The 112,747-nt window shown below is 67.7% G+C and carries 104 protein-coding genes, 4 tRNA genes, 1 other RNA gene and 2 pseudogenes (1 of these 111 cut by a window edge); 53 read left to right on the top strand and 58 right to left on the bottom strand.

Translation table 11 applies throughout. The annotated features are described in order from the left end of the window. Positions 1 to 225, top strand: the 3' portion of a protein-coding gene (locus BN3385_RS00900; RefSeq protein ID WP_059014210.1) for a hypothetical protein. 63 nt of this gene lie to the left of the window's left edge; the window shows 225 of its 288 coding nt (coding positions 64–288); its start codon lies beyond the left edge, outside the window; its stop codon occupies positions 223 to 225. A gap of 5 nt (positions 226 to 230) precedes the next feature. Here BN3385_RS00900 and BN3385_RS00895 read toward each other — a convergent pair whose 3' ends face one another. From BN3385_RS00895 to BN3385_RS00880, 4 genes are all read right to left on the bottom strand, one after another. After that, positions 231 to 1,052, bottom strand: a complete 822-nt coding sequence (locus tag BN3385_RS00895; RefSeq protein WP_059014208.1) for a crotonase/enoyl-CoA hydratase family protein — start codon at positions 1,050 to 1,052, stop codon at positions 231 to 233. A 22-nt stretch (positions 1,053 to 1,074) separates the two neighbouring features. Beyond that, the gene (locus BN3385_RS00890; protein WP_059014207.1) at positions 1,075 to 2,520 is read right to left on the bottom strand and encodes an APC family permease; all 1,446 of its coding nucleotides are present in this window, start codon (positions 2,518 to 2,520) and stop codon (positions 1,075 to 1,077) included. A gap of 174 nt (positions 2,521 to 2,694) precedes the next feature. Then, positions 2,695 to 4,536, bottom strand: a complete 1,842-nt coding sequence (locus BN3385_RS00885) for a family 2A encapsulin nanocompartment cargo protein cysteine desulfurase (protein ID WP_059014205.1) — start codon at positions 4,534 to 4,536, stop codon at positions 2,695 to 2,697. Beyond that, a complete protein-coding gene (locus BN3385_RS00880) occupies positions 4,523 to 5,449 on the bottom strand; it encodes a family 2A encapsulin nanocompartment shell protein (protein ID WP_059014203.1) in 927 nt (308 codons plus the stop codon). The genes BN3385_RS00885 and BN3385_RS00880 overlap by 14 nt, the downstream gene beginning before the upstream one ends. Before the next feature lie 285 nt (positions 5,450 to 5,734). On the opposite strand from BN3385_RS00880, the gene BN3385_RS00875 reads away from it, so the two are divergent. Together BN3385_RS00875 and BN3385_RS00870 are read left to right on the top strand one after the other, a co-directional pair. Beyond that, a complete protein-coding gene (locus BN3385_RS00875; protein ID WP_059014200.1) occupies positions 5,735 to 7,015 on the top strand; it encodes a thioester domain-containing protein in 1,281 nt (426 codons plus the stop codon). Then, positions 7,015 to 7,599, top strand: coding sequence for a TIGR03086 family metal-binding protein (locus BN3385_RS00870; protein ID WP_059014198.1), 585 nt, complete (start codon positions 7,015 to 7,017; stop codon positions 7,597 to 7,599). Before BN3385_RS00875 ends, BN3385_RS00870 begins: the two co-directional genes overlap by 1 nt. Here BN3385_RS00870 and hisC read toward each other — a convergent pair. Further along, entirely contained in the window at positions 7,592 to 8,650 is a 1,059-nt protein-coding gene (gene hisC, locus BN3385_RS00865; RefSeq protein ID WP_059014196.1) for a histidinol-phosphate transaminase, read from the bottom strand. The genes BN3385_RS00870 and hisC overlap by 8 nt on opposite strands. 119 nt (positions 8,651 to 8,769) lie before the next feature. Between hisC and BN3385_RS00860 the strand changes: the two genes are divergently transcribed. Continuing rightward, positions 8,770 to 8,858, top strand: a tRNA-Ser gene (locus BN3385_RS00860). A 40-nt stretch (positions 8,859 to 8,898) separates the two neighbouring features. Further along, positions 8,899 to 8,971, top strand: a tRNA-Arg gene (locus tag BN3385_RS00855). Between the two features lies 1 nt (position 8,972). On the opposite strand, the gene BN3385_RS00850 is transcribed toward BN3385_RS00855, so the two are convergent. The 11 genes from BN3385_RS00850 to BN3385_RS00800 all read right to left on the bottom strand — a co-directional run bounded on the left by BN3385_RS00850 (position 8,973) and on the right by BN3385_RS00800 (position 17,591). Continuing rightward, complete coding sequence (locus tag BN3385_RS00850; RefSeq protein ID WP_059014194.1) at positions 8,973 to 9,599, bottom strand: TetR/AcrR family transcriptional regulator; 627 nt, start codon at positions 9,597 to 9,599, stop codon at positions 8,973 to 8,975. Positions 9,600 to 9,649: 50 nt separating this feature from the next. Further along, the gene (locus BN3385_RS00845) at positions 9,650 to 10,795 is read right to left on the bottom strand and encodes a serine hydrolase domain-containing protein (RefSeq protein ID WP_059014192.1); all 1,146 of its coding nucleotides are present in this window, start codon (positions 10,793 to 10,795) and stop codon (positions 9,650 to 9,652) included. Further along, positions 10,792 to 11,562 (bottom strand): hypothetical protein, encoded by a 771-nt coding sequence (locus tag BN3385_RS00840; protein ID WP_059014191.1) that lies wholly within the window; start codon positions 11,560 to 11,562, stop codon positions 10,792 to 10,794. Before BN3385_RS00840 ends, BN3385_RS00845 begins: the two co-directional genes overlap by 4 nt. A gap of 95 nt (positions 11,563 to 11,657) precedes the next feature. Continuing rightward, positions 11,658 to 11,948 (bottom strand): hypothetical protein, encoded by a 291-nt coding sequence (locus BN3385_RS00835; RefSeq protein WP_059014189.1) that lies wholly within the window; start codon positions 11,946 to 11,948, stop codon positions 11,658 to 11,660. A 65-nt stretch (positions 11,949 to 12,013) separates the two neighbouring features. Further along, the gene (locus BN3385_RS00830) at positions 12,014 to 12,274 is read right to left on the bottom strand and encodes a hypothetical protein (protein ID WP_059014187.1); all 261 of its coding nucleotides are present in this window, start codon (positions 12,272 to 12,274) and stop codon (positions 12,014 to 12,016) included. A 136-nt stretch (positions 12,275 to 12,410) separates the two neighbouring features. Beyond that, positions 12,411 to 13,172 (bottom strand): SDR family NAD(P)-dependent oxidoreductase, encoded by a 762-nt coding sequence (locus BN3385_RS00825; RefSeq protein ID WP_059014186.1) that lies wholly within the window; start codon positions 13,170 to 13,172, stop codon positions 12,411 to 12,413. Continuing rightward, complete coding sequence (locus tag BN3385_RS00820) at positions 13,169 to 14,347, bottom strand: acyl-CoA dehydrogenase family protein (RefSeq protein WP_059014183.1); 1,179 nt, start codon at positions 14,345 to 14,347, stop codon at positions 13,169 to 13,171. The genes BN3385_RS00825 and BN3385_RS00820 overlap by 4 nt, the downstream gene beginning before the upstream one ends. Beyond that, the gene (locus BN3385_RS00815; protein WP_082690351.1) at positions 14,344 to 15,342 is read right to left on the bottom strand and encodes a phosphotransferase family protein; all 999 of its coding nucleotides are present in this window, start codon (positions 15,340 to 15,342) and stop codon (positions 14,344 to 14,346) included. Before BN3385_RS00815 ends, BN3385_RS00820 begins: the two co-directional genes overlap by 4 nt. A 40-nt stretch (positions 15,343 to 15,382) precedes the next feature. Then, positions 15,383 to 16,588 (bottom strand): threonine/serine exporter family protein, encoded by a 1,206-nt coding sequence (locus BN3385_RS00810; RefSeq protein WP_231748603.1) that lies wholly within the window; start codon positions 16,586 to 16,588, stop codon positions 15,383 to 15,385. Positions 16,589 to 16,698: 110 nt separating this feature from the next. Then, positions 16,699 to 17,073 carry a DUF1622 domain-containing protein gene (locus tag BN3385_RS00805; protein WP_059014177.1) on the bottom strand — a complete coding sequence of 125 codons (375 nt, stop codon included), beginning with the start codon at positions 17,071 to 17,073 and terminating at the stop codon, positions 16,699 to 16,701. A gap of 26 nt (positions 17,074 to 17,099) precedes the next feature. Continuing rightward, positions 17,100 to 17,591 carry a DUF4249 domain-containing protein gene (locus tag BN3385_RS00800; protein ID WP_156432477.1) on the bottom strand — a complete coding sequence of 164 codons (492 nt, stop codon included), beginning with the start codon at positions 17,589 to 17,591 and terminating at the stop codon, positions 17,100 to 17,102. A gap of 161 nt (positions 17,592 to 17,752) precedes the next feature. Between BN3385_RS00800 and BN3385_RS00795 the strand changes: the two genes are divergently transcribed. From BN3385_RS00795 to BN3385_RS00775, 5 genes are read left to right on the top strand one after another with little or no spacing between them, the layout of a single operon-like run. Next, positions 17,753 to 18,457: a response regulator transcription factor gene (locus BN3385_RS00795; protein WP_197415153.1), complete on the top strand. Its 705-nt coding sequence runs from the start codon at positions 17,753 to 17,755 to the stop codon at positions 18,455 to 18,457. Continuing rightward, positions 18,435 to 19,943 (top strand): sensor histidine kinase, encoded by a 1,509-nt coding sequence (locus BN3385_RS00790; protein ID WP_059014172.1) that lies wholly within the window; start codon positions 18,435 to 18,437, stop codon positions 19,941 to 19,943. The genes BN3385_RS00795 and BN3385_RS00790 overlap by 23 nt, the downstream gene beginning before the upstream one ends. Before the next feature lie 44 nt (positions 19,944 to 19,987). Further along, complete coding sequence (locus BN3385_RS00785) at positions 19,988 to 21,793, top strand: glycosyltransferase family 39 protein (protein ID WP_059014169.1); 1,806 nt, start codon at positions 19,988 to 19,990, stop codon at positions 21,791 to 21,793. A 44-nt stretch (positions 21,794 to 21,837) separates the two neighbouring features. Continuing rightward, positions 21,838 to 23,082, top strand: a complete 1,245-nt coding sequence (locus BN3385_RS00780; protein WP_059014168.1) for a bifunctional glycosyltransferase family 2/GtrA family protein — start codon at positions 21,838 to 21,840, stop codon at positions 23,080 to 23,082. After that, positions 23,079 to 25,295 carry an ArnT family glycosyltransferase gene (locus BN3385_RS00775; protein WP_082690213.1) on the top strand — a complete coding sequence of 739 codons (2,217 nt, stop codon included), beginning with the start codon at positions 23,079 to 23,081 and terminating at the stop codon, positions 25,293 to 25,295. Before BN3385_RS00780 ends, BN3385_RS00775 begins: the two co-directional genes overlap by 4 nt. Here the strand turns inward: BN3385_RS00775 and BN3385_RS29275 are convergent. Both BN3385_RS29275 and BN3385_RS00765 read right to left on the bottom strand, forming a co-directional pair. After that, positions 25,181 to 25,603: pseudogene (locus tag BN3385_RS29275) on the bottom strand (hypothetical protein); the annotation flags it as partial. The gene BN3385_RS00775 and the pseudogene BN3385_RS29275 overlap by 115 nt on opposite strands. A gap of 549 nt (positions 25,604 to 26,152) precedes the next feature. Then, entirely contained in the window at positions 26,153 to 27,829 is a 1,677-nt protein-coding gene (locus tag BN3385_RS00765; RefSeq protein WP_082690212.1) for a SulP family inorganic anion transporter, read from the bottom strand. A 37-nt stretch (positions 27,830 to 27,866) separates the two neighbouring features. Here BN3385_RS00765 and BN3385_RS00760 point away from each other — a divergent pair, with 37 nt between their 5' ends. After that, positions 27,867 to 29,744 carry an alkyl/aryl-sulfatase gene (locus BN3385_RS00760; RefSeq protein ID WP_059014164.1) on the top strand — a complete coding sequence of 626 codons (1,878 nt, stop codon included), beginning with the start codon at positions 27,867 to 27,869 and terminating at the stop codon, positions 29,742 to 29,744. Positions 29,745 to 29,756: 12 nt separating this feature from the next. Here BN3385_RS00760 and BN3385_RS00755 read toward each other — a convergent pair whose 3' ends face one another. The 5 genes from BN3385_RS00755 to BN3385_RS00735 are packed head-to-tail and all read right to left on the bottom strand — an operon-like array spanning position 29,757 to position 34,474. Further along, positions 29,757 to 30,731: an NADPH:quinone oxidoreductase family protein gene (locus BN3385_RS00755; protein ID WP_059014162.1), complete on the bottom strand. Its 975-nt coding sequence runs from the start codon at positions 30,729 to 30,731 to the stop codon at positions 29,757 to 29,759. Beyond that, positions 30,731 to 31,354 (bottom strand): TetR/AcrR family transcriptional regulator, encoded by a 624-nt coding sequence (locus BN3385_RS00750; RefSeq protein WP_059014160.1) that lies wholly within the window; start codon positions 31,352 to 31,354, stop codon positions 30,731 to 30,733. Before BN3385_RS00750 ends, BN3385_RS00755 begins: the two co-directional genes overlap by 1 nt. Continuing rightward, the gene (locus BN3385_RS00745; protein ID WP_059014158.1) at positions 31,351 to 32,658 is read right to left on the bottom strand and encodes an acyl-CoA dehydrogenase family protein; all 1,308 of its coding nucleotides are present in this window, start codon (positions 32,656 to 32,658) and stop codon (positions 31,351 to 31,353) included. Before BN3385_RS00745 ends, BN3385_RS00750 begins: the two co-directional genes overlap by 4 nt. Positions 32,659 to 32,670: 12 nt before the next feature. Next, positions 32,671 to 33,429, bottom strand: coding sequence for an SDR family NAD(P)-dependent oxidoreductase (locus BN3385_RS00740; RefSeq protein WP_059014155.1), 759 nt, complete (start codon positions 33,427 to 33,429; stop codon positions 32,671 to 32,673). A 1-nt stretch (position 33,430) separates the two neighbouring features. Next, positions 33,431 to 34,474: a phosphotransferase family protein gene (locus tag BN3385_RS00735; RefSeq protein ID WP_059014153.1), complete on the bottom strand. Its 1,044-nt coding sequence runs from the start codon at positions 34,472 to 34,474 to the stop codon at positions 33,431 to 33,433. Positions 34,475 to 34,539: 65 nt separating this feature from the next. Here BN3385_RS00735 and BN3385_RS00730 point away from each other — a divergent pair, with 65 nt between their 5' ends. Continuing rightward, positions 34,540 to 35,700, top strand: coding sequence for a CaiB/BaiF CoA transferase family protein (locus BN3385_RS00730; RefSeq protein WP_059014151.1), 1,161 nt, complete (start codon positions 34,540 to 34,542; stop codon positions 35,698 to 35,700). On the opposite strand, the gene BN3385_RS00725 is transcribed toward BN3385_RS00730, so the two are convergent. Next, positions 35,686 to 36,747 (bottom strand): zinc-binding metallopeptidase family protein, encoded by a 1,062-nt coding sequence (locus BN3385_RS00725; RefSeq protein ID WP_059014149.1) that lies wholly within the window; start codon positions 36,745 to 36,747, stop codon positions 35,686 to 35,688. The two genes, BN3385_RS00730 and BN3385_RS00725, sit on opposite strands and share 15 nt — an antisense overlap. A 48-nt stretch (positions 36,748 to 36,795) precedes the next feature. Between BN3385_RS00725 and BN3385_RS00720 the strand changes: the two genes are divergently transcribed. From BN3385_RS00720 to BN3385_RS00710, 3 genes are all read left to right on the top strand, one after another. After that, positions 36,796 to 37,401, top strand: a complete 606-nt coding sequence (locus tag BN3385_RS00720) for a histidine phosphatase family protein (protein ID WP_059014147.1) — start codon at positions 36,796 to 36,798, stop codon at positions 37,399 to 37,401. Positions 37,402 to 37,424: 23 nt separating this feature from the next. Beyond that, complete coding sequence (locus BN3385_RS00715) at positions 37,425 to 38,471, top strand: phosphotransferase family protein (RefSeq protein WP_059014145.1); 1,047 nt, start codon at positions 37,425 to 37,427, stop codon at positions 38,469 to 38,471. Between the two features lie 80 nt (positions 38,472 to 38,551). Next, positions 38,552 to 41,116, top strand: a complete 2,565-nt coding sequence (locus BN3385_RS00710) for a coiled-coil domain-containing protein (protein ID WP_156432472.1) — start codon at positions 38,552 to 38,554, stop codon at positions 41,114 to 41,116. 10 nt (positions 41,117 to 41,126) lie between these two features. Here BN3385_RS00710 and BN3385_RS00705 read toward each other — a convergent pair whose 3' ends face one another. Continuing rightward, positions 41,127 to 41,489 carry a LapA family protein gene (locus BN3385_RS00705; RefSeq protein ID WP_059014141.1) on the bottom strand — a complete coding sequence of 121 codons (363 nt, stop codon included), beginning with the start codon at positions 41,487 to 41,489 and terminating at the stop codon, positions 41,127 to 41,129. Between the two features lie 163 nt (positions 41,490 to 41,652). Here BN3385_RS00705 and BN3385_RS00700 point away from each other — a divergent pair, with 163 nt between their 5' ends. From BN3385_RS00700 to BN3385_RS00680, 5 genes are read left to right on the top strand one after another with little or no spacing between them, the layout of a single operon-like run. After that, on the top strand, positions 41,653 to 42,579 hold the full coding sequence (locus tag BN3385_RS00700) for an ABC transporter substrate-binding protein (RefSeq protein WP_231748674.1): 927 nt from the start codon (positions 41,653 to 41,655) through the stop codon (positions 42,577 to 42,579). Next, complete coding sequence (locus BN3385_RS00695; protein WP_059014138.1) at positions 42,579 to 43,679, top strand: ABC transporter ATP-binding protein; 1,101 nt, start codon at positions 42,579 to 42,581, stop codon at positions 43,677 to 43,679. Before BN3385_RS00700 ends, BN3385_RS00695 begins: the two co-directional genes overlap by 1 nt. After that, the gene (locus BN3385_RS00690; RefSeq protein ID WP_059014136.1) at positions 43,676 to 44,320 is read left to right on the top strand and encodes an ABC transporter permease; all 645 of its coding nucleotides are present in this window, start codon (positions 43,676 to 43,678) and stop codon (positions 44,318 to 44,320) included. The genes BN3385_RS00695 and BN3385_RS00690 overlap by 4 nt, the downstream gene beginning before the upstream one ends. Further along, on the top strand, positions 44,317 to 45,105 hold the full coding sequence (locus BN3385_RS00685; protein WP_059016253.1) for an ABC transporter permease: 789 nt from the start codon (positions 44,317 to 44,319) through the stop codon (positions 45,103 to 45,105). Before BN3385_RS00690 ends, BN3385_RS00685 begins: the two co-directional genes overlap by 4 nt. Next, positions 45,102 to 45,701, top strand: a complete 600-nt coding sequence (locus BN3385_RS00680) for a putative glycolipid-binding domain-containing protein (protein ID WP_059014134.1) — start codon at positions 45,102 to 45,104, stop codon at positions 45,699 to 45,701. Before BN3385_RS00685 ends, BN3385_RS00680 begins: the two co-directional genes overlap by 4 nt. On the opposite strand, the gene BN3385_RS00675 is transcribed toward BN3385_RS00680, so the two are convergent. After that, positions 45,664 to 46,608 (bottom strand): prephenate dehydrogenase, encoded by a 945-nt coding sequence (locus BN3385_RS00675; RefSeq protein WP_059014132.1) that lies wholly within the window; start codon positions 46,606 to 46,608, stop codon positions 45,664 to 45,666. The two genes, BN3385_RS00680 and BN3385_RS00675, sit on opposite strands and share 38 nt — an antisense overlap. A 96-nt stretch (positions 46,609 to 46,704) precedes the next feature. Here BN3385_RS00675 and BN3385_RS00670 point away from each other — a divergent pair, with 96 nt between their 5' ends. The 3 genes from BN3385_RS00670 (at position 46,705) to BN3385_RS00660 (ending at position 47,800) form a co-directional block, all read left to right on the top strand. Further along, positions 46,705 to 47,223: a tRNA adenosine deaminase-associated protein gene (locus tag BN3385_RS00670; RefSeq protein WP_059014130.1), complete on the top strand. Its 519-nt coding sequence runs from the start codon at positions 46,705 to 46,707 to the stop codon at positions 47,221 to 47,223. Beyond that, positions 47,220 to 47,681, top strand: a complete 462-nt coding sequence (locus BN3385_RS00665) for a nucleoside deaminase (protein ID WP_059014129.1) — start codon at positions 47,220 to 47,222, stop codon at positions 47,679 to 47,681. Before BN3385_RS00670 ends, BN3385_RS00665 begins: the two co-directional genes overlap by 4 nt. 28 nt (positions 47,682 to 47,709) lie before the next feature. After that, positions 47,710 to 47,800 (top strand) — tRNA-Ser (locus BN3385_RS00660). A 109-nt stretch (positions 47,801 to 47,909) separates the two neighbouring features. On the opposite strand, the gene BN3385_RS00655 is transcribed toward BN3385_RS00660, so the two are convergent. Beyond that, a complete protein-coding gene (locus BN3385_RS00655) occupies positions 47,910 to 48,830 on the bottom strand; it encodes a hypothetical protein (RefSeq protein WP_231748602.1) in 921 nt (306 codons plus the stop codon). A 246-nt stretch (positions 48,831 to 49,076) separates the two neighbouring features. Between BN3385_RS00655 and BN3385_RS00650 the strand changes: the two genes are divergently transcribed. After that, on the top strand, positions 49,077 to 49,367 hold the full coding sequence (locus tag BN3385_RS00650; protein ID WP_059014125.1) for a hypothetical protein: 291 nt from the start codon (positions 49,077 to 49,079) through the stop codon (positions 49,365 to 49,367). Here the strand turns inward: BN3385_RS00650 and BN3385_RS00645 are convergent. Next, positions 49,361 to 49,897, bottom strand: a complete 537-nt coding sequence (locus BN3385_RS00645) for a hypothetical protein (protein ID WP_059014123.1) — start codon at positions 49,895 to 49,897, stop codon at positions 49,361 to 49,363. The two genes, BN3385_RS00650 and BN3385_RS00645, sit on opposite strands and share 7 nt — an antisense overlap. Before the next feature lie 133 nt (positions 49,898 to 50,030). Here BN3385_RS00645 and BN3385_RS00640 point away from each other — a divergent pair, with 133 nt between their 5' ends. Then, the gene (locus BN3385_RS00640) at positions 50,031 to 51,392 is read left to right on the top strand and encodes a WS/DGAT/MGAT family O-acyltransferase (RefSeq protein WP_059014122.1); all 1,362 of its coding nucleotides are present in this window, start codon (positions 50,031 to 50,033) and stop codon (positions 51,390 to 51,392) included. A gap of 61 nt (positions 51,393 to 51,453) precedes the next feature. On the opposite strand, the gene BN3385_RS00635 is transcribed toward BN3385_RS00640, so the two are convergent. Next, the gene (locus BN3385_RS00635) at positions 51,454 to 51,960 is read right to left on the bottom strand and encodes a lipoprotein LpqH (RefSeq protein ID WP_059014119.1); all 507 of its coding nucleotides are present in this window, start codon (positions 51,958 to 51,960) and stop codon (positions 51,454 to 51,456) included. Positions 51,961 to 52,121: 161 nt separating this feature from the next. Between BN3385_RS00635 and BN3385_RS00630 the strand changes: the two genes are divergently transcribed. The 3 genes from BN3385_RS00630 to BN3385_RS00620 are packed head-to-tail and all read left to right on the top strand — an operon-like array spanning position 52,122 to position 55,537. Next, entirely contained in the window at positions 52,122 to 53,024 is a 903-nt protein-coding gene (locus BN3385_RS00630; RefSeq protein ID WP_059014117.1) for a haloalkane dehalogenase, read from the top strand. A 20-nt stretch (positions 53,025 to 53,044) separates the two neighbouring features. Further along, entirely contained in the window at positions 53,045 to 54,268 is a 1,224-nt protein-coding gene (gene tgt, locus BN3385_RS00625; protein ID WP_059014115.1) for a tRNA guanosine(34) transglycosylase Tgt, read from the top strand. Positions 54,269 to 54,313: 45 nt separating this feature from the next. Next, positions 54,314 to 55,537 (top strand): cytochrome P450, encoded by a 1,224-nt coding sequence (locus tag BN3385_RS00620; protein WP_059014113.1) that lies wholly within the window; start codon positions 54,314 to 54,316, stop codon positions 55,535 to 55,537. Here BN3385_RS00620 and BN3385_RS00615 read toward each other — a convergent pair. From BN3385_RS00615 to BN3385_RS00585, 6 genes are read right to left on the bottom strand one after another with little or no spacing between them, the layout of a single operon-like run. Next, positions 55,534 to 56,907 (bottom strand): flavin monoamine oxidase family protein, encoded by a 1,374-nt coding sequence (locus BN3385_RS00615; RefSeq protein ID WP_059014111.1) that lies wholly within the window; start codon positions 56,905 to 56,907, stop codon positions 55,534 to 55,536. The genes BN3385_RS00620 and BN3385_RS00615 overlap by 4 nt on opposite strands. A gap of 10 nt (positions 56,908 to 56,917) precedes the next feature. Further along, positions 56,918 to 57,697 (bottom strand): amino acid ABC transporter ATP-binding protein, encoded by a 780-nt coding sequence (locus BN3385_RS00610; RefSeq protein WP_059014105.1) that lies wholly within the window; start codon positions 57,695 to 57,697, stop codon positions 56,918 to 56,920. Further along, complete coding sequence (locus BN3385_RS27405; RefSeq protein ID WP_082690211.1) at positions 57,694 to 59,157, bottom strand: ABC transporter permease subunit; 1,464 nt, start codon at positions 59,155 to 59,157, stop codon at positions 57,694 to 57,696. The genes BN3385_RS00610 and BN3385_RS27405 overlap by 4 nt, the downstream gene beginning before the upstream one ends. A gap of 45 nt (positions 59,158 to 59,202) precedes the next feature. Then, entirely contained in the window at positions 59,203 to 60,072 is an 870-nt protein-coding gene (gene gluQRS / locus BN3385_RS00595) for a tRNA glutamyl-Q(34) synthetase GluQRS (protein ID WP_059014104.1), read from the bottom strand. Then, positions 60,069 to 61,142, bottom strand: coding sequence for an ATP-dependent DNA ligase (locus BN3385_RS00590; protein WP_059014102.1), 1,074 nt, complete (start codon positions 61,140 to 61,142; stop codon positions 60,069 to 60,071). Before BN3385_RS00590 ends, gluQRS begins: the two co-directional genes overlap by 4 nt. A 14-nt stretch (positions 61,143 to 61,156) precedes the next feature. After that, positions 61,157 to 61,738, bottom strand: coding sequence for a TetR/AcrR family transcriptional regulator (locus BN3385_RS00585; protein ID WP_059014100.1), 582 nt, complete (start codon positions 61,736 to 61,738; stop codon positions 61,157 to 61,159). A gap of 88 nt (positions 61,739 to 61,826) precedes the next feature. Here BN3385_RS00585 and BN3385_RS00580 point away from each other — a divergent pair, with 88 nt between their 5' ends. The 3 genes from BN3385_RS00580 (at position 61,827) to BN3385_RS00570 (ending at position 66,028) form a co-directional block, all read left to right on the top strand. After that, the gene (locus BN3385_RS00580) at positions 61,827 to 62,534 is read left to right on the top strand and encodes an SDR family oxidoreductase (RefSeq protein ID WP_059014098.1); all 708 of its coding nucleotides are present in this window, start codon (positions 61,827 to 61,829) and stop codon (positions 62,532 to 62,534) included. 17 nt (positions 62,535 to 62,551) lie between these two features. After that, positions 62,552 to 63,589 (top strand): DNA polymerase domain-containing protein, encoded by a 1,038-nt coding sequence (locus tag BN3385_RS00575; RefSeq protein WP_059014096.1) that lies wholly within the window; start codon positions 62,552 to 62,554, stop codon positions 63,587 to 63,589. Between the two features lie 129 nt (positions 63,590 to 63,718). Then, on the top strand, positions 63,719 to 66,028 hold the full coding sequence (locus tag BN3385_RS00570; RefSeq protein WP_059014094.1) for a cadherin-like domain-containing protein: 2,310 nt from the start codon (positions 63,719 to 63,721) through the stop codon (positions 66,026 to 66,028). 272 nt (positions 66,029 to 66,300) lie between these two features. Here BN3385_RS00570 and BN3385_RS00565 read toward each other — a convergent pair whose 3' ends face one another. Next, a complete protein-coding gene (locus BN3385_RS00565; protein ID WP_059014092.1) occupies positions 66,301 to 66,654 on the bottom strand; it encodes a hypothetical protein in 354 nt (117 codons plus the stop codon). On the opposite strand from BN3385_RS00565, the gene BN3385_RS00560 reads away from it, so the two are divergent. The 3 genes from BN3385_RS00560 (at position 66,644) to BN3385_RS00550 (ending at position 71,136) form a co-directional block, all read left to right on the top strand. Continuing rightward, positions 66,644 to 67,996 carry a PecA family PE domain-processing aspartic protease gene (locus tag BN3385_RS00560; RefSeq protein WP_059014090.1) on the top strand — a complete coding sequence of 451 codons (1,353 nt, stop codon included), beginning with the start codon at positions 66,644 to 66,646 and terminating at the stop codon, positions 67,994 to 67,996. The two genes, BN3385_RS00565 and BN3385_RS00560, sit on opposite strands and share 11 nt — an antisense overlap. A gap of 148 nt (positions 67,997 to 68,144) precedes the next feature. Further along, entirely contained in the window at positions 68,145 to 70,736 is a 2,592-nt protein-coding gene (locus tag BN3385_RS00555; protein ID WP_059014089.1) for a CocE/NonD family hydrolase, read from the top strand. A 145-nt stretch (positions 70,737 to 70,881) separates the two neighbouring features. Then, positions 70,882 to 71,136 (top strand): hypothetical protein, encoded by a 255-nt coding sequence (locus tag BN3385_RS00550; protein WP_156432468.1) that lies wholly within the window; start codon positions 70,882 to 70,884, stop codon positions 71,134 to 71,136. Here the strand turns inward: BN3385_RS00550 and BN3385_RS00545 are convergent. The 3 genes from BN3385_RS00545 to BN3385_RS00535 all read right to left on the bottom strand — a co-directional run bounded on the left by BN3385_RS00545 (position 71,133) and on the right by BN3385_RS00535 (position 73,273). Beyond that, positions 71,133 to 72,212, bottom strand: a complete 1,080-nt coding sequence (locus BN3385_RS00545) for an NAD(P)H-dependent amine dehydrogenase family protein (RefSeq protein ID WP_059014081.1) — start codon at positions 72,210 to 72,212, stop codon at positions 71,133 to 71,135. The two genes, BN3385_RS00550 and BN3385_RS00545, sit on opposite strands and share 4 nt — an antisense overlap. 97 nt (positions 72,213 to 72,309) lie before the next feature. Further along, positions 72,310 to 73,113 (bottom strand): lipid uptake coordinator LucA, encoded by an 804-nt coding sequence (lucA, locus tag BN3385_RS00540; protein WP_059014080.1) that lies wholly within the window; start codon positions 73,111 to 73,113, stop codon positions 72,310 to 72,312. Between the two features lie 74 nt (positions 73,114 to 73,187). Continuing rightward, a tRNA-Ser gene (locus BN3385_RS00535) sits at positions 73,188 to 73,273 on the bottom strand. Between the two features lie 79 nt (positions 73,274 to 73,352). Between BN3385_RS00535 and ffs the strand changes: the two genes are divergently transcribed. The 5 genes and pseudogenes from ffs to BN3385_RS00515 all read left to right on the top strand — a co-directional run bounded on the left by ffs (position 73,353) and on the right by BN3385_RS00515 (position 78,640). Next, an RNA gene (gene ffs / locus BN3385_RS27400) (signal recognition particle sRNA small type) lies at positions 73,353 to 73,447 on the top strand. A 55-nt stretch (positions 73,448 to 73,502) separates the two neighbouring features. Then, the gene (locus BN3385_RS00530) at positions 73,503 to 74,777 is read left to right on the top strand and encodes an aspartate aminotransferase type Ic (protein ID WP_059016251.1); all 1,275 of its coding nucleotides are present in this window, start codon (positions 73,503 to 73,505) and stop codon (positions 74,775 to 74,777) included. A gap of 6 nt (positions 74,778 to 74,783) precedes the next feature. Continuing rightward, the gene (locus BN3385_RS00525; protein WP_059014078.1) at positions 74,784 to 76,214 is read left to right on the top strand and encodes an aminotransferase class I/II-fold pyridoxal phosphate-dependent enzyme; all 1,431 of its coding nucleotides are present in this window, start codon (positions 74,784 to 74,786) and stop codon (positions 76,212 to 76,214) included. A gap of 59 nt (positions 76,215 to 76,273) precedes the next feature. Next, positions 76,274 to 78,186, top strand: a pseudogene (locus tag BN3385_RS00520) (DNA polymerase III subunits gamma/tau). Positions 78,187 to 78,268: 82 nt separating this feature from the next. Continuing rightward, a complete protein-coding gene (locus BN3385_RS00515; protein ID WP_059014076.1) occupies positions 78,269 to 78,640 on the top strand; it encodes a heme-binding protein in 372 nt (123 codons plus the stop codon). Between the two features lie 8 nt (positions 78,641 to 78,648). Here BN3385_RS00515 and BN3385_RS00510 read toward each other — a convergent pair whose 3' ends face one another. Next, positions 78,649 to 79,107 (bottom strand): Lrp/AsnC family transcriptional regulator, encoded by a 459-nt coding sequence (locus tag BN3385_RS00510; protein ID WP_059014074.1) that lies wholly within the window; start codon positions 79,105 to 79,107, stop codon positions 78,649 to 78,651. A gap of 94 nt (positions 79,108 to 79,201) precedes the next feature. Between BN3385_RS00510 and BN3385_RS00505 the strand changes: the two genes are divergently transcribed. After that, positions 79,202 to 79,618 (top strand): rhodanese-like domain-containing protein, encoded by a 417-nt coding sequence (locus tag BN3385_RS00505; RefSeq protein WP_059016250.1) that lies wholly within the window; start codon positions 79,202 to 79,204, stop codon positions 79,616 to 79,618. On the opposite strand, the gene BN3385_RS00500 is transcribed toward BN3385_RS00505, so the two are convergent. Further along, positions 79,596 to 80,255, bottom strand: a complete 660-nt coding sequence (locus BN3385_RS00500) for a TetR/AcrR family transcriptional regulator (protein ID WP_059014072.1) — start codon at positions 80,253 to 80,255, stop codon at positions 79,596 to 79,598. The genes BN3385_RS00505 and BN3385_RS00500 overlap by 23 nt on opposite strands. 96 nt (positions 80,256 to 80,351) lie before the next feature. Here BN3385_RS00500 and BN3385_RS00495 point away from each other — a divergent pair, with 96 nt between their 5' ends. Beyond that, positions 80,352 to 80,939, top strand: a complete 588-nt coding sequence (locus BN3385_RS00495; RefSeq protein ID WP_059014070.1) for a hypothetical protein — start codon at positions 80,352 to 80,354, stop codon at positions 80,937 to 80,939. A 1-nt stretch (position 80,940) separates the two neighbouring features. Then, positions 80,941 to 81,582, top strand: a complete 642-nt coding sequence (locus BN3385_RS27395) for a VOC family protein (RefSeq protein ID WP_197415100.1) — start codon at positions 80,941 to 80,943, stop codon at positions 81,580 to 81,582. Here the strand turns inward: BN3385_RS27395 and BN3385_RS00490 are convergent. Together BN3385_RS00490 and BN3385_RS00485 are read right to left on the bottom strand one after the other, a co-directional pair. Continuing rightward, on the bottom strand, positions 81,469 to 82,782 hold the full coding sequence (locus BN3385_RS00490) for a class I SAM-dependent methyltransferase (protein ID WP_059014069.1): 1,314 nt from the start codon (positions 82,780 to 82,782) through the stop codon (positions 81,469 to 81,471). The two genes, BN3385_RS27395 and BN3385_RS00490, sit on opposite strands and share 114 nt — an antisense overlap. After that, entirely contained in the window at positions 82,779 to 84,152 is a 1,374-nt protein-coding gene (locus tag BN3385_RS00485; protein ID WP_059014068.1) for an FAD-binding oxidoreductase, read from the bottom strand. Before BN3385_RS00485 ends, BN3385_RS00490 begins: the two co-directional genes overlap by 4 nt. 91 nt (positions 84,153 to 84,243) lie before the next feature. Between BN3385_RS00485 and BN3385_RS00480 the strand changes: the two genes are divergently transcribed. Beyond that, entirely contained in the window at positions 84,244 to 84,684 is a 441-nt protein-coding gene (locus BN3385_RS00480) for an SRPBCC family protein (protein WP_059014067.1), read from the top strand. Here BN3385_RS00480 and BN3385_RS00475 read toward each other — a convergent pair. Further along, on the bottom strand, positions 84,681 to 85,439 hold the full coding sequence (locus BN3385_RS00475; protein WP_059014063.1) for an Rv3717 family N-acetylmuramoyl-L-alanine amidase: 759 nt from the start codon (positions 85,437 to 85,439) through the stop codon (positions 84,681 to 84,683). The genes BN3385_RS00480 and BN3385_RS00475 overlap by 4 nt on opposite strands. A 173-nt stretch (positions 85,440 to 85,612) precedes the next feature. Between BN3385_RS00475 and BN3385_RS00470 the strand changes: the two genes are divergently transcribed. The 3 genes from BN3385_RS00470 (at position 85,613) to BN3385_RS00460 (ending at position 87,568) form a co-directional block, all read left to right on the top strand. Continuing rightward, positions 85,613 to 85,960 carry a YbaB/EbfC family nucleoid-associated protein gene (locus BN3385_RS00470; RefSeq protein ID WP_059016249.1) on the top strand — a complete coding sequence of 116 codons (348 nt, stop codon included), beginning with the start codon at positions 85,613 to 85,615 and terminating at the stop codon, positions 85,958 to 85,960. Positions 85,961 to 85,963: 3 nt separating this feature from the next. After that, positions 85,964 to 86,575, top strand: coding sequence for a recombination mediator RecR (gene recR, locus BN3385_RS00465; RefSeq protein ID WP_059014061.1), 612 nt, complete (start codon positions 85,964 to 85,966; stop codon positions 86,573 to 86,575). A gap of 111 nt (positions 86,576 to 86,686) precedes the next feature. Continuing rightward, positions 86,687 to 87,568: a type IV toxin-antitoxin system AbiEi family antitoxin gene (locus tag BN3385_RS00460; protein WP_059016248.1), complete on the top strand. Its 882-nt coding sequence runs from the start codon at positions 86,687 to 86,689 to the stop codon at positions 87,566 to 87,568. A gap of 21 nt (positions 87,569 to 87,589) precedes the next feature. Here the strand turns inward: BN3385_RS00460 and BN3385_RS00455 are convergent, their stop codons facing one another. Both BN3385_RS00455 and BN3385_RS00450 read right to left on the bottom strand, forming a co-directional pair. Beyond that, entirely contained in the window at positions 87,590 to 88,300 is a 711-nt protein-coding gene (locus BN3385_RS00455; RefSeq protein ID WP_059014059.1) for a type 1 glutamine amidotransferase, read from the bottom strand. Next, positions 88,300 to 89,529 carry a Mur ligase family protein gene (locus BN3385_RS00450; RefSeq protein ID WP_059014057.1) on the bottom strand — a complete coding sequence of 410 codons (1,230 nt, stop codon included), beginning with the start codon at positions 89,527 to 89,529 and terminating at the stop codon, positions 88,300 to 88,302. Before BN3385_RS00450 ends, BN3385_RS00455 begins: the two co-directional genes overlap by 1 nt. Before the next feature lie 104 nt (positions 89,530 to 89,633). On the opposite strand from BN3385_RS00450, the gene BN3385_RS00445 reads away from it, so the two are divergent. Next, on the top strand, positions 89,634 to 90,620 hold the full coding sequence (locus BN3385_RS00445; RefSeq protein WP_059014055.1) for a DEDDh family exonuclease: 987 nt from the start codon (positions 89,634 to 89,636) through the stop codon (positions 90,618 to 90,620). A 3-nt stretch (positions 90,621 to 90,623) separates the two neighbouring features. Here the strand turns inward: BN3385_RS00445 and BN3385_RS00440 are convergent, their stop codons facing one another. The 4 genes from BN3385_RS00440 to leuA form a co-directional block, all read right to left on the bottom strand. After that, on the bottom strand, positions 90,624 to 93,986 hold the full coding sequence (locus tag BN3385_RS00440) for an ATP-binding protein (RefSeq protein WP_059014053.1): 3,363 nt from the start codon (positions 93,984 to 93,986) through the stop codon (positions 90,624 to 90,626). After that, positions 93,979 to 94,668 (bottom strand): DUF4194 domain-containing protein, encoded by a 690-nt coding sequence (locus BN3385_RS00435; RefSeq protein ID WP_059014051.1) that lies wholly within the window; start codon positions 94,666 to 94,668, stop codon positions 93,979 to 93,981. Before BN3385_RS00435 ends, BN3385_RS00440 begins: the two co-directional genes overlap by 8 nt. Then, on the bottom strand, positions 94,665 to 96,122 hold the full coding sequence (locus BN3385_RS00430) for a DUF3375 domain-containing protein (RefSeq protein WP_059014049.1): 1,458 nt from the start codon (positions 96,120 to 96,122) through the stop codon (positions 94,665 to 94,667). Before BN3385_RS00430 ends, BN3385_RS00435 begins: the two co-directional genes overlap by 4 nt. A 113-nt stretch (positions 96,123 to 96,235) precedes the next feature. Next, entirely contained in the window at positions 96,236 to 98,056 is a 1,821-nt protein-coding gene (gene leuA, locus BN3385_RS00425; RefSeq protein WP_059014048.1) for a 2-isopropylmalate synthase, read from the bottom strand. Positions 98,057 to 98,194: 138 nt separating this feature from the next. Here leuA and BN3385_RS00420 point away from each other — a divergent pair, with 138 nt between their 5' ends. Next, positions 98,195 to 99,217: a hypothetical protein gene (locus BN3385_RS00420; protein ID WP_059014046.1), complete on the top strand. Its 1,023-nt coding sequence runs from the start codon at positions 98,195 to 98,197 to the stop codon at positions 99,215 to 99,217. 9 nt (positions 99,218 to 99,226) lie between these two features. Next, positions 99,227 to 100,426, top strand: coding sequence for a glycosyl hydrolase family 28-related protein (locus tag BN3385_RS00415; protein WP_059014044.1), 1,200 nt, complete (start codon positions 99,227 to 99,229; stop codon positions 100,424 to 100,426). A gap of 4 nt (positions 100,427 to 100,430) precedes the next feature. On the opposite strand, the gene BN3385_RS00410 is transcribed toward BN3385_RS00415, so the two are convergent. The 7 genes from BN3385_RS00410 to BN3385_RS00380 form a co-directional block, all read right to left on the bottom strand. Further along, positions 100,431 to 101,105 (bottom strand): helix-turn-helix domain-containing protein, encoded by a 675-nt coding sequence (locus BN3385_RS00410; RefSeq protein WP_059014041.1) that lies wholly within the window; start codon positions 101,103 to 101,105, stop codon positions 100,431 to 100,433. Next, positions 101,080 to 102,267, bottom strand: a complete 1,188-nt coding sequence (locus BN3385_RS00405) for an NAD(P)/FAD-dependent oxidoreductase (RefSeq protein ID WP_059014039.1) — start codon at positions 102,265 to 102,267, stop codon at positions 101,080 to 101,082. The genes BN3385_RS00410 and BN3385_RS00405 overlap by 26 nt, the downstream gene beginning before the upstream one ends. Continuing rightward, complete coding sequence (locus tag BN3385_RS00400; RefSeq protein ID WP_059014037.1) at positions 102,264 to 103,598, bottom strand: FMN-binding glutamate synthase family protein; 1,335 nt, start codon at positions 103,596 to 103,598, stop codon at positions 102,264 to 102,266. The genes BN3385_RS00405 and BN3385_RS00400 overlap by 4 nt, the downstream gene beginning before the upstream one ends. Further along, positions 103,598 to 104,284, bottom strand: coding sequence for a GltB/FmdC/FwdC-like GXGXG domain-containing protein (locus BN3385_RS00395; protein WP_059014035.1), 687 nt, complete (start codon positions 104,282 to 104,284; stop codon positions 103,598 to 103,600). The genes BN3385_RS00400 and BN3385_RS00395 overlap by 1 nt, the downstream gene beginning before the upstream one ends. Next, entirely contained in the window at positions 104,272 to 105,168 is an 897-nt protein-coding gene (locus BN3385_RS00390) for a class II glutamine amidotransferase domain-containing protein (RefSeq protein WP_059014033.1), read from the bottom strand. The genes BN3385_RS00395 and BN3385_RS00390 overlap by 13 nt, the downstream gene beginning before the upstream one ends. A 28-nt stretch (positions 105,169 to 105,196) precedes the next feature. Beyond that, positions 105,197 to 106,513: a type III glutamate--ammonia ligase gene (glnT, locus tag BN3385_RS00385; protein WP_059014031.1), complete on the bottom strand. Its 1,317-nt coding sequence runs from the start codon at positions 106,511 to 106,513 to the stop codon at positions 105,197 to 105,199. A gap of 95 nt (positions 106,514 to 106,608) precedes the next feature. Continuing rightward, positions 106,609 to 107,868, bottom strand: a complete 1,260-nt coding sequence (locus BN3385_RS00380; protein WP_059014028.1) for an ammonium transporter — start codon at positions 107,866 to 107,868, stop codon at positions 106,609 to 106,611. A gap of 140 nt (positions 107,869 to 108,008) precedes the next feature. Here BN3385_RS00380 and BN3385_RS00375 point away from each other — a divergent pair, with 140 nt between their 5' ends. After that, positions 108,009 to 108,449: a 6TM ABC transporter family protein gene (locus tag BN3385_RS00375; protein ID WP_059014026.1), complete on the top strand. Its 441-nt coding sequence runs from the start codon at positions 108,009 to 108,011 to the stop codon at positions 108,447 to 108,449. Here the strand turns inward: BN3385_RS00375 and BN3385_RS00370 are convergent. Then, entirely contained in the window at positions 108,432 to 109,025 is a 594-nt protein-coding gene (locus tag BN3385_RS00370; RefSeq protein WP_059014024.1) for a nitroreductase family protein, read from the bottom strand. The genes BN3385_RS00375 and BN3385_RS00370 overlap by 18 nt on opposite strands. Positions 109,026 to 109,118: 93 nt before the next feature. Between BN3385_RS00370 and BN3385_RS00365 the strand changes: the two genes are divergently transcribed. The 3 genes from BN3385_RS00365 to BN3385_RS00355 are packed head-to-tail and all read left to right on the top strand — an operon-like array spanning position 109,119 to position 112,575. Beyond that, positions 109,119 to 110,384 carry an aspartate kinase gene (locus BN3385_RS00365; protein ID WP_059014022.1) on the top strand — a complete coding sequence of 422 codons (1,266 nt, stop codon included), beginning with the start codon at positions 109,119 to 109,121 and terminating at the stop codon, positions 110,382 to 110,384. 2 nt (positions 110,385 to 110,386) lie between these two features. Then, positions 110,387 to 111,421, top strand: a complete 1,035-nt coding sequence (locus BN3385_RS00360; RefSeq protein ID WP_059014020.1) for an aspartate-semialdehyde dehydrogenase — start codon at positions 110,387 to 110,389, stop codon at positions 111,419 to 111,421. A 29-nt stretch (positions 111,422 to 111,450) separates the two neighbouring features. After that, positions 111,451 to 112,575, top strand: a complete 1,125-nt coding sequence (locus BN3385_RS00355; protein ID WP_502688028.1) for a DUF4185 domain-containing protein — start codon at positions 111,451 to 111,453, stop codon at positions 112,573 to 112,575. The last annotated feature ends 172 nt before the right edge of the window (positions 112,576 to 112,747 follow it).

Below are 112,747 nucleotides of genomic sequence, written 5' to 3'. Positions count from 1 at the left end.
GTCGGCAGCGGCGCACTGGCGGTGATGGCGCTGTTCGGCATTGCCCACTCGCTTCCGAGTGGGGGTGGCCTCAGCGCCGACTCCGGCGCGGAGACCAAGTTTCCGCCCTATTCCTCGCCCGCGGTACGCCCGATGGACATGGGCGCCACGACCACGACGCAGCCGACCGACGAGCCGACCGCCTTGGCGACGGCCAAGGCGGTGCCCGCCATCAAGGCCGGCTAGCGGCCCTATTCGCCGGTGAACTCCGGCTTGCGCTTCTCGAACATCGCCTTGATGCCCTCGCCGAGATCCTTCGACGGCAGGAAGGCGGAGTTCCAGGCCGCGACATAGCGCAGGCTGGCCGCGACGTCGTCGGTCCGCTGCTCGTCGAGGACGTCCTTGATGCCGTGCACCGTCAGGGGTGAGTTGGCGGCGATCTCGGCGGCGGTGGCATGGGCCGCGGCCAGGGTGGCATCGGCGTCCGGGTAGACGTCGTTGACCAGACCGATCTTCTCGGCACGGGCGGCGTCGATGTCCTTGCCGGTCAGCGCGAGTTCGCGCAGGTGCCCGTCGTTGAGGATGTAAGGCAGCCGGGCCAGGCTGCCGACGTCGGCGACGATCGACAGCTTGACCTCACGCACCGAGAACTTGGCATCGGCGCTGGCGTAGCGGATGTCGACCGCGGAGATCAGGTCGACGCCACCGCCGATGCACCAGCCGTGCACCGAGGCGATGGTGGGGGTGCGACAGTCGGCCACCGCGGTGATGGACTGCTGCATCCGCTTGAGCTTCTTGTGGAAGTCGGCGCGCGGCCGAGCCGACGGATCGCCGCCCGCGGACGGGAGCGTGCCACCCATGCCCATGAGATCCAGTCCGTAACTGAAGTTACGGCCCGAGCCGGTCAGCACGATGGCGCGGACCTCGGGATCGGCGTCCAGATCGGCGAACACCACCGGCATTTCTTCCCAGAACGCCGGACCCATGGCGTTGCCTTTACCCGGGCCGAGCAGCGTGACCTGGGCGACGTTGTCCTTGACCTCGACGGCGAGGGATTCGTACGGCTCACTCATGCCATGAGGCTACGACGCGGCCTTACTCCAGCGTCACCTGGGGCCGACGGGCCGCGATGCCGGCGCCGATGGCGAAGAACGCCACCAGCAGCGTGCCGACACCGATGGCGATCGGCGTCGAATTGCCGACCAGGGCGGGCAGGTTCTGCAGAATCAAGCCGAACGCGACCAACAGACCCGCCAGGCCGAGGCCGGGTGCGACGAAGGCCCGCCACGTCGAGACGTCCTGCTCACCGGCGCGCTTGCGCTTGGTGAAGAAGACCAGCACGGCAACCGATGTGGCGATCAGCAGGGTGGTGACGCCGACTGTCGAAATCCCGGCCAGCCAGGTGTAGAACTGCGTCACCGGGTCGAGCTTGAACAGGATGCCGATCAGCAGAGCCACCGCGACGATCACCGCGTCGGCCCCGGAGGCCAGGTGCGGCGAGCCGTGATGGGTGTGTGCCTCGCCGAGCTGGCCGGGGAACACCCGCCGGTTGGACAGCGTGAACACATAGCGGGCGACGATGTTGTGGAACGACAGGATGCAGGCGAACAGGCTGGTGACAAACAGCACCTGGACGATGTGCAGGCCGGCTGTGCCCAGATACTCCTGGGTGGCGGTCGGCAGCAGGTCCGACGGCGCGTTGGTGGCCGCCTCGACTACCCGGCTGTCACCCCAGGCGCTGATCAGCGCCCAGGTCGACACGGTGTAGAAGACACCGATCAGGATCACAGCCAGGTAGGTGGCACGGGGGATGGTGCGCAGCGGATCGCGGGCCTCGTCCCGGAAGACGGCGGTGGCCTCGAAGCCGATAAAGCTCAGGATCGCGAAGAGCAGCGCCAGACCTGGTGCGCCAGAGACGATTTCCGACGGCGTGATGATGCCCGTGGACAGGCCCTCGTGGCCGCCGGTGAAGATCACGGCGGCGTCCAGCGCCAGGACGATGGCGACCTCGCCGATCAGCAGGACGCCGAGCACGTTGCGGGACAGGTCGATGTTGAAGTGACCGAGCAGCGTGACGATCGCAAAGGCGATGAAAGCGTATATGCCCCAATGGATCTGCGGTAGACCGTATGAGGAGAACAACGCCTGCGCGCCCTGGCCGATCAGGCCGTAGACGGCGATCTCAAGGGTCAGGTAGGAGATCAGTGCTACGAAGGCGAAGCCGAAGCCGGGTACCCGGCCCAGGCCCTTGCCGATGTACGAGTAGAAGGCGCCCGCATCGGGGACGTGGGGCGTCAGGGCGGTGAACCCGACCGCGAACAGCAGGATGATCACCGTGCTGACCACGAAGATGGCGGGGAAGCCGGTGCCGTTGCCGATGCCGATGCCCAGCGGCACCGGGCCGCCGATCACACCGAGTGGCGAGGCAGCGGCCACCACCACGAACACGATGCCCCAGACACCGAGCGTGCCGCGCAGCTTGCGGTGCGGGCGTTCGTCCCCCGCCGAAGCTGTTGTCGTTGTGTCAATCTGGTTGGCCATGGTGTCCCCTCGGGATCGATATACGGGCTGGCGAAACGGTAAACGCGTAGCGTGACGTGCCCGATAGTTGCGATCAGCGCGATTGCATGCCGCTGATCGCAGGTCAGTTCACCGAGGTCACCAGAACTGCGGCGTGGCGGTCAGTCCCGTGGAATCGGTTGGTGCACCGGGCAGTTAGCCGACGTTGGCTCCGCCTTCGGCGATGCGGCGGACGGCGTCGATGAAGACATCGATTTCGTCGTAGGTGTTGTAGAAGGCGAATGAGGGCCGCACCGTGGTTTCGACGCCCATCCGGCGCAGGATGGGTTGGGCGCAGTGGTGTCCGGCGCGTACGGCGATGCCTTCGGCGTTGAGTGCTTTACCGATTTCGAGGGGCTCGTGGCCGGCCAGCACGAAGGACAGCACGCTGGCTTTCTCCTCGGCGGTGCCGATGATGCGCACGCCGGGGATGGCGGCCAGTCGTGGGGTGGCGTATTCCAGCAGGGCGTGTTCGTAGGCGGCGATGCGGTCGATGCCGACCTTTTCGACGTAGCGCAGGGCTTCGCCGAGGCCGACGGCGTCGGCGATGTTGCCGGTGCCGGCTTCGAACTTGTTGGGCAGGCCCTGATAGAGGGAGCGTTCGATGGTGACGTCGGCGATCATATTGCCGCCGCCCTGCCACGGCGGAGTTTCGGCCAGCGCCTCTTCCGTCCCGTAGAGCACACCGATACCGGTCGGCCCGAAGATCTTGTGCCCGGAGAACACGAAGAAGTCGGCACTGGTTTCGGACACGTCGATCGGGATGTGCGGAATGGACTGCGCCCCGTCGATCAGTACCCGCGCTCCGTAGCGGTGACCGAGTTCGATGATCTTCTCGACCGGGGTGACGGTGCCCAGGGCGTTGGAGACCTGGGTGGCCGAGACGAGTTTGGTGCGCGGCCCCAGCAGATCTTCGAATTCGCCGAGCAGCAGATTGCCGGCGTCGTCGACGGGGGCGACCTTGAGGACCGCACCGGTCTGCTGGGAGATCATCTGCCAGGGAACGATATTGGCGTGGTGTTCAAGGTGGGTGATGACGATCTCGTCGCCGGGTTTGAGGTGTTTGGCACCCCACGACTTCGCCACCAGGTTGATGGCTTCGGTGGTACCGCGCACGAAGATGATCTGTTCGGATTTCGGCGCCCCGATGAAGCGGCGCACGGTTTCGCGGGCGTCTTCGTAGGCGTCGGTGGCGCGGGCGGCTAGTTCGTGGGCGGCGCGGTGGATGTTGGAGTTCTCGTGGGCGTAGAAGTAGGCCAGCCGGTCGATGACGGCTTGGGGCTTCTGGGTGGTGGCGGCGTTGTCGAACCAGATCAGCGGTTTGCCGTTGACGGTTTCGCGCAGGATCGGGAAATCCGCGCGGATCGCGTGGACGTCGAAGATCTCGTGGCGATCCGGCAGTTGTGGCACCGGTTCGGCCAGCACCGGGGCGGTTGAGGTGAAGTAGTAGTTCGCCTCGTCTCCGGTTGGCGCCGAAGTCAATTCGGGCGCGGACAGGAAACTCAGATCCGGGATTCCCGGAACCTCGCCATGCCACCCCGGCGCTGAACCACGCGGCGCCACCGGCACCGTCGGCGCTGCACCGGCCAGCACGCCGGGAACTGTCGGGACGATCCCTTCGGGAACGGCGAACTCGTCGAAGTGAGCCGGTGCGGTCGTCAGATCCGGTGCGCTACCGCGCGGGGCCACCGGAACCGTTCCGGGCGGAATCGGTTCGGGCCCAGGCGAACTCGGTGGCGGCAGCGTCACGCTGGGCGCTTCGAGGAACACCGCGGGCGGGCTCAACGGTTGCGCCCCTGCGGCCGCGGCCGCATACGACGCTGCCGACGTGGTGTCGGGGACCGAGCCGCGGGGTGCCGGTGGCACCGTTTGCGGAGGTGAGTCGTTACCAGGCCGGATACTGGCCGCCAGCACTTGTGTTGCCAGGGCGGCCAGTTCGGCCTCGCTGATCGGGAGGTCGCCTTCGGCGTCTACCGATCGGTACTCACTTGTACTCATGGTATTGATCCACTGCAGCGCCTTCGAGCACCGCTAGTGCGTCGTCGGTCAGCACGGCCAGCGAGGAGTACAGCGTCACCAGATACGAGGCGATACCGGAGCGGTCGATCCCGGTGAAGCGCACCGACAGGCCCGGAGCCTGCTCGCCGACCAGGCCCGGCTGGAATAGGCCCACCACACCCTGGCGCTCCTCACCGGTCCGCACCAGGATGAACTTGGTCTTGCCCTTTTCCACGGGCACCTTGTCGCTCGGGATGATCGGAATCCCGCGCCAGGTGATGAACTGCGCACCGAAGAGGTTGACCACCACCGGCGGCACTCCACGCCAGGTGGCCTCCCGGCCGAATGCCGCCACCCCGAGCGGATGGGTCAGGAAGAACGCCGGGGTCTTCCACACCTTGGTGATCAGCGCGTCGAGGTCATCGGGGGTGGGGGCACCCTTGAGGGTCTTGATGGTCTGCTCGGGGGTGACCTGGGACAGCAACCCGTACTCGGGGTTGTTGATCAGCTCCGATTCCTGACGTTCCTTGATCGTCTCGATGGTCAGCCGCAACTGCTGGGTGACCTGGTCATGTGGGCTGGAGTACAGATCCGAGACCCGGGTGTGGACGTCGAGCAGGGTGGAGATGGCGCGCAGCGTGATCTCGCGCGGGCTGGTCTCGTAATCGACGTAGGTCTGCGGCAGGGGGTCTTCGATGTTCTCCCCGCCGGCCTCGGCGTGGATGGCCACCCGGTCGGGGTTGACCACCCGGTTGACCCGGTAGATGCCGGCTTCCACCGGCACCCAGCTCAGCAGGTGCAACAGGAACCGTGGCGTGATGGTCTCGAGCTGCGGGACCGTCTTAGTGGCATTCGCGAGCTGCCGGGCGGCAAGCGCACCAAGTGCCTGGGATTCGTTCTGTGCCGACGTCATCCTGATTCCTCCGACTCGTGGGTGGACCCATCATGGTCCGGGAACCTGGGACCTGCACAGGTTTGGATATCAGCGTGATGCGAACCCTGGCGCGGTGTGCCGCTGGGATCGCGTATGGTATTGGTCATGCAACAGCACGCCCCGCTGCGCTCTGTCTTCACGCGCTGCCTCGCTGTGCGCTGCTGTTGTTGTTGATTTTTCTGACGCCGTAATTCCCTGCGCTCAGCCCGCCCCTTCTTTGGCGTGTTGATCTGCGCTGTCGACGTATCCAGAGAGATCAACCCGATGACTACCTTTGCTCTCCCAACCCCTGCTGCCGCGTCCGTCGCCGTCCGGCGCCGGGTCAGCCCGACGCCGTCGGTGGACCTGTCGCGGATGACCCGCTACCGCCCGGGCACGTACTCGCACACCGTCGACACGATCGTGTTCGTCGACGGCACCACGGCGCGCACCGACCTGATCAGGCTGAACCCGAACATCGAGGCCTACTCGCTGGACTTCGCCGGTGTCTCGCCGAGCAAGCCGTCGCGCTACCGGGCGGATACCTGGTCGGCAGTACCGCACCTGCAGGCTCGCGCCCATGAGGCCGAGGTCGACTGGATTCTGCGCAACTCCTATCCGACGCTGTCCACCACCGAGATCAGCCGGCGGCTGCGTGCGGCCGGATACCGGCTGGGCACCCGCAACATCGCCGAGCACGAGGCGATCGCCGGCACCCAGGCCGCCATCTGGCGGCTGACCAACGGGCTGGAGCTCGACGACCGCCCCCTCAACGTCCCGATCCGGGTGGCGCATACCAGCGCCTCGGTCGATGTCGAGTTCGATGGTGAGCGCCAGCTGGCCGGCTTCACCGCGACGGTATCCGCGAGCGGCGGCGCGACCCTGCGGCTGCAGAAGTCGACCGATGCCGTGGTCTGGGAGGACGTCGCCTCCTCAGTGGTGCGCGTGGACGCCGGCGTCGGTCAGGTCAGTAAGGCACTGGGCGTGGGCAGCACGATGGCCGACAACCAGACCAGCCGCGGCGGCCGGGGCTTCCGCCACTACCGGCTGCTGATCGATGGCGACGCCGTGGTCGACGAGGTGAGCTTCGACCTGCACGGCTCGCGGATCTACCGCAACGCCGATCCCGTCGTCTTCCTCTACGACTACCTGTTGTCCGGAGCCCGTACGGCCGCCCAGCGGACGGTTACCCCGTCGCTGCTGGCGTCCTCGGCCGTGGTGGAGGGTGCGGTGCTGGGTCCGTTCCGGTTGGCCGCCACCGATGCTGCCACGGTCCGGGTGTCCGACGGGCAGGTTGTCGATGCCGACGGCGCGCCCATCAATGAGCCCTTGGAGCCCGGGGCTGAGTTCTTCCTGCAGGTGCCGCCCGAATCGTCGGCGGCGACGCTGACCATCGAGGTGCCGGGCCGGGCCGACGGATTCGGCGGCCGGGTGATCACCGGGGTGGCCCGCGACGAGGTGGCCGGTGGGTACACGCCGCTGGCCCTGGCCGTCCCGGCGCAGCTAGTGGTCGAGTTCGACGTCGAGTGGACCCCAACTATTAAGGCCGTCGCTACCGTGGGCTGATGGGCGACGAATTCACCGCAGGACCGCAATCTCCACCCACCGACGAACTGGCCAGCGCCGAGGCGACGCTCAGCGTGCTGCAGCAGGCCGTGCACGCCATCGCCACCGACGACCTGAGTAAGCCGACACCGTGCCGAGAGTTCGACGTCGCGGGCCTCACCGACCATCTGCTGAAGTCCATCACCCTGCTCGGTCAGGCTGCCGGCGTCGAACTTCCCGAGCGTAACGCCGAGGACTCCGTGGAACGGCAGATCATCGCGGCCGCACGCCCTGCGCTGGATGCCTGGCATCGGCGCGGTTTGGACGGAACGGTTCCGTTCGGCTCGGGCGAGACGCCGGCCGGGTACATGGCGGGCATTCTCTCGCTCGAATTTCTGGTCCACGCCTGGGATTACGCGGCCGCCACCGGCAGGACCGTCGATGCTCCCGATTCGCTCGTTGATTATGTCTCGGGGCTGGTGCACCGCATCATCACGCCGGAGGGCCGGGTTCGCGCCGGCTTTGACGACCCGGTCGACGTAGCCGACGACGCGTCGGCCCTGGACCGGCTGGTCGCGTTCACCGGGCGGGTGCCGGTCAGCTGACCGTGGCAATCCAGTCGGTGGCGAAGGCCAGGAATGCGTCGTTCTCCTCGGGTGCGCCGATGGTCACCCGCACCCCGTCAGTGCCGTAGGGGCGCACCAGCACGCGCGCCTCGGCGGCCTTCTCGACGAAGTCCAGGGTGTGCTCGGCCAGCGGGAGCCAGACGAAGTTCGCCTGGGTCGGGGGGAAGGTGTAGCCCAGCGCGGCCAGTGCCGCGGTGACCCGGCGCCGTTCCTCGACCACCGCGTCGGTACGGGCCATCAGTTCGTCGGCGGCCTGCAGCGACGCGATCGCGGCGGCCTGCGACACGGTGGTCGCGGTGAACGGCACGTAGACCTTGCCCAGCGCCGTGATCAGGTCGGGGTCGCCGACGGCGTAGCCCACCCGCAGGCCGGCCAGACCGTAGGCCTTCGAGAACGTGCGTATCACAACGACATTGGGGTAGGAGCGGACCAGGCCCAGGCTGTCGGGCACCATCCCGTCGCGGATGTACTCGACGTAGGCCTCGTCGATCACCACGAGGATGTCGGAGGGCACTGCCGCGACGAACCGGGCCAGTTCGTCGGGCTCGACGACCGTCGAGGTGGGGTTGTTCGGGTTGCAGACGAAGATCAGCCGGGTGCGGTCGGTGATTGCGGCCAGCATCGCGTCGAGGTCGAAGGTGTGATCGCGCAGCGGGATCTGCACGGGCGTGGCCCCGGCCACCCGCACCTGCAGCGGGTACACCTCGAAGCTGCGCCAGCCGAAGATCACCTCGTCGCCGACGCTGGAGGTGATCTGGATCAGCTGCTGACACAAGCTCACCGAACCGCAGCCCACAGCGATGTTCTCCGGCGCGAAGTCGACATGCTTGGCCAGATGTTCCTTGAGCTCGACGTAGCCGTTGTCCGGGTAGCGGTTGATGGTCTCCGCTGCCGCGGCGATGGCCTCACGCACGCTCGGCAGCGGGCCGTGCACCGTCTCGTTGCTGGCCAGCTTGATCGCACCCAGCACAGTCTTGCCCGGGGTGTAGGCCGGCAGATCAGCCAGTTCGGGGCGCAGGCGGGCAGTCACCTGGCCAAGTCTAGGGGCTCTCGTTGAACCGCTTTGCCATCGGTTATCCCAGCTGTGTACTCTGTCGGATCGGCGGATCCGGGGGCCTTTACAGGGCTCCGGTACGCTCAGATCGTTCGGGAGGCGTGCCAGAGCGGCCGAATGGGACTCACTGCTAATGAGTTGTCCCCCTTACAGGGGACCGGAGGTTCAAATCCTCTCGCCTCCGCCGCGGCTGACTCGTCAGCCACGTACAACTGAAGATGACGGCGCCCGTAGCTCAACGGATAGAGCATCTGACTACGGATCAGAAGGTTAGGGGTTCGAATCCCTTCGGGCGCACTCACACCTCGAAGGCGGGGGACAGGTATCTCGCCGCCATCACCTTCGTCTGTTCGATGATCACCGGGTCACCGGACGGATCACTCCGAAAAGCCGTTTCCAGCAGCGCCTGGCTGGCCTCCCAGCAGACGTAGATCATCGTCGCCAACTCCGCGCGCGGCACCTGTGCCTTGGGCGCCATCAGATCGGCGACCGTGTCCGCGAAGCGCGCGTTGTTGTACTCGTGGTCGGCCCGCAGGAATTCAGGGTCGATGCGCGCCCCGACCCACAGTTCCCGCAGCGCGGGCTCGCTGCGGTAGTAGTCGGTGTATGCGTCGAGGAGCAGCGTGAGGAGCTCATGCCATTCGCAGTCGACGTCGAGTTCGGCCAGTGCTGCCTCCAGCACATCACCGAAGCGTTGGGCGAACCGTTCGGCGAGGGCATAGATGATGTCGTCCTTGCGGGCGAAGAACTGGTACAGCGTGCCCAGCGGCACACCGGCGCGCTGAGCGATATCGCTCACCTTCAGGCTCTCCGGCCCCTGGTCGACGACGATCGCCGCGGCCGAATCCAGGATGCGCTCGACCCGCTCCCGGCTGCGCTGCTGACTCGGCGTACGGCGCAGGTGGGTCCGTTGGGACGCATTCACTAGTCACTCTTCGGTCGCAGTGCGCGCAATCGGCGCGAATGATGTCGCCGTCAGTCTGTCATTAGCGAATCTCTGATCGCCCGCAGGAAGGCCAGTGTCTCGCTCTCCCGGTTGGTCCTCTCCTGATCGGACGTCCCGTAGGCGCGATTGGCCGACAACTTCACGATCACGCTGTGTGACAGGGGATCTACGTAGATGAACTGGTTGTAGACGCCGATCGCGGTGAACTCGCCGCGCGTGCCGTCCGGGATCCACCACTGATAGCCGTAGCCGAAGCCGAACGGATGGGTCCCCACGATGGGCCGGCCGGGCTCGAGGTGCTCGGAATCCGGCCGAACCGACTGCTGCACCCAGGACGCGGGCACGATCTGTCGGCCGTCCCACACCCCGTCGTTGCGGTACAGCTCGCCGAGCCGGGCATAGTCGCGCGCGGTCATCGCCAGGCCGGCGAAGGCGACCTCCATACCTTTCGAGTCGACCAGCCAGTGTCCGGGGCTTGTCATGCCCAGCGGCTGGAACACCCTGTCGTGCATGTAGTCGGTGATGGATCGACCGGTGGCGTGCACCAGCAGTGCGCCGAGTGCCTGGGTATCGCCGGAGTTGTAGCGGCACACCGTTCCCGGCTCGCTGTCGGGTGCCATGGTCGCGACGAAATCGTCGAGACTGCCACCGGGGCTCATCGCCCCCATGAGTCGGTACACGTCCGAGGCGGGGTCGTGGTAGTCCTCATTCCAGCGCGCACCCGAGGACATCTGCAAGACGTCCTTGATCGACACACCGTCGTATGCCGAGCCCTTCTCGACCGGCACGTAGGCGCTGATGGGCTCGTCGATACCGGTAATGTGCCCGTCAGCGACCGCGATTCCGACCAGTGCCGAGATGAAACTCTTGGCCACCGACATCGAGATCCACGTGACACCCGGTCCCCCGGTCAGCGCATACCGCTCGTAGCGGACCGCGCCGTCCTGGATCACCAGCAGAGCAGCCGTATCGGTCTGCACGAAAAAGTCCTCCACGGACCTGGCGGTGCCGGCGAAGACATACGTCTGAGGTGGTTGCACCGGTTCGCCGAGCGGCCACTGACGGGCAGTAGCGGACGGTGGCATAGCCGTGGTCGGAAGGATCTCCGGAATGCGGCAGAAGTTGTCGTGCTGCGGGACGCCGGCGAAGATTCCCAACTCGAACAGCGATGTCACTTGGCATCCTTGTCGAACGGTGCGATCTGCATGAGTCCGACAAAACCGCAGCGCCGCAGCATCGAGAATCGGCCGCCCCGAACGGCTTTGGCCTCAGCGGTGAAGTGGCCACCGAGCCCTCGGGTGAAGCCGCGCCGGTCATACCGGGCCAGGGTGTCGTCGATGAGACTCTGCGACAGGTCCCAGATCCGATTGCCGGCGATATCGACTAGCGCACCGTTCTGGATGTAGTAGCCGAGCGCACCGTCGCGTTCGATGGTGATGCCGGGTGTCGTGTGCACGGTGATGGCGTCGGCCAGCGTGGTGGTCCGGGTGTCGTCGAGCTCGGCCGCTCGCGCGCAGTCGGTGGCCCGCCGGGCACTGCGCAGGGTGAAGTCCTCGCCTGCGACCACGGGCTCGATGCCGTGATCGTGCAGCAGCGTTCCGGCGTACAGCAGTTCCTCGTCCACGCTGATGCCGTCGACATCGGCCAACGCGCGGCCGAAGATCCAAGACCGGTAGCCGTGCGTGCGGAGCACGGGGTTCTGTTCGGCGGCGGCGGCCTCGACCTCGCGGGCGAAGCGGCTGTCCGGTGGGCGGATGTCCCGGTCGCCGGGTCGCGCGGCCGACGAGGGGCGGTCGCGCCGCAGTCGGTGCAGGAAGAAGTCCCGCTGACCGGTCGCCACCGCGCCCAGGAGTTGCAGGCGTTCGCGCCGGGTCAGCACGCCGTTGGTGCGGCGCGTCCATTCCAGACCGCCGATGCGGTTCGGATCGGGCCGGGCGGTCATGGAGCGAACTCGACAGACGGCAATAACATGAACATGAGTCATGTTTTACCCGGAACCGCGAACGCGGTCAACCGCCGTGCACGGGGGAGCGAGCGCTAGTAGGCGCCCGCATTCTCACCGAGATCGGTGTACTCGGGAACGTCAGGCTGGGGTGAGTTACCGGTGCCGCCGGCGTCCTCGCCCTCTTTCCAGTACAGGTCGTCGGTGGGCAGCGGGGCCGGCCCGGTGCCCTGCGCGTTCTCGTTGGCATCCCAGTAGTACGGCTCATTGGGGTCTGGCCAGAGCAGGCCGCTGCCGGAGTCGTCCGCCGTGGCCGTCGCCGCGGTGGAGATCGACAGTGCGGCTGCCGCCAGAAGTGCCAGCGCTACCGCCTTTGCGCGCGTCATAGCGTCATCGTCGCCGACGTGCGGGCGGGGACGGGAGCTTTCAGGTGAACGTTGGCTGAACGCGGTCAGGGGTAGGGCTGCACGTCGGCGGTCTGGGCCGACGGCTGCGATGCTTTGCTCGTAGCGCGTATCCGGCGCGCGATAAAGCGGACGAGCTGCAGCTGGGCCACGCCGATCAGAACCAGAGGCCATAGGGCGCCGGCCGCGACGGCGGCGAGCACGCGCACCGCCTCACTGGGCGGATCGAAGGACTCGAAGCGCTTGCTCACGTACCAGGAGGCGATCGCCACGGCGATCGCCGGTACGAGATACAGCGCAATCCACACGGGACGACACCCCTCGGCTCGATGACCTAACCAACCCAGAGTTCCAGACTCTGCTGTGGAGGGTACGGCTGTTTCCCGTGAACCTGCTGAGAGCGCGCCAACCGAGGCGAAAGCTCTACCGTTGCGTGACAGTGACTTACGTAACCGTCAAACCACCGTCGACGATGATCGTCTGCCCGGTGACGTAACCGCCCGCCGGCGAGGCCAGCCACACCGCGGTCGCGGCGAGCTCCGCGGGATCACCCGTGCGGCCCAACAGGACTCGGGGCATCTGACTGTCCAGGTAACCGGGCTTGTATTCGTCGGTCATCTCACTCTTGAAGAACCCGGGGGCCAGTGCGTTGACTCGAATTCCCTTGCGCGGCCCCCATTGTTGGGCCAGGTCGCGGGTCAGGCCGATGACACCGGCCTTGGACGCGGCGTAGGCGGCTTGCGGCAGCCCGGCGGTGGTGATGCCCAGGATGCTGGAGATGTTGACGATCGAACTACCCGGTTGCATCACCCGGCCGCAGGCCTGCGCCATCCAGTACGACCCGTTGAGGTTGACGTCGACGACCTTGCGGAACTCCTCGGGCGCCTCCCGGGTGGCGGGGACGGCCGTGCCGATACCGGCGTTGTTGATCAGTACGTCGACCCGGCCGAACTCCTCGACAGCGGAGTAGACAAGTTGCTGGCACTGCTCGGGGTCGGCGACGTCGGTCTTGCGGGTGTAGACCTTGCGCCCGGCCTCCTCGACCAGCGCGGCGGTCTGAGCCATCTGGTCGACCCGCCGGGCCCCGAGCACCAGGTGTGCACCGGCCTGCGCGAACGCCTCGGCGAAGGACACCCCGAGGCCGGATGAGGCGCCGGTGACGATGACGACCTTGTCGTCGAGGCGGAACGAATCCAGCAGGCTCATGACGGGCTCCTCAGTACCTGACGGGCGATCGCGTACTTGTGCACCTCGGTAGGCCCGTCGTAGAGCCGGAAGGCGCGCATATCGGAGAAGATCATGCCCACCGGGGTCTCGTCGGAGATGCCCATGCCGCCGAGGATCTGCACACAGCGGTCGGCCACCTTGAACAGTTCCTCGGACACGTAGGCCTTCACCATCGAGCTCTCGTGGCGGCCCTTGGCGCCGGTGTCCAGCGCCCAGCACGCCCACCAGATGGCCAGCCGGCACTGCTGCAGTGCGATCTCGTTGTCGGCCAACATGAATCCCACGCCCTGGTGCTCACCGAGCGGCTTGCCGAAAGCGGTGCGGGTGCGGGCATAGTCGACGGCGATGGAGTGGGCGCGCTCCGCCGCGCCGAGCCAGCGCATGCAGTGCGTCAACCGGGCCGGGGTCAGCCGCAGCTGGGCGTAGCGCAACGCCTGACCCGCCTCGCCGAGGAGCGCGTCGGCCGGCAGTCGCAGATCGCGGAACTCCACCACGCCGTGACCCTGGACGTAGTTGCGGTCCATGGTGTTCATCACCCGCTCGAGGTGGATTCCCGGCGTCTGACCGTCACACAGAAACAGCGTCGGGCCGTCGGGACCGTGCGGGTTGGGGGCCAGGCGCGCCATGATGATCCAGGTCCGCGCCCCGTCGGCGCCGGTGATCAGCCACTTGCGGCCGTTGATGATGTACTCGCTGCCGTCGAAGACGGCTTCGGTGGCCAGCTGGCCCGGATCCGACCCGGCGCCGCCGGGTTCGGTCATGGCGAACACCGACCGCTGACGTCCGTCGATCACCGGGACCAGGAACTTCTCCACCTGCTCGTCGTTGGCGATCTTGGACAGCACGAACATGTTGCCCTCATCGGGTGCCGCGCAGTTGAGGGCGACCGGTCCCAGCGTCGACCAGCCGGCTGCCTCGAACAACACCGCCTGCTCGCGGTGCGAGGGCTCGCGCCCACCGAATCGCCGCGGTGCCTGGAACGTGAGGAGGCCCGCCTCGCGGGCCAATTCGACGAGTTCGCTGCGCAACTCTTCGTTGGGGCCGTGCCGGGTGAGCCGGGGGTCGCGCTCGAAGGGCACGATCTTGTCGACGACGAAGGTGCGAATCTCGTCGCGCAGGGCGGCCAGCTCGGCCGGAATCTCGAAATCGATCATCGTTGTCCCTCCATGATTGCCAGTGCCCGCTGGAACAGTCGCACCGTTGCGATGTGCAGGCGATCGCCAATTTCCTTGGGCGCCAAGCCTGCTGCTGCCCGGGCATTCGACCCTTCCAGGATGATGCCGAGTTTGAAGCAGGCCAGCACCGTGTACCAGTCGATGTTGGACAGGTCGCGGGTGGTGTTCTGCGCGTAGCGGGCCACCAGCTCGTCGGGAGTGGCCAGATCGCCGGCGTCCATCAGCACATTGGTCAGCACCGAATCATGTTCGGGGTCGTACCACGTCGCCAGCATCCAGCCCAGGTCCAGCAGCGGGTCGCCGATGGTGCACATCTCCCAGTCGACGATCGCGACAACCTCGGGTCCGGTGGGGGAGAACATCACGTTGGCGGCGTGGTAGTCGCCGTGCATGATCCCCGGCTTCCAGGATGACGGCTGATGCTGCTGCAACCAGGTGGCCACCGCATCGACATCGCCGATATCGGGGCCGGCGTAGTTGTCGAACCCGCTGTAGGACTCGAGCTCCGAAAGCCACCGGGGCACTTGGCGTTCCAGAAACCCGTCGGCCTTACCGAAATCCTGCAGGCCCACCGCGACGTGGTCGACCGCGCCGAGACGGGCCACCGCCTCGGCCATCGACAGACCCATCTCGTGGCGGATCGCCGCGTCGCCGGCGTGCAGCGCGGGGAGTGCGGCCCCGGCGTTGAACCCGTCGATGGGCTCCATCAGATAGAAGACCGCGTCGCCCAGCACCGAGGTGTCTTCGCAGACGGCGATCAGGTGGGGGTGCGGCACATCGGAATCGGCCAGTGCACTCAGCACCCGGGTCTCGCGCAGGATGACCTTGTTGCTGACCGGCCGCAGATGGCGTGGCCCTCGGCGGAATACGTAGTCGCGGCCGGATCGGCTGAATCGCAACATGACGTTCTGGGTGCCGCCGACGATCTCGACGACGTTCTCGATCGGGCCGTCGCCAAGCCCCTGTCCCGACATCCAGTCGGCTACCGCGGTCAGGTCGTCCACCCCGGTGAACCTACCGTACGGTTGGTTGGGCTAGTCCCTTCGGCCATGGCAACCGGCTGTCGATGGTATGGAAGACACTCCAGCCCACCACCGTCCCGAGCGCGATCGCCAGGATGGCCGCGCCGGTCTGACCCAGGGTGTCCACCCCGACATTGCCACCCGTGGCGGCCTGACTGACCGACTCGAAACTCAGCGCGCCCGGAACCAGCGACCAGAATGACGCCAGCATCAGCACGATGGCCGGCGGCGAGGTCTTGAGCCGCGCCGCCAGCATCGCGAACGGCACCGACAGGAAGGCCCCGACGAATCCGGAGTAGGAGGTGGTGACCGTTCGTTCGGCGATGTCCTGCCCGATCAGGGCCACCGCAATTGCCGCCATCAGCCACAGCAGCGACCCGCGTGGCGCGGACAGATAGAAGTACAGCCCGACGGCCACCACGACGATCGCCACGTACAGCGACCAGGGCCCCATCTCCGGCGACGGGGCCTGCGGTTCGACCTCGCCGGCGACATGCACGCCGAGGGCCACGCCGAGCACCAGCAGCGCCAGCTGGGCGGCCCCGTAGACCAGCCGGCTGGCCCCCGCGATGATCTGCGAGCTGGCCAGCTCCATCGCCCCGATTGTCAGCGCCATCCCTGGCAGCGTCGCTACCAGCGAGGGGGCGATGACGCGCAGCAGCCCGTCGTTGGCGGTGTCGGCGACGAACCAGGTGGCCAGGATGGTCACGATCATGGCCGACAGCGTGGGCAGCACCGGGATCAGCGAGGGGAACGGCCTGCCGAGTTGCACGATCGCGCCGACCACCAGACCCAGGAACAGATAGCCCGGTAGCGACGCCCAGGTCGGGTTGATCGTCATCCCGAACCCGACCGTCGTCACCGCGTAGCCGAGCGTGGTCACCACCGGCCCGAACCGTGGCTTCAGATTGCGCGCCTGATCGATCGCGTGGACGGCGTCGGCTGGGGTGATCGCACCGACAGCGGCCAGGCTGGCGATGTCGTCGATCCGACCGGCCATGTCGAGTTGGAGCGACGAGGTCTTGGTGACGTCGATCTCGTAGGCGACGGTCCCGATCTGGATCACCAGCATCGTTGGCAGCACCACCACCCGGACGGGATCGGTGGTGTACTGCGCGGCGATCTCCAGCAGCCGTCCGGATACGAGTTGGGTGGGCTGCTGTACCTCGATGAGGGCGATGCCGATCTCGCGCAGCATCGCCGCGATTTCTAGGTCGTCATGAGAATCGGGCGGCCCCAAGGGTTTCGGGGGCGTCTTGCGAACAGCGTCGAACCACCGCTTGCGGCGCGCTCGCCGGGTTTCCTTGTTCATCCCTTGGCTGCGGCGGCGGCCGCGGCCGCGTCCTGCTGCTGGCGGGATTTCTGCCACGGCCAGTAACCGGTGACCTCAAGCTCCAGCGAGAAGCTGAGGAACGTCCGGATCAGCACGATGCCGGCGAGCACCGCGACACTGCGGGCATCCGGGGTGACCGCGACCGTGCGGATGATGTCGGCGGCGACCAGGAACTCCAGGCCGAGCAGGATCGAGCGGCCGAGTTGTTCGCGGAACACCTTGTAGGCGGTCCCGGTCTTGAGCCGGGGGATCGCCCCGGCGGCCGAGATCAGCGCACCGACAGCGATGACGGCGACGCCGACCCCGTCGATCGTCTTACCGACTGTCTCGATGACCTCGAAGAAGCTCATCGAAGGAATTGTAGGAACGCGGGGGCCTATCGAGCGGGTAACACCGCCGTGGCGCTCGCGGTTCCGTTGGTCTCGGTGGCCCGCACCGTCACCTCGTCACCGGTGTGCAGCGTTGCGCGCGGCTGCCGGGTGTCGGGGTCGATCCGGAATGTCTGGGTGTAGCCGTCGGCGCTGCGCACCGTGATCGAGGTGTCGGTGACGGCGGTCAGGTTGCCGGTCTGGGTCAGCTCGGTGGTGAACCCGCCCTTGCCGTCGGAGACCACGGACTCGCTGTGCACGGTGCGGGTGTTCTCGCCGGGGAAGCCGGGGCCGCCAGGTCCGCCCGGTCCGAATCCGCCGGGGCCGCCCATCCGGCCGGGGCCACCGTTCTGGGAGCCGCTCGTGGCCGCATGGATGACGAGCCCGCCACCCAGGGCCAGGGCGCACGCGATCGCCACCGCGGTCAGCGTCGTGCGGGTGGACCAGGTGGGTGGACGGGTTGCCGGGGCGCCCCAGACGTCCTGCTCATCGACGGTCATGACTCCACGGTGGGCGGTGAACATGGGAGGCCGCTGTGGCCGCGATCGGCGGGTTCTGTGCAGGCCAGGTTTCACAGCCGGCGCATAGGAATGGCATAGGGTCGGCTCATGGCACGTCCCATACTGGAGTTATGACGTCTTCTTCGGCCGAACGTGTGGTGATGCGGCGCGCCGACGGTAACCCCATCAACGTGTTGGTCGTCGACGATGAGGCGGTGCTCGCCGAGATGGTCTCGATGGCACTGCGCTACGAGGGCTGGAACATCACGACCGCCTCCGACGGGGCATCGGCGATCTCGGCCGCGCGCAGCACCCGCCCCGATGCGGTGGTGCTCGACATCATGCTGCCCGATATGAGCGGGCTCGACGTCCTGCGCCGGCTGCGCGAGCAGACCCCGAATCTGCCGGTTCTGCTGCTGACCGCCAAGGACGCCGTCGAGGACCGGATCGCCGGTCTGACCGCGGGCGGCGACGACTACGTGACCAAGCCGTTCTCGATCGAGGAGGTCGTGCTGCGGCTGCGGGCCCTGCTGCGGCGCACCGGTGTCACCACCGAGGACAGCGGCGCCCAGATCGTCGTCGGCGACCTCGTCCTCGACGAGGACAGCCACGAGGTGACCCGCGCGGGCTCACCGATCGCGTTGACGTCCACCGAGTTCGAACTGCTGCGATTCCTGATGCGTAACCCCAAGCGGGTGCTGTCCAAGGCCCAGATACTCGACCGGGTGTGGAGCTACGACTTCGGCGGGCGCTCCAATATCGTCGAGCTCTACATCTCGTATCTGCGCAAGAAGATCGACAGCGGCCGCGAACCGATGATCCATACTCTTCGCGGCGCGGGTTATGTCCTCAAACCTGCGTGCTAGCAACTGGTCGCTGAGCGCACGGCTGCTCGTAGGCCAAGTCATGCTGCTCGCGGCGGTCTGCGTGGGCATCGGAGCGGTCACCGTCGTCGCTCTCTACCAGTACCTGGTCGGTGAGGTCGACGCGCAGTTACGCGAGACCGCCCATCGCGCGGCGATGATGTACGGCGAACCCCTCCCGCCTCCGCCGCCGGGCTCGCTGCAGTGGCAGGACGACCGGCCGGTCTATCCACGGCCCGGACCCGGGCCGCAGTTCCTCGACGCCCCGGGCCAGCCGATCGGGCTGGCGGCCGGTGTGGTGCGTGACGGTGTCACGACCAACGCCGGGGTGCTGACGGCCGGCGGTGTGCGCGTTGCGCTGTCGACACAGGCCGAGCAGCAGCTTGCCGATGCGGTCAGCGCCCGCCACGCGGTGACCAGGGACCTCGACGGACTGGGCCGCTACCGGGTGGTCGCCGCGCGCAGCAGGATGACCGGCGACACCCTGGTGATCGGGCTGAGCATGCGCAACGTGGACGGCACGCTGCTGCGGGTGGCGCTCATCTTCGCCGTGGTGACCGCAGGCGCGATGATTATCGCCAGCACCGCCGGAATCCTGATCATTCGCCGGGCCCTGACCCCGCTGAATCGGGTGGCCGCCGCCGCGGGTGCGGTCGCCAACCTGCAGCTGGACCGCGGTGAAGTGGAACTGCCGGTGCGTATTCCACCACCGGATGCCAACCCGCATACCGAAGTCGGCCGGCTCGGACTGGCCATCAACCGGATGCTGGAACACATCTCGGCTGCACTGTCGACGCGGCAGGCCAGTGAGAGCCGGGTGCGCCAGTTCGTTGCCGACGCCAGCCACGAGTTACGCACACCGCTGGCCGCCATTCGCGGCTATACCGAACTGGCGCAACGCAAACGCGACCAGATGCCCGACGACGTCGCGCATGCGATGGGGCGGGTGGAATCCGAGGCCGTGCGGATGACACATCTGGTCGAGGATCTGCTACTGCTGGCCCGCCTCGATTCGGGCCGGCCGCTGGAGCGTGAACCTGTTGACCTGGCCCGGCTTTCGGCCGACGTGGTCAGCGACGCGCACGCCGCGGGGCCGGAGCACTGCTGGAACCTCGACGTCCCACCGGATCCGCTCTATGTCGTCGGTGATGACGCCCGCCTGCACCAGGTGGTGGCCAACCTGTTGGCCAACGCCCGCACCCACACGCCGCCAGGAACGTCGGTCACCCTGTCGCTGGACACCGAACCGGGTGCGGCGGTGCTGCGCGTGGTCGACAACGGCCCGGGCATTCCGTCCGAACTGCAGTCAGAAGTGTTCGAGCGCTTCGCCCGTGGTGACACCTCCCGGTCACGCAAGGGCGGCTCCACCGGGCTGGGCCTGGCCATCGCGTCAGCGGTAGTGAAGGCGCACGGTGGCAGCATCGGGCTGCACAGTGTGCCGGGCAGCACCGAGTTCACGGTGCGCCTGCCCTGCACAGCCGGGGCCTAGCCGCCACTCAGTTCCGGGACATCGTGCTCCGGCAGCATGGCACAGTGACCGCTGCCCACCGCCGTACCGAGCGCGTCGCGCTGGCGGCCCTGCTCGCCGCCACCGCGGTGCTGTATCTGTGGAACCTGGGTGCCAGCGGCTGGGCCAATGCGTTCTATTCGGCGGCCGCACAGGCAGGTTCGATGAACTGGACCGCCTGGCTGTTCGGGTCGAGCGATCCGGCCAATGCCATCACCGTGGACAAAACCCCGGCCGCGCTGTGGGTGTCGGGGCTTTCCGCGCGGCTCTTCGGCGTCAATCCGTGGAGCATCCTGGTGCCGCAGGCGCTGTTCGGCGTTGCCGCGGTTGCCGTGCTCTACGCGTGCGTGCGCCGGGTCAGCGGGCCGTGGGCGGGCCTGCTCGCCGGGGCGATCCTGGCGGCGACCCCGGCCGCGGCCCTGATGTTCCGCTTCAACAACCCCGATGCGCTGTTGGTGCTGGCGCTGGTGTGCGCCGCGTACGCCACCCAGCGGGCCCTGGACCGCGAGGCATCGGCGTGGTGGATGCCCGTGGCGGGTCTCGCCGTCGGTGTCGGATTCCTGGCCAAGATGATGCAGGCCTTCCTGGTGCTGCCGGCCCTGGCGCTGACGTTCGCGGTGGCCGCCGACCTCCCGTGGCGCACCCGCGTGCGCCGGCTCGCCGGTGCCGCGGTGGCGGTGGTGGTCAGTGGCGGCTGGTATCTGGTCCTGGTGAGTGTGTGGCCCGCGCAGTCGCGCCCCTATATCGGCGGCTCGCAGCACAATTCGATCATCGAGCTGGCCCTGGGCTACAACGGTCTGGGACGGCTGACCGGCGACGAGGTCGGCGGTCTGGGCAATCTGAACTTCGACGTGGGCTGGGCGCGGCTGTTCGGCACCGAGATGGGCCCGCACGTCGCCTGGCTGCTGCCTGCCGCGGTGATCGCGCTGCTGGCAGGGCTCTGGATCACCCGGCGACGGTCACGGACCGACGTGACGCGCGCCGCCCTGCTGCTGTGGGGCGGCTGGCTGGCCGTCACAGCCGTGGTCTTCAGCTATGCCAACGGCATCCTGCACCCGTACTACACCGTTGCCCTGGCCCCGGCGGTGGCAGCCACCGTCGCGATCGGTACCCGCTTGCTGTGGCAGCGCCGGTCGGATCTGCGCGCCGCGACCGTGCTGGCGGGCATGACGGCGATGACCACTGCGCTCAGTACCGTTCTTCTGCAGCACTATTCGCCGTGGCTGCCCTGGCTTCGGCTGAGCGTCCTCATCGGCGGTATCGCCGCGTCGTTGCTGCTAGTCGTCATCGCGCGCTTTCCGCGTCCTGTTGAGGCGGCGGTGGCCGGCCTTGCCGTCGTGGTGGTGTTGGCCGGGCCGGTGGCCGTGTCCGTGGCGACGGCGTCGTCCCCGCGTTCCGGCGCGATCCCGTCAGTCGGGCCGTCTCATGGCGCCAGCGGCGGTATGCCCGGCTTGTTCGGAGCTCCCGAGCCCGGACCGGAACTCGTTGCCGCACTGCGCGCTGACGCCTCCCACTACACCTGGGCCGCAGCTGTTATCGGGTCGAGCAACGCCGCGGGATACCAGCTCGGCACGGGTGTTCCGGTGATGGCGGTCGGCGGATTCAACGGCACCGATCCCGCACCGACGCTGCAGCAGTTCCAAGACTATGTCGCGGGTGGCCGCATCCACTGGTTCGTCGACGGCGCCATGCCCGGTCCCGGCGTCGCAGCACACTCCGGCAGTGACGCCGCCGATCGCATCAGCGATTGGGTGAGCACGCATTTCGCGCCCCGAATTGTCGACGGCGTCACGGTGTACGACCTGTCGCAACCGCTCACAGGAGGGTCATAGCCCGGTCCAACGTCCGGCCCAATCCGGTGCCCGATGATCGAGTTATGACCCTCACCGACCTTCCCGCGATGCGTAGACGCAACGCAGCACTGCACGCCGCCGATCGCGGCGTGCCAGTGCTCGACGTCGTGGTCCCGGTGTACAACGAGCAGGCCGTGCTGGCCGGCTCGGTCCACCGGTTGCACCGCTATCTGAGCGAGGACTTCCCGTTCACCTTCCGAATCACTATCGCCGACAACGCCAGTACCGACGACACCTGGCTGATCGCGACGGAGCTGGCCGACGAACTGCCGGAGGTGTGCTGCGTTCGCCTGGAACAGAAGGGCCGTGGCCGCGCCCTGCACGCGGTGTGGTCGTCATCGGACGCGCCGGTCCTGGCATACATGGACGTCGACCTGTCGACTGACCTGGCGGCGGTGGCGCCGCTGGTGGCCCCGCTGGTGTCGGGGCATTCGGACCTGGCGATCGGCACCCGGCTCAGCCGCGGGTCGCGGGTGGTGCGCGGTACCAAGCGCGAGATCATCTCGCGGTGCTACAACCTCATCCTGCGGTCCACGCTCTCCGCGAAGTTCACTGACGCGCAATGCGGTTTCAAGGCGATCCGCTCCGATGTCGCCGTCGAACTGCTGCCGCACATCGAGGACACCGGCTGGTTCTTCGACACCGAGCTGCTGGTGCTGGCCGAACGCAGCGGGTTGCGGATTCACGAGGTCCCCGTCGACTGGATCGACGACCCCGACAGCCGCGTCGACATCGTCGCCACCGCGGTGGCAGACCTGAAGGGAATCGCCCGCTTGATCAAGGGATTCAGCACCGGTGAGATTCCGGTGCAGGCTATCGGTGCCCAGTTCGGCAACTGCGGCGGCGCACCGCGCTCCCTGCTCAATCAGGGTGTGCGGTTCGCGGCGATCGGGATTCTGTCCACCCTGGCCTATCTGGCGCTGTTCCTGCTGCTACGTCCGATGGGCGCTCAGGGTGCCAATCTCGTGGCGCTGCTGCTGACCGCGGTGGCCAACACCGCCGCCAACCGGCGCTTCACCTTCGGTGTACGCGGCCGCACCGATGTCGGCCGCCACCAGTTCGAGGGGTTGATCGTCTTCGGTATCGGCCTGGGAATGACCAGCGGGGCGTTGGCTCTGCTGCAGTTGTCCGGGGAACCGCCGCGCGCGCTGGAACTTCTGGTTCTGGTCGGCGCCAACCTGGGCGCTACTGTGGTTCGCTTTGTGTTGTTGCGCGGCTGGGTCTTTCACCCGCGGCGCACCCGGATCGCCGAAGGCGGTGCGGAATGACCGTCCTCGAGGATGTGGTGGTGCCGCAGTATGACGAGGTGACCTCACCGGATCGTCCGCGCTGGGTACGGCCTGCGCTGGCAGCGCTGTTGGCCGTCACCGCCGTGCTCTACCTGTGGGGTCTGGGTGCGGCCGGCTGGGCCAACGAGTACTACGCGGCTGCTGTCCAGGCGGGCACCCAGAGTTGGAAGGCGCTGCTGTTCGGGTCGATCGATTCCGGCAACGCCATCACCGTCGACAAGCCGCCCGCCGCGCTGTGGGTGATGGCACTGTCGGGCCGGCTCTTCGGGTTCGGCACCTGGTCGATGCTGGTGCCGCAGGCGCTCATGGGCGTGGCCTCGGTGGCACTGGTCTATGGCGCGGTGCGCCGGGTCAGCGGCTACGGGGCGGGATTGCTCGCCGGTGCCGTGCTGGCGCTGACTCCGGTTGCGGCGCTGATGTTCCGGTTCAACAACCCCGATGCGTTGTTGGTGCTGCTCCTGGTGGTGGCCGCCTACTGCCTGACCCGTGCCCTCGATGGTGCCGTGATGCGGTGGGCCACACTGGCCGGTGTCGCCGTGGGCTTCGCGTTCCTGGCCAAGCTACTGCAGGCGCTGCTGGTCACCCCGGCGCTGGCGCTGGTGGTGCTGGTAGCGCTTCCGGGCAGCTTCTGGCACCGCGTGCGGGTGTTGGCCGCCGCCGCGGCCGCGATGATCGTCTCGGCCGGCTGGTATCTGGCTCTGGTGAGCCTGTGGCCGGCGGACTCCCGGCCCTACATCGGCGGTTCCACCGACAACAGCCTCCTGCAGTTGGCCTTGGGCTACAACGGTCTTGGCCGGGTATTCGGCGGTGACGGTAACCCCGGTGGCTCCGGCGACGCCTCCGGGCAAGGCCCGGGGCCGATGGGCGGATCGCCCATGTTCGGTGGCTCCACCGGGATCACGCGGATGTTCGGTGAGTCGATGGGTACCGAGATCTCCTGGCTGCTGCCCGCCGCGCTGATCGGTCTGGTGGCCGGGCTGTGGTTCACCCGCCGCGCTCCGCGCACCGACCGCACCAGGGCGGCGCTGCTGCTGTGGGGTGGCTGGCTGGTGGTCACCGCGTTGGTGTTCAGCTTCATGAAGGGGATCATGCATCCCTACTACACGGTGGCGCTGGCTCCGGCCGTTGCCGCGGTGATCGGCCTCAGTGTCCGGGAACTGTGGCGCGGCAAGCAGTTCGGTGCTGCCCGGTGGACGCTGGCCGCCATGGTGGCGGTCACCGGGGTGTGGAACTTCGTCCTGTTGGACCGCACTCCGGACTGGCTGCCGTGGCTGCGCTGGGTCATCGTCGTGGGTGCGGTCGTGGTGGCTGCGATGCTGGCCGCCGGTGGCCACCGCCTGGGCCGGTGGACGGCAGTCCTGGCCGCGGCGGGCCTGATCGTCGGCCTCGGCGGAACGGCCGCCTACACCGTGGAGACCGTGCTGCACAGCCATGGCGGGTCCATCCCCGTGTCCGGTCCCAGCCGGGCCGGCGACGGCTTCGGTGGCCCGGGTGGACCGGGCGGTCCCGGCGGAGGTGGCGGCGTGTCGCCGTCGGAGAACACCGACCTGCAGAAGCTGCTCAAGGAGACCGGAAACCGTTGGGCTGCGGCCACTGTCGGATCGCACACCGCCGGCAGTCTGGAACTGAACACGGGCGCTTCGGTGATGTCGATCGGCGGGTTCAATGGCGGGGACAACTCGCCCACCCTGGAGCAGTTCCAGGACTACGTCAGCGCCGGGCAGATCCGCTACTTCATCGTCAGCGACGGCCCGGGCTTACCGCCCGCGCCGGCCTCGCCGCTGCCGCCGGTGACGTCGCCGCCTTCGCCGCCGACGCCACCCGCCTGGCCGGGCAGTGTGCCGTCCGCTCCGGCAGTGCCGTTGCCCGCGTTACCCGTAGTGACGTCCGCCCCTGCGGAGCCGTTGCTCGCCGGTGATGGGGCCGGACTGGGGTTGGCGCCGTCGGCGCCCGTCGCACCCTTGCCGCCGTTACCTCCCATCCCGCCGTTACCGAAAAGGCCTGCTGCGCCGCCGTTACCACCGTTACCGCCGTTGCCTCCGGCCACCGCCGCGTCGGCGCCATTACCGCCGTCGCCACCGTTGCCGAACAGTCCCGCTCGACCGCCGTTACCGCCGTCGCCACCGGATTCGGTTGCGTCGCCGCCTTTTCCACCGTTGCCGCCGAAGAAACCGCCGTCGCCCCCGTCCTGACCCGGCGCGCCATCGGCGCCGTTGCCCCACAGCAGTCCGCCGTTCTGCCCGGGCTCGGTGGCGTCGCCGATCAGCAGCACGCCACGCGGCCCGATCACGGTGAGGCCGGCATCGGTGACAGAGATGCTGAACAGAGACTTCAGTTCCGTGACGCCATCGGACACGGTGAGTAGCGCGGGCACGGCGGCCACCTGGTTACCGGTGTGCCGCGCGCTGACCGTGGCGATCGCCGCGGAGACCGCCGCGGGCAGTGCGACGGTGTCCGCGGCCACCCGGGAAGCGCCCTCGGTGGTCAGCTGCGACAGCATGGTGGCCGACGCGGTTGGCGGAACGTGCCACTGCACGCTCACCCGCCCGGACGTCGCGGATGCGGACTGAGCAGCGATCGATGCCGACGGAGCGGTGATGGCGAGCGAGGTGAGCACCGCACCCCCAGGCGCCGGTTGGGGAATGCCGGCAACCGGTCCGAGGAGCGATGCGGCGACGAGTTCACCGGCTGCTGCCGCCGACAACAAGCCAACGACCCGTAGCTGTCCCATCATCGGTTCCCTCCTGAGCCCGCACACGCCGGTTTCGCCGGTCGATAATGGCAATAGCGTGGCGTTGTCGCAAGCTCCGGGAGAAATCGGGACGGATCTTTTTCGGCGTATTTCCAAAATTCCTGTTGAGCATGTCCACGTGATCCGTATAGCGAAGCTAGTAAGTATGGCTCGATAAATAGAGCACTTCCAAGACGTGATGCGATTCGCATAGCGGAATCACGTGATCCATCGGCAGTGTGCGGATAAATTCGGGTGGTCCGGTTTCCGGACAGCGTGAAGATTCGACTAATTTCGCGCTGAATTCGACGGGCGCAGCTAATTCAATTCGGCGGCCGGCGGCGGAGGATCGGGCCGCAGGGCGGCCACCGCGGCGCGATTGGTCTCGAACACCTGGTGGCCCTGCAGCAGGTGCATCCGGGTCAGGTTGGCGGCCAGCTGCGGGCGCACCCGCGAGTAGGCGAAGGTGATCGACTTGCCCTGCAACCACTGCAGTTCCTTGGCCAGTGATTCCGCCCCGGTGACATCGACGTCGGTGACGCCCTCCATGTCGAGGATGAATGCCTTGACCGGATGGGGCGCCTCGTTGACCACGCGGCGGATCTCGGCACTCAGCGTCTGGGCGTTGCCGAAGAAGATCGGCGCCGCAAAGCGCATCGCGATCACGCCCGGCACGGTCTCGTGGACGTCGTCGCTGCCGACGGTCAGCGACACGTGCGGATCGTCGGATCCCTCGAGCACGTCGACGGCCGGCCGGGCCGCCTTGCGCAGCAGGTTGATCAGCGACAGAACGAACGCCAGCACGATGCCGGCCAGCGGGCCAATGAGCAGCACGCCGAGGAAACATGTTGCACCGATGAGGAATTCGAACCGGGACAGCGACCACAGGTGGCGGAACTCGCGGATGCCGAGCAGCTTGGCCACCGAGACACCCACGATGGCGCCGATCGCGGGCATCGGGATGTCGGCCAGCAGGTCGGCGCCGAACAGCAGCAGAAGCAGTGCACCGGCCGCCATCACCAGCAGCGGCAACTGGGTCCGGGAGCCGGCCTGGTCCATCGCGGCGGCCCGCGAGGTCGACGATCCGAGGGTGAACCCGGAGGACAGCCCGGAGGCGACGTTCGCCGCGCCGAACGCCAGCAAATCGCGGTTCGGTTCGGTCTTGTACCCGTACTTGTCGGCATACGAGCGGGCCAGCAGCAGGCCCTCGCCGACGGTGACGGTCGTGATAGCGATCGCGGGCAGGATCACCGCCACCCACTGCGACCAGGACAGGTGCGGCACCGCCAGCACGGGTGGCCCGGACGGCACCGACCCCAGCACCGCCACTCCCTTGCCCGGCAGATGCAGCAGCGTCGAGGCCACCGTCGCGAGCACCAGCACCACCAACGCCCAGGGCACGGCGGGCCAGCGCCGTCGCGCGGGCACCAGCACCGCGACTGCCGCCACCCCGAGCAGCAGCGACCACACGTGCAGCGTGCCGATCTTGGTGACGAGGTGGACCAGGCGCTCGAAGAACTCCGCGCCACTGGGTGTCTTGATCCCCATGATCTTGGCCACCTGGCTGAGCAGGATGTCGGTCGCCAGGCCGCCCACGAAGCCGATCAGGATCGGCTTGGACAGGAAGTCGGCCAGGAAGCCGAGGCGGAACACCGAGCAGGCGACGAACAGCACACCGCCGACGATGGCCTGCGCGGCGGCCATCGCGGCGTACTGTCCGCTGCCCGCCGGTGCCAGCCCGCTGAGTGCGGAGCCCACCAGGGCGGCTGCCGCGGCGTCGGGTGCGGCGACCAGGTGGCGCGAGGAGGCCAGCAGCGCGAACACCACCGACGGCAACACCAGGGCGTACAGGCCCGCGGTCGGGGGCAGCCCGGCGATCTGGGCGTAGCCGATGTTCAGCGGTAATGCGATGGCCAGCAGCGTGATACCGGCCAGCACCTCGGTGCCGATGTTGCCTCTGGTAAGACCGGGTAGCACGTTCATCGGCGCAATCATGCGGCCAACCGTGGCCGTCTGGGGAAGGATTTGTCACATGGAGCACAAACCACCCACATCCGTCATCGAAGCCGCGCACGCCCAGCACCTGGCGTCGCTTCCCTTCGAGGACACCGCCGACTTCGACGACGCCGACCGGGGCTTCATCGCCGCGCTGGAACCGTGCGTCGTCACCGCCGCCGACGGCCGGGTGGTCTGGGACAACGATCTCTACAACTTCCTGACCGGTGACGCCCCGGCGTCCGTGCACCCGAGCCTGTGGCGGCAGTCCATCCTGGCGGCCAAACAGGGCCTCTACGAAGTGGTGGAGGGCATCTACCAGGTGCGCGGTCTGGACCTGTCGAACATCACCTTCATCGAAGGCGATACCGGCGTCATCGTCATCGACCCGCTGATCAGCACCGAGACCGCGGCGGCCGCGCTGGCGCTCTACCGGGAGCACCGCGGGGATCGCCCGGTGGTCGCCGTCATCTATACCCACAGCCACGTCGACCACTTCGGTGGTGTCCTCGGGGTGACCACCCAGGCTGACGTCGACGCCGGCAAGGTCGCGGTGATCGCACCGGAAGGTTTCGTCCAGCACGCGGTGCAGGAGAACGTCTACGCCGGCACCGCGATGGCACGCCGCGCTTCGTACATGTACGGCACCCTGCTCGAACGCGGCCCGCGCGGACAGGTCGGCTGCGGCCTGGGGCAGCAGACCTCCACCGGTGAGGTTGCCATCATCGTGCCGACGATCGACATCACCACCACGGGTGAGACGCACACCGTCGACGGCGTCGAGATCGAGTTCCAGATGGCGCCCGGCACTGAGGCGCCGGCCGAGATGCACTTCTACTTCCCGCAATTCCGCGCGCTGTGTATGGCCGAGAACGCCACCCACAATCTGCACAACCTGCTGACGCTGCGCGGTGCCCTGGTCCGCGACCCGCACGCCTGGTCGGGATATCTCACCGAGGCCATCGACACCTTCGCCGACCGCACCGACGTGGTGTTCGCCTCGCACCACTGGCCGACCTGGGGCCGCGAGAACATCGTGGAATTCCTTTCGCTGCAACGTGATCTGTATGCCTACCTGCATGACCAGACGTTGCGGCAGCTCAACCAGGGCTACACCGGCATTGAGATCGCCGAGACCTTCCAGATGCCGCCCGCGCTACACGACGCCTGGCACGCGCACGGTTACTACGGCTCGGTCAGTCATAACGTCAAGGCGGTCTACCAGCGCTACATGGGCTGGTTCGACGGCAACCCTGGACGGCTGTGGGCGCATCCGCCGGAGGCCATCGGCCCGCGCTACGTCGAGGCGATGGGCGGTATCGACCGGGTGGTCGAGCTGGCCCAATCGGCTTTCGACGCAGGTGACTTCCGCTGGGCGGCAACACTGTTGGATCACGCGATCTTCACCGACGAGAACCATGCCGGTGCCCGCGAGCTGTATGCCGACACCCTGGAGCAATTGGGCTATGGGGCCGAATGTGCAACGTGGCGAAACTTCTTCCTGTCCGGGGCGACCGAACTGCGCGACGGCAACTTCGGCACACCGGTGGGGGCCAACTCGTCGGCGATCATGGGCCAGCTGACACCCGAGCAGATGTTCGACACCCTGGCCATCAATGTGAACGGGCCGCGCGCCTGGGACCTGGACCTGGCCATCGACATCACCTTCGCTGACCTCGGATCGAACTACCGGCTGGCGCTGCGCAACGGTGTTCTGGTGTACCGCAAGTGCCCAGCGGAGGAGTCGAGCGCGAATGCCACCGTGACACTGGCGAGCAAGATGCGGTTGCTGGCCGCGGCGGCAGGGGATTTCACCTCGCCGGGCCTGGATGTCAGCGGTGATCCGCAGGCGTTGCAGTCCCTGCTGGGCGCACTCGACCGGCCGAACCCGGCGTTCAACATCATCACGCCGTAGGCCGGGACCACGTCAGGCGATGTCGATGACGACCTTCCCGACGGCCTTGCGGTCGGCGACGTAGCGCAACGCGGTGGCGGCCTGCTCCAGCGGGAAGCGTGCCCCGATGTAGGGGCGCAGCTTGCCCTCGGCGAACAGTGCCGCCAGTTCGGCGTCATCACGGCCGATCTGGTCGGGGTAGTCGGTGGCGAAGGTACGAATCTCCATGCCCACCACAGTGATTCCCTTGAGCATCACCAGGTTCAACGGGATCGCGGGGATCTCACCGGCGGCATACCCCAGCGTGACGAACCGGCCGCCCCGGCCCAGCCCGCGCAGCGCCGGCTCGGAGTACCGGCCGCCCACCGGATCGAGGACCACCTGCGCGCCGTCCGCACCGGTGATCTCCTTGAGCCGGGCCTTGAGGTCCTCGCGGTCGTAGTCGATCAATGCCTGCGCCCCACGCTGCCGGCAGATCTCCAGCTTCTCCGGGTCGGATGCCGCGGCGATCACCCTGGCACCCATGAGCACCGCGATGTCGACCGCCGCCAGCCCCACACCACCGGCCGCGCCCAGGATCACCACCCAGTCGCCGGGTTTCACCGGAGCCACGGTGCGCAGGGTGTAGTAGGCGGTGCGATTGGTCACCCCGAACGCCGCGGCGTCGGCGTAGTCCACCCCGTCGGGAATGGGGGTCAGGCCGCGGGCATCCACCACGGCCTGCTCGCTGAAGGCGCCGACGAACGACGTCGCCGACACCCGGTCGCCGGGGCGCAGGTCCACCCCGTCACCGACGGCCAGCACGTCACCGGCCAGTTCGCTGCCCGGACTGAACGGAGGCGGCACCTTGATCTGGTACTTGCCCGCGATGAGCAGCACGTCAGGGTAGTTCACCGCGGCGGCATGCACTTTCACCACCACCTGGCCGGGACCGGGGGTGGGGTCGGGCAGGTCCTCGACGACCAGATCCTCCGGTGTGCCGTACTCCCGGCAGATGACGGCGCGCATCAGCGTTCTCCTTCTGTCACGCCCAGCCCGGCGAGACAGAAGCGCACCAGGTGGTCGATGTCCCGGCGCCCAGGCTGGCCGCTGGAAGCCACGTAGCGTCGCATCGTACCGACCGTGCACACGAACACCGCGTCCGCGTCGCGCTCGGGATCCGGGCGGCCCAGCGCGCGCAGCGGTTCGATCAGCAGGGCGCGCATCGAGGCCATGATCTCGTCCTCGCCGAGCCGTTGTTTGTCGGAGTCCGACATCTGCCCGAGGAGCGCGCGGCTCATCCCGATCGCTGCGGGATCGGCCACCTGGGCCAGTGCCCCCTTGATCCAGCGGGTGATCTTGCCGACCGGTGTGGTCTCTTTGCCCATCTGGTGTTGCAGGTAGGAAACCACCAGCGCCACACCGCGTTCCATCGCCGCCAGCATCAGATCGTCCTTACCCGCGAAGTAGCGGTAGAACGCTTTGTTGGACACCCCGGCCTCCGACACGATGTCGCTGACCCGCGGCGCATCCGGTGACACCCGCTGCATCACCCGCACGGTGGCGGCCAGAATGCGCTCCACCTCCTCGGTGGCCTCGCGCTGACGATCATCGAGAGCCCGGCCGACGGCGGCCGCCGCACGGGTACTCACGGCGAAACAGGCAGGGCCGGAATGCGATCGACGAGGTGGCCGTACTTCTCCCGGGCCCGCTCGATGCGGTTGCTGAGGAATTCGCTGGGCCAGACCGGGTCCTCGGGTTCGTACCCCTTGAGCACCATCCTGGCCAGGTTGACCTTGTGGGCCTCGGTCGGCCCGTCGGCCAGCCCCAGCGCGATACCACCGAACAGCACGTTCGTCAGCGGCATCTGGTCAGTCAGACCCAGGCCGCCGTGCACCTGGATTGCCCGCAGGCCGATTGACTTGAGCACCGCCGCGGTCTGGATCTTGCAGGCGGAGATCGCCTCGCGTGCCGCGTGCTCGCCCTGGGTGTCCACCAGCCAGGCGGCGTAGAGCACTAGCAGCCGGAACTGGGTCAGTTCCACGTAGGAGTCGGCCACGAATTCCTGGATCAACTGTTTATCGGCGAGCAGACTGCCTTGGGTGAAGCGGCTTTTCGCGCGCCGGCCCATCATGTCGATGGCGCGCTGGGCCACTCCGATGGACCGCATCGCGTGGTGCAGACGGCCGCCGGCCAGCCGGGACTGGGCGACCGCGAAGCCGTGCCCTTCCTCCCCGAGCATGGCCGATACCGGCACCCGGACGTTGTCGTAGTGCACCAGCGAGTGCCCTGGATCGTGGGAGTGTGAGCCGACGAGGTGGTGCGTCGCCTCGACGGTCACCCCGGGGGTGTCCTTGGGCACCAGGAACGTCGAGGCACCCTTGTGTACCGGGACGTCCGGATCGGTGATGGCGACGACGATGAAGAACGACGCCACCGAGGCGTTCGAGGACCAGTACTTGCGGCCGTTGAGGACCCAGTGGTCGCCGTCGCGCACCGCTCTGGTGGTGAACACCCGTGGGTCCGAGCCGCCCTGCGGTTCGGTCATCGAGAAGGTGGAGAAGATCTCCCCGGACAGCAGACCCGCCAGGTAGGTGTCCTTCTGTTCCTGGGTGCCGAACCGGGCGATGATCTCGGCGTTGCCGGTGTCGGGTGCCTGGGTGCCGAAGATGATCGACGACCACGTTGCCCGGCCGAGGATTTCGTTGATCAGGGTCAGCTTGACCGCGCCGAAGCCCTGGCCGCCCAGGTCAGGGCCCAGGTGCGGCGCCCACAGGCCCTGGTCGCGCACCTGCTGTTTTAGCGGGTCGACGATCCGGCGGCGCTCGTCGTTCAACGGCAGGAATTCGCAGCTGGGAAACAGCACCTCCAGCGGCTCGACCTCCTCGCGGACGAACTCCCGGATCCACTCCAGCTTCTTGTCGAACTCCGGCTCGACGGAGAAGTCGAAGGCCATATCAGTGCTCCTTTACGGAATGCCGCCGTCGGCGCGCAGGATCGAACCGGTGGTGAAACTGGAGGCGTCCGACATCAGGAACAGTGCGGCGCCGATGATTTCGTCGGGCTGGCCCGCACGCTGCAGGGCGTGCCGGCCGAACGGGTTCTCCACCCCGAAGTCCCACGCCTTGCTGATGTCGGTGAGGAAAGGGCCGGGCATCAGGGTGTTGACCCGCACCGTCGGCCCGAACGCCATCGCGAGGCCTTCGGTCATGGCGTTGAGCCCGGCCTTGGATGCGGCGTACGGGATGAATGACGGGTGCGGTCGCAGCGAGCCGTGGGTGCTGACGTTGATGATGACCCCACCGCCGTCGGCCACCATCCGTTCCCCGACGAGTGCCGAGAGCCGGAACGGGCCCTTGAGGTTGAGGTTCACCACCGCGTCGAACAGTTTCTCGTTGACGTCGGTGAGCTTCTCGTAGGTCGGCGACATGCCGGCGTTGTTGACCAGGACGTCGAGCTTGCCGAACCGGTCGTATACCGCCTCGACCAGTCCGTCGAGCTGATCCCATCGGCCCACATGGACGCCGTATGGCATTGCGGTACGGCCGGTTTGGGCCTCGATCTCCTCGGCGGTGGCCACGCAGGTGTCGTACTTGCGGCTGGCGATCACCACGTCGGCCCCGCACCGGGCGGCGGCCAACGCCATCTCCCGGCCCAGGCCCCGGCTGCCGCCGGTGATCAGGACCACCCGGTCGGTCAGGTCGAACAGATCGTCGGCGTACCCCATGTCAGGCCTCCTCACCGGACCGGGCCAACCGCGCTGCGGTACTGATCAGGTCGGGCACCATCGCACCGAACGCCTCGGTGATCTTCGGATCGGCCGCACCGCCGCTGACCGCGGCCGCGTAGGTCTTCTCCAGAACGATGCCCAGCTTCCAGTTGGCCAGGACCAGGTAGTAGTGGATGTTCTCGGTCGAGAGCCCACTGATCTTCTCGTAATGGTCAAGCAGTTCGCTGCGGGTCGGCATCCCGTCCATCGGAAGGTAGAAGCCCTGATCTTTCGGATTCTCGCCGTCATAGCCCAGCAATGCCCACGCGACATCGAGCAATGGGTCGCCGATGGTGGTCATCTCCCAGTCGACGATCGCGGCCAGCCGGCCCGGTGCCCCGTGCGCGAACATCACGTTGGCGAATTGGTAGTCGCCGTGCATGATGCCCGGCGTGAAGTGGGCCGGGCGGTTGGCCCGCAACCAGTCCGACGCCACGTCCAGGCCCGGCAACTCGCGGACCTTGAAGGAGTTGAGGAACGACAGCCAGCGGTCCACCTGGCGGTCGTGGAAGCCGTCGGGCTTGCCGAAACCCTCCAGCCCGCGGGCCTGCCAATCGAGCCGGCCCAGTTTGGCGGCACCTTCGATGAGCTGGAACGCCAGCCCGCGGCGGGCCTGAAGATCGGTGTCGAACGGCGCCTCCCAGCCGCCCTCCATCGGGCTCCAGCCGTCGATCTCCTTCATCAGATAGAACGGCTTGCCCAGCACCTCGCCGCTCTCGTCGGCCGCCACGAGTTCGGCGTGCGGGACGTCGCTGCCCTTCAGCGCGCGCTCCAGCCGGATCTCGCGAAGTAGTTCGCCGAGTCGTCGCTCGTCGGCGCGCGGACCGGGCATCCGCAGCACCATGCCTTCCCCGCCCCGGGTGACCCGGTACAGCAGATTCTGCGAGCCGCCCTTGATCACCTCCACGACGGGCAGTTCGCCGCTGCCCGGTGCGTCCTGGGTGTCGAGCCAGCGGCCCAGGGCAGTGATGTCCAGCTCGGCGGAACTATCAGTTCTCGTCATGGCACTCCTCAATCTCCAAACGGAGAATAGCATTCTCCAATCGTGGCGCCAGTATTGTTCCGGGGATGGCAGGACCGCTGGATGGGATCAAGGTTGTCGAGCTCGGAGTCTGGGTGGCCGGTCCGGCCGCCGGGGGCATCCTGGCGGACTGGGGGGCCGACGTCGTCAAGATCGAACCGCCGACGGGTGATCCGGCCCGGCTGTTCGGCCGGATGCTCGGTATCGATGACGGCAGCAGTCCGCCGTTCGAGATGGACAACCGCTCCAAGCGCAGCATCGTCCTCGATCTGGGGACCGAGGAGCATCGGGCCGTTGCTCACGAACTGATCAGTGACGCAGACGTTTTCATCACCAATGTCCGCCCCGATGCGTTGCAGCGGCTGAGCCTGGACTACCCGGCGCTGTCCGAACGCAACCCGGGCCTGGTCTACGGACTGATCACCGGCTACGGCGAGACCGGACCCGACGCCAACCGGCCGGCTTACGACATCGCCGCCTTCTGGGCCCGGGCCGGGGTCGCAGCGCTGCTGACCAGACCCGGCGATGTTCCGCCGTTCCAGCGCGGTGGGATGGGCGATCACCTCACCGGGATGACGCTGGCCGCGGCGGTCAACGCCGCGCTGGTGGCGCGCGCCCGGACCGGGACCGGCCAGCTGGTCAGCACCTCGCTGTATCGCCAGGGCACCTACACGGTGAGCTTCGATCTCAACACGTTCCTGCTCAGCGGCTCACCGATCTCGATCGGGCAGCGCGAGTCGATGGGCAACCCCTGTATGAACAACTACGCGGCGGCCGACGGGCGGCGGTTCTGGCTCGTCGGGTTGGAGGCCGACCGGCACTGGCCACCACTGTGCCGCGCCGTACAACGACCGGAGTGGTTGTCCGACAGCAGGTTCGACTCGGCGCGCAACCGCGCCATCAACGCCCGCGAGCTCATCGCGGCCCTCGACGTGATCTTCGCGACCAAGACTCTCGACGAGTGGGCACAGATCTTCGAGGCCGAACCTGAGCTGTTCTGGTCGCCGGTGAACGAGATGGAGGACATCCTGGGCGACGAGCAGTTCTACGCCGGCGGCGGTCTGGTCGACGTGCCCGACGGCGACTCCTCGGTCCCGATGATCGCCACCCCGGCGGATTTCCACGGCACGCCCTGGGCGCCGCGGTCGGTGGCTCCCCGACTCGGTGAGCACACCGAGGAGATCCTGGCCGAACTACGCGAGCGCTGACTCCCGCACCAGGGTGTGCACGAAACCCAGCTTGGTGGCCACCGGATCGGTGATCTCGAAGGGGTACAACGGGTTCTTGCCCATCGCGGTGTTCACCCGGTTGAAGAACATCGAGATCCACTTCCAGTCGAACAGCAGCTTCTCCACCGGGGCGTCGGCGTAGGACTCGCACGGCACGATGTCACGCGGCCAGGCGAAGCGCACCCGGTCCTTGTGCAGCACCAGACCGCCCTCGCGGGCGGTGTCGATGGTGTCGGTGATGTGCAGGTAGTGGGCGAAGCATTCGGCGAAGTCCTCCCACGGATGCATGGTCGCGTACTCGGAGATGAACGACTCCTGCCAGTCCGCAGGCGCCCCGAACTCGTAGTGCCGTGCGATCGCATCGGAGTAGCTGGCCCGCTCGTCACCGAACAGCTCGCGGCAGCGCTCCAGATGGCGCTGCGCCCCGGGCCCGGTCTCGACGAGGATGTTCTGGTAGTAGTGGCCCACCTCGTGGCGGAAGTGGCCGAGCATCGTGCGGTAGGGCTCACCGAGGCGCACCCTCAGTGATTCCCGGTAGGAGTCAAGGGATTCCACCAGATCGATGGTGATCACACCGTTGGCGTGGCCGATCATGATCCGCTCGCCGGTGCTGTAGCTGGACAGCAGATCGAAGGCCAGGCCACCCTCGCGCTGCCAGTACGGCTCGATGGGCAGGCCGAGATCGTCGAGCTGGTAGACCAGCCTGCGCAGGGCCACCGAGGTGGGGACCAGCTTCTCCAGCGCAATGGTGTCATCGGGCTCCGGTTCACGGCGCATCAGCGAATCGGCCAGGCACCGGCCGCGCTGGCCGGCGGGCACGCTCTCGGGGACCAGCCAGTTGCAGCCCAGCGGTTCGGCCTGCGTGCAGCGCACCCAGCCGACCCCCTCGATCACCGCGGCCCCGTCGGTCAGTGCGACCATCGACTTGCTCGGCAGATGCAGGCCCAACGTGGCGCCGCAGGACGAGCAGTGATCGCGCTCGAACAAGGCGAAGTTCTGGCACACCGGACAGGCGAACGCGCGCATGGGCTTTATCGTTGCACGGGCCGCACCACCGAAAGGACGTCTGAACAGATGCAGCTGTTGCTCGTCAGGCACGCCCTGCCGCATCGCACGCAGGCGGGCGAAGGTTCGGATCCGGAGCTGTCCGACGATGGCTGGGAGCAGGCCCGCCGGCTGCCCGGCGCGCTGGCCCGGTATCCGATCACCCGGCTGGTGAGCAGCCCGCAGCGCCGCGCGATGCAGACCGCCGAACCCGTCGCGCAGGATCGGGGCATGACCGTCGACATCGACGACCGGCTCGCCGAGTACGACCGCGGCCTGTCCCACTACGTGCCGATCGAACAGGTCCGCGCCGAACGCCCCGAGGAGTGGGCCCGGATGGCCGCCGGTCACCTGCCCAGCAGCGTCGACGAGGACGCGTTCATCGACCGGGTGATGGGCGCACTGTCCGATATCGTCGCCGTCTCCGACCACGACGACACGGTGGCGGTCTTCAGCCACGGCGGGGTGATCAATGTGGTGCTGCACCGGCTGCTCGGCACCGCACGGCTGCTGTCGTTCCCCATCGACTACGTGTCGGTGACCCGGCTGCTGTACGCCCGCAACGGCCAGGCCACCGTGGCGGCGGTGAACACCACCGAGCACGTCTGGGATCTGCTGCCCCGCAACAAGCGCTGAGCGGCATCGGTTATACATAGCGGGTGACTGGACTCGACGGCCTGGACCTGACCGCTCTCGACCGGCATCTGCGCTCGGTGGGCATCCCGCGCACCGGCGAATTGCAGGCGCGGTTCCTCTCCGGCGGACGGTCCAACCTGACCTTCCTGGTCTACGACGACGTCTCCAAATGGGTGCTGCGTCGCCCACCGCTGCACGGGTTGACGCCCTCGGCCCACGACATGGCCCGCGAGTACCGGGTGGTGGCCGCGCTGGCCGGTAGTCCGGTCCCGGTCGCGCCTGCGGTCACGATGCGTGACGACGACTCGGTGCTGGGCGCCCCGTTCCAGATGGTCGAGTACGTCGACGGTCAGGTGGTGCGCACCCGCGCCGAACTGGAGGCCCTCGGTGGCCCGGACGTGGTGAGCGACAGCGTGGACAGCCTGATCAAGGTCCTCGTCGACCTGCATGAGGTGGACCCGGACGCAGTAGGCCTGTCGGACTTCGGCAAGCCCACCGGCTACCTCGAGCGCCAGGTGCGCCGGTGGGGGTCGCAGTGGGAGCTGGTACGGCTGCCCGACGACCCCCGCGACGACGATGTGCGGAGCCTGCACACCCAGCTCGCCGAATCCGTTCCCGCACAGAGCCGTACGTCGATCGTGCACGGCGACTACCGGATCGACAACACGATGCTCGACGCCGGGGACCCGACAGTGGTTCGGGCCGTGCTGGATTGGGAGCTCTCCACGCTGGGTGACCCGTTGTCGGACGCGGCGCTGATGTGTGTGCACCGCGACCCCGCGCTCAACCTGATCTTCGGCGAGGAGATGGCGTGGTCGGCACCGACGATGCCGTCCTCGGAGGAGCTCGCTCACCGCTACTCGGTGGTCTCGGGGAACCCCTTGGCGCACTGGAACTTCCAGATGGCGCTGGGCTACTTCAAATTGGGCATCATCGTTGCTGGTATCGACTACCGGCGGAGGATGTCCGCCGCTGACGAGGAAAATTCCGCAGCTGGCGCTTTGCTGACACAAGCCGTTGCGGTCTTGATTAGCGGAGGACTGTCCGCGTTGGCGAACCGTTCACTCTAAATTTTCTCATTAATCAACGACCTCACAGGCATCTACCAGCTAACTTCCTGCTGATCATCCAAATTGACGGGAAGGTCAGCATGGAGCCGTCGGTTCGTTCGCGTCTTGTCGCCGGGATTTCTGTGTTTGCTGCTGGGGCTCTCATCGCCGCCCCGGTCAACCTGGTGCCGCAGGTGGTCGCCGGTACGCCCGTCGCGCGGGTGAGCACCGACTCGACGGCGATACAGCAAGTGGCCCTTGCGGTTTACTTCGACCCGGTGAGCAGCCGCACCACCGTCGTGCCGACGGCGTCGACCACCTACACGGTGGTAAACCCGGTCGAGGCGACTGTCTACGCGGTTGGTGAATGGGTCGGGACGATTGTCGTGGGAGTGCCGACGACCCTGGTGCGGGGACTCGTCCTGGCAGCAGGTGAGTTCGGTGACGCCATCGGAGCGGGGAAGTCCCCGGCCGAGGCCTTCGTCGCTGCCGCGACACTCCTCAGGGAGGCGCTGGTTGCCGAAGCCCCCGATAAACCGAGTACGGACAACCCCTTTCCGCGGGGCGGTGCCATCACCCAGGTGATCGCCGCGACGGAAAAACTCCGCAAGCAGATCGTGGCTGCATGGTCCGGCGGTGCCAGCGCCGCTGAACTGGCTGCCGCCGAAGCGACATTGGCGGCAGCGACCAGTGCGGCCGAGCAGGCGGTGACCGAGGCTGCGGCGGCTCAGGCGCGGGCAGCCGCAGCGGCGGCCGACGCCACCGCCGCCCAAGCGGCTGCGCAGGCCGCCGCCGAGGCCGACGACGCGGCGGCTGCCGCGGCGCGCGATGCCGAGCAGACATTGGCCGAGGCACTGAGCAAGTCGGAGGATGCCGCGCAGGCCAAGGCCGCCGCCGAAAAGCGCCTCGACGAGGCGAAGAGTGCCATCAGCGGGTCCGAGAACGCTGTCGCAGAGGCTCTGAAGGACGTGGACGCGGCCAAGGCTCAGGCTGCCGACCTTCAGGTTGCGGCCGAGGAAGCGGCCAAGGCCGCCGACGAGGCCAAGGCGGCGGTGGCCCCGGACGTCGCGAAGCTGACCGAGGAACTCGACGCGGTCACCGCGAAGGCCAACGAAGCCCGGGCCTACGCCCAGAAGGTCGCCGACTATCAGGCTGCCATCGCCGGGAAGAAGGAAGCGCTCCTCGAAGCGTATGCCGCGGCCGTGCAGGACTACGAGACCAGCTCAGCTGCGGTCGACGCTGCCTCTGCAGCGCTATCGGATGCGCAAGCCGGCCTCGATGATGCCAAGCAGAAGGCCGCGGACGCGTCGGCGGTGCGTGAGCAGACGGCGGCCGATGCCGACGCGATCACCGAGAAGGCGGCGTTGTACGCCAAAGAGGCCGAGGTAGCGAAGGCGAAGGCGGACGAACAGCAGGCGATTGCCGAATCCGCGGCGGAGGCGGCCAACGCCGCCCTCGCCACCGCCCTCGATGCGGCGGCCAGAACGGACTTCCTGCAACAGACGGCGGCAGAGGCCTCCTTGGCGGCAGACGCTGCTGCCTCGCAGGCGGCACTCGCCCGGGCCTATGCCAACTCGCTGGCAACGCTGGCCCTCCTCGACCCGGACAAGTACTCGAACGCCGCAGAAGAGGCAAGCCTCGCTGCCTACAGCGCGGAGTCCCAGGCTCAGGGGCTCGCCGAGGCGGCCGCCAGAACAGCCGGAGATGCCGAACTCGCGGTTGAATTGCAGGCGGTGGCCGATGCTGCCAATGCCGCGGCGGCGCAGGCCGCCGAGGAAGCCCGTGCGGCCGCCCAGGAGGGCTCGGCCTATGCAACCAAGCTCCAAGAGCAAGCCGACGAGCTGGCCAGGGTTGCCGCGGATGCGCAGGCCAAGGCCGAGCAGGCGGCATTGGACGAAAGCGCTGCCGCCGACGCCGCGAAGCGGGCCAACCTCGCCTACGAGGCCGCCCAGAGCAGCCTGGATGAGGCGATCGCTGCCGTCACAGCGGCCAAGATCCAGCTCGAAACGTTGAAGAAGAACCTCGCGGAGACGGATGTCGCCCTGGCGCAGGCCACCGCGGAGGCCGACGAAACCAAGGCGACGGCCGACGCGCTGACCGCCGACCAAAACAAGGTTCAGCAGGCGCTCGACGAGGTCGAGGCTCCCGCGCGCGCGGCGGCCGAGAAGGCCGACGATGCGAGCGCGGCGGCGAAACAGGCGGAGGCGGCAGTCGATGACGCGGCCGCGAAACTCGCAGGCGTACAGAAGGACCTGGCCGCCGCCGAGCAGGCCGCCAAGGAAGCCGACGTCGACGTGACTGCGGCAACCGACGTTGCCGATCAGACGAAGGCCGCATCAGACGAAGCCGCGGCGGTCGCTGAGAAGGCGGCGCAGGCCGCCAAGGAGACCGCCGACGAACGGGCGGTAGCCAAAGCCCAGGCCACCGAGGCCGTCGCTGCCGCAGAGAAGCGCGCCGCCGAGGCCAAGGCTCGCGCCGAAGCGGCCGCCAAGGCGAAGGACACCGCGGCGGTGGCCGCTGCCGAGGTGGAGCGGATCCGGAAGGAGCTGGCCTCCGGTGGCGGCAGTACCCCTGGCCGGAGCCCGGCGGTGGGTCATACCGCCCGGCCCGAGAAGAAGGCCAGTGAGGCGAAGTCACACGCGGCCGGCGCGCGCTCGGCCCGTTAGGGCACCGGGGTCAGGCCTTCAGGGCCGCCTTGAGGTTCTTCTTCGCAGCCCGGCGCAACTGGAAGATGCGCGCTGCGCCGCCCAGCACAGCGACCAGACCGCCGCCCACGGCTGCGGCCAGAATCGCCACGCCCAGCGGCAGGGTCCAATGCCAGCCGAGAAAGGCGAATGAGGCCGACTCGGTGTTCTGTGCCACGAAGATCAGCAGCACGATCAGGATCAGGAACCCGAAGAAGATCGACGACCACAGGGCAGCCGCCCTGGTGAACCCGACCTCCGACACCGGCTGCGCCGGCGTCTTCGGGGTGTCCGCGGGTGGCGGTGGCGCCGGGGGCGTCGGCTCGCTGGGCGATACCGGCGGTTCGCTGCTCATGACGCCATCTTTGCCCCTTCCCGGTCAGAAAGAAACCACCAAACCCGCAACGAGACGATGACGCCTGCCGTGATCTAAACCAGGGCGCGTCCGCCGACGGGTCGATAGTGTCGGTTGAGGGTAGGGGTGGAAAGGACGCTCAATGACCGGTAGGTCGAAGCGAATGTGGTTGGCGGCGCTGCTGGTTGCCGTACTCGCACCGGCGACTGCGGGGTGCGGCAGTTCCAACCCGCTCGGCGGGGGTTCGGTGTCCGGTGATCTCACGACGTTGGTGGTCGGGTCGGCCGACTTCCCGGAGTCGAAGATCATCGCCGAGATCTACGCACAAGCGTTGGAGGCCAACGGCTTCACGGTGGGCCGTCAGTTCGGCATCGGCAGCCGGGAAACCTACATCCCGGCGGTGCGCGACCACTCCATCGACCTGGTGCCGGAATACACCGGAAATCTGTTGCAGTACTTCGATCCGAAGACCACCGTCACCACGCCGGACCAGGTAGAGTTGGCGCTGGTTCGGGCGCTACCCGGTGACCTGTCCATCCTGACGCCATCACCCGCGAATGACACCGACACGGTGGCCGTCACCCAGGCGACCGCGCAGAAATGGAACCTCAAGACCATCGGTGATCTCGCGGCCCACTCGGCCGAAGTGAAGTTCGGGGCGCCGTCGGAGTTTCAGAACCGCGCCGAGGGCCTGCCCGGACTGAAGGCCAAATACGGCCTGGACATCAAGCCCGACAACTTCATCGCCATCAGCGACGGCGGCGGTCCGGCAACAGTGCGGGCTCTGGTGGACGGAACCGTCACGGCCGCCGACATCTTCAGCACCTCACCGGCGATCCCGCAGAACAATCTCGTCGTGCTTGAAGACCCGAAGAACAACTTCCTGGCCGCCAACGTCGTCCCGTTGGTGAGTTCCCAGAAGAAGTCCGACGAACTCAAGAAGGTGCTCGACGCGGTCTCGGCCAAGCTCACCACGCAGGGGCTGATCGAGCTCAACACCGCGGTGTCGGGCAACTCGGGTGTTGATCCCGACGAGGCCGCGCGAAAGTGGATCAGCGACAACGGGTTCGACAAGCCGATCGGGAAGTGATGATCACCTTCGACAAGGTCACCAAGACATATCCGGACGGCACCGTGGCCGTCGACGACCTCACCCTGGAGGTGCCGACCGGAACGCTGGCGGTGTTCGTCGGCCCCTCCGGATGCGGCAAGACCACCTCGATGCGGATGATCAACCGGATGATCGACCCGACGTCGGGCACCATCACCGTCGACGGCCGGGACATCGCCGGTGTGGACCCGGTCAAGCTCCGGCTCGGCATCGGATACGTCATCCAGAGCGGCGGGCTGATGCCGCATCAACGCGTCATCGACAACGTGGCGACCGTGCCGGTGCTCCGAGGCGAATCCCGCCGCGCCGCCCGCAAAGCCGCCTACGGCGTGCTGGAACGGGTGGGCCTGGACCCCAAACTCGGTGACCGTTACCCGGCGCAACTGTCCGGTGGTCAGCAGCAGCGGGTGGGGGTGGCCCGGGCGCTGGCCGCCGACCCGCCGATTCTGTTGATGGACGAGCCGTTCTCGGCCGTCGACCCGGTGGTGCGCGACGAGTTGCAGGTCGAAATCCTCCGTCTGCAAAGCGAATTGCAGAAGACGATCGTGTTCGTCACCCACGACATCGACGAGGCGGTCAAGCTCGGTGACCGGGTGGCGGTGTTCGGGCCCGGCGGTGTGCTGCAGCAGTACGACGCCCCGGCGCGACTGCTGACCAACCCGGCCAACGACTTCGTCTCGGGTTTCATCGGAACCGACCGCGGCTATCGCGGATTGCAGTTCTTCGGTGCCGCCGACGTCCCGTTGCATCCCGTGCAGACCGTCACCGAGGACCAGATCGACGCCCTGACGCTCGCCCCGGGACAGTGGCGGCTGGTGCTCAAGGCCGGCGGTGCGCCGTATGGCTGGATCGACGCGGCCGGCGTCGATCTGCACCGCGGCGGCGCCTCGCTCTACGACAGCACCATCGCCGGGGGCTCGCTGTTCGGGCCCGGTGGCACCCTGCGCGCCGCGCTGGACGCCGCGCTGTCCTCGCCCTCGGGCGTGGGGGTGGCCGTCGACGCCGAGGGATCGGTGCGCGGCGGCATCCTGGCCGATGACGTCATCGACGCCCTGGAAGCCCAGCGGAGGAGCGGATGAACTATCTGCTCACCCACCTGGACAAGGCGTGGGCGCTCACCGTCATCCATCTGCGGCTGTCGCTGATCCCGGTGGTTCTCGGCCTGCTGATCGCGGTGCCGCTGGGTGCCTACGTGTGGCGCAGCACCCCGCTGCGCCGGTTGACCACCGTGACCGCCAGCATCATCTTCACGATCCCGTCACTGGCGTTGTTCGTGGTGCTGCCGCTGATCATCCCGACCCGGATCCTCGACGAGGCCAACGTCATCGTCGCGCTCACCCTGTACACCACCGCACTGTTGGTCCGTGCCGTTCCCGAGGCGCTCGACGCGGTACCCGGGCAGGTCCGGGACGCGGCCACCGCCGTCGGCTACACCAGGTTGGCCAGGATGCTCAAAGTGGAACTGCCGCTGTCGATTCCGGTGTTGATCGCCGGACTGAGAGTTGTTGCGGTGACGAACATTTCGATGGTGTCGGTCGGCTCGGTCATCGGTATCGGCGGACTGGGCACCTGGTTCACCGAGGGATATCAGGCTGACAAGAGTGATCAGATCATCGCCGGGATCATCGCGATCTTCCTGCTGGCGATCGTCATCGACGTCCTGATCCTGTTGGCCGGCCGGGCCATCACCCCGTGGGCGCGGGCGGGGGCGGCGTCGTGAACTTCCTGAACCAGGCGCTGGCCTACATCTTCACCGCCGCCAACTGGGGCGGCAAAGCCGGACTCGGCGCTCGCATCCTTGAGCACCTGCAGTACACCGCGGTGGCCGTGGTGGTCTCGGCCCTGATCGCCATCCCGGTCGGTCTGCTGATCGGGCACACCGGCCGCGGCACCTTCCTGGTGGTCACCGGGGTCAACGCGCTGCGCGCACTGCCCACCCTCGGCGTGCTGCTACTCGGGGTGCTGCTGTGGGGGCTGGGCCTGCTGCCGCCGACCATCGCACTGATGCTGCTCGGCATCCCGCCACTGCTGGCCGGTACCTACGCCGGGGTGGCCAACGTCGACCCGAGGGTGGTCGACGCAGCCCGCTCGATGGGGATGACCGAGACCCAGGTGCTCACCCGTGTCGAGGTGCCCAACGCGCTGCCACTGATCCTGGGCGGGCTGCGCACCGCCACCCTGCAGGTGGTGGCCACCGCGACGATCGCCGCCTACGCCAGCCTCGGCGGGCTGGGGCGCTACCTGATCGACGGCATCAAGATCCGCCAGTTCCACATCGCGTTGGTCGGTGCGCTGCTGGTCACCGTGCTGGCACTGGTGCTCGACGGACTGCTGGCGCTGGCGGTGTGGGCCTCGGTGCCCGGATCCGGCCGGTGGCGGCGGCTGCCGCAGCCTCTGCTCGACGACGAGGTCAGTGTCGAGTCGAAAGCACCCACGTCACAGATGGGCCGCACTTGGCGACCTGGCTACGAACGCGGCGACCCGTCGCTTACGGTAGACGGGTGAGTGCAGCCAAAGATGCGACCGACAGCGCTTGGCCGAAGACCCTGACCTGGCGCGCCTACGACGCTTCGCGGATGGAATCGACCCGCGTCCAGCTGTCCGGAAACCGGATCAAGGCCTACGGCCGAATCGTGGCGGCCGCCGCTGGTACGCACCCCGCCTTCAGCGCCTCCTATGACCTGGTCACCGATGAGAGCGGGGCCACCAAACGGCTCTCGCTGAGCATCACACTGGCCGAGCGGGACCGGCAGCTGTCGATCGCCCGCGACGACGAGAACATGTGGCTGATCACCGACCACCAGGGCCAGTCCCGCGGCTCCTACGAGGGTGCGCTGGACGTCGACGTGGTCTTCAGCCCGTTCTTCAACGCCCTGCCGATCCGGCGCACCGGGCTGTATCGCCGGTCCGACTCGGTGACCCTGCCGGTGGTCTACGTCAACCTGCCCGACCTGACGGTCAGCCAGGCCTCGATCAGCTACAGCAGTTCGGGAGCCGATGGCGACGGCATCAAGCTGCACTCGCCGGTGGCCGAGACCACCATCACCGTCGACTCCGACGGATTCATCCTCGACTACCCGGGCCTGGCAGAGCGGATCTGATCACCGCGCCCGACCGGCCGGCGGCGGCGAGCTCCTCGCGCCAGTTCTCCTCACCCAGCACGATCGTGACGATCTGCGGGCGCGAGAAGCTGTCGTAACGGGCCCGGGCGGCATGCCCGGCCTCCACCAGTTCGGCCACCGAGCCCTTGTCCGCCAGCGTCGCGCGGGTGTGGGTCAGCAGTTCCAGGGCGCGATCCAACAGCGGCAGCAACTGCTCGGCGTTGGCCTCGCACATCGCCCGCACCAGATCCGGTGAGGTGGCCGCCACCCGGGTGCCGTCGCGGAACGATCCGGCCGCCAGCGAGAAGGCCAGCGGTACCTCACCTGCGGTGATGGCCAGGGCCTCGGCCAGCAGATGCGGCAGATGCGAGATGCTGGCCGCCGCGGCGTCGTGCTCATCGGACTTGGCCGGGACCACGACGGCACCGCAGTCCAGCGCCAGATGCATCACCTGCGCCCATACGCCGGCGTCGACGTGCTCGTCGACCGACAGCACCCACGGTGCCCCGGCGAACATCCGGCCGTCGCCGGCGGCCCAGCCGGAGTGGGCGGTGCCGGCCATCGGGTGCCCACCGACGTAGCGGTCGAGCAGACCCGCCGAGCGGACCTCGTCGAGCACCGCACCCTTGACGCTGATGACGTCGGTCAGCGGACAGTCACGGGCCACGTCGGCGACGTGGCGCAGCATCAGCCCGACCGCGGGCATCGGCACGGCCAGCACGATGAGGGCCTGGCGCTGCGCCGCCCAGGACAGCGCTTCGGTGAGGTCGGTCGCGGCGTCGAACCCGTCGATCTTGGCGGCGTCCGCCCCCTCCACCGACCGGTTGTAGCCCATCGCTTCGCGTCCGGCCGCCACCGCCGCGCGCATCACCGATCCGCCGATCAGCCCCAGCCCGAGCACGCACACGGGAGTCTTCGTCACGTCTTCCAGGTTGGCACATCACACCGGGGCGCCACCGATTACCTGGTCAAAAGGCCTGCTCAGCGACTAGCGTATGCGGCCATGGAGGCACAGCGGGCGTCAGCAACGGGGTCATCGGACGCCCCGGACGGCTTCGGCGTGGCTGTGGTCCGCGAAGAGGGCAAGTGGCGGTGCTCGCCGCTGAGTGCCACGGTGCTGACGAGCCTGAGTGCCGCTGAGACCGAGCTGCGCGAATTGCGCAGTGCCGGTGCGGTGTTCGGTCTGCTCGACATCGACGACGAGTTCTTCCTCATCGTGCGCCCCGCGCCGTCAGGCACCCGGCTGTTGCTGTCGGATGCCACCGCGGCGCTGGATTACGACATCGCCGCCGAGGCGCTGGAGACGCTCGACGCCGACATCGCCCCGGAGGATCTGGAGGATTCCGATCCGTTCGAAGAGGGTGATCTCGGGGTGCTCTCCGATATCGGCCTGCCCGAGGCCGTATTGAGCGTGATCCTCGACGAGACCGATCTGTATGCCGACGAACAGCTGGGCCGGATCGCCAGGGAGATGGGGTTCGCCGATGAGCTGGCTGCCGTCTTGGACCGCCTCGATCGGTGAGCTCTGACTCTTCGCTGATCCGTGCGGCGATCGAGGCCGCCGCAGCTGCCGGTTCCGAGGATGTGCCCATCGGTGCGGTGGTCTTCGCCCCGGACGGCACCGAGCTGGCCCGGGCGGCCAATGCCCGCGAGGAGTTGGGTGACCCCACCGCGCACGCCGAGATCCTGGCGTTGCGCGCGGCAGCTCAGGTGTACGGCGACGGGTGGCGGCTGGAGGGCACCACACTGGCGGTGACCGTCGAACCGTGCACGATGTGCGCCGGTGCGCTGGTGATGGCGCGGGTGGCCCGGGTGGTGTTCGGGGCGTGGGAACCCAAGACCGGTGCGGTGGGCTCACTGTGGGACGTGGTGCGCGATCGGCGGCTGACGCATCGGCCGGAGGTGCGCGGCGGTGTGCTGGCCGACGAGTGCGCCGCGCTGTTGGAGGCCTTTTTCGCCCGTCAGCGCGATTTGGGTTAGCCCGGCCGCGACCCGTAAGCTTGCCGACGGTGGCGTGTCCGAGCGGCCTAAGGAGCACGCCTCGAAAGCGTGTGACGGGTAACCCCCGTCCGAGGGTTCAAATCCCTCCGCCACCGCCATAGACAAAGCCGGCTCTCCCATTGCGGGAGAGCCGGCTTTGTCGGTAGGTCACTTCGACTGTGCGGTTTCATCCGCAACACGCCGAGATGAGCGGATGAGGACGCACACTCACGGCTTGGACGCGGTGATGCCCTTGCCCGAGATCCGGATGCGGTTGCGGCTGCCCGGCCCCGCGGTCACCGTGTTGTCCTCGCCGCGCACCATCGCCGAGTTGCGGTCCGACGTGCCGGTGGGATTGGTCGGGTCGCCGACCCGCACGGTGTTGTTCTCGCCGAAGACGATGGCCCGGTTGCGATTACCGCCGCCGGCGTTGGCGACGTTGCCCTCGCCCAAGACGATCGTCTGGTTGCCGTCACCGAAGGTGGCGACCGAGTTGTTGTTCCTGCCGAACACCATGACGCGGTTGCGATTACCGGTGCCGGCGAAGGCCCCGTTGCCGCGGCCGAAGGCGGTGGCGCGGTTGAAGTCACCGTCGACGGCCTTCACGGAGTTGTCCTCGCCGACGGTCATCGCCAGATTGAAATTGCCGTAGACGCCTTGGGTCTGGGAACCGGCGTAGGCCTCGTTGTTGTCACCCATGGCCCCGGCGATGTTGAAGCTACCCCCGGTTGCCGTCGACTTGCTTCCGGTGTCGCGTGCCATGGCGACGTTGAAGTTGCCGCTGTTCGCGTTGGCCGACCCGCCCCTTGAGGAGACCGCGATGTTTCCGACACCCTGGTCGGCCACAGCCACGCTGCCGTCACCGCGGGCGATCGCCGTGCTGAACACGTCGGTGGGCAGGCTCCCGGCTACCGCCTGGGCGTTGGTCCCGACCGCGAAAGCCAACCCGAACAGGCCCCCGGCGGTGGCCGTGGCGCCCGGTCCGAACGCCACCGCCAATCCCAGCAAACCCGTCGAGGAGCAGCTGGCCGAACCGGTGTGCATGTTGACCGAGCCGAACGCCACACAGCCGTCGGCGGCCTTCGCCGGCGCGGGCGTGCTCACCGCCAGCGTGGTGGCGGCCGCTGCGCCGATCAGAAGTGCGCCCATCCGGCGCACGCCATCGTTGGTCGCTGTCCGTGAATACATGAATCCCCCCATTCCATCGACGGCCTCCGTTGGCCGTCTGCGCGGAACTTAACTCGGCAAGCTTCGATGTACCGGGATTTCGGCAAAATATTGACGCTTGTGTCTAATTCCTGGGAGGTGGCTGTGCGAAGCCGTGAATCGGCGGCCAACACGGTCGATTCCCAGGAAGCTGACCTACCCTGGCGTCATCGACGAAGGGGGTTGGGCATGGCGACGATGTCACATCGCGGCCGGCGACTGATCTACGGCGCGGTCGGCCTGGCGATCGCTCTGACCCCGGCGGTGGCAGCCGGTGTCAGCGGTCCGGGTCCGCAGGTGCTGGCCCAGTGCCAGGACACCGATACCGAGGACAGCTTCTCGATGAACTGCGCCCCGACCGTCATTCCGGACACCAGCGATCAGCTGACCGAGGCGGAGGTCGCCGAGCCTGGTTTCAACGCCGTCCCGGGCGGTCCGCATGACGGCGGCGGCGGTGGTGGTGGCGGCGGTCATCACTGACCGAGGTCCTCATTGAGGATGCGCTTGGCCGTCGTCAGGTGATCGATCGCCCGGGCGAGGTAGGTCTGGTAATTCGAGGAGTCCTCGGGTTGCCGGGAGTTGGCGAACCGCAGGCACGCGTGGGTGGCGGTGTTGAGATCGTCGATCATGCTCTGCAGTTCGGCCGTCAGGGCGGGATCCGGCGTGGGCAGATCGGCCTGCAGACCGACGGCGTTGGTGTCGTGCAGCCGCTGACACCCGGCTCGGACGCCCGCTTCGTCGTTGCGGTCCGACGCCCCGGAGACCTCCTCGAGGGCTTGCGCTGACTCCTTGAAGTGCTCACCGGCGCGCGATTCCCACGCTCGCACCGCCACCGCGAGAGGGGACGGGACCACCGGCGCCGTCGAACTCGACGTGGTCGCAGGCCCGGCGGTGTCGGCGACGGGGTGGCGGGCCATGCCGATGAAAGCCACCACCAGAAGCCCGAACCCCACCAGGGTGGCCCCGACGAGAACGGCTACCGCCGCCTGCATGCGCCGATTGGCTGCCATGGCTTCACAGTGCGCCCGAGTCGGTTCGGGCAGACAGGGTCTTTGGACCTGACGATCCACCCGAATGGCATCGGCGGCGAATAGCGAACCGGTGTAATGGGCACACGGGTGGCATTGAGCGTGGAGGGAAGCGATGGAACTGATTTCACCGACCGATTCGATGTTCCTGTTGGCCGAGTCGCGGGAGCATCCGATGCATGTCGGCGGATTGCAATTGTTCGAGCCGCCCGAAGACGCCGGTCCAGAATTCATTCGCGACATCTATTCGGCGATGTTGACCTTCGAGGATGTCCAGCCGACGTTCCGCAAGCATCCCGGTGAATTGTTCGGCGGTATCGCGAATTTGGCGTGGTCCTTCGACCATGACATCGACCTCGAATATCACCTGCGCCGGTCGGCGTTACCCTCGCCGGGGCGGGTGCGCGAACTGCTCGAGCTGACCTCGCGGCTGCACGGCACCCTGCTGGACCGGCACCGCCCGCTGTGGGAGGCCCACCTCGTCGAGGGTCTCAACGACGGACGGTTCGCGGTGTACACCAAGGTGCACCATGCACTGGTCGACGGTGTCTCGGCGATGAAGATGATGCGCCGCGCCCTGTCCGACGACCCGCAGGACACCGACCTGCGGGCGCCCTGGAACATCGGTCCGCGTCAGCGGACGAAGACCGTGTCACGGTCCTCCCGGCTGGGTGGTCTGGCCAGGGCCGCGGGATCGGTTGCAGGACTTGCCCCTTCGGCGCTGACGCTGGCCCGGGCGGCGCTGCTCGAGCAACAGCTCACCTTGCCGTTCGGTGCGCCGAAGACGATGTTCAACGTCCCGATCGGTGGAGCCCGCCGCTGCGCGGCGCAGTCCTGGCCGATCAAGCGCGTCGTCGCGGTCAAGGACGCCTCCGGCGTCACGGTCAACGACGTCATCCTGGCCATGTGCGCCGGCGCGCTGCGCGCCTACCTTCTGGAGCAGGACGCGCTGCCGGACCGGCCGCTGGTGGCGATGGTGCCGGTGAGCCTGCGCTCCGAGGACGACACCTCCAGCGGCGGCAACCAGGTCGGTGCGATCCTGTGCAGCCTGGCCACCGACCTCGACGACCCGGCCGAGCGGCTGGACACCATCCACGCCTCGATGCGCGGCAACAAGGAGGTGTTCACCCAGCTGCCGCGGCTGCAGCAGTTGGCGTTGTCGGCGTTCAACATGGCGCCGCTGACCCTGGCGCTGGTGCCCCCGCTGGCGCAGGCCGCCCAGCCGCCGTTCAACCTGGTGATCTCCAATGTGCCCGGCGCCCGTGAGCCGCTGTACTGGCGCGGGGCCCGGCTGGACGGCAACTATCCGATGTCGATCGCACTGGATGGTCAGGCCCTCAACATCACGCTGTCCAACAATGCCGACAATCTGGACTTCGGGCTCGTCGGCTGCCGCCGCAGCGTCCCGCATCTGCAACGGCTGCTCGGGCACCTCGAGGATTCTCTGGCCGGATTGGAAGAGGCCGTCGGCGTCTAGGCGCCGAACGAGAAGGCGGCGACGACCCCTCAGGTCGCCGCCGCCTCGTCTCGGTCTGCCGCTAGGGGCAGGTGACCTCGATCTCGAAGGGCTTGTTGACCGGCTGCATCGGGTTGGCCATGTCCACACCCGTCGCGGTTCCGGTGATCTTGAAGTTGTTGCCGTCCTTGGTCGCGGTGGCCGATGCGCCGCCCGGCACACCTTCCGTGTAGCCCAGGGTCACGCCATTGACGTTGCCCAGTCCGACCGACTTGACCTGCGAGGCGTCCTCGCTCAGGACGACGGCGATGCCGGTGGCGGCCTCACCGATGGCGATGTTGTAGTTGCCGGCTGCCGTCGCGCAGACGACCTGGCCGTTGATGGTCTGGGGCTGACCGTCGATGGTCACCTTGGCGGTGCTGGCACCGGAGCTGGCGCTCGGGGCCGCCGCACTCGACGAGGCGCTCGCCGCCGCAGAGCTCGACGCGCTCGACGTCGACTCAGCTTTCTTCTCTTCCTTGGAACAGCCGGACAGGCCGGCGACCAGAACTGCAGCGCCGGCTACGGCCACCACAAAACCACGATTCACCGATTTCTCCTTTGTTGAAGTGACCCGTCGACATTGACGGATCATCGGGACGATTATGGGTCGCGGTTTGCCAGTGATGGCCTGAATGAGCGAAATTGCCATTCGCCTTTCCGCGCCCGACGTGGCAATTTCGCGCCTCGCAATCGGTATCGTCGGGCAGCGTGCAGACGCTGCGTACACCCGATGATCGGTTCGCTGAACTTCCCGACTTCGGCTATTCGCCGAACTACGCCGACCTCGATGACGGCGAGGGCGCGACCGTGCGCGTCGCCTGGGTGGAGTCCGGCCCCGCCCACGCCGACCCCGTGCTGATGCTGCACGGCGAACCCACCTGGTCCTTCCTGTACCGCAAGATGATTCCGATCATCGCCGCCGCCGGGTACCGGGTGATCTGCCCCGACCTGGTCGGCTTCGGCCGCTCCGACAAGCCGACCCGGCTCGAGGACCACACCTACGCCCGCCACGTCGAATGGATGCGGGCGCTGGCCTTCGACGTCCTCGACCTGCGTCGGGTGACCCTGGTGGGCCAGGACTGGGGCGGGCTCATCGGACTGCGGGTGGCCGCCGAGAACATCGACCGCTTCAGCCGCATCGTGGTGGCCAACACCGGTCTGCCGACCGGGGACATCAGCATGCCCGAGATCTGGTGGAAGTTCCGCGAGGCCATTCAGACCGCGCCGACCGTCGACGTCGGGCGGTTCGTCGAATCCGGCTGCCGGCGTCCGATGAGCGATGAGGTGCGGGCCGGCTACGACGCGCCGTTCCCCGACGACGGCTTCACCATCGCCGCGCGTGCGATGCCCGGCCTGGTGCCCACGAGTCCCGACGACCCGGCCTCGGAGGCCAACCGCCGGGCGTGGGCGGTGCTGGCGGCCAGTACCGTGCCCATGCTCGTCGCCTTCAGCGACGGCGACCCCATCACCGGCGGCATGGCGCCGATCTTCCAGCAGCACATGACCGGCGCCCAGGGCATCGAGCATCCGACGATCCACAACGCCGGCCACTTCCTGCAGGAGGATGCCGGCGAGGACCTGGCCCGGCACATCGTGAGCTTCCTCGGGTAAGCCGCTGGTTAGATGTCGGCGTGCCCTTTTTCACCGTCGACGCGGAGCTCCCCGGCCGGCGGGGACGCAGCGGGGTGATCCACACCCCGCACGGCGACATCCACACCCCCGCGTTCATCGCCGTCGGAACCAAAGCCACCGTCAAGGCCGTACTGCCCGAGACGATGCGCGATCTCGGTGCCCAGGCCGTGCTGGCCAACGCGTATCACCTGTACCTGCAGCCCGGCCCTGACATCGTCGACGAGGCCGGTGGTCTCGGTGCGTTCATGAACTGGCCCGGGCCGACGTTCACCGACAGCGGCGGGTTCCAGGTGCTCTCGCTGGGTGCGGGGTTCCGCAAGGTGCTGTCCATGGATGCCAACCGGGTGCAGGCCGACGATGTGATTGCCGAGGGTAAACAGCGGCTGGCTCATGTCGACGACGACGGCGTCACGTTCATCTCGCACCTCGACGGCTCGACGCACCGGTTCACCCCGGAGGTGTCGATGCAGATTCAGCACAAGATCGGCGCCGATATCATCTTCGCGTTCGACGAGCTGACGACGTTGGTGAATACCCGCGGCTACCAAGAGGAATCGGTGGCCCGCACCCACGCCTGGGCGCAGCGCTGCCTGACCGAACACCGGCGGCTGAGCGCTGCACGGCCGGAGCGGCCCGCGCAGGCCTTGTTCGGGGTGGTGCAGGGCGCGCAGTACGAGGACCTGCGCAGGCAGGCCTCCCGCGACCTGGCGGGTCTGGTCGACGCCGAGGGCCGCGGTTTCGACGGCTACGGCATCGGGGGAGCGCTGGAGAAACAGAACCTGGCCACCATCGTCGGCTGGTGCATCGACGAACTGCCCGACGACAAGCCCCGGCATCTGCTCGGGATCAGCGAGCCCGATGACCTGTTCGCGGCGATCGAGGCCGGAGCGGACACCTTCGACTGCGTGTCACCGTCTCGGGTGGCGCGCAATGCCGCGGTGTATTCGCCGGCCGGACGGTTCAACATCAACACCGCCCGGTTCCGGCGGGATTTCACCCCCATCGACGACGAGTGTGATTGCTACACCTGCGCGCACTACACCCGGGCCTACCTGCATCATCTGTTCAAGGCCAAGGAGATCCTGTCGGCCACGCTGTGCACGATTCACAACGAGCGCTTCATCATCCGGCTCGTCGATCAGATCCGCGCGGCCATCACCGCCGGGGAATTCGACGACCTGCGCGATCACGTCCTGGGCCGCTACTACGGGTCGTCCCGCTGACGTTCGGCTCAGGTTGCTCTTACTTGACGCGTGCACAATAGGGCCATGACCGCTCCCGCACAGTCGCAGGCGCTGCTCGTCGAACTGCTCGACCCGGCCAATCGGGCCAACCCCTACCCGGTGTACGCCCGGATCCGGGAAAGCGGGCCGATGCAGCTGCCCGACAACGACCTCCACGTGTTCGCCACCTTCGCCGAGTGCGACGAGGTGCTGCGTCACCCCGACTCCTGCAGCGACCGCACCAAATCCACGATGGCGCAGCGCGCACTGGCGGCAGGACAGCAGCTGCGCCCGTTCGGTACACCGGGTTTTCTGTTCCTCGACCCGCCCGACCACACCCGGCTGCGCCGGCTGGTCAGCAAGGCGTTCTCGCCCAAGGTCGTCAAGGCGCTGGAAGCCGATATCGCCGCCATGGTCGACGGTCTGCTCGACAAGGTCGCTGCCACAGGCGAATTCGAGGTGATCGAGGATCTGGCCTACCCACTGCCGGTGGCCGTGATCTGCCGGTTGCTCGGTGTGCCCATCGAGGACGAGCCGAAGTTCAGCTGGGCCTCGGCCCTGCTGGCCCAGGGCCTGGATCCGTTCATCGCCTTCACCGGGCAGTCCCAGGGCTTCGAGGAACGCCTGGAAGCCGGGCTGTGGCTGCGCGGATACCTGCGCGAACTGCTCGAGAAGCGCCGCGCCCACCCGGCCGATGATCTGATTTCCGGCCTGATCGCCGTCGAGGAATCCGGTGACCAACTCACCGAGGACGAGATCGTCGCAACCTGCAACCTGCTGCTGATCGCCGGCCACGAGACCACGGTGAACCTGATCGCCAACGCCATCCTCGCGCTGCTGCGTCACCGTGAGCACTGGACGGCGCTGGCCGGTGACGCCGAATTGGCTCCGGCGATCATCGAGGAGACGCTGCGCTACGACCCGCCCGTGCAACTCGCGGGCCGCATCGCCGGTGCGGACATGACGATCGGCGGAATCGATATTCCCAAGGGCGACAACATGATGCTGCTGTTCGCTGCCGCGCACCGCGACCCGCTGGTGACCGACCGGCCCGACGAGTTTGACCCCACCCGGGACACGGTGCGCCACATGGCGTTCGGCAAGGGTCCGCACTTCTGCCTGGGGGCCCCGCTGGCCCGATTGGAGACGGCAGTGGCGTTGTCGGCGGTGACCAAGCGGTTCCCGAACGCACAGCTGGCCGGTGAACCCGTCTACAAGCCCAACGTCACACTGCGTGGTATGGAGTCGCTGCCCGTCGCACTGGGCTAATCACCCAGCGCCGCAATGACTTCCTGAGCTGCCCGCTCACCGGCCTCCACCGCGCCCTCCATGTAGGCGCTCCAGAACGTCGCGGTATCGGTCGAAGCCCAGTGGATGGTGCCGATCGGTTCGCTCAGCGCCGAGCCGTACGTGGTCCAGACGTGCGGGCCGAGGTTGGCGTTGTAGCAGCCGCGGGTCCACTGCCGGTCCGACCATTCGCCGTCGACGTAGTACTCGGGTTTGGCGGCCCGGCTGCCGTAGTGGCGCACCAGTTCGGCGGTCAAGGCTTCGCGCCGGTCGGCTTCCGACCACGTGATGTGGTCGCGGGCCTGCTCACCCTCCAGGAACATCAGGATCACGCCGTGGCTGTCGCCGGGCAGGCAGGTGTCGTTGGACATCCGCGCCGGGCCGACGTCGGAGATCAGCTGCCCATTGAAACCCTCTGCGCGCCAAAAGGGTTCGTCGTAGATGAAGAACGCCTTCATCGCCGAACCGTTGGGCATCCGCTGGGTGAGCTGATCGCGAACCCCCGGCAGCGGCGGGTCGTACATGATGCGGCTGGCCAGCGTCGGCGAAATCGCGACGATGACCCGCCGCCCGGTGGCCACCAGCCCACCGCGGCAGTGCACGGTCACCCGGTCGGCGGTGTGCTCGATCAGCAGTACCGGAGCCTTGAGCAGGATGTGCTCGGAGATCAACGCCGCCAACCGGTTCGGGATCTCGCTGGTGCCGCCGACGAACCGGGTGGTCTGCGCCCCGCCCTCGGACTCGGCGAACAGTTCAGCGGTCACACCGCAGGTCTGGATGGTGAACAGCAGATGCAGGAACGACACCTCCGCGGTCGGCACCGCGAGGATGCCGACGGTACAGATCTCCAGCAGGGTGCGCGCGACGGGGGCCAGGCCCTGCGCGTCGTACCAGTCGGCGGCGGTGATGGCGTCCCACTCCTCGGCGTGCGGCGCCAGCCACGGTGCCTGCGGCGGCACCTCGGCCGCCAGTTCGTCCAGTGTGGTGAACACCTGCTCGAGCGCGGCCAGTTCACCGGCGAACCGGTTATGGAACTCGTTCTCGCCCAACACACCTGAGCCCACCAGCTCATAGGACGTCTGACCCTCGTCGTACTGCGGATAGGTCTGCACGCCGAGTTCTTCAGCCAGCGCGAACATCCGGTGGTGGGTGTCACCGATCCATTGGGCACCCAGCTCGACAGGAAGGCCCGGTACCACCTCCTCGGTGAGGATCCGGCCGCCGACCCGCTCGTCGGCCTCCAGGACCAGGGGTTGCAGGCCGGCGGCCAATACCGTGCGGGCGGCGATCATTCCGGACAGGCCGGCACCGACGATGATCACGTCGGCCTCGCGCTGGGAGGTCGTTGACATAGAAGACAATCTAGAGCGGGTTGAGCACCCGTTCCAGGAATTGCCGAGTCCGGGCCTCTTTGGGATTGCCGATCACCTCGGACGGGGGGCCCTGCTCGAGGATGATGCCCTGATCGGTGAACAGCACCTGATCCGAAACCTGCCTGGCGAACTGGATTTCGTGGGTGACAATGACCAACGTCCACCCCTCGACGGCGAGGTCCTTGATCACCGAGAGCACTTCACCGACGAGTTCAGGATCCAGGGCCGAGGTCGGCTCGTCAAAGAGCACCAGTTTGGGCTTGAGCGCCAGCGCCCGGGCGATGCCGACCCGCTGCTGTTGACCGCCGGACAGCTCGTACGGGTATTGGTCCCGCTTCTCGGCCAGCCCGACCTGATCGAGGAGGGCCAGCGCCTCGGCGATGACCTCGTCCTTCGGGCGCTTCTGGACGATCAGCGGCCCCTCGGTGACGTTCTCCAGCACCGTCTTGTGCGGGAACAGATTGTGCCCCTGGAACACGAATCCGCTGCGGGACTGGAACCGGCGGACCTCCGGCTTGGGCACCGGCTTGGAGAAGTCGAGCTCGATATCGTCGACCCGGATCACCCCGGCGTCGGCCCGATCGAGCGCGTTGAGAGTGCGTAACAACGTGGTCTTGCCGGAACCGGACGGCCCGATGATCGTGGTCGCCGTGCCCCTCTGCACCGTGAACGAGACGCCCCGAAGAACCTTGTTGTCGCCGAACGACTTCTCCACACCCTCGGCGGTGACGCGGTACTCGATGCCGTCGGTCTTCTCGCTATCCGTCATCGCGCCACATACCTTTCCAGCCGGTGCTCAAGCCGGCTTTGGCCGAATGAAAGCACCAGGCAGATGATCCAGTAGTACACAGCCGCGGTGCCGTACAGCGCGAAGAACTCGAAGGTCGGTGCGGCGGCCACCTGAGCGGTGCGCAGCAGTTCGGTCACCAGGATCGTCGAGGCCAGCGACGTGTCCTTCACCAGCGATATCAGTGTGTTCGACAGCGGCGGGACCGCCACCCGGGTGGCCTGGGGGAGGATGATCCGCCGCAGCGCACCGGCGTAGTTGTATCCGATGGTTTCGGCGGCCTCCCATTGGCCCTTCGGAATGCTCTGGATCGCCGAACGGATGATCTCCGCCGCGTAGCCGCCGACGTTGAGGCTGAACGCGATCACCGCGGCCAGGAACGGCTGCAGCTTGATCCCGACCTGGGGCAGTGCGAAGAAGATGATGAACAACTGCACCAGTAGGGGTGTGCCCCGAATGATCGAGATGTAGAACCGGGCGACATTCGACACGATGACGTTCTTCGACAACCGGCCGAGTGCGACGACCAGCGCGATCACCAAGCCGATGACGAAGCTGATGATGGTCAGCGGAATGGTCACCGTGATCGCGGCCTTGGCCAACGGCCACAGGTTGTCGGCGATGAGCTTCCATACCGAGCGGTGCCCGGCTTCTGCTGTTGCACCGGTGACGTTGGCCTTCAGGTACTTCTGCGAGATCGCCGCCAGGGTGCCGTCGGCCTTCAACTCGTCGAGCGCCCGGTTCAGCTCGGGCAGCAGTCCGCTGTTCTTGCGGGCCGCGAAGCCTTGCTCGCTCTTCTCCCCGATGGTGGCGCCGATCTTGACCGACTGGTCGTTGGTCTCGGACTGGTAGGCGTAGAAGGCGATGCTGTCGTTGACCACGGCATCGACCCGGCCCTGGTTGAGCAGGGTGATGGCCTGGGTGAATCCCTCCACCGGCTCCAACTTGGCGCCGGCATCACGGGAGACCTGGGCCCAGTTGCTGGTGACCGTCGCACCGACCGTCTTGCCCTTGAGATCGGCCACCGAGGTGATCGAGTTGTCATTCGCCCGGGTGATGACGACGCCTTCACCCACCGAATACGGCTCGGACAAGTCGTACTTGCTCTTGCGTTCGGGGGTGATGGTGACCTCGTTGGCCACCACGTCGAAACGGTTGGCCTCGAGCGCGGCGAAGATGGAATCCCACGGGGTCTGGACGAACTCGACCTTCTTACCCAGCCGCTCGCCCACCGCGTTGGCGACGTCGACGTCGTAGCCGGCGAGTTGCCCGGTCGCGGGATCCTGGTAACTGAAGGGCGCGTAGGTACCCTCGGTGCCCACTCGCAGCACGCCCGAGGACGAGAGCCGGTCGGCTCCGGTTTGACTCGAACCGCAGGCACCCAGGAGCACCGTCGCGACCAGCAGGACGGCGAGCAGCAGGCTGCGTGGGAGGTGACGCATTGTGCGGAGGTTAATGACGCGGGGGATGCCCGCCAAGGGTTCGGATCAAACGGGTTGGTATATCCACGGCTCGCGCGGCAGCACAGCCGGGTCGAATCGCTCCAGGAGTGTGCCGAGATCGGCCGACGGCCACCCCAGCGAGCCGCTGATCAGCCCCAATGCCTGGTCAACGCCGAGTTCGGCCAGCGTGACCGCACCGTCGCGCTTGGCCAGTCGCTTGCCGTCGGCGTTGAGCGCCAACGGCACGTGGGCGTAGGTCGGCTCCGGATAGCCCAGCAGCCCGGCGAGGTAGGCCTGCCGGGGGGAGGAGGACAGCAGGTCCTCGCCGCGCACCACCTGGTCGATACCGCTGTGCGCGTCGTCGACCACCACGGCCAGGTTGTAGGCCGGCACCCCGTCACCGCGGCGCAGCACGAAGTCGTCGACCACGCCGGTGTAGCTGCCGTGAAGCAGGTCGGTCACCGTGTATTCGGCAGTGTCCGAACGCAATCGCAGCGCGGGCGGCCGGGCGGCGCGACGGGTGGCCCGATCCTGCTCGGAGAGCTCCCGGCAGGTGCCGGGATAGGCCCCCTCCGGGGCATGCGGTGCGCGCGGAGCGCTGAGGATATCCTTTCTGCTGCAATAACATTCGTAAACCAGCCCGCGTTCGATGAGAGCGTCGACCACCGCGTCGTAGCGGTCTCGGTGGGCGGACTGCCATTCCGGCTCGCAGTCCCAAGTGATCCCGATGGCGGCGAGGTCCGCGAGCTGACGGTGCGCCACGTCGTCATGGGTGCGGTCATCGAGGTCCTCCACCCGGATGAGAAACCGCCTGCCCGTCGAGCGGGCGAACAGCCACGCCAGCACCGCGGTGCGCAGATTGCCGATGTGCAGATCGGCCGACGGGCTGGGAGCGAACCGGCCTGCGCCGCTCACCCGTGACCGCCCAGCCCCGGAACGATGTCGCCGAGGCGGAACCGGACCGGCTCGTCGAGCTGTTCGTAGGTGCACGAGCGTGGGTCACGGTCGGGCCGCCAGCGGTTGAACTGGGCGGTGTGCCGGAACCGGTCGCCCTCCATGTGGTCATAGCGGACCTCGACCACCAGTTCAGGCCGCAGCGGGGTGAACGACAGGTCCTTACCGGCGTTCCATCGCGAACCTTCGTTCTTGCGCGGGGTGCGTTCGCCGGATTCGTGCGCCGCCCAATTCCACGGGTGGTCCTCAAAGCTGGTGACCAGTGGCTGCAGTTCGGCGAACAACGCCCGGCGCTTGGCCATCGGGAACGCGCCGATGACGCCGACCGAGGCCAGCGCGCCATCAGGTTTGTACAGCCCGAGCAGCAGTGAGCCGATCGCGTCGTCGCCGGACTTGTGCAGCCGGTAGCCGGCCACCACACAGTCGGCAGTCCGCTCGTGCTTGATCTTGAACATCACCCGCTTGTCCGGTTGATAGGTGACGGTCAGCGGTTTGGCGATGATGCCGTCGAGTCCGGCGCCCTCGAATTCGGAGAACCAGCGTTGCGCGGTCGGCAGATCGGTCGTGGCCGGCGTGACGTGGAACGACGGGCCCGCCCCGGCGAGGGCGTCGACCAGGGCGGCGCGCCGCTCGCTGAACGGCCGGCCGGTGTAGTCGTCGTCGCCCAGTGCCAGCAGGTCGAAGGCGACGAACGCGGCCGGGGTCTGCTCGGCGAGCAGGCGGACCCGGGAGTCAGCCGGATGGATGCGCTGCTGCAGCGCTTCGAAATCCAGGCCGTTCCCGGTGGCGATGATGATCTCCCCGTCGATCACGCACCGCGGCGGGAGTTCGGCTTGTGCGGCGGCGACGAGTTCGGGGAAGTATCGGGTCAGCGGGCGTTCGTTGCGGCTGCCCAACTCGACGGCGTCCCCGTCGCGAAAGCAGATCGACCGGAAGCCGTCCCATTTCGGTTCGTAGGAGGCATCGGGCGGGAAGGACGTCACTGATTTGGCGAGCATCGGGGAGACCGGCGGCAACACGGGCAGGTCCATGTCCCCTATTGTGCCTACTTCAGCGCGTTGTCGATGAGAGCCTGGGCAGCTTTGCGGGCGTAGTCCCAACCTGCCGGATCGTCGAGGGACGTGCTGAGGGAGGCTGCCCCTTCGTAGAGCACGGCCAGCTGCCACCCGAGCAACCGGGGGTTGGCTGCCCCCGCCTGCTGGGCCAGGTTGGCCAGGCCGTCGATGAAGTCGTGCTTGTGATTCCGGACGATGTCCTGGACCTCGGGTATGGTCCCGGCTTCGACGGCGGCATTGTGGAACGGGCAACCCCGTATCCGGCCGGGTGGCAGCGAACGGTCGAAGAGTGCGAGCAGCCGTGCCCGTGGTGTGCGACCTGTATCGGCGGGTGTGGGGCTGATGGGGTCGCCCACGCGGTCCTGAATTCCGCGCAGATACTCTTCGACCACCGCCTCTTTGCTCGGAAAATGTTGGTAGAGAGTGCGTTTGGATACCGATGCCTCGCTGGCGAGACGCTCTACGCCGGTGGCGTTGATGCCTTCCCGATAGAAGAGCCGTTCGGCGGCATCCAGGATGCGCTTGCGTGCACCGCGACCACCGCGCACGGTGTCCTGGCGCTGACTGCTCATGCCGCCAAGTATACCGCTGGGTTTACCTTGAGCCTTGTGCTTGCTACGGTTAAAAGTACACCGTTTGGTTTACTTCAGGAGGATCGCGATGACGTCGTTGGCTAGCCGCAGCGTGCTGGTGACCGGGGCGAATCGGGGGATGGGCCGACACTACGTGCAGCAGCTGTTGGATCGGGGAGTCACGAAGGTCTATGCCGCGGCGCGCGACCCGCGCGGCGTCGAGGTTGACGATCCGCGGGTGGTGCCCGTGACCCTGGACGTCACCGACGCGGCGTCGGTGGCCGCGGTCGCCAAGGCTGCTCCCGATGTCAGCGTCCTCATCAACAACGCCGGCATCGTGCGTGGCGCCTCGGTGCTGGACCCGGACACCAGCGCCTTGCGGGCCGAACTGGAGACCAACCTGCTGGGTCCGCTCGCGCTGGCCGCGGCCCTCGCCGACGGGATCGCGGAGCGGGCCGGAGCCGTGGTCAACGTGTCCTCGGTGCTGGCCTGGATGCCGGGCGGCGGCAGCTACGGGGCGTCGAAAGCCGCTCTGTGGAATGCCACCGACTCGATGCGGATAGAACTGGCGCCCCGCGGTGTCCAGGTGGTCGGGGTGTACGTCGGTCTGGTGGACACGGATATGGCCTCGTTCACCGATGCCCCGAAGTCCGATCCTGCCGATGTGGTGCGTCAGGTGCTCGACGCGGTCGAAAGCGGGGCGTCCGAGGTACTCGGTGACCAGATGACCCGGGATATCCGCGCCTACCTCGGTCGGCCACTGGACGAGCGGATGAAGGCGTTGCCCCGCATCTGAGGGCGTAGTTTCGAGGAGTGGCCACCAAAGCCGAGGAACTCGACGTCGACGGGGTCGCGGTGCGGCTCACCAACCGGGACAAGATCTATTTCCCGCAACTCGGATCAGCCGGAACCAAGGGCACTCTCGTCGAGTACTACCGGACGATGGCGTGCCGCGGCCCGCTGCTGACCGCACTGCGGGACCGCCCCACGCATCTGCAGCGGTTCCCCGACGGCATCGAGGGTGAGGAGATCTACCAGAAGCGGGTGCCGGAGAAGCATCCCGACTATCTGAAGACCTGTCGGGTGACGTTCCCGTCCGGCCGTACCGCCGATGCACTGATGGTCACGCATCCCTCGGCGGTGGTGTGGGCCGCGCAAATGGGCACCGTGACGTTTCACCCGTGGCAGGTGCGCTGTCCCGACACCGACCATCCCGACGAGTTGCGGGTGGACCTCGACCCGCAACCGGGTACCGGGTTCGCACAGGCGCGCACCGTGGCCGTCGACATCCTCAAGCCGCTACTCGACGAGCTCGGGCTGGTCGGCTACCCCAAGACCTCCGGCGGTCGGGGGATCCACGTGTTCCTGCGCATCGCCCCGCAGTGGGACTTCATCGCGGTGCGCCGGGCCGGGATTGCGCTGGCGCGCGAGATCGAAAGGCGTGCACAGGATTTGGTGACGACGTCGTGGTGGAAGGAGGAGCGCGGCGAGCGTATCTTCATCGACTACAACCAGAACGCCCGCGATCGCACGTTCGCCGCCGCCTACGCGGTGCGGGCCACGCCGATCGCCACGGTGTCGACGCCGCTCACCTGGACCGAACTCGCCGACGCCGACCCCGACGACTACACCATGGCCACCGTCCCGGACCTGATCGCACGGCGCGGCGACCCGATGGCCGACATGGATTCGGTGGCCCAGTCCATCGAGCCCTTGCTGGCGATGGTCGATGCCGACGAGGAGCGCGGCCTGGGCGACCTCCCGTACCCGCCGAACTACCCCAAGATGCCGGGCGAACCCAAGCGGGTCCAGCCCAGCCGGGACACCGATCGCAAGGGCGAGAAGGACTGAGCCGAACGCGGAATTGCCCTCGGAGTCAATTCAAGTCGGCTCTCGACGTCATCGTTAATTTTGCTGATTCCCCACGAAAACACCTCCCGGCCTGCTTACTTGGGAAGACCACGCTGGGAGGGGTCCGATATGACAGCGGCAGCCTGTGTAGGACGGGTCGGCGGCCTGGCCGTCGCGCTCGGAGTCGGTGCGGCGATCGCGACCGCGAGTCCCGCGCTGGCCGATTCCGGTGACTCCACCGGGTCCTCGGCCCGGCATTCGACCACGCAGCGCGCGGCCAAACCCGCCGCCGCCAAGGCGCGTGCTGTCGAGCCCGCGAAAGTGGTTGCCGTCAAGCCTGTTTCGACGGCATCGACGGCCGCCCGGTTGACCACCCTGCTGGGTGGCAGCCCGGCCGGCCCCGCGGAGTCGCCGCTGGCCTGGACCGTGCTCGCCGCAACACGGCGGCAGCTTGGCCAGATCGCGCCGAGTGCACAGCTGACGGCCAACGTCACCGTGGTCAACGCCCCACCGGTCATCCAGAGCGTTCTCGTCGGCAGCCCCTCGGCCACTACCGGTGCCGTCACCGGAACGGTCAGCGCCACCGACCCCAACGGTGACAAACTCGCCTATCGCGCAACGACATCCGGCAAGGGTGCGGTGACCACCACGACCGCCGGGGTGTTCACCTACACCCCAACCGCCAAGGCGCGCCACGACGCCGCACTGGTTACCGCCGACGCCACCCTCACCACCGATGCCGTCACCGTCACCGTGACCGACCCCGCCGGTGCGAAAGCAGTCACGACGGTGGTCGTGCCAATCTCCCCGAAGAACACTGCGCCGACCGCCAAGACCACGGTCAATGCGCCCAATGCGAGCAACGGCTACGTCGGCGGCAAGGTCGCCGGAACCGATGCCGATAAGGATCTGCTGACCTACAGCGTCAATCCCACCACCGCCAAGGGCGGCAGTGTCACCGTCAACGGCGGGGGAGCGTTCGCCTACACACCCACCGCGGCCGCCCGGCACAACGCCGCCGCCGTCACCGCCACCCTCGCTGACAAGACCGACTCGTTCGTCGTCAACGTCAACGACGGACACGGCGCGGTCCTAGCCGTCACCGTCACGGTGTCGATCAGCCCCAAGAACACCGCGCCGACCGGCAAGACCACCGTCGGTCCCCGCGACGTGAATACCGGTGTCGTCACCGGAGCTATCGTCGGATCCGACACCGACGGCGACGTCCTGAACTACACCGGATCGGTTACCACCGCCAAGGGCAGCTTCGCGCTGGGCGCCGACGGCAGCTTCACCTACACGCCCACCGCCGCCGCCCGCGCCAAAGCGGCCGTCTTCACCGGACCGGCAGCCGACAAGGTCGACACCTTCTCGGTCACCGTCGCCGACGGCCACGGCGGCACGGTCGCCGTCCCGGTCAGCATCACCATCAGCCCGAGCAACACCATCGCCGCCAACGGGCAGACCACCTTCTGCGGGTGCACCTTGATGCCGACCGACACGATCTTCCACGCTGACGTCAGCACGCTGCCGGTCAAGGCCCAGTCGAGCGCATGGCTCAACATCCTGGGGGCCGGCCGCGGCGCCACGCTCAACGCCAACTGGGGTGTCTACTGGCAGAACAACACCGGCGGTATGCCGGTGAACGTCATCGGTGCGAGCGCACGCACCGAGACGGTGATCTTCAATCGCGGCTACTCGACGAGCGGCCCCAGCATCGACAGCCGCCCGTATGCGATCCCGGACCGGCCGATCATCGAAGGGATGCCGGCACTGCCCGCGTGGGATCGCCATCTGCTGGTGTTCCAGGAGGGCACCTGCATCTCCCAGGAGCTCTACAACGTCGCCAATGGGGTCGAGATGCCGGCCAACAGCTTCCAGGACGCCATCGGCAATGCCATCTACCGGGCGCTGTACGGGTCGTCCTGGATCGCCGAGGCCGGTGTCCACTACGACATGAGTTCGCCCTACTACCCGACCACCGGATGGGCCAACGCCGCACACCTGCCCTACCTGCCGATGATCCTGCGGCCCGACGACCTCGCCCGCGGCAGCATCGACCACATGCTCGGTATCGTGATCTCCAAGGACCGCGGGGCGGGCTTCACCTGGCCGGCGGGGTCCGGTGACGGTAGCGGGACCACCGGCGTCCCGATGGGCAGCGTGCTGCGACTGCGCGCCGACTTCGACATGTCCGGATACTCGGCTGTCACCCAGGTGGTCCTCAAAGCCCTGCAGCAGCACGGCGCCGTCATCTACGACTCGACGACTCCCGGCCAGGACGGCGCGAAGCTGCTGGCGATGAGTAATGGCTGGGCGGGCACCGAACATCAGACGGCGCAAGCCGAGCTCAACAAGGTGCCGATCGGCGCATTCGAGGTGGTCGACGTGTCGGGAATCCTGGTCGACCCCGCGACGAGCTGGCAAATACGGCAGTAACGCCTCAGCCTCTGGCTAGGTGCGAGCTGTGAGCTGTGCGCGTTGGCTATCGCCGCGCCGCGGCGCTGTGATAGACAAACCAGCAAATTCGCGACGGCGTTAACGGATGAGCCATCACAGCGAGGGGAAGCAATGAGGCAGACCGGCAGCACGAACGGCCGCGGCGGAAAGCACCGCGCCCCGCGGCGCCGCCTTCAGCCGTACGCCTGGCTGGGCGCCGGTGCGGTGACCCTCGGTGTGGGCGCTGCCCTGGCCGGTGGAACCGCAGTGGCCTACGCCGACACCGGATCCTCCGGCGGCAGCGCCAAGAGCGCGTCGGCCAGTTCGGACAGCAGCTCACAGGACTCGTCATCCAACGACTCGTCGACGACCGCGAAGAAGACCACCGCCCACTCGGCCCGCAGCAGCAAGGTGTCGTCGTCGGGCGGCAACACGAGCGCCAAGGACTCCTCGGAGACCTCGGACACGGTGAGCGCCGCCGCGGCGGCCACGACTGAAACCGCTGCCGCCGCCGCGTCCACCACCACCGCCACTACCGCATCGGCGACATCGACGACGGAAACGACGACCGAGCCCACCACGGTGACCCCGACCGCCGTCGCCCATACGGCCCGGGTGAAGGCCACCGCTGAGACCTCTACTGCGGCAACCTCATCCACGGCCGAGACGACGAGCGCGGCGTCCGCGCTCGCAGCCGCCGACCCGACCCCGAGTTCGACGTCGTACCTGCCGAGCGAGCAGATCGTCGCCGGTGTCGCCTACACCCTGGGCAGACAACAGCTCGTTGACGCGCAGACCGAACTCAACGCGGCGACCTGGGGCAGCGGAAACATCGCGGGCGGACTCGCCGCGATCGTGCCGCAGCTGTTCCTGTCCAGTGCGGCGGCCACGCTTGATCTGTGGTCGGCAACCAACTCCGGTGCGCAGGGCTTCTTCGCCGCCACCGCCAACATCCCGATCGTGCACCAGATCGCCGGCGGCAACCTGCTGGTCAACATCCTGCTGCCCTCGGTGGCGGGCGCCGAGATGAACGCTGCGGCCTTCTTCCTGCCGCTGGTCAGCCTGTTCACCGGCGGCGGAAGCATGGCCCCAGTGAGCAACTCGCTGAGCGCGGCCACGTCGAACACCCGGGTCTACGGGATCGTGCCGGTGACCATGAAGGCCACCACCGAGCCGGTCGTCTACATCTCGGTCAACGGCGGGCCCAGCGTGCCCGTGCTGGTCGACACCGGCTCCTCGGGCCTGGTGATCTCCTACAACGCGGTCAACCAGACCGGTCTGGGCACGCCGACCGGAAGCGGGTCCATCACCTACAGCGGCGCCCCCACCGAGGCTTACGACTACAACATCTATACGACCACTGTCGATTTCGGGAACGGCATCGTCTCCGAGCCCACCAGCGTCGACGTCGTCACCCAGGCCGACTCCGCGGCGTTCGAGAGTTTCCTGAGCTGGGGTGCCGAGGGCATTCTCGGCATCGGAGCGAACGCGGCGGGTCCCGGTCCGAGCATCCCGACCACGTCGCTGCCCGGTGAGCTCAGCGATGGCGTCCTGCTCTACCAGGGCCTGTTCTTCGGCCTCGGCGGTCTGATGATCTTCGGTCAGAACCCGATGCCGGTGCGCGTCTCGGTGCCCGGCACGCCCGACGCGTGGGTCCAGGTCCAGGTGAACAACGGCACCAAGACCACGGTCGGCGCCATCATCGACTCCGGTGGCGTCTACGGCACCATTCTGCAGTCCATCGTTGGCTCGAGTTCGGTCCCGGCCGGCACCAAGATCTCGGTCTACACCGCCGACGGCAGCACGTTGCTCTACTCGTTCATCACCACGTCGTTCGGCAGCCCGACGGTGATCTCGACCGGTCTGATCAACACCGGCTACTACGCCTTCCAGCAGGGGCCGGTGTACATCAACTACGCCTACGACAATCCGTACGGTATCGGCTCGACGGATTTCAACTACGCCTGAGGCTTTGCCCTGCAAGGTAACTCGTGCCGTCGTTGCCAACGACAGCAAACACGTTTTTGACGTTTTCGGAATTTCGCGGAACCCGGCCCCTAGTGGGGCTAATCTCCGCTGAGGTGGCGGTCGCCAGTCCTCAGGAGGAAGAAGAAACATGGGTGCTTCGCGGTTTGTGGGTCGGGTCGGCGGATTGGCGGTCGCGCTCGGTGTCGGCGCCGCTTTGTTGTCGTCAGGATGCGGTGTGGCCTGGGCCGACGAGTCGACCGGATCGGCGGCCACGTCCGGCTCTGACAACAGCAGCGCCAGCGACGGCGGCTCGTCGGGCTCGCATGCCAAGGCCACCGGCGGCTCGCGTCGCTCCGCCACCTCGGACACCGGGAAAGTCAGCAGCAGCGGCGGTGCGCAGAGCAGCTCCAAGCACACCCGCAGCACCATCACACTGAGTACCCCGTCGGTATCGAACTCCTCGGACTCCGCGGACAGCACCGCCGCACCGGCCGCGTCGACCGCCACCGGCGCTGCGGCCAGCACCGGCTCTTCGACGGTGTCCAACACCGAGTCGGTGGCCGGTTCGAGTTCGACGGTCGGTTCGGTGAACCCCGCGGCGCCGGTCGTCGTGGCCCCGACCACGTCGATCTCCGCAGTGCTGACCACTGCCCTGCACGATCTGTTCGATCCGCTGGCCAACGGAGGCCCGACGCTGCCCGTCGACAACCCGCTGGCGCTGGCGCTGGCGGCCTTCACCCGGCGCGAGGCGGCCAGCACGCTGAGCACCACCAACGCCGCCGCGCAGACCACGGCGTCGCTGACGATCGGGAGCAACCCGATCGTCGTCACCCCGACGCTGACCATCAGCAACGGCATCATCGTCGGCGACAGCTACACCACCGACTCCTCGGGCAGCACGCTGGTCTACACGCTGATCAGCGCGCCGGATAAGGGCGGCAAGGTGACCTTCTCGGCCACCACCGATCCGCTCTACATCAAGGGCAACTTCAGCTACCTGCCGAATCAGTCGGTGCTGACCGGCGCCACCAACGAGAAGTTCACCATCATGGTGGCCCAGAGCACCGCCTTCGACCAGTTCCTGGGCAACATCCCGATCCTCGGCTCACTGGCCACCCCGATCATCAACCTGCTGCACCAGACCCCGATCCTCGGTGATCTGCTCGCACCGGTCATCGGCTACGCCAGCTTCGCGACGTTCAACTCCAACACGGTGCTGCCGGCGACCGATCCGGTGGCCTACACCTACAAGATGCCGTCGTTCGACGGCACCCTGATCAGCGTCAACTGGTTCCCCGCGACGGGTCTGGCCGCCGGGGACAAGCAGGAGACGGTGCTCGACGGGCCGGGCCTGGCCAGCGCGGGCCAGACCGATCCCTACCAGCTCTACGGCATCTCCGGTCTGACCCCGGGTGTGTCCCTACTGCGCGATGAGGGCTACAACGTGGTCACCTGGGATCCGCGCGGCGAGTTCGCCTCCGGCGGCATCCTGCAGCTGGACAACCCGTTCTTCGAGGGCCGTGACGTCTCGGCGATCGTGAGCTGGGTGGCCTCGCTGTCGGCCTCGAAGCTCGACGTGGAGGGCGACCCGGTGGTCGGGATGGTCGGCGGCTCTTACGGCGGCGGCATCCAGCTGACCAGCGCGGCCACCGATCCGCGGATCGATGCGATCGCGCCCGGCATCGCATGGAACTCGCTGAACAACTCGCTGTACCCCGACGAGGCGTTCAAGACCGCCTACGGCTCGCTGCTGCTGCTCTCGCTGATCACCACCGGCTCGCGGATCAACAACCAGATCTACCTGGGCGTGCTCTCCGGTGACCTGATCGGCCGGCTCAGTGAAACCGCCCAAGCGGTGCTGAGCAGCAGCGGACCGACCTCGCTGCTGAACAACCTGAAGATCCCGGTGCTGCTGATGTCGGGCACCGTCGACGTGCTGTTCACCATTCAGCAGGCGATCGACAACGCCGAAACCATTCTGAACAACGGCAATACCGACGTGAAGATGGTCTGGTACTGCGGCGGGCACGGCGTCTGCCTGACCGGGCCGACATCGCCCAACCCGAACATCGACAACACCCTCACCTTCCTCAACGAGGAGTTGAAGAACATCCAGCCCGGCACGGCGATCCCGAACTTCCAGTACACCGATCAGAACGGGGTCTGGTACAAGTCCGATGATCTGCCGGTGTCCGGTAGCCCGTTCTTCGGGACCCCGCAGCAGGTGCTCACCGACGCCGACGGCGGGGTGCTGGGCATCGTGCCGTTCATTGGCGGCTCCGGCCCGGGTTCGGGTGTGCCGGGCAGCCCGTACCAGGCCACGCTGCCGTACTCGCTGGGGTTGGCGTCCAAGGCCAGCAACGCGATCAACGTCCAGGTGGACACCACCGGGCTGCAGCAGATCGTCGGTTCGCCCACGCTGAGTTTCGACTACCAGGGCATCGGCACCAACCGGTTCGTCTACGCCCAGCTCGTCGACAACGCCACGGGCCTGGTCGTCGGCAACCTGATCACCCCGGTCGCGGTGACCATGGACGGCCAAACCCACACGGCCACAGTCGATATGGAGAACATCGTCTACACCGTCGACAACCCGAACGTCGACAACCTGACGCTGCAGATCACCAGTTCGACCACGGCCTACTGGAGCCTGACGTCCTACGGCGTGATCAACATCTCCAACATCAACCTGACGGTTCCCACCCCGGCGACGATCACCACGGAGGTTCTCCCGACCTAGTCGGTGCCGCTGAATAATCGGCAAACTCTCATGCGGGTGGTGTGGTTCCGAACACGTTGGCGCAGGCGGGAATTCGTCTAGCATCGGTGGTGCTGTACAAGTGCGCACAGGGTCGGGACTGTTGATATCGCAAGGGATGAGCACGATGACACTGACGAAGGTTGCCGCCACAGCGGCGTTCTCGATGGCGCTCGGCCTGGCCGGACTGGGCTTCGGCACGGCGATCGCCTCCGCCGACCCGGGTCACGGTCATGGGCACGGTGACTGGGGCTGGGAGGACAACGACGGACCCGGCCAGTGGCGTGGGCCGTACTACGGCCCGGTCATCTACGGACCGCCGCAGGCATGCGTCAACGCCACCGGACCGTTCGGGTACGTCAGCGGAAGCCTCTGCCTCTAGGCCCGCCGGCCCGCGGGCGTGACACCGCGCGCATTGGGCAGCGGTAGGTCGTTGTAGGTCGCGATACCCGGAGCGGCCGCGACCACGGCCGGGATCGCGTGGATCGGCGGCATCGCCGTCATGATGTGGCCGAGGACGAAGAAATCCTCGATGGTCTTGGCGTTCTCGATCAGGTCCGGGGGCGGCAGGAAACCGATGTTCATGGTGACCGTCGGCCGGCCATCGATGGTGATCTTCCAGCCGTCTCCATCCAGCTGCCAGTCCGGATCCAGGGTCTGCCCCTTGCGCCACCGGACGTTCAGATCGATGACGGTGGTGCCGCCGATCCGCCCCTGCCAACTGGCATACACCCCGGCCACATGCCCGGCGGGGATGGTCCAGGACGCCATCACGAGATCCTCGGTGGTCTGGGCGTACTGCGCCTCGCAGACGATCTCGTCGAGGTCCACGCCGAGGGAGTCGGCCACCAGCTGGACGGCCTCGGCGAAGACCGCCGTGCCCTGCGCGGCCATCCCGGGTAGTGCCGGATCATCGATGGGCATGCCGAACCCGCACGGCCGTTCGGTATCCGGCGAGTCGTAGAGGGTGGTGTCCGCGGACTCGGCGATGGTGACCTTGTCGACGCGGTCGCAGGCCGTGGTGGCCACGATCGCCAGCAGCTCGGCGAAACCGGGGCTGACGCCCGAGCCGAAGAGCGTCGACCCGCCGGCCGTACAGGCCTCGAGCAGGCGGGCGCGGTCCGCGCCGAGATTGTGACCGGTGATGAAGGACGCCGAGGCGACCACGTTGACCCCCGCCGACAGGATCCGGACCAGCTCGTCGACGTCGTTCCACATCGGGTTGTAGACCACGCAGTCGGGCTTGAGCGCCAGCAGGGCGTCGATGTCGTTGGTCGCGGTGACGCCGAGCGGTTCGATGCCGACCAGTTCGCCCACATCGCGGCCCGCCTTGTCCGGTGACCAGGCGTAACAGCCGACGAGTTCGAGCGTGGGGTTGGCCGCGATGGCCGCTACCGAGCTTTTTCCGACATTGCCGGTCGTCCACTGGACGACCCGATACGGGGCGATGTTGTGCACTCGCTCAGCATAGGTCCTCCGCCTGCCGCCCAAACCAACGAACGGGTGCAGAAGGTCGAGAAGATCGCGCCACTTCGTCGATCTCGGCGACGGTGGACTACTCGTCGAGTGCGACGGTGCCGCGGCTGCTGCGACGCAGCCGGTGCCGCGTCTTGCCGGTGGGCCGCTTGTTGCGCAGGGCGCCCGCTTCGGCTTCGGGTTCAGGCTCGGGCTGGGACTCCGGCTCGGCTTCGGGCTCGGCTTCGGTTTCCGGCTCGGCGGCGGCAGTGACCTCGGCAGGGGTCTCGTCGTCCGTCGTCTCCGGCTCGGCAGGCGACGCGGGTTCCTCGGCGGATTCGGCCGGCTCCTCGGTGGACTCGACCTCGGCGTCGTCCTCAGATTCGGCCTCGGCCTCGTCGGCGTCGGACTCGGCCTCGTCGGCTGCCTTGCCGCGCTTGCGCTTGGCCTTCTTTTCCTTGGGCGGTTTCGGCGGCTTGGGCGCCTGGTCGGCGACAAACGCCAGATAGAACGCCCCCAGCGCCAGGATGGCCACCGCCGCGGCAGCGCCGTACACCCCGAACAGCCACGGTCCCGCGGAGTCCAGGCTGAGCCAGATCTCGGCCACCGCCGCGCCGATGATCAGCACGCCGGCGCTCAGATGCAGAATCAGCGACCAGAACCGCAGCCGCAGCGCCAGCGCCGGGGTGCCCAGCGCGGGCTTCCGGGTGCGCTGCAGGGTCAGCAGCACCGGCAGGGCCGCCAGCGCGAATAGCAGACCGGTCACGATGCGCAGCACCGTGCCGAGGGTGTGCGAGGTCTGGCCCATCAATTCCCACCAGCGAGGCAGGACGAACAGGAAATACAGGACGCCCCCGACCAGCCACACCGCCAGATGCAGTGCCGTCGCGGTCCAGCGACCCATACGCCTCCTAATGCTGTGAATCCGAGATGCGACCAGGTGGTGGAGTACCCCCTGATCGCACCTCGGATCAGGTGCGGAGGATAGGGGATTTGAACCCCTGAGGGCTGTTAACCCAACCCGCGTTCCAGGCGAGCGCCATAGGCCACTAGGCGAATCCTCCGTCGGCAATGGTAGCCGACTCGCAAGGCGCTCGGATCCGGCTGCCTGACAGCCCGGGTCGGCAAGGGTATTAGACTCGCCGTGGACCCCGCGCGGCGTCTATCCTGTGAACTCCCCCAGGGCCGGAAGGCAGCAAGGGTCAATGGGCTCTGGCGGGTGCGCGGGGTCCCCTATTTGTCGGGTACCTCCCCACCCCGGTGATCACGGCGTTGACGGTCGAAAGGCGCATGGTGTCGTTCCACTCCCTGAGCCGTGACGAGCTCTCCGCCCAGCACGACATCCAGCGGCAGAACTACGCCGATCTGCAGGCCAAGAAGCTGGCCCTGGACCTCACCCGGGGCAAGCCGGCGGCCGACCAGCTGGACCTGTCCAACGGCCTGCTGAGCCTGCCCGGCGCCAGCGACTACCGCGATGACGAGGGCACCGACACCCGCAACTACGGCGGTCTACACGGCCTGCCCGCACTGCGCGCCATCTTCGGCGAGCTGCTCGGCATCCCGGTGCCCAATCTCATCGCCGGCAACAACGCGAGCCTGGAGATGATGCACGACGCCGTCGTCTTCTCGCTGCTGCACGGCGGCGTGGACTCACCGCGGCCGTGGATCGCCGAACCGGTGGTGAAGTTCCTGTGCCCGTCGCCGGGCTACGACCGCCACTTCGCGATCACCGAGACCTACGGCATCGAGATGATCAACGTGCCCATGCTCGAGGACGGCCCGGACGTCGACCTCATCGAGGAACTCGTCGCCGCCGACCCGGCGATCAAGGGCATGTGGTGCGTGCCGGTGTTCTCCAACCCGACCGGTACCACGTACTCCTGGGAGTCCACCCGCCGGCTGGTCCAGATGCAGACGGCGGCACCGGATTTCCGGTTGTTCTGGGATAACGCCTACGCCGTGCACACGCTGACGCTGGACTTCCCGCGGCAGGTCGACATCCTCGGCCTGGCCGAGAAGTCCGGCCACCCGAACCGGCCGTTCGTGTTCGCCTCGACGTCGAAGATCACCTTCGCCGGCGCCGGGGTGAGCTTCTTCGGTGGCTCGCTGGGCAACATCGCCTGGTATCTGCAGCATGCCGGCAAGAAGTCGATCGGTCCGGACAAGGTCAACCAGCTGCGGCACTTGCGGTTCTTCAAGGACGCCGACGGGGTGCGGCTGCACATGCTGCGCCACCAGCAGCTGATCGCGCCGAAGTTCGCGCTGGCGCTGGAGATCCTCGACCAGCGGCTGTCGGACTCCAAGATCGCCTCCTGGACCGAGCCCAAGGGCGGCTACTTCATCAGCCTGGACGTGCTGCCGGGAACGGCCAAGCGCACGGTCGCGCTGGCCAAGGACGCCGGTATCGCGGTCACCGAGGCGGGCGCATCGTTCCCGTACCGAAAAGACCCGGACGACAAGAACATTCGGATCGCGCCCACGTTCCCCCCGGAGTCCGATCTGCGGGACGCGATCGACGGCCTGGCCACCTGCGCGTTGCTGGCGGCCACCGAGTCGCTGCTGCACTGAGCCGTCATGCCGACGGATCCTCGCGGGTTGCGTTCGAGCGCACCGCTTTTGGATGCGTGGCTGCGTTTCAGCGAGGACCCTCCGACACCGTTCACCATCCCGGGGCATAAGCAACGGACCGACCTCGTCGGCGACGTCGTCGCCGGGGACGTCCCGCTGTACGCGGGCCTGGACACGATGAAGCTGAGCCGGGGTGTGCTGGCGCAGGCCGAAGGGCTCGCCGCGCGGTTGTGGGGTGCCGAGGTCTGCCGTTTCTCGGTCGGCGGGGCCACCCACGTCAATCAATCGCTGGCGCTGGGCGTGGCGGCCGGCGGAACATCCGCTGGCAGTTCGGTCGTCATCAGCCGGACCCTGCACCGGTCGATGCTGCTGGGTCTGGTGCTGGCCGGGTTCACCCCGGTGTGGGTGTTTCCCGAGATCGACACCGCGACCGGTCTGCCGCTCGGGGTCCGGCCCGAGTCGGTCGCCGACGCGCTGGGACGGAATCCGGGAGCCCGGGCGGTGTTCGTCGGCGATCCGTCCTACGTCGGCACCATCGGTGACATCCGCGGGCTCGCTGCAGCGGCGCATGCCCATGATGTGCCGCTGATCGTCGACGCGGCGTGGGCAGCGCATTTCGGATTCCACCCCGACCTGCCGCGCCACGCGCTTCAGCTGGGCGCCGACGCCATGGTGGTCAGCGCGCACAAGACCCTGCCGGCGTGGAGCCAGGCGGCCATGCTGCTGGCCCGCGGCGCGCGCATCGACCCGGCGGCCCTGGATGCCGGGGTGGAGGCGACGCACACCACCAGCCCCGCCGGGGCGATCCTGGCCAGCATCGATGCGGCCCGCGCCCTGCTGGAACGTGACGGGACCGCACTGCTGGCCGAGGCGCTTGCCGCCGTGCGCGCTGCGCGCGCCGAACTGTCCGAGGTGGAGGGTCTCGTCGTCCTCGACGGTGCCGGCGTGGATCCGCTGAAGCTGACACTGGTGCTGTCCGGGACCGGCGCCGACGGGATCGCGGTCGAGAACGATCTGCTGGCGTCGGGGCTGCCGGTCGAGGCCGCCGAGCGGGACATGATCGTCGCGCAGGTGTCCCTGGCCGACACCCACGCCAGCGTCGGTCGCCTGGTCGAGACGATCGTCCGGTCGGTGCAGCGCCACCGGGGCACACCCCGGCCCGTCGTCGCCGGTGCGGCCTACCAGATCACCCCGGTCACGGCGATGCCCCCGCGGGAGGCGTTCTTCGCTCCGACCGAGACCGTCGACTGCAGGGATGCCGTGGGACGCGTCAGCGTCGAACTCGTCGCGCCTTACCCGCCCGGGATACCGGTCCTGGCCCCCGGTGAGCAGATCACCGACGGGGTGCTGGAGGCCCTCGGGAAGGCGCGCGCCGACGGCGTGCGGGTGGCCTACGCCGCCGACCGGACGCTGCAGACGCTGCGGGTCGTGCGGTGAGGGTGCGCGGGCGGAGCCTCCGTCGCGGCGAAGTCGGTCGGTCTAGGTAGCCTTCTTCCGTGGCGCTCTACCGCAAGTATCGGCCGGCGACGTTCGCCGAGGTGGTGGGGCAGGAGCACGTCACCGAACCGCTGTCGACGGCGCTGTCGGCCGGCCGCATCAACCACGCCTATCTGTTCTCCGGCCCGCGCGGGTGCGGCAAGACCTCCTCGGCGCGAATCCTGGCCCGCTCGCTGAACTGCGAGCAGGGACCCACACCCACGCCGTGCGGGGTGTGCGACTCGTGTGTCGCGCTGGCGCCCAACGGTCCGGGCTCGGTGGACGTGGTCGAACTCGACGCGGCCAGCCACGGCGGTGTGGACGACACTCGTGAACTGCGCGACCGCGCGTTCTACGCACCGGCGCAGTCGCGCTACCGCATCTTCATCGTCGACGAAGCGCATATGGTCACCACCGCGGGCTTCAATGCGCTGCTGAAGATCGTCGAGGAGCCGCCGGAGCATCTGATCTTCGTGTTCGCCACCACCGAACCGGAGAAGGTGCTGCCGACCATCCGGTCACGCACCCACCACTACCCGTTCCGGTTGCTGGCACCGCGCACCATGCGCTCGCTGATCGAACGCATCCTGTCCTCTGAAGACGTCGAGGTCGACGACGCGGTGTTCCCGCTGGTGATCCGCGCCGGTGGCGGCTCGCCCCGCGACACCCTGTCGGTGCTCGATCAGCTGCTGGCCGGTGCCCAGGACAACCGGGTGCACTACCAGCGGGCGCTGGGCCTGCTGGGTGCCACCGACGTGGCGCTGATCGACGACGCGGTGGATGCGTTGGCCGCCGGTGACGCCGCGGCACTGTTCGGCGCGGTCGAGTCGGTGATCGACGCCGGGCACGACCCGCGCCGGTTCGCCATCGATCTGCTGGAACGCTTCCGTGATCTTATTGTGCTGCAAGCAGTTCCGGACGCCGCGGCTCGTGGTGTGGTGGATGCCCCCGACGATGTGCTGGAGCGGATGCGGGACCAGGCCGCCCGCCTCGGACCGGCCACCCTGGCCCGTTACGCCGAGGTGGTGCACGCCGGGCTGGGCGAGATGCGTGGTGCCACCGCCCCTCGGCTGCTGCTGGAAGTGGTGTGCGCGCGGCTGCTGCTGCCCTCGGCCAGTGACACCGAATCGGCTCTGCTGCAACGGATCGAACGTATCGAGACCCGGATGGATATCTCGATTCCGGCCGGTGAGGCCGCGCTGACCTCGCAGACGTCCGCCCCGGCCAAACAGTATGTCCGCAAGACGCAGGCCCAGCCGGCCGCCCCGGCCCCCGCCGCCCCGCTCCGGAGCCCGCACCGCGCCCCGAGCCGGTCGCCACGCCCGAACCGGTGGCCAAGCCTGAGCCGGTGGCCAAACCTGAACCCGTTGCGCCGCCTGCACCCGTGGCCAAGCCGGAACCTGTTGCGCCGCCGCCTGAGCCAGCGGCTCCGACACCCGCACCCGCTGCGCCGCCCGCACCCGCGCCGGCGGCGCACGCCGGTGAGCCGGGCGCAGCCGCGGTTCGCAGCATGTGGTCCACCGTCCGCGAGAAGGTCCGCCAGCGCAGCCGCACCACGGAGGTGATGCTGGCCGGTGCCGTGGTGCGCGCGGTCGACGGCGACACTCTGGTGCTCGCCCATGAATCCGCCCCGCTGGCAAAGCGATTGAGTGAACAGCGCAACGCTGACGTGATCCGCGATGCGCTCAAGGACGCCCTCGGGGTGGACTGGCGGGTGCGTTGTGAGGTCGGCGCCGCCGGGCCCGTCGCGCCTGCCGAACCGTTGCCACCGGAGCCCGCCCCCGACCCGGTCGAGGCGCAGCGTGCCGAAGAAGACAGCATGATCGCCGAAGTGAACCGCGACGAGGACGCCGCCGCCCCGCGCCGCGATCCCGAAGAAGTGGCGCTGGAACTGCTGCAAACCGAACTGGGAGCGCGCCGGATCGACGGCTGACGGGCTGTGAACGATCTCGTCGTGCGCTGTGTCTTTCCTGTGCCGCTCAGCGACAACGGATCTCGCCCATTACCGTCGGTGCATGATCATCGACAGTCGCCGGCTGGCGGCGATGCTGGCTGCCTGCGCAGCGATGACGGCCGCCTTTGTCATCCAGAGTCCCTCTGCGGCAGCCGATCCCAACCCGGATGCACCGCCCAACTGCACCGCCGCCGACCTCGAAGGGGTGCGGACCGGTGTGCAGGCCGCGACGGCGGCCTACCTGTTCACCCATCCCGACGTGAATGCCTTCTTCACCAGCCTGGGTGGTCTGCCGCGCGCCCAGGTGCTGGCCCGGGTGAAGACCTACATGGCAGCCAACCCTGCGGTGAAGGCCGATATCACCGGAATTCGGCAGCCGCTGCTGGACATCAAGAACCGCTGCGGGGATCAGGGCGCACCGAATCCGGTGTGATCAGCCGGTCACGCCGGCGATATCGGACGGCCCGGCAGCGGGCTGGAGTACACCACGCTGGTGGTGATGCTGCCCAGCGTGGCGAGCTTGCCCGTGATGCGTTCGAGGTCGGTCATCGACCGCGCCAGCACCTTCATGATGAAGCAGTCGTTGCCGGTGACGTGATGAGCCTCAATGACTTCGGGAAGTACGGCGAGCAGGTCGTGCACCGGTTTGTAGTTCCCCGAGGGAAAGGCCAGCCGAACGAACGCTGTGATCGAATACCCGAGGGCTTCGGCATCCACGGTGGCGGTGTATCCGGTGATGATGCCGGCGTCGACCAACCGGCGCACCCGGTCGGCAGCCGAACTAGGGGACAGGGCGACCGTGCGAGCCAGATCGGCGGTGCTGATCCGGCCATCGGATTGCAAGGTGTCGAGGATGAGCTCGTCGGTCCGGTCGAGTTCGGTCCGTCGATTGTTCGGCATATCGCGCATAGTGCCATTGATTCGGCGGCTTTTGTGCAGGCTTGGCGTTGATCGTCCGTTCCGTCAGGGGTCGAAGCCCGGTTCGATGGTGGGTATGACCAGTGCTGCCCGGGAGTTCTTCGCCGCCAAGCTCGCATTCGAGATCGACCCTGCCGATTTGGTCGCCGCGCGCCGATCCGAGACGCCGCCGGTGGTCGTCGACACCCGATCGGAGATCGCCTGGGAGCAGGGCCGGATCCCCGGGGCTCTGCACATCCCGGGCCCGCAATTGCCGTCCCGGGCCGGTGCGGAACTGCCAAACCTCAACGCGGACATCGTCGTCTATTGCTGGGGGCCGGGCTGCAACGGCTCGACGCGGGCGGCCCTGACGCTGACCGAACTCGGCTACTCGCGGGTGCGGGAACTCATCGGCGGCTACGAGTACTGGGTGCGCGAGGGTCTGTCGATCGAGACGTCGACGGGGCGTACCCGTAGACCGGTCGATGACCTCACCGCGCCTCATCCGGCGTAATGCCCCACACCGAACGCAGCCAGATCGCACCGAGAGCATCGGTGGTGCGGCGGGTCTGCTCGGCGTCGCAGTCGCCGAGGCGGTCCAGATAGAACATGTGCTGGGTCATCTCGTGCAGGCTGAACACCAGACCTTCGACGTCCGCGCTGGCCGGCTTGGCGATACCGGCGTCCTGATCCTTGCGCACCTGCCGAGCCAGGATCTGCGACAGCCGCGCGTTCCACTCCCGCCACAGTGAGGCGATCTGATCGTCCAGTGGGATGGCCTGAATCGAGGCGATCAGCACCGCCGCGTGCGCGTGCCAGACGCCGACGACGATGGTGGCGCAGCGGTCCAGGAACTCCGCAGGCGTCTCGCGGTCGAACCGGACGAACGACTCGGCCCGGTCCATGAGCTCCGACCAGATCTCGGTGGTGATCACCGCCAGCGCGGAGTACTTGGAGTCGAAATAGAAGTAGAAGCCTGACCGCGTCACCCCGGCCTCGGCGGTGATCTCCCCGACGGTGAGTTCGCCGATGGGCCGGTCGGCGACCAGGCGGGCCAGGGTGTCCAGGATGGCCCGGCGCTGGCGCTCGCCCTTGCTCGCGGTGCGCCGGTCCCCGGCCAGCGAGTCGGGCGTGGCGGTGCGCGGGGTCATGTGCTCACTGTAGCGCCGAAACGATCAGTAATTGACATAGCGTCGATTTTTCATGACACTAAGTCAAAATGTGATCTGACACACGAAGGGCGTCTCATGGCCAAACTCGACATCACCACCCAGACCCGCAATATCGAGGCGTTCCTGGCGACCCTGGACAACCCGCTGCACCGGCGCATCATCGAGAACTACCGCCGCCACGCGATCATGGAGATCACCGGCAACAAGCTGGAGATCTTCAGCCCGGAGATGTCGGTCGACGAGCCGGAGTACCTGATCAACGTCGGCGGGACCAGCATGACGCTCACCGGCAGGGAGCAGGTGCTCGGCTTCTACTCGATGCTCGAAGACCAGGACGCCACCGTGATGGTCGTCGAGGACGAGAAGCTGGCCGTCGCCGACTGGGGGTTCGCCTCCGAGGCCATCTTCAACCACTACCGCCGCGGTGATCAGATCCCCGAGGAGTTCGGCGCCGACCCGGACAAGCTCTACATCCTGCGTCAGCACATCGCGATGATCTGGCCCTACGACAGCAGCGGCCGGATGATCGGTGAGCACGTCTACGAGCATGCCGCGGGCAACGAGCTTGTGGAGGTCGACGAGTCGGAGTTCATCACGCTGGCCGAGGCCCGCGAGAAGCTGTTGCCACTGCTGCGTCCGCTGCCGGCGCTGGAACTCGCCTGACATGTTCGGTGCGGTTCGCCAAAACGGTTATGTAGTCGACGATCTCGACGAGGCGGTGCATCGGTGGGTGAGCGTCACCGGTGCCGGACCGTTCTTCGTGCTGCGCCATCTGCCGCTCGACGAGTTCAGCTATCTGGGCCAGTCGAGCGCACCGGATATCAGCATCGCGCTGGGGAATCTGGGTGAGCTGCAGATCGAACTGATCCAGCAGCACAACGACGCGGCATCGCCGTACCTCAACTTCCGGCAGGCCAAGGGCGCTGGGCTGCACCACTTATCCGCGTGGGCAACCGATTACGACGACGAGTTGGCCCGGCTGCGGCAGGCCGGTGCCGAACCCGATTGCGCCGGGCGGATCGCCGGGTCGGCTCGATTCGCGTACTTCAACGCCGCCGGTACGGATGGCTGCGTCTTCGAGATCTCCGAACTCGGCCGGGACAACGAGTACGGATTCCTGCACGACATGGTGCGTCAGGCCGCCGCCGACTGGGACGGCAGCGACCCGATGCGGGTGCTGGACCCTGTCGGGCTAGGCGTTCCACCACGGGCGCAGCGGCAGTCCGCCGTCACTGCCCTTGGAGTCGAGCTTGACCGCCAGAACCTGGTGCAGCTGAACCACATTGGTCTCGAAGCCCAGCCGTGAGCCGGCCATGTAGAGACCCCACACCTTGGCGGTGGGCAGGCCCACCTCGGCGACCGCCTCATCCCAGTGCTCGACGAGGTTGCGGCACCAGTCCCGCAACGTCAGCGCATAGTGGTGGCGCAGGTTCTCCTCGTGGATGACCTCGAGTCCCACGTCCTGCACTTCGGTGATGATGCGCCCGGACCCGGTGAGCTCCCCGTCGGGGAACACATAGCGGTCGATGAACCCGCCCGCGCTCGGGCCGGTTCTGTTGTCCGGCCGGGTGATGCAGTGGTTGAGCAGCAGGCCGCCGGTGCGCAGCTTGGACTTCAGGAAGCCGAAGTACGCCGGATAGTTGGCCACCCCGATGTGCTCGGTGAGCCCGATCGAGGACACCGCGTCGAACCCGCTCTCCAGCACGTCGCGGTAATCCATGTGCCGCACCTCGGCCAGATCGGCCAGGCCCTCGTCGGCGATCGCCTTCTGCGCCCATGCCGCCTGCTCGCGGGACAACGTCACGCCGATGGCCTTGACCCCGTTGCGTGCGGCGTGGCGCACCATGCTGCCCCAGCCGCAGCCCACGTCGAGCAGCCGGTCACCGGGCTTGAGGTTGAGCTTCTCGAAGACCAGGCGGTACTTGTTCTCCTGGGCCTCTTCCAGCGTCGCCTCGCCGTGCGGATAGCAGGCGCAGGTGTAGGTCATCGACGGCCCGAGCACCCACTCGTAGAAGGTGTTCGACACGTCGTAGTGGTGGTGGATGGCGTCGGCGTCGCGCTTCTTGCTGTGCCGCAACCCCTCGGCGATGCGCCGCCAGCGCGGCAGCGCCTCCTGCGGCGGCGGGGCGATCGGCTTGAGGCGCTCGAGACCGATCGACCGCACAATGTCGACCAGCACGCGGGCTGGCGGCCGCTTGAAGTCCAGCTTCTGAGCCAGTGCCTTGAGCAGCTCGTAGGGGTCGCCGGGATGCACGCCCTGGGTCGCCAGATCGCCCGCCACATAGGCGCGCGCCAGACCCAGATCGCCCGGGGCGGTGGCCAGATAGGTGGTGCCGCGCGGGGTCAGCAGGTCCAGGCCCAGTTCGGCGTCCTTCGGTCCGGCGCTGCTGCCGTCGTATGCGCTGAACTTCAGCGGCAGCTCACCGCCGGCGGCGAACATCTCCAGGATCTCGGCCAGACTGAGCTTGCCCGCTGCTTCAGCCGGGTTCTCGCGAAACGTTGTCATTGTCGTTGCACCGCCTTTGCGTACAGGTCCAGCAGACGCGAATCGGGGTCGTAGATCTTCTTGACGGTCTTATAGATTTCTCCGCCGTAGAGGTCGTCAAACTCCTCGCGGCCGTAGAAAGAATCGGAGTACAACGACTTGTGGCCGTTCAGGTCACTGATTTTCTGCTCGATGAGTCGATTGGTATAGCCCTCTTCCGGCCCGACCGGCACCGAGGACCAGAACCCGATGTTGACGTAGGTGTGCTCGGCGCGCAGCGGGTACAGCGGCCAGCCGTCGGGATCGCGAAGGCGCAGCGGGCACAACCAGATCGGTTCGATGGGAACGTTGTCCAGGAACCAGGACACGAATTCCTCGGTGCCTTCGATCGGCACCTCGACGTCCTGCACCACCCGTTCGCGCGGCGGGCGTCCGTGCCGCGCTTCGATCCGGTCGGCGATGTTGAACTTCTGGTCGTAGCCGATCAGCTTCCAGTAGAAGCTGCTGCGCCGGTACCGCCGCGGCCACAGCCGGCGCAGCTTCGGGTCCTGTGCGCCGAAAGCCCTTGAGCACCAGAACCAGTCGGTGTCCCAGCGCCATAGGTAGTCGTGGATGGTCAGCCGGTCGTCCTTAACCCCATCGGCGTGTTGGATGGACCGGTAGTAGATGTCCTGGCCGGTGTAGTCGCTGACCGGCCCGGGTGTGGTGGTCTGCATGCCCAGGCACAAGTAGCTTTCGCCGGCGCTGAACACCACGCCGTCGAGATAGTCCACCGGCTGGCCGTCGTAGCCACCGGTGTCGATGATCCGGTCCATCGCCGCCACCAGCTCGGCCAGCGTGTGGAACCTCAGGTGCTTGAGCGTGACGAACGGTTTGACGGTCTCCAGCTCGATGCGCAGACGAACCGAATAGCCAAGGGTGCCATAGGAATTCGGGAACGCGCGAAAGAGGTCGGCATGTTCGTCACGGCTGGCGGTGATCACATCGCCGGATCCGGTGAGGATGTCCATCTCCAGCACCGACTCGTGCGGCAGGCCGTTGCGGAACGACGCGGACTCGATACCGAGCCCGGTCACCGCGCCGCCGAGCGTGATGGTCTTGAGCTGGGGAACCACCAGCGGCGACAGACCGTAAGGAAGCGTCGCCGCGACGAGGTCCTCGTAGGTGCACATGCCGGCCACGTCGGCGGTCTTGTTCTGTGCATCGACTGCGATCACGCCGGTCAGTCCGGAGGTGTCCAGGCCCGGGGCCGTGCGCTTGGCGCGGGCCCGGAACAGGTTGGACGTCGGTTTGGCCAGCCGCACCGAGGCCGACGGGGGGATTGCGCGGTAGCTGGCGAGGAGTCGCTCCACTCCCCGCCGGTGAGCTGTCAGTGCCGCGTCAACAGACACACGACTACGCTAGTCGCCAGCCCCAGCCGATGCGACCGCTCGGCGCAATCATCACACCGGGTCACCCCCGCCACCAGAGGAGTTTTGCCTGATGGGACAGGTCAGCGCCGCCAGCACGATCCTGATCGACGCCGAACCCGCCACCGTTCTCGACGCGATCGCGGACTATCAGGGCGTTCGCCCGAAGATCCTGTCGTCGCAGTACAGCGACTATCAGGTGCTGCAGGGTGGCCAGGGTCAGGGCACCGTGGCCAAGTGGAAGCTGCAGGCCACGAAGTCGCGGGTGCGTGAGGTGCAGGCCAACGTCGACGTCGCGGGCCATACCGTCATCGAGAAGGACGCCAATTCCTCGCTGGTGACCAATTGGACCGTCGCCCCGGCCGGGCCGGGCTGCAGTGTCACCGTCAAGACCACCTGGACCGGTGCGGGTGGCGTGAAGGGCTTCTTCGAGAAGACGTTCGCGCCGCTGGGCCTGCGTCGGATTCAGGACGAGGTGCTGGCCAACCTCAAGAAGACCGTCGAAAACGCTTAGCTCGTTCGCGCCGGCTGGGTGGCCAGGAAGGCCGCGATGCCCTGCACCACGGCGGCCGCGTACTTCTGCCGGCCTTCCGGGCTTTCCATCAGCGCCGAGTCGGCCGGGTTCTTCATGTTGCCCAGCTCCACCAGGATCGACGGGTATTGGGCCAGGTTGAGGCCCGCCAGGTCGGCGCGCGGGTAGAGGCCGTTCGAGCCGATGTAGGTCGCCGGCGTCAGACCCGAGGCGGCCAGGGTGTCGCGCATGACGCGGGCGAACTGCACCGAGGGTCCGGCCTGCGCCTGGTTCAGCGGCGGGCTGGAGTAGTTGACGTGAAAACCGCGGCCGTTGGCCGGGCCGCCGTCGGCGTGGATGGACACGATCGCGTTGGGGGCGAACGAGTTGGCCATGGCGGCGCGCTCATCGACGCAGGGGCCGACCTGGTCGTCGTTACCGCGCGACATGGCGGTGCGCACCCCCAACTGGGTCAGCGCCTGCCGGATGAGCAGCACCGTGTCCCAGTTGAAGGTGTGTTCGGGGAAGCCGTCGTCGGTGCTGGTGCCGCTGGTCTGGCAGTCCTTGGTGCCGCCGCGGCCGGTGGGGACCTGCTTGGTCAGCGACGCGTCGTTGGCGCCGTTATGGCCGGGGTCGAGGAAGACGATCATGCCCGCGATGTTGGCGGGCGCGGCATGGGTGATCGGGGTCGCCAGAGGGTATGCCGCGATCAACAGGCTGGCGCATGCAGCGGTGGCGACACGCCTTGGAGCGGACATAAGCACGCGCGTCACCGTAACTCTTCGGCGTCTAGGCTTGAAGTCGGTGAGCGCCGGAATCCCCAGGCGAAACCAAGTCGAGACCAAGACGCAAGGAGACTGTCATGCAGCCCGGTGAAGTGCCCAACCTCGAGGGCTTGCGTGAGAAGGCCGAGCAGGTGCGCGATCAGCTCATGCCGGGCCTGCAGGCCGCGCTGGCGCAGGCTCAGGAGCTGCAGCAGAAGCTGATGGAGGCCCAGGAGAAGCTGGCCGCCTCCGAGGTGCACGGGCAAGCCGGCGGCGGCCTGGTGCAGGTGACCATGAAGGGCAGCGGGCAGGTGGTCGGCGTGCGGATCGACCCGAAGGTCGTCGACCCCGAGGATGTCGAGACGCTGCAGGACCTGGTCGTCGGCGCGATCGCCGACGCGTCGCGGCAGTTCACGATCCTGGCCCAGACCCATCTGGGGCCGCTGGCCAACCAGACGCCGCCCGGTATCCCGGGTGCCGGTGGCCTGGGTACGCCCGGGATCCCGCAGGTCTGACGCGTGTTCGAAGGCCCCGTCCAGGATCTGATCGACGAGCTTGGCAAGCTGCCGGGTATCGGGCCCAAGAGTGCCCAGCGGATCGCATTCCACCTGCTGTCGGTGGAGCCGCCGGATATCGACCGGCTGACCGCGGTGCTGGCGCGGGTGCGCGACGGCGTGCAGTTCTGTGAGGTCTGCGGCAACGTGTCCGATGCGGAGCGCTGCCGGATCTGCAGTGACGCCCGCCGCGACGGTACGCAGGTGTGCGTGGTCGAGGAGCCCAAGGATGTGCAGGCCGTCGAGCGCACGCGGGAGTTCCGCGGGCGTTATCACGTGCTCGGCGGCGCGCTGGATCCGCTGTCTGGGATCGGGCCGGATCAGCTGCGAATTCGTCAGCTGCTCAACAGAATTGGTGAGCGAGTCGACGGGGTGGACATCACCGAGGTGATCATCGCGACCGACCCGAACACCGAAGGTGAAGCCACCGCAACGTATTTGGTGCGGATCCTGCGCGACATCCCGGGGCTGACCGTCACGCGGATTGCTTCGGGTCTGCCGATGGGCGGTGACCTGGAGTTCGCCGACGAGCTGACGCTGGGCCGTGCCCTGGCCGGCCGCCGCGCCATGGTCTAGCCGGTCTAGCCCCTTTGCGCCGAAACCGACAAACGGGCGCAGAAGTGCGAGTAGATCGCGCCATTTCGTCGATCTCGGCGGACTGTCGGACCCGTGGACGACGATGCCGCCATGACTGAAGTATTTCTGGGCAGGGAAGCACTGGGCGATGGGCTGTCTCGCCACGATCTGCGCCGCTGGTACCGGCAGCTCTTCCGCGGCGTCTATGTGCCGAAGTACGCGGATCCAACCCTGGGGGACCGGGCATTGGGCGCGTGGCTGGCCACCGACCGCACTGGTGTCATCGCCGGTGCAGCCGCATCGGCACTGCACGGCGCACTGTGGATACGCGACGACGAGCCCATCGAAGTTCTGGTAGAGGAGCGACGCCGGCAGGCCGGCATGGTCATCCGCATGGATCGGCTGGCCGACGACGAAGTCACCGAACGGAACGGGGTGCCGGTGACCACGCCGTCGCGAACGGCATTTGAGCTCGGCCGGTACCAAAAGCGACCGGAGGCCCTGGCGCGGTTGGATGCGCTCATGCGTGCCGCCCCATTCACCGCGGCTGATGTCGAGCAGATCATGCGCCGCTACGGACCGGTCCGGGGTGTCCGTCAGCTCAGGGAGCTGTTGCCGCTGATTGATCCTGGGGCGGCGTCACCGAAGGAAAGTTGGCTCCGGCTGCTGTTGATCGACGGTGGACTACCGGTACCTGAGACGCAGATCCCGGTGTTGGAGGGCGGCGTGCCGGTGGCCTATCTCGACATGGGTTACCGCGACATCAAGCTCGCATTCGAGTACGACGGAGACCAGCATCGCAGTGACCGCCGCCAGTACGTCAAGGACCTTCGGCGCCTCCCCATGGTCGAGAGACGCGGCTGGGAGGTGATCCGGGTGATCGCCGAAGACCGTCCGGCCGAGATCTTGTTGCGGGCTCGCGAGGCTTACGTACGTCGCGGCGGTGCCGAGATCGACGAAATGGCGCGATCTACTCGCACTTTCGCTGCGTAACGTTGGTTTCGGCGAAAGAGATCACATGCGGCGGGGGGCGGCCAGTCGTTCACGGCGAAGCTCGTCCACCTCGGGCAGGTCCAGCGGCGCCAGCGGCCCGACCACCCGCGACAGCAGCAGGTCGGCCAGCTCAGGATTGCGCGCCAGGCACGGCCCGTGCAGATACGTCGCGACGACGCTGCCCTGCACCGCCCCGTCATATCCGTCGCCGTCGCGGTTCCCCGCACCCTTGACCACTGCGGCCAGCGGCCGCGCATCGGGCCCCAAAACCGTTCCGCCGCGGTGATTCTCGAAACCGGTCAGCGGCTGCGACAAGCCTTCGATCACCGGATTGGACACCACTTCGCCGATCGTGCGGGCCGGCTGCGGCGAGGTCGTCACATCGAGCAGTCCCACCCCCTCGACCCGCTCACCGGCCGACGTCTCATACCAGTGCCCCAGCACCTGGATCGCCGCGCAGATCGCCAGCACCGGCGCCCCCCGCGACACCGCCCGCTGCAAACCCTGATGCGTCAGAAGGTGTTTGGTGGCCAGCCGCTGCGCGTAATCCTCCGCACCACCGAGGGTGTACAAATCCAGCGAGTCCGGCACCGGATCGGCCAGCGTGATCTCGACGATCTCGGCGTCAATACCGCGCAACCGCAACCGCTGCCGCAGCACCACCGCATTGCCGCCGTCACCGTAGGTGCCCATGACGTCGGGCAGCACCAGCCCGATCTGGACCGCGCTCATCAGGAACGCATCCTTCCCAACGTCCGCGTCAGCTGCAGGAACGCCGTGTAGTTCGCCACCACCTCGACATGCCCCTTGGGGCAGGACGTGATCGCATCAATGGTGTTGTGCACCAACGTATGCGGCACTCCGGCATACCCCAGCCGCACCGCTAGGTCGGTACCCCGTTCGCCGGCGGCCACCACCGGCACTCCCTCGAAATGCTCGAAGTTGACGTCCCATAGCCAGGACAGGTCCTCCCCGTCAGGCACCTGCCCGTTGACCGAGATCACCACACCTTCAGCGGTGGTGTCGACCATCGACAGCGCTTCCTGCCAGCCGGCGGGGTTCTTGGCCAACAGGATTCGCGCGGTGTGCTCGCCCATCGGCACGGTCTGGTAGCGCCCGGCGACCTCGTCGACCGTCGATACCGCGGCGACCGCAGCGGCCGGGTCGGCACCCAGTGCTACCGCCGCGGCGACCGCCTGCGTGGCATTGCCCCGGTTCACCCGCCCCGGCAGCGATAGCCGCATCGGCAGCTCCAGGCCGTTGGGCCCGTGGATGTTCACCTCGTCGAACCACCACTGCGGCGACGGTCGCTTGAAATCCGTGCCAGTCGAGTACCAGTGCGCGCCGTCGCGCACGATCACCTCGCCGCTGCGCGGACAGCTCACCGAGTCGTTGGCCCAGCCGGCACCCGCGGCCACCCACACCACGTTCGGGCAGTCGTAGGCGGCCGACGTCATCAGCACGTCGTCACAGTTGGCGATGACGACGGCGTCGGGGTGACGGGCCAGCCCCGCGCGCAGGGTGCGCTCGATGTGGTTGATCTCACCCACGCGGTCGAGCTGGTCGCGCGAGAGGTTCAGCAGCACGATCACCGACGGGTGCACGGCGTCGGAGACGTGCGGCACGTGCATCTCGTCGACTTCGAGGGCGGCCAGCGCCGCGTCGGGGGCACCGGCCAGCGCCGCGATCAGCCCGGCGTCCATGTTGGCGCCCTCGGCATTGGTCGCGACCGGTCCCAGCGTGCCCAGCGCCGCCGCCGTCATCCGGGTGGTGGTGGACTTGCCGTTGGTGCCGGTGATCACCACGCTGCGCCGCCCGGTGCCCAGCTGGCCCAGGATCGACTTGTCCAGCGTCATCGCCACCAGACCGCCGATCATGGCGCCCGCCCCGCGGCCGGTGACCCGGGAGGCCCAGCGCGCGGCGGCACCGGCGGCAAGCGCGGTGCGCCCCCGGAGAGTCATCGTCGGCCTGGGCATCGGACGCAGTTTATGCGGAGCCCGGCGCGGCGGCCCGACACGGATCCGATGTACCGGGCGCTGTCGGGGGTGCGTGCCATCCTGACTGTGTGAGCCACACCTGGGGCAGACCAGCCTCCGAGCCGGGGGATGGCTGGGTCGTCGTCGACGTCGAGACCACCGGCTTCCGCCCAGGTCACGCCCGAGTTATCAGCCTCGCGGCGCTCGCCCTGGACCCCGACGGACGGGTCGAACACTCCGTCGTCAGCCTGCTCAACCCGGGCGTCGACCCCGGCCCCACCCATATCCACGGCCTGACCGCTGAGATGCTCGAGGATCAGCCCACCTTCGGCGATATCGCCGCCGACGTGGTGGACCTGCTGCACGGCCGCACCCTGGTGGCCCACAACGTGGCCTTCGACTACGCGTTCCTGACCACCGAGGCCGAGATGGCCGACACCGCGCTGCCCATCGACACCGTGATGTGCACCGTCGAATTGGCCCGCCGGCTCGACCTGGGCCTGGAGAACCTGCGCCTGGAGACCCTGGCCCGGCACTGGGAGGTCGCCCAGACCCGGGCCCACGACGCGTTCGACGACGCCCTGGTGCTCTCCCGGGTGCTCACCCCCGCGCTGCAGCGCGCCCGCGACCGCGGAGTGTGGCTGCCGGTGCGCCCGGCCAGCCGCCGGCGCTGGCCCAACGGCCGCGTCACCCACGAGGAGCTGCGCCCGCTGAAGATGCTGGCCTCGCGGATGCCGTGCCCGTACCTCAACCCCGGCCGCTATGACGGCAGACGGCTGGTGCAGGGCATGCGGGTCGCGCTGTCAAGCGAGGTGGACCGCACCCACGAGGAGCTCGTCGAGCGCATTCTGCACGCCGGCCTGGCCTACAGCGACGCCGTGGACCCCGAGACGTCGCTGGTGATCTGCAACGCACCCGAACCCGAGCAGGGCAAGGGTTACCAGGCCCGCGAACTCGGCGTGCCTACCGTCTCCGACGAGCAGTTCCTGGACTCGGTGGCCGAGGTGGCCCACGGCACCGGCATCGACGAGTTCGAGCAGTCGGTGGACCAGGGCCAGCAGTTCGCCCTGTTCTGACTCCTAGACCTCGACCGGGACCCGTTCGGCGGGAGCCGACGCACTCATCTGCTTGCGCAGCGTGGAGAACTCCGAGATCGTCTTGGTCGCCACCGTGGCCACCGGCCGGGCATTGCGTCCGTTGGCGTCGGTCTTGGACACCATGACCACGCTGTCGATGTAGGGCTGGATCGTGGTGGCGTTCTGCACCGTCGCCACGATGATGAGCTGGAACCCGAACTTGCGGAACGCCTGCAGCGCCTGCTGGGCGAATTGCGGATCGGATTTCGAGAACGCCTCGTCGAGCATCAGCTGGGCGAAGATCGGCCGGTTGTCGACGCTGTCCGGGCTGGCCAGGTTGAAGCTCAGCGCACCGGCCAGGCAGAACGCCATCAGCTTCTCCTGCTCGCCGCCGGAGTTGTCGCCCGCGTTGCTGTGCGTGCGGATCAGCTCGTCGGTGTGGACATCCCACTCGGCGCAGTCGAAGGTGAACCGGTTGCGCACGTCGAGTGCGTCCCGCGTCCAGGCCTTGTCCTCAGGGGTGTTGGACGCCAACCGGTTTCGCAGCCGGATGATATCGGCGTACTGGTCCAGGATGGCCTGGTTGTCACCCAGCCCGACCTCGGCGATGCGCGCTGAGATGGACTTGACGATGTCGGTCAGTTCGGACACCGCGGTCAGCTGACGCGGGGTCGCGCGCAGCGTCAGACGGGTGCCGCGGTTGAACTCCACCGAGCCCAAACCGGTGTTCACCCTGGCGATCTGGTCGCTGATCCGGCGCGCGGCCTGTTCGGCCACCCGGTGCAGGGTCAGGATCGCATCGGGTGCCTGCTCGGTGACCAGACGCATCATCCGCTCGTAGGCCTCGGGCAGCTCGCGCTCGTCGATGTGCTTGCACAGCGCCACGTAGTCGTGCACCCGCTCGTCGAACACGTCGCTGTCGTTGGGAATCGCGTCGGGGAACGCGGTGTCGAAGGTGTTGAGAATGCGGGCCAATTCGTCATAGGAGCGACGACGGCTCTCCCGCAGTTGCTCACGCTCGCGGCGGATCGCGGTGAACAGCGCGTCGCGGTGCGGTTCTGGGTCCAGCAGCTCCAGAGCCACCGGCAGCTCGGCGGAATACCGGTCCAGCAGTTCGGTCAGCGGTTCACTGACGAACGCCGGGGTCAGCCGCTCCTGCAACTCCAGCAGCCGGGTGCGACGCATGTCGAGGTCGTCGCGGCGGGTCTGGATCGCCCCGCGGCGGGTCATCAGGGTCTGGATCTCCGTCCAGCACTCCTCGGCGCGCGCTGAGAGCGCCTCGATGTTGGGGTGGTCGGCCAGCAGGATCTCGAACTGCTCACGCAGCCGGTCGGCATGCTTGTCGGCGGTCTCGGTGTCGATGTGGCTCCACTGCGGGAACTGCTCGCAGATCGCCTTGTACGCCGCAGCCCGGTCCCGGCACTGCTGACGCTCGGCGGCGATATCGTCGGCCGCGCGCCGCGCCTGCCGGTAGGCCTCCTCGGCGGTGCTGAGATCGACTGTCAGAGCGTCGATCTTGGCCGCGACGTCACCCTGGTAGATGTACTCCGAGGGCCGCAACGCGCGGCGGTCGTCCTTGATGGCCAGCCGGTCGGAGTCCTTGTAGAGGCCGGTGTCGGTGACGGCCCGCCGGAACCGCGGGAACACATCGGGGGTGTCGACGCAGATGTGGTCACCGGCAGCGGCGACCACGTCGGCAGCCTCCGCGGCACACGGGTGGTCCGGATCGACAACGAACAGTTTGCCCGCCAACGTGTTCGGCTCAGCTTCTCGGCCGCTGGCCGAGGCCCGCACGTGGTGCAGCTGCAGCCGGCCGCGCATGTTGGTCTCGTTGACGAACCGCAGCACCGACGCGTAGTGCTGATCGGGGACCAGCAGCCGCAACCCGACCCCGCGCAGCACCTTCTCGACGGCGATCCGCCAGCGGCTCTGTTCGGGACGCAGGTCCATCAGCTCGGCGATGTAGGGCAGCTCGCCTGGCTCGATACCCACTGCGGCACAGATCTGTTCGCGCATCGTGATCGCCGACTCCGGCAGCGCCGAGCCGACGTGCTCCACCCGGCGCAGTTCCTTGGCGGCTTCGTCGCGGGCCAGCCGGGCCACCTTCTGGGCGTACTCGGCGTCGGTGGATGCCTCGCGGCCGCGGTCCAGGCGGGCCAGTAACTCGGTGGCCTGCTTGGTCAGTTCGTCGCGCAGATTCCAGAATTCGTCGGCGTCGTCGGGCACATCCAGGTGCTGTGCCTCGACCATGGCCTCGTAGGCTGCCCAGCGCCGGGAGACCTCGTCGGCCTGTGCCTCGGCGGCGGCCACCTGCGACTGCAGCGGTCCGACGGTGGAGCTGGAGCCGTTGATCTGGGCGTTGAGCGAATCCGATTCCGCCTTGGCCAGATTCAGTGTGCGGGTGACGTCCTCGTACTCGTTGCCGAGCTGGTCGATGGTGCTGTCGAGGGCCTCGATCTGGGCCGGGCACTGGGCCAGCCGCACGTGATCGGTGTAGGCCCGCACCATCGCCACGTCGACCAGATCGATGATGCCCAGGTCGGAGGATTCCGAGGCGTAGCGCTGCTGGATGTTGTCGATATCGCCGAGGATCTTGCGCTTGCGCTGCGCGACGGCCAGCAGTTCTCGGGCTTCGACCAGCGGGTCGATCTGCTTGAGCGCCTCGGGTAGCCGGGCCAGGCTCTCCGGCTCGTCGAGCATGAACTCGCGGACGAACTGCTCAAGGCCGCCAACGCTTTTCAGCGACTTCGCTTTGCCGAGCAGCTGCTGGGCGGCGTCGGAGGCGCGGATCCCGATGGTGGCGTATAGCTGGGCGAGGTACTGGGATTCCACCTTGGTGGAGAACCGCCACTCCTCATCCTTGAACACATTGCTGTCGAAACGGCCTGCCGCCCAACGGTTGCACACCTCTTCGATGTCGCGGTCGCCGTCGGAGAGCACGAACCGGCTCGAGGAGTCCGAGCGGGATTCGCCGACTAGCCATTTGAGCACCAGGCCGGTGACGCTGCGGCCGTCGCTGCTGGTGTAGGTGACCGCCACCGCCGACCATGCGGTGCCCTCACCGCGCAGGTACATCACCCGGCTGGTGCCGCCGTCGGTGCGCTCACCCCACGCGCCGCGCACATACTTGTCGACGGTGCGCCGCCCCGCGTTGGAGCCGGCCGCCGAATGGTCGCCGGAGGCGTTGAAGTTGCGCCGGTTGAACGGTAGGAAACCCAGTGAAATGGCATCCAGCAGTGAGGATTTGCCGCTGCCCGAGGCGCCGGCGATGAGCGCGCCACCCTCGGTGAACCCGATGTCGTGATAGCCGTCGAACACACCCCAGTTGATGATCTGCAGCCGGGAGAGGTGGAACTGCTCAGGCATCGATGTCGACCTCTTCCTGCTCCTGTGGCGCGCCCCCGCTGAGCAGGAGTTCGAACTGCTGCTGCAATTCGGCGATCACCGACGCGGTCATCACCGCGGTGATGACCGGGCTGATGGTGTAGCTGTCCTCGTCGTCGCGGCTGCGCCGCAGGATCTCTAGCGACGCCAGCCGGGCGATCGCCCCGTCGATGCGGGCCGCGAACGTCACGGCGTCGCGGTCGGTGTCGTTGAGCACCCCGGTGAACAGCCCGTGCATCTCGTCGCGGGAGATCAGCACGTTCTGGTCACCGGCCGCCCGCATCATCTGCGCCAGGTGCAGCGCCAGGATGGAGTCGTAGGTACCCAGCGGCTCACGGCGCAAAAGCTTGACACCCCTTGCCGATTCGTAGCGGGCCTGCTCGATGAACGCGACCTCGACACCCTCGACGATCCGCAGCAGCAGGTCCAGCTCGCACAACCGCACGCTGATCTGGTCGCGGTACTCCAGCACCCAGCCGTAGAGCTCGCGGTCGGATTCGGCGCTGATGTAGCGGCGGGTCAGCAGATGCTGCAACGCCCAGCAGGCTCGGTCGCGCAGCTCGCCGACATCGCCGTCGAAGCGCGGGCGGCGTTCCTGCGGCGCCCGGGAGGTCTTGTTGACCTGCGGCAGGGACGAGAAGTCGATGGCCGGTTCGGTGGTCACTGCGCGGCTCCCTGCAGCGTCGAGATGGGTTCGGTGAACATCAGCAGCGGGACCTCGATCTCGCGGTCGCGTCCGTCCAGGGACTGGAACCGGACTGTCGTCGACTCCTCGCCGGCACCGGTGCGGGGCTGCTTGAGCGCCCACGACCACAGCACGATGACGTGGCCCAGGTAGGCCGAGTCCAGCATGGACACCGCCTCCGGCAGCGACAGCGGTCCGCGGGCCACCGCGGAGTTGATCATCTCCGACATGCCGGGGGCGTCCACCTGGGTGGTCAGCGCGGCGAAGCTGGCCAGGTCCACGGTGCTCTCGGCGGCCTGGGCCGGCTTGGGCGTGGACAGGTCGCTGATCCGGAAACTGAGCGCCCCGACCGAGCTGATGGCGTGCCGGGCCAGCGGCAGCTCGAGGTCCAGCCGCGAATCGGTCAGCGACTCCTTGAGCAGCGCGCGGGCGGCGCCGATCGCCGAGTTCAGCTGCCGGGCCACGCCACGGCTCTGCTCGAGGGTGCCGAACGCGGTGAACCGCTTGACCCGCTGGGCGCAGCGCTGCTGGATGCGTTCCACCTCGTCGATCTGCTGGCCGACGAGCTCGAAGAACCCGGTCATCACCTTGCGCAGCGCCGGATCCAGCGACGGCAGCGCGTCGGCGACCGCGGCCACGTCGGCCTCGAACTCGGCACGCTGGTCCGGATCGTTGACCATCGCCAGAAACGCACGGTGCGAGTCACGGCCCTGGGAATCCCAGGCGGCCTGGTAGTCGGCGTACATCTGGCGCTGCCGGTCGCGGTATTCGACGTTGGTCTCGATCGGCTCGTCGAGCGCCGCGGTAGCCTGCTCGATCATGGTGCCGTACTGGCCGATGTCGGTGATCAGCCGTTCCATCTGCAGCGCGATCGCATGCGCCTCGTCGTAGGAGTCCGTGACGTCGTCGACGACGCGGGTGACACCGGCGTCCAGTTGGTCGAGCTCGGCCTGCAGCTCCGCGATCTGGGCCTGGATCCCGGCGCGGATCCGGTCGGGGTCGTTGCCGACCCGCATCGCGACCTGCTTGAGCCGCGAGGCGATGCCATTGATGGAGCCGCCGGTGGCGATGGTGTCCTGCCGGCGGATACCGCGCAGGAAGTCCAGCGCCCGGCGAGCGTCCTGGGTCAGGTAGCAGAGGTTGCGTTCGTAGCCGCTGCGGGTATCGGCGACCCGGTGCAGCCAGCCCTGGCTGGCCCACAGTTTGATCAGGGCCAGCCCGGACAGGCCGTCGGGCCGGTTGAACGCATCCAGGTCACGCTCGAGAGCCACCACCAGTTCGGTCTCCACCGCGACACCGCCGCTGAGATGCCGTTCCATCAGGGTGGCGTACATGCTCAGATTCAGCGTCGCGAGCAGGCGAATCGTCGGCGAGGCCTGGATGTCCCGGTTGGATTGTTCGAGCTCGGCGATGGACAGTGCGGCGTCGTCCACCTAGGCCGTCTCCTGGCTTCTGCGAGTAGTCATCGGAGGGTCCAAGATAAGCGACGGCACCGACGGTCACGCTGTCGGCACGGCGTGTCGCCGCCACCGGCGTGGCGGGCCGGTTACCCGAGCCGCGACGCCCGGTTGACCGCCGACACCACGGCCCGCAACGAGGCCGTCGTGATCGAGGTGGCGATGCCGACGCCCCACACCGTGCGGCCCCCGATGGATGCCTCGACGTAGGCCGCCGCGGCGGCTTCCTCACCGGCGGACATCGCATGTTCGGAGTAGTCCAGGACGCTGATGTCGAAGCCGACGGTGCCCAGGGCGTCGACGAACGCGGCCAGCGGGCCGTTGCCCTCGCCGCGGATGTCGGTCTCCACCCCGTCGATCTTCACGGTGGCCTCGATGACGTCGATCCCGCCATCGACCTCCGAGCCGATCACCTTCTGCTTGATGCGCTCCAGCGGGCGGATCGGCGCCAGATACTCGTCGGCGAACGCGTCCCACATCTCCTTCGGCGAGACCTCGCCGCCCTCGCCGTCGGTGATCTTCTGGATCACCTGGCTGAACTCGATCTGCAGGCGGCGCGGCAGCACCAGGCCGTGGTCGGCCTTCATGATGTAGGCCACCCCGCCCTTGCCGGACTGCGAGTTCACCCGGATCACGGCCTCGTAGGTGCGGCCGACGTCCTTGGGGTCGATCGGCAGGTACGGCACCTGCCACAGGATGTCGTCGACGTCGGAGTCGGCCTCGTCGGCGGCCACCTTCATGGCGTCCAGACCCTTGTTGATGGCGTCCTGGTGGCTGCCGGAGAACGCGGTGTACACCAGGTCGCCGCCGTAGGGGTGGCGCTCGTGGACGGGCAGCTGGTTGCAGTACTCCACGGTGCGGCGGATCTCGTCGATGTTGGAGAAGTCGATCTGCGGATCCACCCCGCGGGAGAACAGGTTCAGCCCCAGCGTCACCAGGCAGACGTTGCCGGTGCGCTCACCGTTGCCGAACAGACAGCCTTCGATACGGTCGGCGCCGGCCTGGTAACCCAATTCGGCTGCGGCAACGGCAGTTCCGCGGTCGTTGTGCGGGTGCAGGCTCAGAATGATCGAGTCGCGCCGCGCCAGGTTGCGGCTCATCCACTCGATCGAGTCGGCGTAGACGTTCGGGGTGGCCATCTCGACGGTGGCGGGCAGATTGATGATCAGCGGCCAGTCCGGGGTGGGCTCGATGATCTCGGAGACCGCGTCGCAGACCTCCTTGGCGTAGGACAGCTCGGTACCGGTGTAGGACTCCGGGGAGTACTCGTAGCGCCACCGGGTGCCCGGATGCTTGACGGCCTCCTCCAGGCACTTGCGGGCACCGTCGGTCGCGATCTTCTTGATCTCGTCGCGGTCGGCGCGGAACACGACGCGGCGCTGAAGGATCGACGTCGAGTTGTAGAAGTGCACGATGACGTTCGGGGCGCCGTGGCAGGCCTCGAAGGTCCGCTCGATCAGCTCGGGACGGCACTGGGTCAGCACCTGGATGGTGACGTCCTCGGGGATCGCGCCCTGCTCGATGATCTCGCGGACGAAGTCGAAGTCGGTCTGGCTGGCCGACGGGAAGCCGACCTCGATCTCCTTGTAGCCCATCTTGACCAGCAGCTCGAACATCCGGCGTTTGCGGGCCGGGCTCATCGGGTCGATCAGGGCCTGGTTGCCGTCACGCAGGTCGACGGCGCACCACAGCGGCGCACGGTTGATGACCTTGTCGGGCCAGGTGCGGTCGGGCAGGGCGACGGATTCCACCTCGTCGGCGAACGGCCGGTAGCGGAACGTCGGCATCGAGGTGTTGCGCTGGGTGTTGTAGGCCGGCTGGCCGTCCTGGCGCGGTCCGGCGGGGGTGTTGATGGTCCGCGCGGATACGTAGGCGTCCAGCGAATCGAACGAGGGTGAATGGGTGGTCACGATAGGGCTCCGGGTGTCTTGGATGGGAATTCAGACCGGCGCATCGCAAACACCCGCGACGGGAAGCCAGTCTGGATCAGACCCCGTCGCGGCGTCCGAGAAGGAGCACCCGCTGCACAAGGACGTACTGTACTCCCGATGCGTCACCAGGCCAAAGCCCGGGCCTTGCTGCTGGTAGCACTTCTGCTGCTCAGCGGGTGTGGGGCGGCCGTCGACGGGGACCCCCGGCGCGGTCCGGACACCCCGGATCCGGCGGCGTTCTTCGCCGGTCCGGTACCCAGCTACGGCCGCCAGCTCAGCGCCGCCGACACCGCCAGGCTGGCCTACCTGCGGGCGCTGCGCCGCATCGACGTCTGCGGCCTGGTCAACCGCGACACCATCGGCGAGGTCGGCGAAATAGGCTGGTACGGAACACTGTTCGCCTTCGACGAGTGCGATGTCGACGTCAAGGTCGCCGGCCGGCCGGAGCATCAGTACCTCAGCGTGGCCGTCGCCATGGACCGGGCCAGCGGCCCGCCGGTGTTCAGCGCGGCCGGGCTGGACGTCCACGAGAGCAGCCCCGGCTCGTGTGAGTACCTGCTCCCCCTCGGGCTGGCGAAACTACCCGGAGCGCCGCCGCTGGGCGGCCCTGACCAGCCCGTCGTCGCGGTCAGCGTGATCGGCGGCGGGGACTGCCCGCTGGCCCGCCGGGCCGTCACCGCGGTGGCCGAGTGGCTGGGCACCCGGCCGCCACCGATCCGCGACGCCGTCGCCGCGTTTCCGGTCGCGCTGGCGCAGCGGGACCCCTGCGAGGTCCTGACCAGGCTCGACGGTGTGGTCCGCTGGGACGTCGACCGCGCCACCGCCTATCAGTGTGTGGTCGACGTGGCGCGGGGCCGGCAGCCGGTGTCGGTGCAGATCGGACTGGCCCCGAAGGTCGGCAACATGGTCATCGACGGCCGCGATCGGCGCGAGATCGACGGCACCCTTGTCTACCTGGACCGGGCGTTCTGCTCGGCGGCAGCGATCGTCGGCCCGCCGTTGCAGCGCCGGCTGGCCACCGGCGGATACGAGGACCCGCCCGACACTGTCATCGTGCCCACCGTCGTGGTCGACAGCGGCGGCGCGGACTGCGACACCGTCGCCCGCATCACGGCCACTGCCGCCGCGCTGTACCGCTAGCGTGAGCGCGTGATCGACGTCCGGTCCCATGGCGCCGCCGGAGACGGCCGCACCGACGACAGCGCGGCCCTCAACGCCGCCCTGCGCGCCGCCCACGACGGGGGCGGGGGCACGGTGTTCCTGCCGGCAGGCGTCTACTGCGTCTCGGCCCCGCTGGGAACACCCACCGGACTGGCCCGAGTCTGCCTGACCGGCGACGGCGAACGCGCCTCGACGATCATGGCCACCGCCGATATCGCGCCGATCGCCGGTGTGTGGTCGGAGTCGCGGATCGAGAACCTGGTGATCGACGCCGGCGGGCACGGCTCGCCGGGCGTGGTCGCCGAACTCGACAAGAGCTATCTGCGGCACTGCCGCATCCGCGGCTGGACCGACTTCGGGATCCGGCTCAACCCGACCACCGATGGGCTGCTGAACTGGATCGACGACAACTTCGTCGAACAGGGCCCGGGGTACGGGATCCACACCACCCACCATTTCTATGACTCGTGGATCGTCAACAACAACGTGGGCTCCACCGGGCCGAACCTGTCGGTGGAAAGCGGGCCGCTGCGCATCCTCGCCAACCACCTCAACGGAACCCCCACGCACAACATCGAATTGCGCGGCAACAAGAACCTGACCATCGTCGCCAACATCTGCGAGGGGTCGCGCCGCGAGGCGATCATCTACACCATGCCGGCCTGGCTGGACGCCGACGCCCCGCATGTGCAGATCGTCGCCAACAACATCACCAACGGCGGCAAGGGCGCCCCGGACACCTACCCGGCCATCGGCATCTACGCCCGCGACGCCACCCACCGGGTACGCGGATTCAACATCACCGGCAACCTGTTCGCCTGCGAGGACGAGGGGGCGGGCTGGTCGTATGCCGTCAGCGCCGAACACGTCGACGACCTGTCGATCTCCGGAAACCAATGGGGCGACCACGGATTCGCGGTATCCCCGGTGCGCGGCGCGGTGACCGCCGGGTCACGGGTGGTCGCCACCGTCTCCGGGCCGCTCACCTTGGATGCGGCACCCGGCATCGACTACGTCTACTTCCTGGCCGACGGCGCCCGGCCGAAGATGCCTGCCGCGCAGGACAATACGAATCGCTACACGCTGAAGAACGTCGGCACCCGGACGATGACGGTGGCTGGGCTGGTGATCGAACCCGGTGACGTGGTCGACCTGGTGTCCGACGGCTCGGGCTGGCAGCAGGTCTGAGCGCTCAGACCTGGGAGTCCGGAAACGCGATCACCGACAGGAACCGGATCGGCACCTCGATGAGGTCGACGGGCCCGTGTGCGCCTTCCCCGTCGATCTGCAGCGAGTCGCCCGGATGCAGTCGGTACACCGAGCGGCTGTGCGCGTACTCCATCACCCCCGAGAGCATGTAGATGAACTCGGTGCCGGGATGCTGGAACATCGGGTAGGTCTTGCTCTTCTCCGACAGCGTGACCAGCAGGCACTCCAGCCGCTTGTGCTCACCGCGCAGCGAGCCGAGCAGTTCGTACTCGTGGCCCTCGCGGGTGCCGTTGCGCACGATCCGCGCTCCGGTACCGGCTTTGACGAACGCCGCGGGTCGTTCGACGTCGGCACCGCGGAACAGGGTGGTCACCGGAACGTCGAATCCTTTGGCCAGCAGCGCCAGCGTCGACAGGCTCGGGGAGGTCTGGGCGTTCTCGATCTTCGACATCATCGCCTTCGAGATGCCGATCCGGGCGGCCATATCGGCGACCGAGACGCCGAGCTGCTGGCGCAGCTGGCGCACGTTGCGGGCGATCGCCGCCTCGAACTCCAACTCGGCGACCGGCTCGTCGGGCTCGCGGTCGCGCGCGGTGCCCGACTGGTTGCGCAGCAGATCTGTCACAACCGCACTATCGCATCTGTCCGGCACCGACATAGGGATACGGAGTGGTCAGCAGCGCACCCTCAGCGAAGCGGGAGAGCCGGAAGTCGGTCTCGGGAATCCGCGGATCGCTACTGTGCCCGTCGACCACCAGGTCGGCGACCAGCCGCCCGACCGCCGGGGCGATCTTGAAGCCGTGTCCGCTGAAACCCGCCGCTACGAACAAGCCTGTGCGGCCGGTGGCGGAGATGACGGGGTTCCAGTCCGGGGTGACGTCGTAGCAGCCGGCGTAGCTGGTGGTGATCGCCGGCTCGGGGAAGCCGGGGAACCGGGTGCCCACCTTGTCGACGGTGAGGTCGACGAAATCCTCGGTGGCCCTGTTCAGATAGTCGTCGGGATCGGCGGTGGCGACGTCGGAGAGGTCGCTGTTGCCGAACAGCACATCGCCGCCGACCTCGGGTCGCACGTACTGCAGGGACACCAGGTCGGAGAACACCGGCACCGGCCCGATGTCCACACCGGGGGAGATCATCACGATCTGTTCGCGGACCACCCGGATCGGCACGTCGACGCGGTAGGGGGCCAGGAAGGGCTGGGTCCACACCCCGGTCGCGACCACCACTGTGCCCGCGCTGATCCGGCTGCCGTCAGCCAACTGCACACCGGTGACGGCGTCACCGTCGGTCAGCAGCCCGGTGACCTGTGCGCCCTGCCGGATCCGCACACCGGCCGCGCGCGCGGCGACGGCGAAGGCCTGAGCGGTCTGGTAGGCGTCACCGTATCCGCCGCGGGATTCCCAGCCGAAGGCCGCGAACGGGGACAGGTCGGCGAACGGCCAGAGCCGGGCCACCTCGGCGGCGTCGATCTCCTCGGTCTGCACCCCGACAGCGCGCTGGGCGGCAAGGCTGTTGCGCAGGGAGTCGACATTCGGCTCGCCGACGCCCACGACGTAGCCGGTCTGCCGGAAGCCGATATCGCCGCCGAAGATCTCCTCGGCCTTCTCGAAGACCTCCAGGCCGTAGGCCGCCATGGCGGCCAGCGAGCTGACCCCGTAGTGGCAGCGGACGATGCCGCTGGACTTGCCGGTCATCCCGGATCCGACGGTATTGCGCTCCAGCACAACGACATCGGTGACACCGCGCTGGGACAGCGCCCATGCGGCCGCGCAGCCTTCGATACCGCCGCCGACGATGACAATGTCTGCCGTGTCGCTCACAGGCCCGTCCCGGGGATCCATGACGTTCCGGCCAGCGGCACCCGGGCCATCGCGGCGGCCTCGATGGTGACGGCGACCAGATCCTCGGGCTCCAGGTGGCGCAGGTGGGCCTTGCCGCACGCCCGGGCGATGGTCTGGGCCTCCATGGTCAGCACCCGCAGATAGTTCGCCAGCCGTCGGCCGCCCTCGATCGGATCGAGTCGCGCAGCCAGTTCGGGATCCTGGGTGCTGATCCCGGCCGGGTCGCGCCCGTCCTGGAAGTCGTCGTAGAAACCGGCTGCGCTGCCGAGCTTTTCGTACTCGGCGGCGTACTTGGGGCTGTTGTCACCCAGCGCGATCAGGGCAGCGGTGCCGATCGCCACCGCGTCGGCGCCCAGCGCCATCGCCTTGGCCACATCGGCCCCGGTGCGGATGCCACCGGAGATGATCAATTGCACTTTGCGATGGACGCCCAGTTCGGCCAGCGCCTGCACCGCCTGGGGCAGGGCGGCCAGCGTCGGGATGCCGACGTGCTCGATGAAGACGTCCTGGGTGGCGGCGGTGCCGCCCTGCATCCCGTCGACGACCACCACATCGGCGCCGGCGGCCACCGCGAGCTTCACGTCGTAGTAGGTGCGGGTGGCACCGACCTTGACGTAGATCGGCTTCTCCCAGTCGGTGAGCTCCCGCAACTCGTTGATCTTGATGGTCAGATCGTCCGGTCCGGTCCAGTCCGGGTGCCGACACGCTGAGCGCTGGTCGATCCCTTCGGGCAGGGTGCGCATGGCGGCCACCCGCTCGGAGATCTTCTGGCCCAACAGCATTCCGCCGCCACCGGGCTTGGCGCCCTGCCCGAGCACCACCTCGATGGCGTCGGCCTTGCGCAGGTCGTCGGGGTTCATCCCGTAGCGCGACGGAAGATACTGGTACACCAGGTACTTGGACTGGCCGCGTTCCTCCGGCGTCATCCCGCCGTCACCGGTGGTGGTCGAGGTCCCTACCTCGCTGGCCCCGCGGCCCAGCGCCTCCTTCGCCGGACCGGACAGTGCGCCGAAGGACATGCCGGCGATGGTGACCGGAATATCCAGGTGCAGTGGGTGTTTGGCGTGCCGGTCGCCCAGGATGACGTCGGTGTCGCACCGCTCCCGGTAGCCCTCCAGCGGATACCGCGACATCGACGCGCCGAGGAACAGCAGATCGTCGAAGTGCGGCAGCGGACGCTTGGCGCCCCAGCCGCGAATGTCGTAGATGCCGGTCTCGGCCGCCCGCTGGATAGCGGCGATGGTGGCCCGATCGAAGGTGGCGGACTCGCGCAGGCCGCGCTGGGTCCGCTCGTCGTAGGAAAAGGTCATCAGTACACCGCCGCGTTGTCGACGTGAAAGTGGTAGAGCTCGCGGGCCGAGCCGTAGCGGGTGTAGGCCGCGGTGTCGTCGTCGTCGAACCCTGCCGCTTTCAGCAGCCGGCCGAGCTCCTGGTGGTGCTCGTCGCGCATCTCCTTGGCAATGCAGTCCGCACCCAGTGACGCCACGTCGCCCCGAACGTACAGCCGCGCTTCATAAATGGAGTCACCGAGCGCCTCACCGGCATCCCCGCGGATCACCAGCCGCCCGGCCTGGGCCATGAATGCGCTCATGTGCCCGACGCTGCCGCCGACCACGATGTCCACCCCCTTCATCGAGATACCGCAACGTGCCGCGGCGTTGCCCTCGATCACCAGCAGACCGCCGTGCGCGGTGGCACCGGCCGACTGGGAGGCGTTGCCCTTGACCCACACGGTGCCGCTCATCATGTTCTCGGCGACGCCGGTGCCGGCGTTGCCGTTGATGATGACCTCGGCCTGCTGGTTCATCCCGGCGGCGTAGTAGCCGACATGCCCGTCGATGGTGACCCGCACCGGCGCGTCGAGTCCGACTGCGACGTTATGTGCCCCTGCGGGATTGGTGATGAGGAACTCTCCGGAGAGGCCGGGTGTGTGCAGATGGGCGTTGACCTCGCGCAGTCCCACCGTGGCGAGATCAAAGGAGGTCAGCGCGTCCATACGTACACCACCTCCGGCTCGGGTTCCCAGATGACGGCCTTCTCCACACCGGGCAGACCGGCCAGGGCGCGGTACTCGCTGCCCATCGCCACCCAGTCATCGGTCTCGGCGATCACGGCCGGCTTGCACGCGATCGCATCCCGCACCACGGCGAACGAATCGTGGTTGGACACCAGCAGCGTGTAGAAGCCGTCGAAGGTGGCGCACAGCTCCTTGAGCGCGGTTTCCACGTCGCGGCCGGCCGCCAGCTGGTCGGCGACGAAGCGCGCGCCGACCTCGGTGTCGTTCTCGCTGTCGAACACCACACCCCGGGCGATCAGGTCGCGACGGATCGTGGCGTGGTTGGCGAATGATCCGTTGTGCACCAGGCACTGCTCGGGTCCCACGGCGTAGGGGTGGGCGCCGGCGGGCACCACTGCAGATTCGGTGGCCATCCGGGTGTGGCCGACCCCCTGCCAGCCCTGCGCGGCGGCCAGGCCCCAGGCCTCGGTCAGCGCGCGGGGATGACCAACGCCCTTGAGCACGGCCAGGTCCCGGCCGAAGCCGGCGATCAGGGCACCCGGGAAGTCGGCGGCCACTGCGGCCCGCAAGGTCTCCGGTGCCACGTCGGCCGAGATCAGCAGCGTCTCGTCGACATGATGCGCCGAGACGGTGACACCGAGCGCGCTGCCCAGTGACCGGGTGATCTCCTCGGTGCCGGCCTCGATGTCGAGGACCGAGAGCGTGCTGAGCCCGGGCGGTGACCAGGTGGGGTCGCCGTATACGGCCACACCGGCCGAATCGCTTCCCCGGCCGGACATTTCGCACAGCATGCCGCTGAGCAGAGCACCGAGCCGGGGGTAGAGCTCGGGGTTGCGCAGGTGAAGACCCACGATCCCGCACATGGTGGTTCCTTTCTCGCGTCGGCGACGCTCAGAAGGCGGTCAGGTACTGATCGACCTCCCAGGCGGATACCGCGCTGTGGTAGGCGAAGAACTCGTCGCGCTTGATGTCGGCGAAGTAGCGGGCGACACCGTCACCGGCGGCGTCGAGCACCCCGGTGATCACCGGGTCGTTCTGCAGCTCGTCGACCGCATGTAACAGGGTGGGCGGCAGCGCGGTGCGCCCGGTGGTCCCGCCGAGGTCACCGGGGTCCAGGCTGCGCTTGATGCCGTCGATGCCGGCGCCCAGCGCGGCGGCGATGGCCAGGTAGGGGTTGGCCGATCCGTCACCGCCGCGCAGTTCGATGCGCTGGGCGTCCGGAACCCGGATGTAGTGGGTGCGGTCATTGCCGCCGTAGGTCGGCAGTTTCGGCGCCCAGGACGCCCCGGACGCGGTGGTCAGTGCTCCGGTTCGCTTGTAGGAGTTGACCGTTGGCCCCACCACCGCCTGCAGGGCGCAGGCGTGGTCGAGGATGCCGCCGATGAACGCGTACGCGGTGGGGGACAGGCCCAGTCCGCGGCTGTCCTCGTCGGCGGCCGCGGGGAACACCGGGGTGCCGCCGCTGGTGAGCGAGAGGTGCAGGTGCAGGCCGCTTCCGGTGCGGTCGGCGAACGGCTTGGGCATGAAGGTGGCCACCATGCCGCGCTCGGCGGCGATCATCGACAACAGGTAGCGCAGCGTCACGACGCGGTCGGCGGTGGTCAGCGCGTCGGCGTACTCGAAGTTCTGCTCGAACTGGCCGTTGCCGTCCTCGTGATCGTTGGCGTAGTTGGACCAGCCCAGGGTGTTCATGGCCGTGGAGATCGCGGTCAGGTGGTCGTACATGCGCGTGACCCCACGCGCGTCGTAGCAGGGCTGGGCCGCGGTGTCGGCCACGTCGGCGGTGGCCAGCGTGCCGTCGGCGCCGCGGGTCAGCAGGAAGTACTCCACTTCCGCACCGACCCAGGGCTCGAAGCCGGCGTCGGCCGCGCGCTGGATCAATGACTTGAGGATGACCCGCGGCGCGTACGGCCACGGCCGTCCTTCGACGTGCGGGTCGCAGTGCACGATGGCCAGTCCCTCTTTGATGAACGGGATCGGCGTGAACGACTCCGGGTCCGGGATCGCCATCATGTCCGGATCCTTGGGCTCCTGGCCCATGGCTCCGACGGCATATCCGGCGAAGCCGACACCGTCGGTGGCCAGCAGGTCGACCGCTTCGACCGGCACCAGTTTGGCGCAGGGCTTTCCGCGCAGGTCGACGAACAGCGCGAGGATGAACTTGGTTGCCGACGCCTCGGCCAGCTCGGCAAGGGTGGTGGGGGACATGTTCTCCGACAGCTTCTTTCGTACCGACTGGGAAGGGGACGAAGGGACGGGCCGGACGCGCTGGGTGAAGGGTGCGCGCCCGGCCCGGGTCCTCATCAGGCGTATTCGAGCTCGTACGCCGCGTCGCGGTGGAACTTGACGTCGATACCGCTCTCCTCTTCTTCGGGGGAGATCCGGATGCCCATCGTCTTCTTGATCGCGAAGGCGATGATGTAGGCCACGACGAACGAGTACGCCATCACCGCACCGGCGGCGATCGCCTGCTTCCAGAGCTGGTCGGCACCGCCGCCGTAGAACAGGCCGTTGGTGGCGTTGGGCATCGACTCACTGGCCAGGAAGCCGATGAGCAGGGTGCCGATCACACCACCGACGAGGTGCACGCCGACCACGTCGAGCGAATCGTCATAGCCGAAGCGGGATTTCAGGCCGACCGCGAACGGGCAGATGGCACCGGCGATGAGGCCGAGGATGATCGAGCCCACCGGGGTGACCGCACCACAGGCCGGGGTGATGGCCACCAGGCCGGTGACCGCACCGGATGCCGCACCGACACCGGTGACGTGTCCATCCTTCAGCTTTTCCACCAGCAGCCAGGCCAGCGTCGCCGCGCAGGTGGCGGTGAACGTGGTGACCATGACGATGGACGCGGAGGTGCCCGCACTCAGGGCCGAACCGCCGTTGAAGGCATACCAGCCGGCCCACAGCAGGCCCGCGCCGAGCAGCGTCAGCGGAACGTTGTGCGGCTTGCGGAAGGTGCCGAACGCCTTTGACTTGCCCAGCACAATGGCCACGGCCAGCGCTGCCGCACCGGCGTTGATATGCACCGCGGTACCACCGGCGAAGTCAATAGCCTTGAGCTTGTTGGCAATCCAGCCACCGACCGAGCCCTCGGTGACCACACCGTCGAACGCGAAGACCCAGTGCGCGACGGGGAAGTACACCAGCACCGCCCACAGCGTGGCGAACGTCATCCAGGCGCTGAACTTCATCCGGTCGGCCGCCGCGCCGGAGATCAGTGCGACGGTGATGGCGGCGAACAGGGCCTGGAACAGTGCGAAGAGACTGACCGGCAGTCCGTTGATGGTGGTCATCGGCTCGGTGAGGTTCTTCATCCCGGCGAACTCGGTGATCGACCCCAGCAGACCGAGGTCGCCGTAGGACGTGCCGAATGTCATCGAGAAGCCGAACAGCACCCACAGCACTCCGACGACGGCCACGGCGCCGAACGTCATCATCATCATGTTGGTGGAGCTCTTCACCGAGACCATGCCGCCGTAGAACAGCGCGAGGCCCGGGATCATCATCGTCAGCCCGATGATGCAACACAGCATGAATGCTGTGGTCCCTGTATCCATCTGAATCTCCTGCCGGACTTTCTTGAGTGGGCGGCCCGCGACAAGGGCCGTTCACTAGCAGTGAACGATGTTTCTGTTACGTAGACTGTGATGCGGTGTTGCCGCCGAGTTACGGATCGCGCCGTCGCTACGCTTCGGTCATGCGCCGTCCGCCCCGCTGGACCCTCACCGTCATCGTGCTCGTGATCGCGGCCGGTTATGCCATCTGGTCGTACTTCGACCGGCCGCCGGAGAAGTGCAAGCCGGTGATCGACATGCTCAGCTACAACAAGAGCCAGTCCCAGCTCATCGAGTCCAAGGGCGGCACCGGCACGCCGACGGCCGCCGAGGACCTGATGTACCAGCAGTGGGCCGACGGCCTGGCCGAGCGAGCCCAGAAGGTCAACGACCCCGAGCTGGCTGCTCAGGCCATTCAGCTGGCGCAGCTGGCCAACGAGTTCGTCGGCGATCTGCCCAAGGTGCGCGCCGAGAAGGACAACCGGGCTCCTGGTGCGCCGGCGCCGGTGATCGTCTACCAGATGGCGGCGTTATCCGATCAGATCACCGCGGTGACCAAGCAGCTGTCAGACGCCTGTTCCTGACCAGTTGAGCACCACGTCCTCTAGGGCCAGCCGTTCCCGTGGCCGGGCGTCGCGCTCCAGGATCTCCGGGGGCAGCTGCCGGTAGTCGCCGAGGATGCCGACGGCGACCATGATCAGCGGCTGCACCCCGGCAGGCAGGTTCAGCACGCTGGGGGCGGCCTCGACGTCGAAGCCGGCCATCGGATGGGCGATCAGCCCGCGGGCCACCGCCTCGATCGCCAGGTTGGCCGCCGCGGCCCCCGCATCGACCGCCGCGTACAGGGCGGTGCGGTCGTCCTCGCCCTCGTCGGCGCACAGCAGAATGAGCGCGGCGGCCGCCTTCGCATAGCTGTTACCCCGCCTGAGCAGCCCGGACAGCGTCTCGAACATGGGATCGTCCCGCCGACCCACCACGAACCGCACCGGCTGGCGATTACCCCAGGTGGCAGCCCAGCGGGCCGCCTCCAGCAGGGCGATCAGCTGCTCGTCGGAGATCTCGGCGGCGGGATCGAAGGCCCGCGGGCTCCACCGGTCGGCGATCGGCGGATGCAGCGGCACCCGGGTCTCAGCGCGCCGGTCGGACGGTTGGTCGGCCACGGCTGGGACGTTACCGCCGATCTCGGCGGAAAAAGCATGTGCGTATACCCCTTATCCTTATGGGCAACCCCACACATCCAGGAAGGGCAGACAGTGGCGCTCGTCGTGCAGAAGTACGGCGGATCCTCGGTGGCCGACGCCGAGCGGATTCGCCGGGTGGCCGAGCGCATCGTCGAGACGAAGAAGCAGGGTAACGACGTCGTCGTGGTGGTTTCCGCCATGGGCGACACCACCGACGAACTGCTCGACCTGGCCCGCCAGGTCTGCCCGGCACCGCCGCCGCGTGAGCTCGACATGCTGCTGACCTCCGGTGAGCGGATCTCCAACGCCCTGGTCGCGATGGCCATCGAGTCCCTCGGTGCGCACGCCCGCTCCTTCACCGGATCGCAGGCCGGCGTCATCACCACCGGTACCCACGGCAACGCCAAGATCATCGACGTCACCCCCGGCCGGTTGCGCGCCGCGCTCGACGAGGGGCAGATCGTTCTGGTCGCCGGATTCCAGGGTGTCAGCCAGGACAGCAAGGACGTCACCACGCTGGGCCGCGGCGGATCGGACACCACCGCGGTGGCACTGGCCGCAGCGCTGCACGCCGACGTCTGCGAGATCTACACCGACGTCGACGGCATCTTCACCGCCGACCCGCGCATCGTGCCCAACGCCCGCCGGCTCGACAACGTCAGTTTCGAGGAAATGCTGGAGATGGCGGCGTGCGGCGCGAAGGTGCTCATGCTGCGCTGCGTGGAATACGCCCGCCGTTACAACGTTCCGATTCACGTCCGGTCGTCGTACTCCGACAAGCCCGGCACGATCGTCACCGGATCTATCGAGGACATCCCCATGGAAGACGCCATCCTGACCGGAGTTGCTCACGATCGCAGTGAGGCCAAGGTCACCGTCGTCGGTCTGCCCGACGTACCCGGTTACGCCGCCAAGGTGTTCCGGGCCGTCGCCGACGCCGACATCAACATCGACATGGTGCTGCAGAACATCTCCAAGGTCGAGGACGGCAAGACCGACATCACCTTCACCTGCTCGCGGGACATGGGCCCGGCCGCGGTGGAGAAGCTCGCCTCGCTGCAGAGCGAAATCGGTTTCACCCAGGTGCTCTACGACGACCACATCGGCAAGGTGTCGCTGGTCGGTGCGGGCATGCGCAGCCATCCCGGCGTCACCGCCACCTTCTGCGAGGCGCTGGCCGAGGTGGGCGTGAACATCGAGCTGATCTCCACCTCCGAGATCCGAATCTCGGTGCTGGTCAAGGATTCCGAGCTGGACAAGGCCGTCGCCGCCCTGCACGAGGCATTCGGCCTCGGCGGTGAAGAAGAGGCCGTGGTCTACGGCGGGACGGGGCGCTAGTCATGGTCAACATCGGAGTGGTCGGCGCGACCGGGCAGGTCGGCCAGGTCATGCGCACCCTGCTCGAGGAGCGCGACTTCCCGGTCACCAGCGTGCGGTTCTTCGCCTCGTCGCGCTCGGCCGGCAAGAAGCTGCCGTTCCGCGGTCAGGAGATCGAGGTCGAGGATTCCGAAACCGCCGACCCGAGTGGCCTTGATATCGCGCTGTTTTCGGCCGGTGCGACGATGTCGCGGGTGCAGGCGCCGCGGTTCGCCGCCGCCGGGGTGGTCGTGATCGACAACTCGTCGGCGTGGCGTAAGGATCCCGAGGTTCCGCTGGTTGTCTCGGAGGTCAACTTCGAGCGCGACGCAGGTAATCGGCCTAAAGGCATTATCGCCAACCCGAACTGCACCACGATGGCCGCGATGCCGGTGCTCAAGGTGCTGCACGACGAGGCCCAGCTGGTCCGGCTGATCGCCTCGACCTATCAGGCGGTGTCGGGCAGCGGCCTGGCCGGGGTCGAGGAGCTGGCCACCCAGGCGCGCGCGGTGATCGACGGTGTTGAGGAGCTGGTGCACGACGGGTCCGCCCTGGACTACCCGGCGCCCAACAAGTACGTCGCCCCGATCGCGTTCAACGTGGTGCCGCTGGCCGGCTCCCTGGTCGACGACGGCTCGGGTGAGACCGACGAGGACCAGAAGCTGCGCAACGAGAGCCGCAAGATCCTCGGCATCCCTGACCTGGCCGTCAGCGGCACCTGCGTGCGGGTGCCGGTGTTCACCGGGCACTCGCTGTCGATCAATGCCGAGTTCGCCCAACCGATCTCGCCGGAGCGGGCTACCGAGCTGCTGGCCGATGCGCCGGGCGTGACCCTGGTCGACGTGCCGACCCCGCTGGCTGCCGCCGGTGTGGACGACACCCTGGTGGGCCGTATCCGCCGGGACCCGGGCGTGCCCGACGGGCGCGGTCTGGCGCTGTTCCTGTCCGGGGACAACCTGCGTAAGGGTGCGGCGCTCAACACCATTCAGATCGCCGAACTGCTGGCCGCACAGCTTTGACCCCGTCACGCCGAAACGGGAGTTTGGGCGTGAAACTGAGAGTGGCATGCGCCATTTCGTCGATCTCGGTGCTGGCGTTCGCGCCAGTGGCACTGGCTGACCCGCCGAGTCCGGCGCCGGATCCCATCCTCGCGCCGCTGGCGCCGGGGCAGGTGGTGCTGATCGGCCCGACCGCCGGAACCGGAACCCCGACCCGCGACTACGGCATCGGCGCGACCGATTTGTGCGAGTTCATGGAGTTCCCCACCGAGCTGCTGCAGATCTGCGGTGACAGTTTCGCCGGGCAGGGGGTGGGTTTCGGCGGTTGGTTCTCACCCGTCGCGCTGCGCGTCGCAGGCGATTCGGTCGACGATCCGGCCGGGATCCGCTACACCGGCGTCACCGGAGTCGACAAGCCGCTGCTGGCCGACCCCACCCCGCCGGGTGCCTCACAGCTGCCGGCCGGCGTGGTCTCGATCAACCGGCAGAACTACCTGCTGGTGACCACCACCAAGAACCTGGTGCCGCAAAGCTCCCGCATTGTCAAAGCCCAAGCCGGACAAGGCGGTTGGCAGACCGTACCGGGATCGGTGCGGCCGGCCGGCCACGCTGACGGCAAACAAACCCAGATCAGCGGCTACTACGACCCGATTCCCACGCCGGACTCCCAGACCGGCTGGGTCTACATCGTCGCCAACAACTTCGACCGATCCGGACCGGCGGTGCTCTATCGCGTTGCGCCACAACAGTTCACCGACCGCAGCCGCTGGCAGGGCTGGTCGGCGGTGGCCGGGTGGAACAAGCCCCCGACCCCGCTGTGGCCCGACCGGGTGGGCGAGCTGAGCATCCGCCAGATCGACGGCAAGACCGTGCTGTCCTACTTCAACGCCACCACCGGCAATATGGAAGTGCGGGTGGCCTACGACCCCACCGGGCTGGGAACCGCCCCGGTGACGACGGTGGTGCTGGCTGGGCAGTGGCCGCAGCCCGCCGACGCGCTGCCCGCGCCGGACGACAACCGGCTGGCCCAGCCCTACGGCGGCTATATCTCGCCGGGGTCGACCCTCGACGAGGTGCGGGTGTTCGTCAGTCAGTGGAACACCGCGCCCCGCGACCGCGCGCCGTACCGGGTCCTGCAGTTCGCGGTGAACCCGTTCAAGCCCTGGGAAAACTGACCTCAGATTCGAGCCGGAATCCTCGGAGGTTCAAGAACGAGCGGATGTCGATATGTGATTTGCCGGATCATAAGTTCGGAACGAGACTACGAGGCTAATCAGCACCTTCAGCCCTTGTCGATTGCCCACCATTGCCTAGGTCGAGAATTGTTCGTCGGATGGACGAACGCTC

This window comes from Mycobacterium sp. M26 (assembly GCF_001494595.1).
Taxonomy (GTDB): Bacteria; Actinomycetota; Actinomycetes; order Mycobacteriales; family Mycobacteriaceae; genus Mycobacterium.
Note: the sequence above shows the minus strand (reverse complement) of the source record. Positions and strands in the feature narration are given on the sequence as shown.

Bases quoted from the DNA above. Each gene is read 5' to 3' on its own strand.
- BN3385_RS00895 (WP_059014208.1), bottom strand. From the start codon at position 1,052: ATGAGTGAGCCGTACGAATCCCTCGCCGTCGAGGTCAAGGACAACGTC.
- BN3385_RS00890 (WP_059014207.1), bottom strand. From the start codon at position 2,520: ATGGCCAACCAGATTGACACAACGACAACAGCTTCGGCGGGGGACGAA.
- BN3385_RS00885 (WP_059014205.1), bottom strand. From the start codon at position 4,536: ATGAGTACAAGTGAGTACCGATCGGTAGACGCCGAAGGCGACCTCCCG.
- BN3385_RS00880 (WP_059014203.1), bottom strand. From the start codon at position 5,449: ATGACGTCGGCACAGAACGAATCCCAGGCACTTGGTGCGCTTGCCGCC.
- BN3385_RS00875 (WP_059014200.1), top strand. From the start codon at position 5,735: ATGACTACCTTTGCTCTCCCAACCCCTGCTGCCGCGTCCGTCGCCGTC.
- BN3385_RS00870 (WP_059014198.1), top strand. From the start codon at position 7,015: ATGGGCGACGAATTCACCGCAGGACCGCAATCTCCACCCACCGACGAA.
- BN3385_RS00840 (WP_059014191.1), bottom strand. From the start codon at position 11,562: ATGACCGCCCGGCCCGATCCGAACCGCATCGGCGGTCTGGAATGGACG.
- BN3385_RS00835 (WP_059014189.1), bottom strand. From the start codon at position 11,948: ATGACGCGCGCAAAGGCGGTAGCGCTGGCACTTCTGGCGGCAGCCGCA.
- BN3385_RS00825 (WP_059014186.1), bottom strand. From the start codon at position 13,172: ATGAGCCTGCTGGATTCGTTCCGCCTCGACGACAAGGTCGTCATCGTC.
- BN3385_RS00820 (WP_059014183.1), bottom strand. From the start codon at position 14,347: ATGATCGATTTCGAGATTCCGGCCGAGCTGGCCGCCCTGCGCGACGAG.
- BN3385_RS00815 (WP_082690351.1), bottom strand. From the start codon at position 15,342: ATGTCGGGACAGGGGCTTGGCGACGGCCCGATCGAGAACGTCGTCGAG.
- BN3385_RS00810 (WP_231748603.1), bottom strand. From the start codon at position 16,588: ATGCTGCGCGAGATCGGCATCGCCCTCATCGAGGTACAGCAGCCCACC.
- BN3385_RS00805 (WP_059014177.1), bottom strand. From the start codon at position 17,073: ATGAGCTTCTTCGAGGTCATCGAGACAGTCGGTAAGACGATCGACGGG.
- BN3385_RS00800 (WP_156432477.1), bottom strand. From the start codon at position 17,591: ATGACCGTCGATGAGCAGGACGTCTGGGGCGCCCCGGCAACCCGTCCA.
- BN3385_RS00795 (WP_197415153.1), top strand. From the start codon at position 17,753: ATGCGGCGCGCCGACGGTAACCCCATCAACGTGTTGGTCGTCGACGAT.
- BN3385_RS00790 (WP_059014172.1), top strand. From the start codon at position 18,435: ATGTCCTCAAACCTGCGTGCTAGCAACTGGTCGCTGAGCGCACGGCTG.
- BN3385_RS00780 (WP_059014168.1), top strand. From the start codon at position 21,838: ATGACCCTCACCGACCTTCCCGCGATGCGTAGACGCAACGCAGCACTG.
- BN3385_RS00775 (WP_082690213.1), top strand. From the start codon at position 23,079: ATGACCGTCCTCGAGGATGTGGTGGTGCCGCAGTATGACGAGGTGACC.
- BN3385_RS00765 (WP_082690212.1), bottom strand. From the start codon at position 27,829: ATGATTGCGCCGATGAACGTGCTACCCGGTCTTACCAGAGGCAACATC.
- BN3385_RS00760 (WP_059014164.1), top strand. From the start codon at position 27,867: ATGGAGCACAAACCACCCACATCCGTCATCGAAGCCGCGCACGCCCAG.
- BN3385_RS00755 (WP_059014162.1), bottom strand. From the start codon at position 30,731: ATGCGCGCCGTCATCTGCCGGGAGTACGGCACACCGGAGGATCTGGTC.
- BN3385_RS00745 (WP_059014158.1), bottom strand. From the start codon at position 32,658: ATGGCCTTCGACTTCTCCGTCGAGCCGGAGTTCGACAAGAAGCTGGAG.
- BN3385_RS00740 (WP_059014155.1), bottom strand. From the start codon at position 33,429: ATGGGGTACGCCGACGATCTGTTCGACCTGACCGACCGGGTGGTCCTG.
- BN3385_RS00735 (WP_059014153.1), bottom strand. From the start codon at position 34,474: ATGACGAGAACTGATAGTTCCGCCGAGCTGGACATCACTGCCCTGGGC.
- BN3385_RS00730 (WP_059014151.1), top strand. From the start codon at position 34,540: ATGGCAGGACCGCTGGATGGGATCAAGGTTGTCGAGCTCGGAGTCTGG.
- BN3385_RS00725 (WP_059014149.1), bottom strand. From the start codon at position 36,747: ATGCGCGCGTTCGCCTGTCCGGTGTGCCAGAACTTCGCCTTGTTCGAG.
- BN3385_RS00720 (WP_059014147.1), top strand. From the start codon at position 36,796: ATGCAGCTGTTGCTCGTCAGGCACGCCCTGCCGCATCGCACGCAGGCG.
- BN3385_RS00710 (WP_156432472.1), top strand. From the start codon at position 38,552: ATGGAGCCGTCGGTTCGTTCGCGTCTTGTCGCCGGGATTTCTGTGTTT.
- BN3385_RS00705 (WP_059014141.1), bottom strand. From the start codon at position 41,489: ATGAGCAGCGAACCGCCGGTATCGCCCAGCGAGCCGACGCCCCCGGCG.
- BN3385_RS00700 (WP_231748674.1), top strand. From the start codon at position 41,653: ATGTGGTTGGCGGCGCTGCTGGTTGCCGTACTCGCACCGGCGACTGCG.
- BN3385_RS00695 (WP_059014138.1), top strand. From the start codon at position 42,579: ATGATCACCTTCGACAAGGTCACCAAGACATATCCGGACGGCACCGTG.
- BN3385_RS00690 (WP_059014136.1), top strand. From the start codon at position 43,676: ATGAACTATCTGCTCACCCACCTGGACAAGGCGTGGGCGCTCACCGTC.
- BN3385_RS00670 (WP_059014130.1), top strand. From the start codon at position 46,705: ATGGAGGCACAGCGGGCGTCAGCAACGGGGTCATCGGACGCCCCGGAC.
- BN3385_RS00655 (WP_231748602.1), bottom strand. From the start codon at position 48,830: ATGGGCGCACTTCTGATCGGCGCAGCGGCCGCCACCACGCTGGCGGTG.
- BN3385_RS00650 (WP_059014125.1), top strand. From the start codon at position 49,077: ATGGCGACGATGTCACATCGCGGCCGGCGACTGATCTACGGCGCGGTC.
- BN3385_RS00645 (WP_059014123.1), bottom strand. From the start codon at position 49,897: ATGGCAGCCAATCGGCGCATGCAGGCGGCGGTAGCCGTTCTCGTCGGG.
- BN3385_RS00640 (WP_059014122.1), top strand. From the start codon at position 50,031: ATGGAACTGATTTCACCGACCGATTCGATGTTCCTGTTGGCCGAGTCG.
- BN3385_RS00620 (WP_059014113.1), top strand. From the start codon at position 54,314: ATGACCGCTCCCGCACAGTCGCAGGCGCTGCTCGTCGAACTGCTCGAC.
- BN3385_RS00615 (WP_059014111.1), bottom strand. From the start codon at position 56,907: ATGTCAACGACCTCCCAGCGCGAGGCCGACGTGATCATCGTCGGTGCC.
- BN3385_RS00610 (WP_059014105.1), bottom strand. From the start codon at position 57,697: ATGACGGATAGCGAGAAGACCGACGGCATCGAGTACCGCGTCACCGCC.
- BN3385_RS27405 (WP_082690211.1), bottom strand. From the start codon at position 59,157: ATGCGTCACCTCCCACGCAGCCTGCTGCTCGCCGTCCTGCTGGTCGCG.
- BN3385_RS00590 (WP_059014102.1), bottom strand. From the start codon at position 61,142: ATGGACCTGCCCGTGTTGCCGCCGGTCTCCCCGATGCTCGCCAAATCA.
- BN3385_RS00585 (WP_059014100.1), bottom strand. From the start codon at position 61,738: ATGAGCAGTCAGCGCCAGGACACCGTGCGCGGTGGTCGCGGTGCACGC.
- BN3385_RS00580 (WP_059014098.1), top strand. From the start codon at position 61,827: ATGACGTCGTTGGCTAGCCGCAGCGTGCTGGTGACCGGGGCGAATCGG.
- BN3385_RS00570 (WP_059014094.1), top strand. From the start codon at position 63,719: ATGACAGCGGCAGCCTGTGTAGGACGGGTCGGCGGCCTGGCCGTCGCG.
- BN3385_RS00555 (WP_059014089.1), top strand. From the start codon at position 68,145: ATGGGTGCTTCGCGGTTTGTGGGTCGGGTCGGCGGATTGGCGGTCGCG.
- BN3385_RS00550 (WP_156432468.1), top strand. From the start codon at position 70,882: ATGACACTGACGAAGGTTGCCGCCACAGCGGCGTTCTCGATGGCGCTC.
- lucA (WP_059014080.1), bottom strand. From the start codon at position 73,113: ATGGGTCGCTGGACCGCGACGGCACTGCATCTGGCGGTGTGGCTGGTC.
- BN3385_RS00525 (WP_059014078.1), top strand. From the start codon at position 74,784: ATGCCGACGGATCCTCGCGGGTTGCGTTCGAGCGCACCGCTTTTGGAT.
- BN3385_RS00515 (WP_059014076.1), top strand. From the start codon at position 78,269: ATGATCATCGACAGTCGCCGGCTGGCGGCGATGCTGGCTGCCTGCGCA.
- BN3385_RS00510 (WP_059014074.1), bottom strand. From the start codon at position 79,107: ATGCCGAACAATCGACGGACCGAACTCGACCGGACCGACGAGCTCATC.
- BN3385_RS00505 (WP_059016250.1), top strand. From the start codon at position 79,202: ATGACCAGTGCTGCCCGGGAGTTCTTCGCCGCCAAGCTCGCATTCGAG.
- BN3385_RS00500 (WP_059014072.1), bottom strand. From the start codon at position 80,255: ATGACCCCGCGCACCGCCACGCCCGACTCGCTGGCCGGGGACCGGCGC.
- BN3385_RS00495 (WP_059014070.1), top strand. From the start codon at position 80,352: ATGGCCAAACTCGACATCACCACCCAGACCCGCAATATCGAGGCGTTC.
- BN3385_RS27395 (WP_197415100.1), top strand. From the start codon at position 80,941: ATGTTCGGTGCGGTTCGCCAAAACGGTTATGTAGTCGACGATCTCGAC.
- BN3385_RS00490 (WP_059014069.1), bottom strand. From the start codon at position 82,782: ATGACAACGTTTCGCGAGAACCCGGCTGAAGCAGCGGGCAAGCTCAGT.
- BN3385_RS00480 (WP_059014067.1), top strand. From the start codon at position 84,244: ATGGGACAGGTCAGCGCCGCCAGCACGATCCTGATCGACGCCGAACCC.
- BN3385_RS00475 (WP_059014063.1), bottom strand. From the start codon at position 85,439: ATGTCCGCTCCAAGGCGTGTCGCCACCGCTGCATGCGCCAGCCTGTTG.
- BN3385_RS00470 (WP_059016249.1), top strand. From the start codon at position 85,613: ATGCCGGGCCTGCAGGCCGCGCTGGCGCAGGCTCAGGAGCTGCAGCAG.
- BN3385_RS00460 (WP_059016248.1), top strand. From the start codon at position 86,687: ATGACTGAAGTATTTCTGGGCAGGGAAGCACTGGGCGATGGGCTGTCT.
- BN3385_RS00455 (WP_059014059.1), bottom strand. From the start codon at position 88,300: ATGAGCGCGGTCCAGATCGGGCTGGTGCTGCCCGACGTCATGGGCACC.
- BN3385_RS00450 (WP_059014057.1), bottom strand. From the start codon at position 89,529: ATGACTCTCCGGGGGCGCACCGCGCTTGCCGCCGGTGCCGCCGCGCGC.
- BN3385_RS00440 (WP_059014053.1), bottom strand. From the start codon at position 93,986: ATGCCTGAGCAGTTCCACCTCTCCCGGCTGCAGATCATCAACTGGGGT.
- BN3385_RS00420 (WP_059014046.1), top strand. From the start codon at position 98,195: ATGCGTCACCAGGCCAAAGCCCGGGCCTTGCTGCTGGTAGCACTTCTG.
- BN3385_RS00410 (WP_059014041.1), bottom strand. From the start codon at position 101,105: ATGTCGGTGCCGGACAGATGCGATAGTGCGGTTGTGACAGATCTGCTG.
- BN3385_RS00400 (WP_059014037.1), bottom strand. From the start codon at position 103,598: ATGACCTTTTCCTACGACGAGCGGACCCAGCGCGGCCTGCGCGAGTCC.
- BN3385_RS00395 (WP_059014035.1), bottom strand. From the start codon at position 104,284: ATGGACGCGCTGACCTCCTTTGATCTCGCCACGGTGGGACTGCGCGAG.
- BN3385_RS00390 (WP_059014033.1), bottom strand. From the start codon at position 105,168: ATGTGCGGGATCGTGGGTCTTCACCTGCGCAACCCCGAGCTCTACCCC.
- glnT (WP_059014031.1), bottom strand. From the start codon at position 106,513: ATGTCCCCCACCACCCTTGCCGAGCTGGCCGAGGCGTCGGCAACCAAG.
- BN3385_RS00380 (WP_059014028.1), bottom strand. From the start codon at position 107,868: ATGGATACAGGGACCACAGCATTCATGCTGTGTTGCATCATCGGGCTG.
- BN3385_RS00375 (WP_059014026.1), top strand. From the start codon at position 108,009: ATGCGCCGTCCGCCCCGCTGGACCCTCACCGTCATCGTGCTCGTGATC.
- BN3385_RS00360 (WP_059014020.1), top strand. From the start codon at position 110,387: ATGGTCAACATCGGAGTGGTCGGCGCGACCGGGCAGGTCGGCCAGGTC.